Origin of the sequence: Rhodobacter sp. NTK016B, assembly GCF_017303295.1 — a bacterium.
GTDB lineage: Bacteria > Pseudomonadota > Alphaproteobacteria > Rhodobacterales > Rhodobacteraceae > Pararhodobacter.
Genome location: NZ_JAFKOK010000013.1, coordinates 1 through 115,343 on the forward strand (window position 1 = coordinate 1; position 115,343 = coordinate 115,343).

General features: G+C 66.0%; 93 protein-coding genes, 1 tRNA gene and 1 pseudogene. 50 read left to right on the forward strand and 45 right to left on the reverse strand.

Annotated features, from left to right (window positions below; all coding sequences use genetic code 11):
* Nucleotides 1-74: 74 nt before the first annotated feature.
* The 9 genes from JI664_RS16840 to JI664_RS16880 all read right to left on the reverse strand — a co-directional run bounded on the left by JI664_RS16840 (nt 75) and on the right by JI664_RS16880 (nt 13,450).
* The gene (locus JI664_RS16840; RefSeq protein ID WP_207014935.1) at nt 75-2,159 is read right to left on the reverse strand and encodes an ABC transporter ATP-binding protein; all 2,085 of its coding nucleotides are present in this window, start codon (nt 2,157-2,159) and stop codon (nt 75-77) included.
* A 96-nt stretch (nt 2,160-2,255) separates the two neighbouring features.
* A complete protein-coding gene (locus JI664_RS16845; RefSeq protein ID WP_207014936.1) occupies nt 2,256-3,416 on the reverse strand; it encodes an ABC transporter permease in 1,161 nt (386 codons plus the stop codon).
* 12 nt (nt 3,417-3,428) lie between these two features.
* Nucleotides 3,429-4,514 carry an ABC transporter permease gene (locus JI664_RS16850; RefSeq protein ID WP_207014937.1) on the reverse strand — a complete coding sequence of 362 codons (1,086 nt, stop codon included), beginning with the start codon at nt 4,512-4,514 and terminating at the stop codon, nt 3,429-3,431.
* A gap of 152 nt (nt 4,515-4,666) precedes the next feature.
* Nucleotides 4,667-6,307 carry an ABC transporter substrate-binding protein gene (locus JI664_RS16855; protein ID WP_286174148.1) on the reverse strand — a complete coding sequence of 547 codons (1,641 nt, stop codon included), beginning with the start codon at nt 6,305-6,307 and terminating at the stop codon, nt 4,667-4,669.
* A 234-nt stretch (nt 6,308-6,541) separates the two neighbouring features.
* Nucleotides 6,542-7,774: a mandelate racemase/muconate lactonizing enzyme family protein gene (locus JI664_RS16860; protein WP_207014938.1), complete on the reverse strand. Its 1,233-nt coding sequence runs from the start codon at nt 7,772-7,774 to the stop codon at nt 6,542-6,544.
* A gap of 89 nt (nt 7,775-7,863) precedes the next feature.
* The gene (locus tag JI664_RS16865; protein WP_207014939.1) at nt 7,864-8,946 is read right to left on the reverse strand and encodes a zinc-binding dehydrogenase; all 1,083 of its coding nucleotides are present in this window, start codon (nt 8,944-8,946) and stop codon (nt 7,864-7,866) included.
* 298 nt (nt 8,947-9,244) lie between these two features.
* Nucleotides 9,245-11,791 carry a GcvT family protein gene (locus JI664_RS16870; RefSeq protein ID WP_207014940.1) on the reverse strand — a complete coding sequence of 849 codons (2,547 nt, stop codon included), beginning with the start codon at nt 11,789-11,791 and terminating at the stop codon, nt 9,245-9,247.
* A gap of 16 nt (nt 11,792-11,807) precedes the next feature.
* Nucleotides 11,808-12,548: a phosphate/phosphite/phosphonate ABC transporter substrate-binding protein gene (locus JI664_RS16875; protein ID WP_207014941.1), complete on the reverse strand. Its 741-nt coding sequence runs from the start codon at nt 12,546-12,548 to the stop codon at nt 11,808-11,810.
* On the reverse strand, nt 12,545-13,450 hold the full coding sequence (locus tag JI664_RS16880) for a fatty acid desaturase (protein ID WP_207014942.1): 906 nt from the start codon (nt 13,448-13,450) through the stop codon (nt 12,545-12,547). The genes JI664_RS16875 and JI664_RS16880 overlap by 4 nt, the downstream gene beginning before the upstream one ends.
* A gap of 142 nt (nt 13,451-13,592) precedes the next feature.
* Between JI664_RS16880 and JI664_RS16885 the strand changes: the two genes are divergently transcribed.
* Both JI664_RS16885 and JI664_RS16890 read left to right on the forward strand, forming a co-directional pair.
* Nucleotides 13,593-14,429 (forward strand): helix-turn-helix domain-containing protein, encoded by an 837-nt coding sequence (locus JI664_RS16885; RefSeq protein WP_207014943.1) that lies wholly within the window; start codon nt 13,593-13,595, stop codon nt 14,427-14,429.
* A 282-nt stretch (nt 14,430-14,711) separates the two neighbouring features.
* The gene (locus JI664_RS16890) at nt 14,712-16,268 is read left to right on the forward strand and encodes a trimethylamine methyltransferase family protein (RefSeq protein ID WP_207014944.1); all 1,557 of its coding nucleotides are present in this window, start codon (nt 14,712-14,714) and stop codon (nt 16,266-16,268) included.
* 21 nt (nt 16,269-16,289) lie between these two features.
* Here JI664_RS16890 and JI664_RS16895 read toward each other — a convergent pair whose 3' ends face one another.
* Both JI664_RS16895 and JI664_RS16900 read right to left on the reverse strand, forming a co-directional pair.
* Nucleotides 16,290-17,483, reverse strand: a complete 1,194-nt coding sequence (locus JI664_RS16895; protein WP_207014945.1) for a GSCFA domain-containing protein — start codon at nt 17,481-17,483, stop codon at nt 16,290-16,292.
* A gap of 10 nt (nt 17,484-17,493) precedes the next feature.
* On the reverse strand, nt 17,494-18,234 hold the full coding sequence (locus tag JI664_RS16900) for a hypothetical protein (protein WP_207014946.1): 741 nt from the start codon (nt 18,232-18,234) through the stop codon (nt 17,494-17,496).
* A 242-nt stretch (nt 18,235-18,476) separates the two neighbouring features.
* Between JI664_RS16900 and JI664_RS16905 the strand changes: the two genes are divergently transcribed.
* From JI664_RS16905 to JI664_RS16915, 3 genes are all read left to right on the forward strand, one after another.
* Nucleotides 18,477-19,151, forward strand: coding sequence for a DUF1007 family protein (locus JI664_RS16905; protein WP_207014947.1), 675 nt, complete (start codon nt 18,477-18,479; stop codon nt 19,149-19,151).
* A 608-nt stretch (nt 19,152-19,759) separates the two neighbouring features.
* Nucleotides 19,760-20,716 (forward strand): nickel/cobalt transporter, encoded by a 957-nt coding sequence (locus JI664_RS16910; protein ID WP_207014948.1) that lies wholly within the window; start codon nt 19,760-19,762, stop codon nt 20,714-20,716.
* Nucleotides 20,717-21,443: 727 nt separating this feature from the next.
* Nucleotides 21,444-21,998, forward strand: a complete 555-nt coding sequence (locus tag JI664_RS16915; protein ID WP_207014949.1) for a hypothetical protein — start codon at nt 21,444-21,446, stop codon at nt 21,996-21,998.
* A 77-nt stretch (nt 21,999-22,075) separates the two neighbouring features.
* On the opposite strand, the gene JI664_RS16920 is transcribed toward JI664_RS16915, so the two are convergent.
* The 5 genes from JI664_RS16920 to cysD form a co-directional block, all read right to left on the reverse strand.
* The gene (locus tag JI664_RS16920; RefSeq protein ID WP_207014950.1) at nt 22,076-22,963 is read right to left on the reverse strand and encodes a transglutaminase family protein; all 888 of its coding nucleotides are present in this window, start codon (nt 22,961-22,963) and stop codon (nt 22,076-22,078) included.
* Nucleotides 22,964-22,972: 9 nt separating this feature from the next.
* On the reverse strand, nt 22,973-25,399 hold the full coding sequence (locus JI664_RS16925; protein ID WP_207014951.1) for a circularly permuted type 2 ATP-grasp protein: 2,427 nt from the start codon (nt 25,397-25,399) through the stop codon (nt 22,973-22,975).
* Nucleotides 25,400-25,415: 16 nt separating this feature from the next.
* Nucleotides 25,416-28,862: a DUF2126 domain-containing protein gene (locus JI664_RS16930; RefSeq protein ID WP_207014952.1), complete on the reverse strand. Its 3,447-nt coding sequence runs from the start codon at nt 28,860-28,862 to the stop codon at nt 25,416-25,418.
* A 269-nt stretch (nt 28,863-29,131) separates the two neighbouring features.
* Nucleotides 29,132-31,033, reverse strand: a complete 1,902-nt coding sequence (gene cysN, locus JI664_RS16935; RefSeq protein WP_207014953.1) for a sulfate adenylyltransferase subunit CysN — start codon at nt 31,031-31,033, stop codon at nt 29,132-29,134.
* Between the two features lie 49 nt (nt 31,034-31,082).
* Nucleotides 31,083-32,012 carry a sulfate adenylyltransferase subunit CysD gene (cysD, locus tag JI664_RS16940; protein ID WP_207014954.1) on the reverse strand — a complete coding sequence of 310 codons (930 nt, stop codon included), beginning with the start codon at nt 32,010-32,012 and terminating at the stop codon, nt 31,083-31,085.
* Nucleotides 32,013-32,104: 92 nt separating this feature from the next.
* Between cysD and JI664_RS16945 the strand changes: the two genes are divergently transcribed.
* The 3 genes from JI664_RS16945 to JI664_RS16955 all read left to right on the forward strand — a co-directional run bounded on the left by JI664_RS16945 (nt 32,105) and on the right by JI664_RS16955 (nt 34,945).
* Nucleotides 32,105-33,124: a helix-turn-helix transcriptional regulator gene (locus JI664_RS16945; protein ID WP_207014955.1), complete on the forward strand. Its 1,020-nt coding sequence runs from the start codon at nt 32,105-32,107 to the stop codon at nt 33,122-33,124.
* Between the two features lie 70 nt (nt 33,125-33,194).
* A complete protein-coding gene (locus JI664_RS16950; protein ID WP_207014956.1) occupies nt 33,195-34,070 on the forward strand; it encodes an N-acetylglucosamine kinase in 876 nt (291 codons plus the stop codon).
* A complete protein-coding gene (locus tag JI664_RS16955; protein WP_207014957.1) occupies nt 34,067-34,945 on the forward strand; it encodes an N-acetylmuramic acid 6-phosphate etherase in 879 nt (292 codons plus the stop codon). Before JI664_RS16950 ends, JI664_RS16955 begins: the two co-directional genes overlap by 4 nt.
* A 218-nt stretch (nt 34,946-35,163) precedes the next feature.
* Here the strand turns inward: JI664_RS16955 and JI664_RS16960 are convergent, their stop codons facing one another.
* From JI664_RS16960 to JI664_RS16990, 7 genes are read right to left on the reverse strand one after another with little or no spacing between them, the layout of a single operon-like run.
* Complete coding sequence (locus tag JI664_RS16960; protein ID WP_207014958.1) at nt 35,164-36,507, reverse strand: amidohydrolase family protein; 1,344 nt, start codon at nt 36,505-36,507, stop codon at nt 35,164-35,166.
* Nucleotides 36,504-37,358: an aromatic ring-hydroxylating oxygenase subunit alpha gene (locus JI664_RS16965; RefSeq protein WP_207014959.1), complete on the reverse strand. Its 855-nt coding sequence runs from the start codon at nt 37,356-37,358 to the stop codon at nt 36,504-36,506. Before JI664_RS16965 ends, JI664_RS16960 begins: the two co-directional genes overlap by 4 nt.
* A gap of 21 nt (nt 37,359-37,379) precedes the next feature.
* On the reverse strand, nt 37,380-38,795 hold the full coding sequence (locus JI664_RS16970) for an 8-oxoguanine deaminase (RefSeq protein ID WP_207014960.1): 1,416 nt from the start codon (nt 38,793-38,795) through the stop codon (nt 37,380-37,382).
* Nucleotides 38,792-39,727 (reverse strand): ABC transporter permease, encoded by a 936-nt coding sequence (locus tag JI664_RS16975; protein ID WP_207014961.1) that lies wholly within the window; start codon nt 39,725-39,727, stop codon nt 38,792-38,794. The genes JI664_RS16970 and JI664_RS16975 overlap by 4 nt, the downstream gene beginning before the upstream one ends.
* A 2-nt stretch (nt 39,728-39,729) precedes the next feature.
* Nucleotides 39,730-40,779 carry an ABC transporter permease gene (locus tag JI664_RS16980; RefSeq protein WP_207014962.1) on the reverse strand — a complete coding sequence of 350 codons (1,050 nt, stop codon included), beginning with the start codon at nt 40,777-40,779 and terminating at the stop codon, nt 39,730-39,732.
* Nucleotides 40,776-42,338 (reverse strand): ABC transporter ATP-binding protein, encoded by a 1,563-nt coding sequence (locus JI664_RS16985; protein WP_207014963.1) that lies wholly within the window; start codon nt 42,336-42,338, stop codon nt 40,776-40,778. The genes JI664_RS16980 and JI664_RS16985 overlap by 4 nt, the downstream gene beginning before the upstream one ends.
* 5 nt (nt 42,339-42,343) lie before the next feature.
* A complete protein-coding gene (locus tag JI664_RS16990) occupies nt 42,344-43,462 on the reverse strand; it encodes a BMP family ABC transporter substrate-binding protein (protein ID WP_207014964.1) in 1,119 nt (372 codons plus the stop codon).
* Nucleotides 43,463-43,790: 328 nt separating this feature from the next.
* Between JI664_RS16990 and JI664_RS16995 the strand changes: the two genes are divergently transcribed.
* From JI664_RS16995 to JI664_RS17085, 19 genes are all read left to right on the forward strand, one after another.
* The gene (locus tag JI664_RS16995) at nt 43,791-44,087 is read left to right on the forward strand and encodes a hypothetical protein (protein WP_207014965.1); all 297 of its coding nucleotides are present in this window, start codon (nt 43,791-43,793) and stop codon (nt 44,085-44,087) included.
* On the forward strand, nt 44,084-44,731 hold the full coding sequence (locus JI664_RS17000) for a Rieske 2Fe-2S domain-containing protein (RefSeq protein WP_207014966.1): 648 nt from the start codon (nt 44,084-44,086) through the stop codon (nt 44,729-44,731). Before JI664_RS16995 ends, JI664_RS17000 begins: the two co-directional genes overlap by 4 nt.
* Complete coding sequence (locus tag JI664_RS17005) at nt 44,728-45,360, forward strand: glutathione S-transferase family protein (RefSeq protein WP_207014967.1); 633 nt, start codon at nt 44,728-44,730, stop codon at nt 45,358-45,360. The genes JI664_RS17000 and JI664_RS17005 overlap by 4 nt, the downstream gene beginning before the upstream one ends.
* A gap of 24 nt (nt 45,361-45,384) precedes the next feature.
* A complete protein-coding gene (locus JI664_RS17010) occupies nt 45,385-46,305 on the forward strand; it encodes a LysR family transcriptional regulator (RefSeq protein ID WP_207014968.1) in 921 nt (306 codons plus the stop codon).
* Between the two features lie 106 nt (nt 46,306-46,411).
* Nucleotides 46,412-46,912 carry a thiamine pyrophosphate-binding protein gene (locus tag JI664_RS17015; RefSeq protein WP_207014969.1) on the forward strand — a complete coding sequence of 167 codons (501 nt, stop codon included), beginning with the start codon at nt 46,412-46,414 and terminating at the stop codon, nt 46,910-46,912.
* Nucleotides 46,909-47,517, forward strand: coding sequence for a thiamine pyrophosphate-dependent enzyme (locus JI664_RS17020; RefSeq protein WP_207014970.1), 609 nt, complete (start codon nt 46,909-46,911; stop codon nt 47,515-47,517). Before JI664_RS17015 ends, JI664_RS17020 begins: the two co-directional genes overlap by 4 nt.
* On the forward strand, nt 47,517-49,034 hold the full coding sequence (locus JI664_RS17025) for a GMC family oxidoreductase (protein ID WP_207014971.1): 1,518 nt from the start codon (nt 47,517-47,519) through the stop codon (nt 49,032-49,034). Before JI664_RS17020 ends, JI664_RS17025 begins: the two co-directional genes overlap by 1 nt.
* Nucleotides 49,031-50,473: an amidohydrolase family protein gene (locus JI664_RS17030; RefSeq protein ID WP_207014972.1), complete on the forward strand. Its 1,443-nt coding sequence runs from the start codon at nt 49,031-49,033 to the stop codon at nt 50,471-50,473. The genes JI664_RS17025 and JI664_RS17030 overlap by 4 nt, the downstream gene beginning before the upstream one ends.
* Entirely contained in the window at nt 50,473-51,333 is an 861-nt protein-coding gene (locus JI664_RS17035) for an aromatic ring-hydroxylating dioxygenase subunit alpha (RefSeq protein WP_286174149.1), read from the forward strand. Before JI664_RS17030 ends, JI664_RS17035 begins: the two co-directional genes overlap by 1 nt.
* Nucleotides 51,333-54,374: a molybdopterin cofactor-binding domain-containing protein gene (locus JI664_RS17040; protein ID WP_207014974.1), complete on the forward strand. Its 3,042-nt coding sequence runs from the start codon at nt 51,333-51,335 to the stop codon at nt 54,372-54,374. The genes JI664_RS17035 and JI664_RS17040 overlap by 1 nt, the downstream gene beginning before the upstream one ends.
* The gene (locus JI664_RS17045) at nt 54,371-54,850 is read left to right on the forward strand and encodes a (2Fe-2S)-binding protein (protein ID WP_207014975.1); all 480 of its coding nucleotides are present in this window, start codon (nt 54,371-54,373) and stop codon (nt 54,848-54,850) included. Before JI664_RS17040 ends, JI664_RS17045 begins: the two co-directional genes overlap by 4 nt.
* Before the next feature lies 1 nt (nt 54,851).
* The gene (locus JI664_RS17050) at nt 54,852-56,351 is read left to right on the forward strand and encodes an aldehyde dehydrogenase family protein (protein ID WP_207014976.1); all 1,500 of its coding nucleotides are present in this window, start codon (nt 54,852-54,854) and stop codon (nt 56,349-56,351) included.
* Between the two features lie 58 nt (nt 56,352-56,409).
* The gene (locus JI664_RS17055) at nt 56,410-56,751 is read left to right on the forward strand and encodes a DUF4440 domain-containing protein (protein WP_207014977.1); all 342 of its coding nucleotides are present in this window, start codon (nt 56,410-56,412) and stop codon (nt 56,749-56,751) included.
* Nucleotides 56,752-56,954: 203 nt separating this feature from the next.
* Nucleotides 56,955-57,866: a siderophore ABC transporter substrate-binding protein gene (locus tag JI664_RS17060; RefSeq protein WP_207014978.1), complete on the forward strand. Its 912-nt coding sequence runs from the start codon at nt 56,955-56,957 to the stop codon at nt 57,864-57,866.
* 4 nt (nt 57,867-57,870) lie between these two features.
* Nucleotides 57,871-58,815, forward strand: a complete 945-nt coding sequence (locus JI664_RS17065; protein ID WP_207014979.1) for an iron chelate uptake ABC transporter family permease subunit — start codon at nt 57,871-57,873, stop codon at nt 58,813-58,815.
* Nucleotides 58,808-59,752: an iron chelate uptake ABC transporter family permease subunit gene (locus tag JI664_RS17070; RefSeq protein WP_207014980.1), complete on the forward strand. Its 945-nt coding sequence runs from the start codon at nt 58,808-58,810 to the stop codon at nt 59,750-59,752. The genes JI664_RS17065 and JI664_RS17070 overlap by 8 nt, the downstream gene beginning before the upstream one ends.
* Nucleotides 59,749-60,531, forward strand: coding sequence for an ABC transporter ATP-binding protein (locus JI664_RS17075; RefSeq protein WP_207014981.1), 783 nt, complete (start codon nt 59,749-59,751; stop codon nt 60,529-60,531). The genes JI664_RS17070 and JI664_RS17075 overlap by 4 nt, the downstream gene beginning before the upstream one ends.
* Before the next feature lie 41 nt (nt 60,532-60,572).
* Complete coding sequence (locus JI664_RS17080; protein WP_207014982.1) at nt 60,573-61,007, forward strand: cupin domain-containing protein; 435 nt, start codon at nt 60,573-60,575, stop codon at nt 61,005-61,007.
* A 119-nt stretch (nt 61,008-61,126) separates the two neighbouring features.
* Nucleotides 61,127-61,216: transfer RNA gene (locus JI664_RS17085), tRNA-Ser, on the forward strand.
* A 584-nt stretch (nt 61,217-61,800) separates the two neighbouring features.
* Here the strand turns inward: JI664_RS17085 and JI664_RS17090 are convergent.
* On the reverse strand, nt 61,801-63,168 hold the full coding sequence (locus tag JI664_RS17090) for an ATP-binding protein (RefSeq protein ID WP_207014983.1): 1,368 nt from the start codon (nt 63,166-63,168) through the stop codon (nt 61,801-61,803).
* Nucleotides 63,165-63,824, reverse strand: coding sequence for a response regulator transcription factor (locus tag JI664_RS17095; RefSeq protein ID WP_207014984.1), 660 nt, complete (start codon nt 63,822-63,824; stop codon nt 63,165-63,167). The genes JI664_RS17090 and JI664_RS17095 overlap by 4 nt, the downstream gene beginning before the upstream one ends.
* 145 nt (nt 63,825-63,969) lie before the next feature.
* On the opposite strand from JI664_RS17095, the gene JI664_RS17100 reads away from it, so the two are divergent.
* The 14 genes and pseudogenes from JI664_RS17100 (at nt 63,970) to JI664_RS17165 (ending at nt 82,292) form a co-directional block, all read left to right on the forward strand.
* Nucleotides 63,970-64,290, forward strand: a complete 321-nt coding sequence (locus JI664_RS17100; protein WP_207014985.1) for a PepSY domain-containing protein — start codon at nt 63,970-63,972, stop codon at nt 64,288-64,290.
* A gap of 25 nt (nt 64,291-64,315) precedes the next feature.
* Nucleotides 64,316-64,942, forward strand: a complete 627-nt coding sequence (locus JI664_RS17105) for a cytochrome b/b6 domain-containing protein (protein WP_207014986.1) — start codon at nt 64,316-64,318, stop codon at nt 64,940-64,942.
* Between the two features lie 187 nt (nt 64,943-65,129).
* Nucleotides 65,130-65,474: a hypothetical protein gene (locus JI664_RS17110; protein ID WP_207014987.1), complete on the forward strand. Its 345-nt coding sequence runs from the start codon at nt 65,130-65,132 to the stop codon at nt 65,472-65,474.
* A 44-nt stretch (nt 65,475-65,518) separates the two neighbouring features.
* Nucleotides 65,519-65,989, forward strand: a complete 471-nt coding sequence (locus tag JI664_RS17115; RefSeq protein WP_207015074.1) for a DUF2271 domain-containing protein — start codon at nt 65,519-65,521, stop codon at nt 65,987-65,989.
* Nucleotides 65,990-66,001: 12 nt separating this feature from the next.
* Nucleotides 66,002-68,206, forward strand: coding sequence for a PepSY domain-containing protein (locus JI664_RS17120; protein WP_207014988.1), 2,205 nt, complete (start codon nt 66,002-66,004; stop codon nt 68,204-68,206).
* Entirely contained in the window at nt 68,187-69,161 is a 975-nt protein-coding gene (locus tag JI664_RS17125; protein ID WP_207014989.1) for an FAD:protein FMN transferase, read from the forward strand. Before JI664_RS17120 ends, JI664_RS17125 begins: the two co-directional genes overlap by 20 nt.
* Before the next feature lie 18 nt (nt 69,162-69,179).
* Nucleotides 69,180-71,088: pseudogene (locus JI664_RS17130) on the forward strand (heavy metal translocating P-type ATPase).
* Between the two features lie 19 nt (nt 71,089-71,107).
* Entirely contained in the window at nt 71,108-71,809 is a 702-nt protein-coding gene (locus JI664_RS17135; protein ID WP_207014990.1) for a VIT1/CCC1 transporter family protein, read from the forward strand.
* 339 nt (nt 71,810-72,148) lie between these two features.
* Nucleotides 72,149-73,696, forward strand: coding sequence for a radical SAM protein (locus tag JI664_RS17140; RefSeq protein WP_207014991.1), 1,548 nt, complete (start codon nt 72,149-72,151; stop codon nt 73,694-73,696).
* 50 nt (nt 73,697-73,746) lie between these two features.
* Nucleotides 73,747-75,396 carry an AMP-binding protein gene (locus JI664_RS17145; RefSeq protein WP_207014992.1) on the forward strand — a complete coding sequence of 550 codons (1,650 nt, stop codon included), beginning with the start codon at nt 73,747-73,749 and terminating at the stop codon, nt 75,394-75,396.
* On the forward strand, nt 75,393-77,552 hold the full coding sequence (locus tag JI664_RS17150) for a cytochrome P450 (protein WP_207014993.1): 2,160 nt from the start codon (nt 75,393-75,395) through the stop codon (nt 77,550-77,552). Before JI664_RS17145 ends, JI664_RS17150 begins: the two co-directional genes overlap by 4 nt.
* 13 nt (nt 77,553-77,565) lie before the next feature.
* Nucleotides 77,566-77,835 (forward strand): acyl carrier protein, encoded by a 270-nt coding sequence (locus tag JI664_RS17155; protein WP_207014994.1) that lies wholly within the window; start codon nt 77,566-77,568, stop codon nt 77,833-77,835.
* A gap of 362 nt (nt 77,836-78,197) precedes the next feature.
* On the forward strand, nt 78,198-79,526 hold the full coding sequence (locus JI664_RS17160) for a carbamoyltransferase family protein (RefSeq protein WP_414707744.1): 1,329 nt from the start codon (nt 78,198-78,200) through the stop codon (nt 79,524-79,526).
* A 51-nt stretch (nt 79,527-79,577) separates the two neighbouring features.
* Nucleotides 79,578-82,292, forward strand: coding sequence for a tetratricopeptide repeat protein (locus JI664_RS17165; protein WP_207014996.1), 2,715 nt, complete (start codon nt 79,578-79,580; stop codon nt 82,290-82,292).
* Nucleotides 82,293-82,310: 18 nt separating this feature from the next.
* Here the strand turns inward: JI664_RS17165 and JI664_RS17170 are convergent, their stop codons facing one another.
* The 5 genes from JI664_RS17170 to JI664_RS17190 all read right to left on the reverse strand — a co-directional run bounded on the left by JI664_RS17170 (nt 82,311) and on the right by JI664_RS17190 (nt 87,359).
* The gene (locus JI664_RS17170) at nt 82,311-83,081 is read right to left on the reverse strand and encodes a citryl-CoA lyase (protein ID WP_207014997.1); all 771 of its coding nucleotides are present in this window, start codon (nt 83,079-83,081) and stop codon (nt 82,311-82,313) included.
* Nucleotides 83,078-84,289 carry a CaiB/BaiF CoA transferase family protein gene (locus JI664_RS17175; RefSeq protein ID WP_207014998.1) on the reverse strand — a complete coding sequence of 404 codons (1,212 nt, stop codon included), beginning with the start codon at nt 84,287-84,289 and terminating at the stop codon, nt 83,078-83,080. The genes JI664_RS17170 and JI664_RS17175 overlap by 4 nt, the downstream gene beginning before the upstream one ends.
* Nucleotides 84,279-85,799 carry a tripartite tricarboxylate transporter permease gene (locus JI664_RS17180; protein WP_207014999.1) on the reverse strand — a complete coding sequence of 507 codons (1,521 nt, stop codon included), beginning with the start codon at nt 85,797-85,799 and terminating at the stop codon, nt 84,279-84,281. The genes JI664_RS17175 and JI664_RS17180 overlap by 11 nt, the downstream gene beginning before the upstream one ends.
* 3 nt (nt 85,800-85,802) lie before the next feature.
* Entirely contained in the window at nt 85,803-86,297 is a 495-nt protein-coding gene (locus JI664_RS17185) for a tripartite tricarboxylate transporter TctB family protein (RefSeq protein ID WP_207015000.1), read from the reverse strand.
* Between the two features lie 78 nt (nt 86,298-86,375).
* Entirely contained in the window at nt 86,376-87,359 is a 984-nt protein-coding gene (locus JI664_RS17190; protein WP_207015001.1) for a tripartite tricarboxylate transporter substrate binding protein, read from the reverse strand.
* A gap of 110 nt (nt 87,360-87,469) precedes the next feature.
* Between JI664_RS17190 and JI664_RS17195 the strand changes: the two genes are divergently transcribed.
* The 3 genes from JI664_RS17195 to JI664_RS17205 are packed head-to-tail and all read left to right on the forward strand — an operon-like array spanning nt 87,470 to nt 90,499.
* A complete protein-coding gene (locus JI664_RS17195) occupies nt 87,470-88,129 on the forward strand; it encodes a response regulator transcription factor (protein ID WP_207015002.1) in 660 nt (219 codons plus the stop codon).
* 1 nt (nt 88,130) lies between these two features.
* A complete protein-coding gene (locus JI664_RS17200; protein WP_207015003.1) occupies nt 88,131-89,504 on the forward strand; it encodes a sensor histidine kinase in 1,374 nt (457 codons plus the stop codon).
* Nucleotides 89,474-90,499 (forward strand): ABC transporter substrate-binding protein, encoded by a 1,026-nt coding sequence (locus JI664_RS17205; protein WP_286174151.1) that lies wholly within the window; start codon nt 89,474-89,476, stop codon nt 90,497-90,499. The genes JI664_RS17200 and JI664_RS17205 overlap by 31 nt, the downstream gene beginning before the upstream one ends.
* A 52-nt stretch (nt 90,500-90,551) precedes the next feature.
* On the opposite strand, the gene JI664_RS17210 is transcribed toward JI664_RS17205, so the two are convergent.
* Nucleotides 90,552-91,604 carry an NAD(P)H-dependent flavin oxidoreductase gene (locus JI664_RS17210; protein WP_207015004.1) on the reverse strand — a complete coding sequence of 351 codons (1,053 nt, stop codon included), beginning with the start codon at nt 91,602-91,604 and terminating at the stop codon, nt 90,552-90,554.
* A gap of 118 nt (nt 91,605-91,722) precedes the next feature.
* Between JI664_RS17210 and JI664_RS17215 the strand changes: the two genes are divergently transcribed.
* Complete coding sequence (locus JI664_RS17215) at nt 91,723-92,595, forward strand: LysR substrate-binding domain-containing protein (protein ID WP_207015005.1); 873 nt, start codon at nt 91,723-91,725, stop codon at nt 92,593-92,595.
* A 12-nt stretch (nt 92,596-92,607) separates the two neighbouring features.
* Here the strand turns inward: JI664_RS17215 and add are convergent, their stop codons facing one another.
* The 11 genes from add to JI664_RS17270 all read right to left on the reverse strand — a co-directional run bounded on the left by add (nt 92,608) and on the right by JI664_RS17270 (nt 105,438).
* Nucleotides 92,608-93,615, reverse strand: a complete 1,008-nt coding sequence (gene add, locus JI664_RS17220) for an adenosine deaminase (RefSeq protein ID WP_207015006.1) — start codon at nt 93,613-93,615, stop codon at nt 92,608-92,610.
* Nucleotides 93,616-93,771: 156 nt separating this feature from the next.
* Entirely contained in the window at nt 93,772-94,698 is a 927-nt protein-coding gene (locus tag JI664_RS17225; protein WP_207015007.1) for an MYG1 family protein, read from the reverse strand.
* Between the two features lie 174 nt (nt 94,699-94,872).
* A complete protein-coding gene (locus JI664_RS17230; RefSeq protein ID WP_207015008.1) occupies nt 94,873-95,787 on the reverse strand; it encodes an ABC transporter permease in 915 nt (304 codons plus the stop codon).
* Complete coding sequence (locus JI664_RS17235; RefSeq protein ID WP_207015009.1) at nt 95,784-96,740, reverse strand: ABC transporter permease; 957 nt, start codon at nt 96,738-96,740, stop codon at nt 95,784-95,786. The genes JI664_RS17230 and JI664_RS17235 overlap by 4 nt, the downstream gene beginning before the upstream one ends.
* Nucleotides 96,741-96,764: 24 nt before the next feature.
* Nucleotides 96,765-98,342 carry an ABC transporter substrate-binding protein gene (locus JI664_RS17240; RefSeq protein WP_207015010.1) on the reverse strand — a complete coding sequence of 526 codons (1,578 nt, stop codon included), beginning with the start codon at nt 98,340-98,342 and terminating at the stop codon, nt 96,765-96,767.
* A 47-nt stretch (nt 98,343-98,389) separates the two neighbouring features.
* Complete coding sequence (locus JI664_RS17245; protein ID WP_286174153.1) at nt 98,390-99,370, reverse strand: ABC transporter ATP-binding protein; 981 nt, start codon at nt 99,368-99,370, stop codon at nt 98,390-98,392.
* Between the two features lie 62 nt (nt 99,371-99,432).
* Nucleotides 99,433-100,467: an ABC transporter ATP-binding protein gene (locus JI664_RS17250; RefSeq protein WP_286174154.1), complete on the reverse strand. Its 1,035-nt coding sequence runs from the start codon at nt 100,465-100,467 to the stop codon at nt 99,433-99,435.
* Nucleotides 100,468-100,865: 398 nt separating this feature from the next.
* Entirely contained in the window at nt 100,866-101,972 is a 1,107-nt protein-coding gene (locus tag JI664_RS17255; RefSeq protein ID WP_207015012.1) for an amidohydrolase family protein, read from the reverse strand.
* A 1-nt stretch (nt 101,973) separates the two neighbouring features.
* On the reverse strand, nt 101,974-103,047 hold the full coding sequence (locus JI664_RS17260) for an amidohydrolase family protein (protein ID WP_207015013.1): 1,074 nt from the start codon (nt 103,045-103,047) through the stop codon (nt 101,974-101,976).
* Nucleotides 103,048-103,073: 26 nt separating this feature from the next.
* A complete protein-coding gene (locus JI664_RS17265; RefSeq protein ID WP_207015014.1) occupies nt 103,074-103,487 on the reverse strand; it encodes a Rieske (2Fe-2S) protein in 414 nt (137 codons plus the stop codon).
* A gap of 784 nt (nt 103,488-104,271) precedes the next feature.
* A complete protein-coding gene (locus JI664_RS17270; RefSeq protein ID WP_207015015.1) occupies nt 104,272-105,438 on the reverse strand; it encodes a nucleotide sugar dehydrogenase in 1,167 nt (388 codons plus the stop codon).
* 290 nt (nt 105,439-105,728) lie between these two features.
* Between JI664_RS17270 and JI664_RS17275 the strand changes: the two genes are divergently transcribed.
* The gene (locus JI664_RS17275) at nt 105,729-106,025 is read left to right on the forward strand and encodes a hypothetical protein (protein ID WP_207015016.1); all 297 of its coding nucleotides are present in this window, start codon (nt 105,729-105,731) and stop codon (nt 106,023-106,025) included.
* A 77-nt stretch (nt 106,026-106,102) separates the two neighbouring features.
* On the opposite strand, the gene JI664_RS17280 is transcribed toward JI664_RS17275, so the two are convergent.
* Nucleotides 106,103-106,750, reverse strand: a complete 648-nt coding sequence (locus tag JI664_RS17280) for a L,D-transpeptidase (protein ID WP_207015017.1) — start codon at nt 106,748-106,750, stop codon at nt 106,103-106,105.
* A gap of 202 nt (nt 106,751-106,952) precedes the next feature.
* Nucleotides 106,953-108,632 carry an ABC transporter permease gene (locus JI664_RS17285; protein ID WP_207015018.1) on the reverse strand — a complete coding sequence of 560 codons (1,680 nt, stop codon included), beginning with the start codon at nt 108,630-108,632 and terminating at the stop codon, nt 106,953-106,955.
* Between the two features lie 197 nt (nt 108,633-108,829).
* On the opposite strand from JI664_RS17285, the gene JI664_RS17290 reads away from it, so the two are divergent.
* On the forward strand, nt 108,830-109,867 hold the full coding sequence (locus tag JI664_RS17290; protein ID WP_207015019.1) for an extracellular solute-binding protein: 1,038 nt from the start codon (nt 108,830-108,832) through the stop codon (nt 109,865-109,867).
* A gap of 209 nt (nt 109,868-110,076) precedes the next feature.
* Nucleotides 110,077-110,910 carry a glutathione-dependent disulfide-bond oxidoreductase gene (yghU, locus tag JI664_RS17295; RefSeq protein ID WP_207015020.1) on the forward strand — a complete coding sequence of 278 codons (834 nt, stop codon included), beginning with the start codon at nt 110,077-110,079 and terminating at the stop codon, nt 110,908-110,910.
* A gap of 35 nt (nt 110,911-110,945) precedes the next feature.
* Here yghU and xth read toward each other — a convergent pair whose 3' ends face one another.
* A complete protein-coding gene (xth, locus tag JI664_RS17300; RefSeq protein WP_207015021.1) occupies nt 110,946-111,722 on the reverse strand; it encodes an exodeoxyribonuclease III in 777 nt (258 codons plus the stop codon).
* 164 nt (nt 111,723-111,886) lie between these two features.
* Here xth and JI664_RS17305 point away from each other — a divergent pair, with 164 nt between their 5' ends.
* The gene (locus tag JI664_RS17305) at nt 111,887-113,746 is read left to right on the forward strand and encodes a SurA N-terminal domain-containing protein (protein ID WP_207015022.1); all 1,860 of its coding nucleotides are present in this window, start codon (nt 111,887-111,889) and stop codon (nt 113,744-113,746) included.
* Nucleotides 113,747-113,787: 41 nt separating this feature from the next.
* Nucleotides 113,788-115,308: an anthranilate synthase component I gene (trpE, locus tag JI664_RS17310; protein ID WP_349768736.1), complete on the forward strand. Its 1,521-nt coding sequence runs from the start codon at nt 113,788-113,790 to the stop codon at nt 115,306-115,308.
* Nucleotides 115,309-115,343: the final 35 nt, after the last annotated feature.

The following is a 115,343-nucleotide window of genomic DNA, read 5'->3' on the forward strand; positions in this document are numbered from 1 at the left end:
GCGTGCGTCCCCTCCGGGCGGGTGCGGGCGGCAGCCCGCCGGGCCGAGGGGGCTCGATGCCCCTGAGGCCCGGCCTATTCCGCGGCGAATTTGAAGACCGGCTCCATGTCATCAAGGATCGCCTGCGACAGGTGGCATTTCAGCTGATGCCCCCCGCCGACGTCTCGAAGCGGCGGCACCTCGGTATCGCACAGGTTGCCCGGCACCTGCGACTTCCAGCGGCAACGGGTCTGGAAGGGACAGCCCGGCGGCGGGTTCACCGCCGAGGGGATATCGCCTTCGAGCACGATACGTTTCTTCTCGATCTTCGTGTCGGCGATCGGCACCGCCGAGAGGAGCGCCTCGGTATAGGGGTGGTAGGGCGGCGCGAAGACCTGATCGGTGCTGCCCAGTTCCACGACATGGCCCAGATACATGACCAGCACGCGGTCCGACAGGTAGCGCACGATGCTCAGATCGTGCGAGATGAACAGCAGCGTGGTCTTGTTCTTGCGCTGGATATCCATCAGCAGCTCCGTCACCGCCGCCTGCACCGACACGTCGAGGGCCGAGACCGGCTCGTCGGCGATCACCACCTTGGCGTTACCCGCGAAGGCACGTGCAATGCCCACGCGCTGCTTCTGCCCGCCCGAAAGCTGGCGCGGCATCCGGGTGGCGAATTCGCGCGGTAGCTTGACGAGGTCGAGCAGTTCCAGCATCCGCTGCTGGCGTTCCGCGTCGTTGGTCCCCACCCCGAAAATTTCGAGCGCGCGAACGATCTGGCGACCGACGCTCATCGACGGATTGAGCGTGTCGAACGGGTTCTGGAACACCATCTGCAGCGACGACACCGTATCGGTGTTGCGGTGCTGGATCGGGGTCGACTCGACCGTCTGGTCGAACAGCATGATCTGCCCCGAGGTCGCGGTTTCCAGCCCCATCAGCACCTTGGCGAAGGTCGATTTCCCGCACCCCGATTCACCGACGATGGCCAGCGTCTCGCCTTCACGCGCGTCGAAGCTGAGCGTTTCGTTGGCCTTCACCACTTTGGGGTCCCCACCCGAGAACAGGGTCGAGGCAGAGACTTCGTAATACTTGCGCACCTCCTGCATTTCGAGCACCACGTCGCCAATGGGCGCGCGCGCTTCGCCTGTCTGCACAGCAAAAGCCGCGTCCCAGTCGATTTCGTCGAATTTCAGGCAGCGGCTGGTATGGCGGGCATCGCCCGAAACCGGCGCCATCGGAATGTCGCGCGCATCGCAGCGCCCGGCTTCGAAATAGTCGCAGCGCGGTCCGAAATTGCAGCCATCCGGGCGCTCATGCGGCAGCGGGAAATTCCCCGGAATCGCCTGCAAAGGGCGCGCGGTCTTCGAGGCTCCGGGCAGCGGGATCGAGCGGAACAGCGCCTGCGTATAGGGGTGACGCATCTTGTCGAACACGTCCTTGATGTCGCCCGTCTCGACCGCCTCGCCGGAATACATCACGGTAATGCGGTCGCAGACCTCCATCACCAGCCCGAGATTGTGCGAGATGAACAGCATCGAGGTGCCGTATTTCTCGGCCAGTTCGCCGACCAGATCGACGATCCCCGCCTCGACCGTGACGTCGAGCGCGGTGGTCGGCTCGTCGAGGATGAGCAGCGCGGGTTTCGACATCAGCGCCATGGCGATGACGATGCGCTGCTGCTGGCCGCCCGAAAGCTGGTGCGGATAGGCGTCGAGGATGCGGTCCGGATCGGGCAGACGCACATCGGCCACCACCTGCCGGGCGAGTTTCAGCGCCTCGGCGCGGGCCATCTTCTGATGGATCATCGGCACTTCAGCGAGCTGGGCGCCGATCTTCATGGCCGGGTTCAGCGACGCCATCGGTTCCTGATAGATCATGGCGATTTCCGAGCCACGGATCTTGCGCAACTCGTCCTGGCCCATACGGGTTAGGTCGCGCCCCTTGAACTTGATCGTCCCGCCAGTGATGCGGCCGTTGACGCCCAGATCGCGCATCACCGCCAGTGCCACTGTGGATTTGCCACAGCCGGATTCGCCCACGAGGCCCATCGCCTCGCCCGCCATGACGCGGCAGGAGAAATCCATCACCGCCGGGATCTCGCGCAGGCGGGTGAAGAAGCTGATCGACAGGTTCTCGATCTCGAGGATCGGTTGGTCGGGGGTCCAGTCGCTCATGCGGGCTCTCCTGTGGCGGGTTCGGGAACCGGGGGTTTCACACCCCCGGCCCCCCGTGGAGTATTTGGAACAAAGTGACAGGGGCGCGGCGGGCCCTCAATCCTTCAGGCTTTCTTCGCGCAGTCCGTCAGCGAGCAGGTTCAGCCCCAGAACGAGGCTCATCAGGGCGATGGCGGGGACCAGCGCGGGATGCGGGTAGACGGTGAGCAAACGGCGCCCGGCATTGATGGTCGACCCCCAGTCGGGGCTTTCGGGGCTGACGCCGAGGCCGAAGAAGCCAAGCGTACCGAGCAGGATCGTCGTGTAGCCGATGCGCAGGCAGAAATCGACGATCAGCGGTCCCCGCGCATTGGGCAGGATTTCCCAAAGCATGATGTACCACGGCCCCTCGCCCCGGGTCTGGGCGGCGGCGACGTAGTCGCGCGTCTTGATGTCCAGCGTGATGCCGCGCACGATGCGGAACACGGTAGGCGCGTTGACGAAGACCACGGCCACGAAGACGTTGAGCAGGTTGGGCGACATCGACCAGAAGCCGGCCGGGTCGGCATCGAAGACCAGACCGGTATAGGCCCAGACGCCCACAAGCAGCACGCCGCCCACATAGAGATTGCGCTTGGCGGGCTGGGTGAAGAAGCGCGCGTTGAGCAGAATGGTCACGAACACGATCGGTACGAGGAACAGCACGCCCGCCATCACCGAGGGGATGATCGTTTCCTGAATCTCGGGCGCGACCAGCAGGAAGAACAACAAGATCACCGGAAAGGCCAGCACCAGATTGGCGAGGAAGGTCAGCCCGGTATCGAGCTTGCCGCCGAAATAGCCCGCGGGCAGGCCCAGCGTGATGCCGATCATGAACGAGATCATCGCCGCGAAGGGCGCGATGCGCAGCACCTCGCGCGCGCCCATCACCATGCGCGAGAACACGTCCCGCGCGAGGCTGTCGCCGCCCAGCAGGTAATAGGGATAGAGATCGCCCGGATCTCGCAGGGCCGCGCCCGGTGGCTCATTGCGCATGCCGCTGACCTGCGAGAGCGCGTCATGGGTGATGACGATATCTGCGAAGAGCGCGGTAAAGAGCCAGAACATGACGATGCCGAAGCCGATCATGCCGACCGTGGAATCAAAAAGCTTGCCGTACAGCCCCAGTCGGCGCTTGAAACGGATGGAAAGCGCATAGGTCACCACCAGCGCCACCCAGACGGGCAGGAATTGCTGGGCCATGCGGGCGAGGATTTCGAACCAGTTGAGCGGGTCCATGGCGGGCTCTCCTTACGAAATCCGGATGCGCGGGTTGAGGTAGACATAACCGATATCCGAGATCAGCTGCGTCACCAGCACGACCACCACCGCCACGACAGACGAGGCGAGGAGCAGTTCGATATCGTTGTTCACGGCGGCCTCGTAGAGGGTCCAGCCGAAGCCCGGATAGGAGAACAGCACTTCCGAGATCACCACGCCGTTCAACAGCCACGGGATCTGCAGCATGATCACGGTGAAGGGCGCGATCAGCGCGTTCCTGAGCGCGTGCCGCAGGACGATCTTGGAAAAGCTCACGCCCTTGAGACGCGCGGTGCGGATATATTGCTGGGTCATCACCTCGGTCATCGAGGCACGGGTGATGCGCGCGACATAGCCCATGCCGTAAAGCGCGATGGTCAGCACCGGCAGGGTGAAGTTGGACAGGGTGATATTGTCCATGGCCGAGCGCGCATTGCCCTGAAACAGCACGCGCCCGTCGATCCAGCCCCACTCGGCGAGGATCGGCGAGATACCCACCGTGGACGACGCCAGAAGCGCGATGAACAGCACGCCCGAGACATATTCGGGCGTCGCGGTCGAGGCGATGGCAAAGGTCGACAGCGTCCGGTCGGTGCGCGAGCCTTCGCGCATCCCCGCCAGCACCCCCACGATCAGCGCCATCGGCACCATCACGATGAGCACCCACATCATCAAGAGCCCCGTCGCGCCAAGCCGCGCGGTGATGACATCGGCGACATCGGCGCGGAAGCGGGTCGAAAAGCCCCAGTCGCCCTGTAGCAGCCCGCAGCGTTCGCCCGCGGCCTCGGGCGTGTCGCGCAGGGTCACGCACCGGCCGGTGACGGTGCCGTCCTCATCCTCGCGCACCCAGCCCGGCCATACGCCCAGCCATTCGCCGTAGCGCATCACCAGCGGCTCGCCATAGCCGTTGCGATCGAGCCAGCTTGCAACCTCGGCATCCGACATTCGGCTGCCGGCCTGCGTCTTGGCCAGCGTTTCCAGCTTGGCGGGCATGTTGGTGAGCGCGAAGACCACGAAGGTGAGGCAAAGCGCGGTGACGAGCATCAGGCCGATGCGCCGCAAGAGAAAAAGCAGCATGGCGTCTCCGATGGCGGGCCACGGACGCACGGAAGGCCGGTAATCAGGCGGTATCCGGACGGCGCGGCGGCGAAGGAGGGATCCCTTGCGGGCAGGGAAGACGGGTCGGAAAAATCAGGGCGCGCCGGTCTGCGGCGCGCCCTGAGGGAAGATCAGCTCTTCCAGTACTTGACGTAATCGACGACGAAGGTCGGGTGCATCTCGGCCCCGTGCACGTTCTCGGCCGCGTTGCGGAAGATCGAGCGCCAATAGGGCTGAATGAGAACCCCCTCTTCCTGCATGATCGTTTCGATCCGCGCCATCACTTCGCTGCGGGCATCGGCATCAGCGATGCCGTTGGCCTCGTCGAGCAGGCTGTCGAACTCTTCATTGGAAAAGGCCGTCTCGTTCCAGGGGCCGCCCGTGCGATAGGCAAGGTTCAGGACCTGAACGCCGAGCGGGCGCATGTTCCATTCAGTCGCCGAGAACGGATACTTCGTCCAGTCGTTCCAGAAGGTCGCGCCGGGCAGGATGGTGCGCGAGATATTGATGCCCGCATCCCGCATCTGCGCCGCCACCGCGTCGCAGGTTTCGGCCTGCCACGGCTCGTCGATCGAGATCAGCTCGAATTCGGTCTCGGCGTGGCCCGCTTCCTCGAGCCGGGCCATCGCGGCTGAGGCGTCGGATTCGATCGGCGGCAACTCGGCGTATTCGGGATGGATCGGGCAGACATGGTGGTTTTCCGCCACGGTCCCCAGATCGTTGTAGCCCAGTTCCAGAACGATGGCGTTGTTGACCGCTTTCTGCAGCGCCAGACGCACGTCCTTGTTGTCGTAGGGCTCGTTATCCTGATTGAAGCGCACGGCGATGGTGGCGGCGGTGACGGCTTCCGAGCGCGGATAGCCGATGGCGTCGAAGATATCGATGATATCGCCCTGCGCCTGATAGTTGAGGTCGATCTCACCGGCTTCGGCGGCGGCGATCCACGATGCCGGGTCGGTGCCGAGATCGATGAATTCGATTCGATCAAGATAGGCGCCGTTGCCTTCATTCCACCACGTATGATCGGTGTTGCGCTCGACCACCGCGCCGATGCCGGGATCGTAGCTGACCGGCAGGTAGGGGCCGGTGCCGATCGGGTTGGCGACCGGGTCGTCGCCGGTAAAGGACGGGTGCACGATCGCCGCCGGGTAATCGGCCATCGACACGATCAGCGCGATATCCGGGCTCGACAGGTTCAGCCGAACGGTCAGGTCATCGACCACCTCAACCGCGCCGTCGCGCAGCGCATCGTCCTCCATCAGCGAGCCCATGCGGCTGGCCATCGAGTTGCCTTCGACCGAGGCGTCGCACCAGCGCTCGATATTGTGGGCCACGTCCGAGGCGGTGAAGGCGTCGCCGTTGTTCCACGTCACGCCCGGACGGACATGCAGGGTGTAGGTCGTCGCGTCGTCCGAGGCTTCCCAGCTTTCCAGAAGCACCGGCTGCAGAGAGCCGTCACGTTGGTAATCCACCAGATATTCCAGCCAGCCGCGGCAGGCATTGGCCAGTTCGGACCAGTCCCAGGTGCGCGGGTCGCGTTGCGCCTTGATCGCCATCTGCATGCGCAGCGTGCCACCCATTTGCGGCTCTTGCGCCGAAGCTTCGGGCGCCGCGAGGCCCAGAAGGCCGTAGGCCGCGGGCACGGCAAGGCCCAGCGCCGTCGCGCGGGTCAGAAATTCCCGGCGATCCAGTTTACGCGCAGCGTGTTCACGGGCGTACATCTCTGCCACGGGATGCCGAACAGCCTCCCGCTTCGCGTGAAGATCTTTCATGGTTCAACTCCCTGTTGGCTCGGATTCTTTGTGCGGTTAGGCCGCTGATCCGAATTAGCTCATGCGGCCCAAAGGTCACGCCCGGCACCGCGTTAAAAACGACATCAATCCATCCAAACGCGACACGCCCGGATTTTCAACCGAATTTTCCATAAGCCCCGTCCGCGCCACGGCACCTTGCAGGCCCCTGAGGCGCGCCAAATCGCACCCATGGGATCTGCCTGCGACCAACGATCAATCGCGCGGCGCGCCGCCCTGAAACGCATTCGCCGCCGAGTAATCGCACGGCGCCTCCTGCATCTGCAGATGCAGCGCGTCGCCGTCATAGGCTTGTTCGCGCGCCAGCGCCTCGTCGAATTCGATCCCCAGCCCCGGCGCCGTGGGAACGGTGATGTAGCCGTCCTCGACCGTCAGCGTGTCGCGGGTCAGCGCACGGTGGAACGCGCCCCCGGTCTGAATGCTCTCGACCAGCAGCAGATTGGGCAGCGTCGCGCCCAGCTGCACATTCGCAGCCCATTCCACCGGCCCGGCATAAAGATGCGGAGCAACCTGCGCACCGAAAGCCTCGGCCATGGCGGCGATCTTCTTCGTCTCAAGGATCCCGCCCGAACGGCCCAGCGCCGGCTGCAGGATCGAGGCCCCGCCCGAGCGCAAGAGCGTTCCGAACTCGGCCTTGGTGGTCATCCGCTCCCCCGTGGCCAAAGGAATGCGCACCGCCTGCGCCACCTGCGCGAAATCGAGAAGATTGTCGGGCGGGATCGGTTCTTCGAACCACAGCGGGCTGTAGGGCTCCAGCGCTTGCCCCAGCCGGATCGCGCCCGAGGGCGTGAACTGCCCATGCGTCCCGAACAAAAGGTCCGCATTATTGCCCACCGCCTTGCGGATCGCCGCACACATCCGCACGCTCAGATCGATATCCCACATCGCCGGCTGATGCCCGCCATGGATCGTATAGGGCCCGGCCGGATCGAACTTGATCGCGGTGAACCCCTGCGCAACCGCCGCACGCGCGGATTCGGCCTGCATATCCGGCGAGCTCCAGAATTCACGCGGATCCATCCCGTCGAGCGGGTAGAGATAGGTATAGGCCCTGAGCCGTTCGTTCAGCCGCCCCCCCAGCAGCGCATGGACCGGCTGGCCCAGCGCCTTGCCCCACAGATCCCAGCAGGCGATCTCAAGCCCCGAGAAAGCCCCCATCACCGTCAGATCCGGGCGCTGGGTGAAGCCCGCCGAATAGGCGCGGCGGAACATCGTCTCGACATTCGCGGGCGCCTCGCCCTGCATATGGCGCGCGAAGACATCCTCGATCACCGCCACCATCGCCTTGGGACCGACCGAGGCTGCATAGACCTCGCCATAACCGCTGATGCCGTTATCGGCGGTCAGCTTGACGATCAGCCAATATCGCCCGCCCCAACCCGGCGGCGGCGTGCCGACGACAAAGATATCGAGATCCTGCAGCTTCATCGCATCCTCTCTGGCGGAACGGCCCGCCGTTACAACGCCCGAAGGCCCCGCGCCTATCGCTCACGCGCGGACCCCGGCCCTGCGGTCGGTCACCGCTCCATGATGATGACGTTGCGCCGGACATGGCCCTGCCGGGCATCGGCGATGGCCTGATTGATATCCTCGAACGCGTAGCGCGCGGTGATCAGCTCTTCCAGCTTCAGCCGCCCCTGACGCCACATCTCGACCAGATAGGGGATGTCGCGCTGCACCACGGTCGCGCCCATGAAACTGCCGCGATAGCTTTGGGCGGTGACGGCGGCGATAACCGGCTCGACCTCCATCTTCGCGCCCGAGGGTGGCATACCCACCATCACCACCTGCCCGCCCTTGCACGCCAGCGAGGCGGCCTGATTATAGGCGGCAACCGCCCCGACGGCGACCATCACATGCTCGGCCCCCTGCCCCTCGGTCAGCGCCATGACGGCCTTGCGCAGCCCCTTCATGTCGGCGCGCAACACATCCGTCGCTCCGAATTCCTTGGCGGCTTCCAGCTTTTCCTCGGCGAGATCCACGGCGATGATCTTTCCCGCCCCGGCCAACCGCGCGCCCTGAATGGCATTCAGCCCGACGCCCCCGGCGCCGATCACCACCACGTTCTCGCCCGCTTTGACACCGGCCGTGTTGATCACTGCACCGGTGCCCGTAATCACCCCGCAGGCCAGAAGCGCGCCCAGCTCCATCGGCAGATCGTCGGGCACTTTCGCCACCTGACTGGCATGAACCACACAGGCCTCGGCAAAGGCGGCGGTATCGAGCCCGTGCTCGACCACGCTGCCATCGGGCAGGCTGAGCACACCGTTGCCGCGGTTGTAGCGCGTGGCACAGAGATACGGCCTGCCCAGACGGCAGGCACGGCATTGCCCGCACGCGCGGATCATTGTCACCACGACCGCGTCGCCGACTGACAGCCCCTGCACCCCCTCGCCCAAGGCCGTGATCCGCCCGGCAGCCTCGTGCCCGTAGACGGCGGGAAGCTGGCTGTGCCAGATCCCGTCGAGATAACCGATATCGGAATGGCAGATCGCCACGGCGTCGATCCCGACCTGCACCTCGCCCGGCCCCGGCGCCCTGAGCACGACCTCCTCGATCGATAGCGGCTGACCAAAGTCCCGACAGATTGCAGCTTTCATGACTCGTTCTCCCCCTCGGTTCCGCCTCAGAGAACACACCCGGCGCGTCCGGAGCAAGCCCGCCCTCGCGTCGCCCTGCGCCCGCACGGATCCCCGCACGGAACAGGGGGGCTTTCTGCCCCTCTCTTGGGCGAAGGCCAATTCACCTCCGAGGGTACGTACGGAATAAAGATGCCACCACGAGGCCCTCTTCATCTTTGATCCATAAATATCCTCGGGAGGGCGCGGGAGGGCGAAGCGCCTCCCGCCGGGGCGGCGAGCGGCCCCCTTGCGGGGCCCGAGACGCCCCGCCCCCCCGCTACATCCGCATTCTTGCGCCCGTCGGATCGAAAGGTGGCTCCAGCGCGATGGTGGCCGCGCGGCGTTCGCCCATGATCTCGACCTCGAACAGCCCCGCTTCGCCGCGATCGGACAAAGCCGCCGGCAGATAGCCCTGCGCCATGGATCTCTCGACCCAATGCGCGTAGCCGCCCGACGTGACCCAGCCGACGACCCGCCAGTCACCATCGCGTGCGGGATCGGGCTTGGCAACCTCGCGCCCCTTGGCGTCGAAACGGGGGGCACCATAACCATGTGGTGTCCCGATCGTTTCGTAATCCGTGTCGCCCACCTTGGCCCAGATCGGCTCGTCCCCCATCACATCGGCCGTATCGGCCCCGATCATAAGCGAGACGCGGCGCAGTTTCGGGCCTTCGTCACGCTCGCGCACCGCTGCCTCGCGGCCGATGAAATCGGGTTTCTGCAGTTTGACGAAGCGGTCCATGGCGCCCTCATAGGGGCCATAGATCGGGCGCAGTTCCGCGAACCAGGTGGGGAAGTTCTTTTCCAGCCGCATCGACAGCAGCGCCCGCATGCCGAAATCGGTGATGCCGTGTTCCGCCCCTGCCTCCTTGATCGCCGCATAGACCCGCCGCTGGGCTGCCGGTTTCATCCAGATCTCGTAGCCCAGATCGCCGGTATAGGAGATCCGGTTGACCGCGCAGGGCGCCCCCGCCACGTCCATTTCGCGGAAATCCATGAAGCGGAAGGCGGCGTTCGTAACATCCTCATCGACCAGTTTCGCCAAAACGTCGCGCGCCTTCGGGCCGCAGATCGACAGACCCACGAGGTCCATGTGGAAGCGGTGCACCCTGACCGAGCCGTCCTTGGGCAGATGGCTCTCGAACCAGCGCATGTGGTAACGCGAGGCACCGAGCGAGCCCCAGACCATGAAGCGCCCCTCGCCAGCCTTCGCGATGGTGAAATCGCCGATCAGCTTGCCGCGCGCGTTCAGCATCGGCGTCAGCACCAGCCGCCCGGTGCGCGGCATCGTGTTGGTCATCAGCCGGTCGAGCCACGCCTCAGCCCCCGCGCCCGTCACCTCGTATTTGGCGAAATTGGCGATCTCGGTCACGCCGACGCTTTCGCGGGTTGTCTTCACCTCGCGGGCGACATGAGCGAAATCGTTCGAGCGGTGGAAAGAAGGGATATCCTGAGCCTCGGCTGCCGAGGGGGCGAACCACAGGGGCGCCTCCAGCCCCCAGCTATCGCCCATCACCGCGTTCTGGGACAGCATCAGGTCGTAAAGCGGCGTGGTCTCGGCCGGGCGCGCGGCGGGCAGTTCCTCATTCGGGAAGCGGATCGAGAAGCGGCGCGAGTAATTCTCGCGCACCTTGGCATTGGTGTATCTGAGCGTCGCCCATTCGCCGAAACGCGCGACATCCATGCCGAACACGTCGTGCCCGGGATCGCCGCCGGTCATCCAGTTGGCCAGCACGAGACCCACGCCGCCGCCCTGCGAAAAGCCCGCCATCACCGCGCAGGCGGACCAGAAATTCGTCAGTCCCGGCACCGGCCCGACCAGCGGGTTACCGTCGGGGGCAAAGGTGAAGGGGCCGTTTATCACCTGCTTGATGCCCGCGCGTTCGACCGCCGGGAAATGGCGGAACCCCACTTCCAGCGAGGGCGCGATGCGGTCGAGATCGGGGGCCAGCAATTCGTGCCCGAAATCCCACGGCGTCTTCACCGGCGACCACGGCTTGCAGGCTTTCTCATAGGTGCCCAGCAGGATGCCCTGGCGTTCCTGTCGCGTGTAGATTTCGCCCTTGAAATCGATGACCCCGACCAGTTCGCGGCCCGTCGACTGGTTGAATTCCACGACTTCGGGCATCGTGTCGGTGAGCAGGTACATATGCTCCATCGCCAGAACCGGCAGTTCCAGCCCGACCATCCGCCCGACCTCGCGCGCCCAGAGGCCACCCGCATTCACCACATGCTCGCAGGTGATCGGGCCGTTCTTCGTGTGCAGGGTCCAGGTGCCGTCCGGTGTCTGGGTGATATCCTCGACCGGGTTGCGCAGCTCGATCTCGGCGCCCAGCACGCGCGCCGCCTTTGCATAGGCATGGGTGGTGCCCGACGGATCGAGATGGCCTTCGACCGGGTCCCAAAGGGCGCCGACGAAATGGCTTTCATCCATCAGCGGGAACATCGCCTTGGCCTCGGACGGGGTGATGAGCTCGGTCTCCATACCCAGCGCGCGGCCCCGCGCATGGGTCATGCGCAGGAAGTTCATCCGCTCCGGGCTGTCGGCCATCATCACGCCGCCCGTCAGGTGCAGCCCGCAGCTCTGGCCGCTGATCTGTTCGAGCTCCTCGTAGAGCGACACGGTATAGGCCTGCAGCCGCGCCACATTCGGGTCGCCGTTGAGCGTGTGAAAGCCCCCCGCCGCGTGCCAGCTAGACCCCGAGGTCAGCTCGGAACGTTCGATCAGCAGGACATCCGTCCAGCCCGCCTTGGCCAGATGGTAAAGGACCGAGGCCCCCACCACACCGCCGCCGATTACCACGGCCCGATAGCTCCGCGTCATCCCGTTTCCCCCTTGTTCAGCGTGGTGGCACCGGGTGACACCCGGCGGCCAGCAAGGCCTCGCGCATCGCCGCCACCATGGCGGGATCGGTGGCGCGGCTGGTGACATAGGCGATGCCCAATTGCTCGCCGGTCCAGCCGATCACGTCGAGCTGCGACGCCGCCTCGGGCTCGAAACGCTGCGCGAGCGCCCAGGATCGGCAATCGATCACCGCGGTATCGGCCTCGCCCTGTGCGACCATGCGTACCGAATTGCGGTGCCCGCCCGACAGGTTCGTCTGCGCGGCCAGCGTGGCGGGATCAGCCGCCAGATCGGCGGCAAGGCCGCGGTAGCCCGACAGCGACTCGGTATCGTTGTAGGCAAAGCGGCGGCCCTTCAGCGGCGCGGCGGGCAATTCGGCAATAGGACCCGAGGGCAGCGGCGCAGGAATCCCCTCGCCTTTGCGCACCACCATCGCCGAGCGATAGAACGGTCCGCGCCCGCCAGGCCACGCACCGTAATCGGGCTGTGCGAGCGGGATCAGGTAATCGATCATGCCGACATCCAGCGGCCCCCAGCAGCATTGGCTGAAGACCAGCGCCGGATCGCGCCAGTGATCGTTGAGCTTATAGGGCCCGCTATCGGGGCGCGTCAGCGTTTCGGGCAGATCAACGGCGTTCATCACGGCGCGCAGGGTCTGCCATTGGGCATCGGTTTCGGCGTGAACCTCGGGCCAGTCATACATCGGCAGGCTGGCGAGGGGATTGGTCTGGGTCATGGTCTCTCGGGCTCGTGTCTCAGGACGGGATGGGCGACGGGCTCTTTCGCCCGGAACCCCCATTGCCGCCACAATGCCCAGTAGTTGGGAAAGACGTAACCTCTGTTCAGCGCGCGCCAGTCGTCGCGCCGGGCCCGGTAGAGCGCGGGCAGCGCGTACCATGGCGTCGACGGATGGCGGTGATGGACGATATGCAGGTTGTTGTTGAGATACAGCCACGCCAGCGGCGAGCGCTCGACTATGATCGTGCGGCCCTCGGGGGCTTCGTGCCATTGATGCTCGGCAAAGGTCCGCAGCGCGATCAGCGACAGGCCCGGCCAGCAGACGGCCAGCGCGTACAGCCACAGAGGAATGCCCATCGCGTAGACCAGAACCAGCACCGCCAGCATCGCGGGCAGATGCAGCGCCCAGGCCCGCCGAACGCCCCAGGCATCGTCGCGCAAATGCCGCATCTCAGCCCCCAGAAACCCCGCCACCGACAACCACGGACCGATAACCATCCGCCCCGCCAGCGTATTGTTGAGCCGCAACAGGCCGCGCAACGGCAGGGGCAGCGCCCGGTAGCGCCAGCGCTCGCGGTAATAGCTTTCGGGATCGTCCAGCGGATCGGTCAGCTTGGTGTCGTGGTGATGCGCCAGATGCAGCGACCGGTAGCGGCGGAACGGATAGACCAGCGACAAGGGCAGCGTGACCAGCGCCTCGTTGATCAGCCGGTGGCGGGTGGGGTGCCCATGCAGACATTCATGCACCAGCGAGGAATGCAGCGCCGTCATCACCGCCATCAGGGCCAGCGCGGCGACGGGCGCGCGCGGGTAAAGCCAGAACCCGGCCACGAGCCATACGCCGTAACAACCCGCGATCAGGCCCAATGTCGGCCATTCGAGGCGCAGATCCCGGCGCATCGCTTCTCCTGTGATGATCGAATGCCGCCAGTCTCCCGCTTTTGACGCGCACGGCAACGCGCGTTTGCACGTCAGTATCCGCCGCGATTGACGCGCGAAGTCACATCTGTTTACTAAAAGCCACAGATCTGACGGGGATGTCATGGACAAGCGCGAGACCGCCGCCGCCTTTCGCAAGCGACTGGCCGATGTCCAGAGCCGCTCGGGCCTGTCGCAAACCGCCTTCGCCGCCGAGATCGGCATCGATCGCTCGGCGCTCTCGCAGCTGATTTCCGGCCAGAACCCCCGCCTACCCCGCGCCGAGACGCTGCTGGCCCTGGCCGCGCGGTTCAGGGTCTCGGCCGACTGGCTGCTGGGGCTCAGCGACGAGCCGGGACGCTCGATGAAGGTGCTCGACGCGGTCGAGACAGAACAGGCACTCGACGAAGAAAACCGCACGGCGATGGAACGCTGGCACCACGAAGCCAGCGGGCAGAAGGTGCGCTATGTTCCGGCATGGCTGCCCGACCTGATGCGCACTCAGGCGGTGATCGCCTATCAGGCCGCGTCGAACGAGCAGGAACGCAGACGCCTGCAGCGCCAGACCGACCGAAGGCTGCATTTCTCGCGCATGCCCGAAAGCGATATCGAGCTTTGTATGCCGCTGCAATCCTTGGAAATCTTTGCCCAAGGCGGCGGGATTTGGACCGGGCTGGACGCCGACGCCCGCCGCGACCAGCTTTCCCATATCGCCGCCACGCTTGACGAGCTGTACCCGGCTTTCCGGATGTACCTGTTCGACGGCCGCAAACGCTTCGCCGCGCCGATGACGGTGTTCGGCTATACAAGGGCTGCGGTCTATACGGGCGATACCTACATGCTGGTGCGCTCGAAACCGCTGATCCGCGATCTGGCGCAGGGCTTTGACCGCCATATCCGCCATGCCGAGGTACATGCCCACGACACTGCGCGCTGGGTCCGGACCCTGACGCTGCGGTAAGCGGGCTTAGGGGGCTGTCTGCCCCCTCTTGGCCTGCGGCCAATTCACCCCCGAGGATATTTCAGGAACAAAGATGCGCAGGGTTAACAAGCTCTGAAGGCCCCATCTTTGTTCCACAAATATCCTGCAGGAGGGTTCGGGAGGGTGCAAAACCCTCCCGCGCGGGCCGAAGGCGCGCGTCCGTTTGCCGTGTCACTTCGCGTCACCCGCCGCTGACTTCTCTCGCATTGCCGCCAGCCCGCATGCCGCTCTACCCTTTTCCCGGCACAGACGGAGGCCTCGATGGACGAGAGCGCGGCGCGCAGGAAGCGGCATGGCGGGCGGGGTGGCAATGCGCGGCGCGGCACCGGCTTCAAGCTTGAGCAGATGCCGTGGCGCGTGCCGCGCAACACCGACCGTCCGGTCGAGCCCGTGGACGAGGCCGGTGTGCAGGCAATCCACAAGGGCGCGATGCGGATCCTGTCGGAGATCGGTATCGAGTTTCTCAATGACGAGGCGCTGACGATCCTGCGCGATGCAGGATGCCGGGTTGAGGGGCAGAACGTCCGGATGGACGAGGATTTCGTGATGGAGATGGTGCGCCGGGCGCCGCGATCCTTCACCATCACCCCGCGCAACCCCGAGCGCCGCGTCACGATCGGCGAGGGCTACATGGCCTTCGTCAATGTCTCGAGCCCGCCCAATGCCTGGGACCTCGTGCGCGGCAAGCGGCCTGGCGATTTCGGCACGTTCCGTGAATTCATGATGCTGACGCAGGCCTTCAACTGCATCCATATCGCCGGGGGCTATCCGGTCGAGCCCATCGACATCCACCCGTCGATCCGGCATCTCGACTGCCTGTTTGAAAAGCTCACGCTGACCGACAAGGTCTGCCACGCCTATTCGCTGGGTCGCGAGCGGGTCGAGGACGTGATGGAGATGGTACGCATCGCGGGCGGGCTGAGCCATGCCGCGTTCGAAGCGGCGCCACGGATGTATACCAACATCAATTCGGTCAGCCCGCTGAAACACGACTTCCCGATGATTGACGGCGCGCTCCGGCTTGCGCGGCGCGGCCAGCCGGTGATCGTGACGCCCTTCACGCTGGCGGGCGCGATGGCGCCGGTGACGATGGCGGGCGCGGTGGCGCTGTCGATTGCCGAGGGACTCGCGGCGGTGGCGCTGCTGCAATACGTGGCGCCGGGCTGCCCGGTGGGGATCGGCACCTTTACCTCGAATGTCGACATGCGCTCGGGCGCGCCCGCTTTCGGCACGCCCGAATACATGCGCGCGACGCAGATGACCGGGCAATTGGCGCGGTTCTACGGGTTGCCGCTGCGCTCATCAGGGGTCTGCACGGCGAATGTGCCCGACGGACAGGCGATGTGGGAGACGTCGAACTCGCTCTGGGCGGCGGTCCAGTCGGGGTCGAACATGGTCTATCACGCGGCCGGCTGGCTTGAAGGCGGGTTGATCGCCAGCCCCGAGAAATTCGTCATGGATTGCGAGCTTTTGCAGATGATCCAGCGCTATATGGCGCCCGATCTGGTGGCGACCGATCCCGACGCGATTGCCTTCGACGCCGTGCGCGACGTCGGCGCGGGCGGGCATTTCTTCGGCTGTGCGCATACGCAGGCGCGCTACAGTTCGGCCTTCTACGATCCGATGGTCAGCGACTGGCGCAATTACGAAGCCTGGGCGCAGGCAGGCGCGGTCGAGACGCCCGAGCGCGCGCACCGGATCTATCGTGGCATCGTCGATTCTTTCGAACCGCCCGCGATGGATCCGGCGATCCGCGAAGAGTTGCAGGCCTTCGTCGCGCGCCGCAAGGAAGAGGGCGGCGCGCCGACGGATTTCTGACGAGGAACGGGTCGTCCAGGCTCAGTCCTTGGCGCCATTACCGAAGGTGTTGAGCAGTTCCTCGTCGCATTTGACGTCGTCGTCATCAAAATCGACGCCCGACAGATCGACGGGTGCCGAGCGACCCGGTGCAGAGCGGCGGGGCGCGGGACGCGCGGCTGTGGGCGCAGGCCGGGGGGCGGCATTGGGCGCCATGCGCGGGGCCATCCGCAGCGGAATGTCAGAGGTGTCGGCGGGCTGGGCCGCTGCCACGGGCGCGGCGCTGGCGGGCGGTCGGTGCTCGGACAGAAAGTTCTTCATCACATAGGCCACGCCTTCGGGGGCGACCTCGCGCATCCCTTCCTTGAAGAACACGCCGCGCGCGGCGGGACCGACGATCATCTCGTAGGACGGGAAATAGTCGATGTAATCATGCGCGCCGTGAAGCTCGCCCGCGACCGCGCGCAAGACCGATTTGCTGTAAACGGTAGCGACCGAGATCTGTTGCGGGGTTGCCGTCGCCATCATTGAGACCGGCGAGACGGTGAGCAGCACTTCAAGCCGGGGATTGATGCGTTTGACCTTGGCAAGGAAGGTTTCCATATCCGCGCGCACCTCGGCCGAGCTGAGGTTTTGCAGGAAATGCTGGTTGGGATCATAGGTGCCGCCCGCCGTGCCGGGACAGAGCGGGAAACAGGCGCCGTCCTTTTTCGACAGCCATGCCTCGGTCAGGCCCATGGTGAACACGAGCACATCGGCGGTGCGAAAGACCTCGGCCGTGGCGGCAAGGTGGTCGTCGCGCAGCGCGCGCAATTCCTCGACCGACCCGAACGGTTCGGGTTCGATCGTCGGGCGGAACGGATCGACGACACCGCCATCCCGCTCCCAGTAATCCTCGACCGGGTCGAAAACGCCCGTGGCGCGGTCGAATAGCTGGACCAGCTGCCGGGACGTGTAGACGTTGCCGTAGCGCGCCGAATACATCTTGTAGCCCCAGTCGAGATAATCGCTCTCGGGCAGGCCGGTCGGGGGCAATTCGCAATCGACGTAATCGAAACCCGCATTGCGAAGCTGACGCCCGAGATGCTGGGCAAAACAGCTTCCGGCCGTCGCGATGCGTTTGCCGTCGAGCGAGAAGCGCTTGGTGTACCAGTCGCCGATCTCTTGCGGCTGGCGGTCGCCGATGGCGCGGCGCCAGAAGGCGCTGTCGGGCTGGTCGTTATAGGGATGGGACATTCGGGGTTCCTCAGCCGGCGGCCCGGGCGCTGGCCGCCCGGGTGGCGATCTCGCGCAGATAGGGGACGGCGCGCTGCAGCATCAGGGCGCCGAATTCCGCGTTCACATGATGGGTGTCGGTGGGATCTTCGGAGCGATGCTGCGGATCCATGAAACCGTCTTCGAGGATACAGCCCTCGGGCAAGTCGATCACCGGCATCCCGGCCTCGTCGACGCGGGCGCGCTGGATCGCGCGGACCTCGGCCTGCAGCGCAAGGCAGGTCTCGGCACCGAACGGACGCACATAGCCCCAATGGCGAAACAGCGTCGGCGGCTCGATCGCAAAGACCGGATAGCCCAGCCCGCTCAGGAACGTACCCAGCGCCATGATGTATTTCATGTCCGACAGCACCATGTGGCGCAGCAGAGCGCGCGACATCACATGCCCCTGCCCCGGCAACCCGTGCACGACGTAGCCGCTTTGCAGGATCATCCGCATGACGCGCCCGTTCCACATCGGCATCGACAGACCGATCGCATCGGGGCGCGGATCATCGGGCGGCAGCTTGGGCATCATCTTGCCGTATTGCGGATCGGTGATCACCGCATGGTCGCCAGCGTCTTTCCAGAAGGGCGTGTTCATGCGTTTGCCCGGGCCCAGAGGCTGAATGCGCCACTCGATCCCCTCGGGCGCGGTGCCCTGCTGGACCATCAGATCATGTCCGCGCTTGAGGGCACCGGTATGGGAATCCCCGACGATCAGTACTTGCATCAAAACCCTCGTCCTTCGTTGGCCGACTATCCCGCATGCACCGGGACCGGTCAAGGCAAGCCCCGCTATCGCCGCAGGGGCCGGGCTTGTCCACCGGGCGTGAGGTCCGGGCGGGCGCGCGTGGCCTCAGTGACGCATCGGGCGTGGGCGACAAGCCGCGCGCCGCCGGCGCCATTGCCCGCGACCGCCTTGTCCCCATGCAACGCAGCGGACTAGATTGCCAGCATCCGGATGGAGACCCGATGCCCCTGTTCCCTTCCCCTGTCGTGTCACGCATTGTTGCAACGCTTGCCCTGTGCTTGGCGAGCTCGGTCGCGCAGGCCCATCCACATGTCTATGTCGATGCCCGCGCCGGTTTCGTCATCGACGAAGGCCGGTTGCAGGCGCTGCGGATCGAGTGGCGCTACGATCTGCTGACGAGCCTTTACCTGGTCGAGATCCTCGATCTCGACCGCGATCGCGACGGCGAGTTGGACGATGCCGACCGCGCCGCCATCGTCGCGGGCGAGACCGAGTGGGAGCCGGGCTATGACGGCGACATCCATCTCACGCTCGACGGCGCGCCAGTGGCGATGTCCCGCCCCGAGGACGCCTCGGCCGCGCATATCGACGACCAGATCGTCGTGCGGTTCACCCTGCCGCTGGCTGATCCGCTGACGCTGCCCGCAGGCGATATCGTGCTACGGCTCTACGATCCCATCTTCTATTACGCCTACACGATCCTCGACGGCTCGGACTCGCCCGCGCTGCCCGGCCATTGCGTGACCGAGATCATCCCGTTCACGCCCGACGAGGCCAGCGACGCGCTGCGGGCGCGGCTGGCAGCCCTGTCGCGCGAGGAAATGCCCGAGGACGAGACCGTGGGCCGCCTTTTTGCCGACCGGGTAACGCTGCACTGCGACGAGGATGGCCTATGAGCGAGCGGCGGTTCAACGGATTACCACGCGGCGCGGCAGAGGCCGGGGCTGGATCTGCTGCGGTGGTGCGAAGCGCTGGACCAAGTGAGGAACGCGCCGAAGGAAGCACCAAGCGACACAGGGGTTTGGTCGACACATATGGGGCAGACAGAACGGCCGACCTGTCGACGCATAGCGCGTCTTCCGGGAGGCGAGACATCCGGTCGGGCCGAGCCTATGGTGATGCGACCGCCGAGCCGAGCCTTGCCGAGGGCGGCTCTGATGAGAGAAGAACCGCACGCGGCACATCTAATGAGGCCCGCTTTGAACAACCAAGATCCGCACTTTCCGACGAGCCCGATGATGGGCAATCGGTCCTGACCTCTGTCGCCGCCGAAACTGACGAAACTGACGAAACTGACGAAACTGACGAAACTGACGAAACTGACGAAACATGCCAATTAGACGCGCTGACGACGCGCAATACCCAAGCCGAGAGCGGCACTGAGGCTGCCCCCAATTCCCGCCACTCGCAAACCGACGATACCCCGCCGCACCGCCCTGATATGCCGCAACCTTCGGCCCCACGGCCTCTACCGCCCCTGATACGCCCCCTTTTGTGGCTGGCCTTGGTCATCTTGGCAGGGCTGGCGGTCTGGGCGTGGCTGCCATGGGAAGCGTTGCTGGTCCGGGCGGCCTCGGCGCAGCGTGCGTTTCAGGACGGCATGGCCCGCGCGCTTCAGGCGGTGCGCCAGAACGAACCACGCGCGATCTGGACGCTTTGCGCGGCGACGGCGGCCTATGGCTTCGTCCATGCCGCAGGCCCGGGACATGGTAAGGTTCTGCTCGGTGGCGCGGCTCTGGCCAGCGGTGCGACGCTGCGGCGGCTCTGGGCGTTGAGCCTTGCCTCGGGGTTGGCGCAGGCTTCGGTGGCCATCGCCCTTGTGGGGGTCGTCGCACTGGCCTTGCGCGCCAGCAGCGCGGCGCTGGTCGAGGTTACCGAGACATGGCTGGTCCGCGCCAGCGCGCTGGCCATGGTCGCCATCGGTCTGGTGCTGGCATGGCGTGGCCTGCGCGCCTTGTTCCGGCTGCGGAGGGCGCAGCAAGGCACCGGCCCCGACAACTCCGCGGAAGCGCACGGCTCCTCGCCGGATAGTATCCATGCTTATGATGATCATGGACATGATAAACATGCTCACCATCACCATGGACACCCTGAGCATGGACACGATCACCATGGCTGCGGCCATGCCCATGGTCCCAGTCTGTCCGAGATCCGCTCACTGACCGGCTGGCGCGATACGGCGGCATTGGTGGCGGGAATCGCGATCAGGCCCTGTTCGGGCGCCTTGGTCGTTTTGCTGATTGCCGCGCGGTTCGATGTTTTCATGGCTGGCGCGCTGTCGGTTATCGCGATGGGCCTTGGTACCGCCGCCTTCAACGCGCTGGTCACAACGGGCGGCGTCGCCGCGCGCAAACTGGCCCTGGCGGGCGGCGACGGTCGCAGCGTCCTGCTGCTCAGCGCACTGGCGCATCTGTTCGGCGGCGGACTGATCGTCTTGCTGGCTTCAGGGTTCTTTCTGTAGCGCTTGCTTTCGGTACTGCTCATTTCCGATAGTGCTCATGCCGCCCCGCCGGAAGTGACGTGAACCCACGGAGCGGGGCGCGTCGAAGTCGCGTAAAACTCCGTTGCGGATAGGTTGCGTTGCGCCGACGCGCGCAATCGCGTCCCGGATGCCTCGGCCTCACGAAGCCCCCAAAAAATCCGAGTTCAAAACCTCTAGCCACGTCCCCACCCCAAAAGGCGCCGCAAGGATGCCGATGCCGTCCCCCTCCCATTCGCGTCATAAGGTGTAGCGAACGGAGTTCGCCTTGGTCAAAGGGCTGCAAGCCTCATGATCCGGCGGGATCCCGGGCCTTGGCGCAAAAGGATTGGCGCGTCGTCTGACGGGCAGGATTCGCCAGTATGGGCCTCTTGTTCAATGAGAACATTCTTCCAGTCAGGCGATGTGTTGCCTTTCGATGAGCCGGGAGCATGGGGGCGACGGACAAAACGACACGGAATTCGCGAGACGAGACCGCGCCGGACGATAGCGATTCAGCAGCGATCAAGGCGAGGCACCGGGCAGCCTCGCTGCGCGGATCCGCGAAAACAAGGGTAAGAATGCGCGTCGCGTGCGCCTTTGGGCGGGTTGCCAGGGACGCGGGGCGCCTCACTCGTCATGAATGTTACACAAATGCATAAAAAACGGTTGCGCGCGCAACATGATTGGGCATTATCCGTCTAGTGAGCTAAAATAACAGGAAAATCTGGTGCATAATTGCGAAACGAACAGCCTCGCGCTGTGCGAACAATTGCGTGCGGCCGTGGCCAGCGAGCCGGGCACGCGCCGTCCGGTAACGAATAACGAAAAGATCGTGGACGGAGTATATCTGAGCTGGGACGACAGCCAGGGCGAGGTGCAATGCCACCGGGTGCTGAGCGAAGGCGCGCTGCTTGATCTGAATGTCATGGTCTCGGGCAAGCCGGGCTGGATGTCGCTGAATTTCGAGCTTGGCACGGCGACCTTCACGCCCGGCGTGACACTTATCGCGGCGCTCAGCGTGCAGGCCGAGGGCATGGGCACAATCCGTCCCTTCATCCGCTCGCAGGGTCCCGAAGGATGGGAGACAACACCCGACTGGCGCGACACCGCTTTCGACTGGGAAGCGGATATGAGCCATGACGGCGTGAAGATCCTGCCCTGCAGCGTGAAGGGCGAGGCGCCGCTCGCGATCCCCGAAGGCTTCCACACGCTGGTCGTGCCGCTGCCGACCGAGACCTTCCGGCTGACGCTGAAAGACCTGCGCCTGCTCGCCATGAACTGAGCCGAACTGGCGGTGCGCGCAGAGGCGCGTGCCGCCACCCCGTTCTCAGGCCTTGCCCTTCTCAGGCCGCCCCGATCTCAGGCCTCTTCGTCCAGTGGCACCATATCGACGGCGTGACGACTGTCCTGCCCGCCCGCGCTGCGCAGCGCGCCGCGCACCGGGGCCACGTCGAGATAATCGCGCCCGCGCGCGATGGTGACGTAATCCTGCCCGGCGGCCTGATCGTTGGTCGGATCGAACTCGATCCAGCCGGTTGCAGGCCCGGTCCAGGCGCGGATCCACGCATGCATCGCGTCCGCCCCTTCCAGCCGGGGCTGACCGGGGGGCGGCGTCGTGCGCAAGAAGCCCGAGACATAACCCGCCGGAATGCCCAGCGCCCGCAGCCCGGCAATCATCACCTGCGCGAAATCCTGACACACGCCCGAGCGCTGCTCGAACGCCTGCTCCGGCCCCGTCTCGACCGAGGTGGCGGCAGAATCAAAGCGCATCTCTTCATGCAGGGCGTGGCCGAGCGTCTCGATCGCCTGCCGCACGGTCATCGCATCGCGAACGGTATCGCGCGCGAAATCACTGATGGCGGGCACCTCGGGAACGCGCGGTGAAGGCCCGCGAAAATGATGCGGCGACAGCGGATCCAGCCCGGTTTCAAGCGCCAGCGCTGCGGGCAATTCGCGCAAGGTCGGTGACAGATCGGCGCGGTCCGGGGTGGCGAGCCGCTCGATCTGCAGGGCAAGCTGAAAGCGCAGAGACGAGATCGGCCCGTGCCAGACCGCCATGGTCGTGCGGTTGCCGAAGAAATCCCGCCCTTCGCGCCGCTCATCGGGGCGCGGCTGGATGTCGAGGCTTTGCGACACGAGGCGCTGCTCGCCCGGAATGTCGGCCGGCATCAGCCGCACCAGCGTGCGCGACCGGTCCGAGGCGGCGGTGTAATCGTAATCGACGGTCAGCCCGATATCGTAAAACACGGCCAGATCCTAACGCAGGTAAGCAGTGGTGATGAGGTTCGATATCTCGCCCAGATCCCCGCGCAGCCTGAGCAGCGCGCGGGGCGTCAGGTGGTCGGGCGTGGCGACGCTGAGGAACGCCTCGATCGGGACGATGGCACGCGACAGGGCGGCAAGGCGTCCATGTTCCATTGCGCCGGGCAGCGCGGCGGCCTGTTCACGCAGCGCCTGTACCTGAAACAGGATCGAGCGCGGGTTGTCGGCATCGAGCGCGAGCAGATCGACAACCGTATCGCGCGAGGTTTCGACCGCATAGCGCCGCCGATGGGTTATGACGCAATCGGCCACCTCGACCGCGAGATCCAGCGCGCCGTCGGGCGCATCGGCATCGCTGAGTCCGTGCAAAAGCGCGGCCAGCGCGTCGGCGCGTTCCAGCGCGCGGCCGAGCGAGAGAAACCGCCAGCCCTGAAAGCGGTACATGTTGTCCTGCACGAGGCCGGAAAAGCCGGTGATCTTGCGCACCAGCACGAACATGGCCTTGGCGGCATCGTCGCCCGGCTCGACATTGCGGAGCGTATGGGCGGCGGTCTTGTGCAGATCCGACAGCGCGGCCCAGCCATCGACCGAGAACCGGTCGCGCACCTTGGCCGCGCAGGCCTGTGCCATGGTGATCCGCTCGATCAGCGCGTCGGGCACGGGCTTGCCCAGATCGATTCCATAGCCCCCCAGAAAGGCGCGCAGGCGCCGCAACAGCGGGTCGGCGGGGTTGTCGGTGGTGGCAAGACGCAGATGATAGGCGCGGATGAGGCGGATCGCATCCTCGGTCCGCTCGACATAGCGACCCAGCCAGAACAGGTTGTCGGCCGCCCGCGCGGGCACCACGCCGGGCGTGGCGCGGCGGAAGGGCGCGTTGCCTTCGGGCACCATCGTGTATTTCGGCACCTGCTTGTCCGAAACGATCCAGACATCGGCGACCGATCCGCCCTTCTGCATCGCAAGCGCGGTCGCATCGCCCGAATGCCCGATCCGCGCATAGCCGCCCTTCATGAAGCGCCAGCCCTTGGGCGTGCGGGCGGCGATGACGCGGATGGTCATCGGACGCGGCTCCATCCGGCCCTCGGCCAGCGTCTCGCCCGGTTCGGTGACCCAGGCGGGCGTGGTCGACAGCGCGACGGCCTCCTGCCCGACCAGATCGGTGGCATTGGCCTCGATCCAGTCGCGCAACTCACCCTCGGCACCGCCGGCAAAGCGTCCGCCCAGCGCGGTGCGCGCGGTGACGTCGAAAGGCAGCGCGGGCGTCAGGGCCGGGCCGATGAGCATCTTTTCGGCTTTCGAGAGGACATGCTTGCGCTCGGCCTCACCGCCACACCACCACGTCGCAATATTCGGCAGGGCCAGCTTCTTGCCCGTCAGCACTTCGCTGATGCGCGGCAGGAAGGCCATCATCGCGCGCAGTTCCAGCACCCCTGCCCCCAGCGCATTGACCATCGACAGGTTGCCCTGACGCACAGCCTCGATCAGGCCGGGCGTGCCGATGTGGCTGTCGGCGTTAAGCTCGAGCGGATCGGCAAAGGCCGCGTCGATCCGCCGCCAGAGCGCGCCGATGGGCTGCGGGCCTTCGATGGTGCGCACTTTCAGCTCACCGTTCTCGACCAGCAGATCCTCGCCTTCCAGCAGCAGCATCCCCAGATAGCGGGCGATGTAAGTATGTTCGTAATAGGTGTCGTTCGACGGCCCCGGCGTCAGGATCGCCGATTGGCCATCCGCCCGCCCCTCGGCCTGCGCCAGCCGGTGCATCTGGCTGCGGAAATCGTGGAAGAACCCCGCCAGCCGGTGAATATAGGCACGCGGGAAGCGCTCGGGGAAAATGCGCCCCGTCGCCATGCGGTTTTCCAGCGCGAAGCCCGCGCCCGAGGGCGCTTCAAGCCGGTCGCCAAGCACCAGCCACGAGCCATCCGGCGAGCGCCCGATCTCGAAGGCCAGCAGGTGCAGGTAATGGCCGTCGGCGGGCGTCACCCCCACCATCGGCCTGAGCCATTGCGGCGAGCGCGCGATCAGCGAGGCGGGCAGATGCCCGTCGCGCACCAGCTTGCCGGGGCCGTAGAGATCGGCCACCACCCGCTCAAGCAGATCGGCGCGCTGCGACAGGCCCGCGCATATCTCTTCCCATTCGCTATCATGCAAGATGACGGGCACATGCGATAACGGCCAGTCGCGCTCGGCCCCCGGCTCGTTGGAATATTGCCGGAAATACACCCCCGCATCGCGCAGGTAATTGTTGCCGCGCTCGAACCGGGTGGCGATCTCGGTCGGGCTCAGTTTTGCAAAACGGTCGACGAAACGACGCCAGACGGGCCGCATCTGCCCGTCAGCATCGAACAATTCGTCCGCCACCCCGGGCAAGCGGTGATAATCCGCGAACAGATCGGGGCCTTGTTGAGAGACGGCCGGCGGCATCAGGTGGTCGCGCCCCTCACATCAATCCCGCCGGGCGCCGCAGATCCAGCGTCATCGGGAATTCCGGATGCGGCTGTTCGGGCACGGGCCGATAGCTGCCGGGCGTGTGGCCGTGACCTTCGAAGCGCGCAAGGCGACGCGCCTCGGCTTCATAGGCATTGACCGGGAAGGTGTCGTAATTTCGCCCGCCGGGATGGGCGACGTGATAGGTGCAGCCCGCCATCGCCCGGCCCGTCCAGTCGTCGTAGATGTCGAAGACCAGCGGCGTGTTCACCGGCAGGACCGGATGCAGCGACTCGGGCGGTTGCCACGCCTTGTAGCGCACGCCACCCACCGCCACGCCCGAGGTCGACGTCCGCGCCATCGGCACCGGACGCTGATTGCACATCACCCGGTAGCGGTCCTGATGCAGCGTCGTCAGCTTGACCTGCAGCCGCTCGACCGAGCTGTCAGTATAGCGCACCGTGCCGCCGATCGCGCCGGTCTCGCCCAGCACATGCCACGGCTCCAGCGCTTGGCGGACTTCCAGATGCACGCCCTCGGCCTCGATCTGACCGCAGAAGGGGAAGCGGAACTCGGATTGTGCTTCGAACCAGACCGGGTCCATGTCGAAGCCGTGCTCGCGCAGATCGGCCAGCAGGCTGAGCAGATCCTCCCACAGGAAATGCGGCAGCATGAAGCGGTCGTGCAGCACCGTGCCCCAGCGCACCGGACGCCCGGTGACCGGGCTGTTCCAGCACCGCGCGATGATGGCGCGCAGCAGCAATTGCTGAGCAAGGCTCATGCGCGGATGGGGCGGCATCTCGAAGCCCCGGAACTCGACAAGGCCCAGACGTCCGGTCGGACCGTCGGGGGAATAGAGCTTGTCGATGCAGATCTCGGCCCGGTGGGTGTTGCCGGTCACGTCGGTCAGCATGTTGCGCAGCAGACGGTCGACCAGCCATGCGGGCGGCAGGCCGCCGCCATTGACCGGGTCGCCGATCTGGTTAAGCGCGATTTCCAGCTCGTAAAGCGTGTCGTGGCGTGCCTCGTCGATGCGCGGAGCCTGAGACGTGGGACCGATGAACAACCCCGAGAACAGATAGCTGAGCGCCGGGTGCCTCTGCCAGATCAAGATCAGCGATTTCAGCAGGTCGGGGCGGCGCAGGAAGGGGCTGTCGAGCGTGGTCGCGCCCCCAACCACGACATGGTTGCCGCCGCCGGTGCCGGTATGGCGCCCGTCGATCATGAACTTGTCGGCACCCAGACGGCTTTCGCGCGCCTCGTCATAGATCGCCTCGGTCGTGGCGACGCATTCCTCCCAGCTATGGGCGGGATGGATATTCACCTCGATCACGCCGGGATCGGGCGCCACGCGCATCACGTCGAGACGCGGATCGGTAGGGGGCGAATAGCCCTCGATATGGATGGGCAGGCCCAGCTCGGCCGCCGTGATCTCGGCATTGGCGATCAGTTCGAGATAATCCTCGAGCGTCTCGCAGGGCGGCATGAACAAGCACAGCTTGCCGTCGCGCGGCTCGATCGCCAGCGCGGTGCGAACCGCGCCGAATTCCGGATCGACGCCCTCGACCGTCTCGAGCGGGCCTTGCGGGCGCATGTCCTGACGCTCGGCCTCGACCGCGCCGGGGCGCGAGGGTTGCGAGCGGCCCTGCGTGGTAGGGGGCACCATCGCGTCGCGCTCGGCCCCTTCGCGCGCTTCGCGCTCGACCGCGCCTTGATCCTGCGCGCGCTCGGCCCTCAGACGGTCGTGGAAATCGGGCAGCGCATCCTTCTCGACGGTCGGATCGGCGGGATAGGAATAGGGATATTGCGCGGGCGGGATATAGGGCAGCGAGCCCAGCGGCAGGCGGAAGCCCACCGGGCTGTCGCCGGGAATGAGGAAGATATGCCCGCGCCGGGGCTTCCACAGCTCGGAGCGCCAGCGCGCAGGCTTGTCCGCCGATTGCCACCAGCGCTGCAACGGCAGCGCGTAGCCCGACGGCTCGGTCAGGCCGCGGTCGAACACACGGGCATAGCGCGCGCGGTCCTCGGGGTTCTTCAGCTTGGAATTTTCCGGGCTGACATTGGGCGGCAGGTTCGCTTCCTTCAGGATCCACTCGGCCGGATCCTCAAAGGCGGGCTGCGCGAAAGCCTCGTCCAGACCCAGATTGCGGGCGAAAGCGGCCAGGAAGCGCCCGGCTTCGTCCGCCGTGGCCGGCGTTTCGGGCGCCTCGGTGGCGATCAAATCGGGGTTCTTCCAGACCGGCTGACCATCACGGCGCCAGTAGAGCGAGAAGGTCCAGCGCGGCAGGCTTTCGCCGGGATACCACTTGCCCTGCCCGTAATGAAGGAAACCGCCGGGCGCGAAGCGGTTGCGCAGGCGGCGGATCAGATCATCTGCCAGCCCGCGCTTTTGCGGCCCGACGGCGGCGGTGTTCCACTCGTCGCTTTCAAAATCGTCGATCGACACGAAGGTCGGCTCGCCGCCCATGGTCAGGCGCACGTCGCCGTCCTGCAGCTGGCGGTCGACTTCTTGGCCGAGCGCGTTGAGACGCTCCCAGCTTTCATCCGAGAAAGGCTTGGTGATGCGCGGATGCTCGGCCACGCGCTTGACCGTCATGTCGAAGGCGAAATCGACCTCCGGCTGGCCATCCGACGAGAAGCCGCCCGAAATCGGCGCCGCGTTCTGGTAATGGGGCGTCGCGGCCAGCGGAATATGGCTTTCGCCGGTCAGCAGACCCGAGGTCGGATCGAGCCCGATCCAGCCCGCGCCGGGCAGAAAGACCTCGACCCAGGCGTGCAGATCGGTGAAATCGACATCAGTGCCCGACGGGCCGTCGAGCGATTTCACATCGGGCTTGAGCTGAATCAGATAGCCCGACACGAAACGCGCGGCGAAGCCCAGATGGCGCAACACCTGCACCAGCAACCACGAACTGTCGCGGCACGAGCCCGAGCGCAGCGTCAGCGTCTCTTCGGGCGTCTGTACGCCGGGCTCCATGCGGATGGTGTAATTCACCTCCTGCGCGATGCGGGCATTGAGCGCGACCAGCACGTCGATGGTGCGCATGCGCGACAAGTCGATCGCCCCGATCAGCTTGGCCAGCTTCGGGCCTTCGGGTTCGGGGCGACGATAGATCGACAGATCCTCGCGCAGCTCGGCGGGATAGTCAAAAGGCCAGGTCTCGGCGCTTTCCTCGACGAAGAAATCGAACGGGTTGTAGACCGACATATCGGCGGTCAGATCGACCTCGATCTTGAATTCGCGCACCGGCTCGGGAAACACGAAGCGCGCCAGCCAGTTGCCATAGGGATCCTGCTGGTGGTTCACGAAATGCCCGCCGGGGCTGACCTTGAGCGAATGCGAGATCACCCGCGTGCGCGAATGCGGTGCCGGGCGCAGGCGGATGATCTGCGGACCGAGCGTCACCGGGCGGTCGTATTTGTAATGCGTCAGGTGATGGATCGAGGCGTAGATTGCCATGCGTGGCCCTTATCGCTGTGTGCCCTCCCACCATAGGGGGCGAGACGCATCTTGCCAGCGTGAATGCGGAATTTCCGCGGCAGAACCAAGATTTCCGTCCGCGCTGCCCGTCTGTTCAGCAGCCGCCGGAGCGCCGCAATCCCCGCCGCCCGAGCAGGGCCGGAAAGGACGAGATGGGGGCTGTCTGCCCCCCTCTTTGCCTGCGGCAAATTCACCCCCCGAGGATATTTGGGGAACAAAGATGCGCGCAGGGCGGTTCGGTCGCCCGATCAGGGGATCAGGCGGGCGATGATGATCTCGGCAGCCTCGTCGGGCGTCATCGACGTGGTGTCGATACGCAGCTCAGGGCTTTCGGGCGCCTCGTAGGGACTGTCGATGCCCGTGAAGTTCTTGAGCTGACCCGCGCGCGCCTTGGCATAGAGCCCCTTCACATCGCGCTCTTCGGCCACGCTGAGCGGGGTATCGACGAAGACCTCGACGAATTCACCGGGCTGCATCATGCCGCGCACCATGTCGCGCTCGGAGCGGAAGGGCGAGATGAAGGCGGTGACCACGATCAGGCCCGCATCCGTCATCAGCTTTGCCACTTCGCCCACCCGGCGCACGTTCTCGACGCGGTCGGCCTCGGTGAAGCCCAGATCCTTGTTCAGCCCGTGACGCACATTGTCGCCGTCGAGCAGGAAGGTATGCCGGTTCATCCGCGCCAGCTTTTTCTCGAGCGCGTTGGCGATGGTCGACTTGCCCGAACCCGACAGCCCCGTCAGCCAGACAACCGCCGGCTTCTGATGCTTCATCTTCGCGTGGTGGTCGCGGGTGATGTCGGTGGCCTGCCAGTGGATGTTCTGGGCGCGGCGCAGCGAGAAATGGATGATGCCTGCGGCCACGGTGGCGTTGGTCATCTTGTCGATCAGGATGAACCCGCCCAGATCGCGGCTTTCGGTATAGGGCGCGAAGGGGATCTCGCGGTCGGTGGTGATATTCGCCACGCCGATCGAGTTGAGGTCGAGCGTCTTCGCCGCCAGATGTTCCTGGGTGTTGACGTTGACCTCGTATTTCGGTGCCCCGATCGAGGCCGAGACGGTCTGCGCGCCGATCTTCATCCAATAGGCGCGGCCCGGCACCATTTCGTGCTCGTCCATCCAGATGACCGCGGCTTCGAACTGATCCGAGACTTCGAGCGGCGATTTCGCCGCGACGATGACCTGCCCGCGCGAGCAGTCGATTTCGTCAGCCAGCGTGATGGTCACCGATTCACCGGCCACGCCCGCTTCGAGATCGCCGCCCAGCGCCACGACCCGCGACACGGTCGAGGTCTTGCCCGAGGGCAGCACGCGCACCTCGTCGCCCGGGCGCACGACGCCGTCAGCGATCAGGCCCGAGAAGCCGCGGAAATCGAGATTGGGGCGGTTGACCCATTGCACCGGCATGCGGAAGGGCTTGCGCTGATCGACGGTGCTGTCGAGTTCGACCGTCTCGAGGAAGGGCAGCAGCGAAGGACCGGTATACCACGGCGTGTTCTCGCTGGGCGCGGTGATGTTGTCGCCTTTGAAGCCCGAAATCGGCATCGGCGTGAAGCTTTCGATCCCGATCGAGGCGGCAAAGGCGCTGTAATCGGCTACGATCGCGTCGAACAACGCCTGATCGTAGCCCACGAGATCCATCTTGTTCACCGCGAGCACGATGTTCTTGATGCCCAGCAGGTTGACCAGATAGCTGTGGCGCCGCGTCTGCGTCAGCACGCCCTTGCGCGCGTCGATCAGGATCACGGCCAGATCGGCGGTCGAGGCACCGGTGACCATGTTGCGGGTGTATTGCTCGTGCCCCGGGGTGTCGGCGACGATGAACTTGCGCTTTTCGGTCGCGAAGAAGCGGTAGGCCACGTCGATGGTGATGCCCTGCTCGCGCTCGGCGGCGAGGCCGTCGACCAGCAGCGCGAAGTCGATTTCCTGCCCCTGCGTGCCGACGCGCTTGCTGTCGGCTTCCAGCGCGGCCAGCTGGTCTTCGAAGATCATCTTCGAATCGTAGAGAAGGCGACCAATCAGCGTGGATTTGCCGTCATCCACCGACCCGCAGGTGATGAAGCGCAGCATGGTCTTGTGCTGATGGGTTTCGAGATAGGCGTCGATATCCTGCGCGATCAGCGCGTCGGTCTTGTAGATCGGATCGGTCATGTCTGTTCACCTCAGAGGGTGTTGAAAGTCTGGGCGAGAAAGCGGCGGCTCAGAAATAGCCTTCCTGCTTCTTCTTCTCCATCGAGGCGGCCTGATCGTGGTCAATGGCGCGACCCTGACGCTCGGACGTGGTGGTCAGCAGCATTTCCTGGATCACCTCGGGCAGCGTCGTGGCGTTGCTTTCGACCGCGCCCGTCAGCGGGTAGCAGCCCAGCGTGCGGAAACGGACCGAACGCATCACCGGCTCTTCGCCCGGATTGAGCGGGAAGCGGTTGTCGTCGACCATCAGCAGCAGACCGTCGCGGGTGACGGTCGGACGCGGCGCGCTGAAATAGAGCGGCACGATCTCGATCCCTTCGAGGTGGATGTATTGCCAGATATCCAGCTCGGTCCAGTTCGAGATCGGGAAGACCCGCATCGACTCGCCCTTGTTCTTGCGCGCGTTGTAGAGCCGCCAGAGTTCGGGGCGCTGGTTCTTCGGATCCCAACGGTGATTGGCCGAGCGGAACGAGAAAACACGCTCTTTCGCGCGCGATTTCTCTTCGTCGCGACGCGCGCCGCCGAAGGCCGCGTCGAAACCGTATTTGTCGAGCGCCTGTTTCAGGCCCTCGGTCTTCCACATATCGGTGTGAAGCGAACCGTGATCGAAGGGGTTGATCCCTTTCTCTTTCGCCTCGGGGTTCTGGTAGACCAGCAACTCCATCCCCGCATCCCGCGCGGCCTTGTCGCGCAGCTTGTACATGTCCTGGAATTTCCAGGTCGTATCGACATGCAGCAGCGGGAAAGGCGGCGGCGAGGGATAGAAGGCCTTTTTGGCCAGATGCAGCATCACCGCGCTGTCCTTGCCGACGGAATACAGCATCACCGGCTTCTGCGCTTCCGAGACGACCTCGCGCATGATGTGGATGCTCTCGGCTTCCAGGCGTTGCAGGTGGGTCAGGGTTTTCACGGACATTCCCGCTTCCTTGTCAGTTCGCATGTGTTTCGCATTGTCACGGCAGATAGCAACCGCTAAGCCGGGTTTCACCCCCCATATGGGGGGCTGTATGTGCGTTTGGTCAGGTTCCGCCGATGCTGCAGCAATCCAATGACGTCGAAATCCTGCGCTTTCTTTATGCCGATGCGCGCGCGCCCGGCGGGGACTGGGCACAGAGCCTGCCGCTTTTGGCGACGATGACCCGGGCGCGCGCGGTCACATTGCTGATCGAGACGCGCGGGACGCTCCAGCGTGTCGCGCTGGGTCCGAAAGCCCCTTTACCGCCGCAGCCCCGGCTGGAGGCGCTGCGCCATTCGCGGGTCTATGCGCAGGACGAATTCGAGGCGCAGACCGGCATGCTTCGCGTGATCCGCGTCGATCCGATCGCGGGCCTGCGCGGTTGGCTCTGCCTGTGGCACCCTTTCACCGATTTCCGTGCGGTCGACACCGTGCTTTTGGGCCGAATCGCGCCCTATCTGGAACAGGCGCTTGAAATCTGGCTTGACGCCGGAGCCGAGCGCGCGCGGCAGGCCCGGGCCGAGGCATTGGCGCATAATCTGGGCGCGGGCTGGCTGTGGCTCGATCCGACCGGGCGGGTGGTCGAGGCCAGCGAGACGGCGCGCAACGCCTTGCTGCGCGGTACCGCCCTGCGGCTGACGGTGAACGGGCGGATCGAGGGGCGCAACCCGGTCGCGGGACGAGACTTTCGCCGCGCTCTGGATCTGGCGCTGGCGGGGGCCGAGGGGCCGCATCTGGTCACGCTGGACGAGACCGCGCACGCCGAATTGGCGATCGAGCCCGGTCTGGCGGCCCCCGCCCCGGGCATTGAGCCGAGCCTGCGCGCGGTCGTACGCTGGGCGCCGGATGTGGCCGGACGTGACCTTGCCGCTCTGGCACGGGCCTTGGGTCTCAATCGCAGTGAAGCGCGGCTGACGGCGCTGATCTGCGACGGGAATTCGCTGGCGGAAGCGGCGGCGGTGCTGGGCTGGACGCTGGAAACTGCGCGCAGTTGCTCGAAGAAAATCTACGCGCAGACCGGGACGCGCGGGCAGCCGGACCTCCTGCGCTCGGTGCTGAACGGCGCCTGTGTCGCGTCGCTGGCGGCACCGTCCTAGCGCTCGCGCTTCCCCCTTTGACCGCCCCCGCCCCGCCCGCTAGGGTCGCGGCGGACAAACGGGGAATGCGATGCGCTGGCTGGGCGTGGATATGGGCGGCACGGCCACGCGGTGGGTCCTTGTGGACGCCGATCACCGGGTCGTGGCACGAGGCGAAACGCCGGGCGCAACCGGTCTTGCCTTCGACGCGGCCGGGCGCGCGGCGCTCGCCGCCGCGCTGACCCCGATCCGCGCGCAGGGGCCGGTGACAGGGGCGTATCTGGGCGTCACCGGCGCGGGCTTCACGGAGGATCCCGACCTGCGCGACCAGATCGCGGTCGCGCTGTCCCTGCCCCCGGAAAAGACGCGCGTCGTCAATGACATGGTGCTGGCGTGGCGGGCCTGCTGGCCCGATGGCGGCGGGCATCTGGTCGCGGCAGGCACCGGCTCGGTCGGGTTCACGATGCGGGGCGAGACGCTGTTGATCGGTGGGCGCGGCACCCTGATCGACGATGCCGGATCGGGCGCGTGGATCGCGCTGCGGGCGCTCGACGCGCTGTGGCGGCGTATCGACGAGACCGGCAAACCCGACGGGGCCGAGATCTTGGCCGAGGCGCTGTTCACGGCATTGGGCGGCGCCGATTGGGAGGCCACGCGCCGCTCGGTCTATAGCGCGGATCGGGGCGCTATCGGGCGGCTGGCGCGCCCGGTGGCCGAGGCCGCAATGGCGGGGGATCCGCTGTCGCTGGATCTGATGCGGCAGGCGGGCGCCGAACTGGCCCGGCTGGCGCGCGTTCTGGTTTCGCGGGCGGGCGCGGCGCCGGTCGCGGTGATCGGCGGCGTGCTGACGCTGCATCCGGGTATCCGCGCTGCGCTGGAAGCCGCAACGCCCGGCATCGCGCTGTGTTATCCGCAACCCGACGCCGCGCTGACGGCGGCACAACTGGCGCAGGAGAGCTTCGCATGAGCAGCACCGAACAGGCCGCCCCCCGGTTTTCGGGGATCGAGGACTGGCCCTCGGAAGATCTGGCCGCAGCGCTTCTGGAAACGCAGCTGGCCGCCGTGGCCGCGGCTGGTGCCGCGCGCCCTGCCCTTGCGACCGCCATCGACGCCTGTGCCGCGCGGCTCGCGCGGGGCGGACGGCTGATCTATCTGGGCGCGGGCACCTCGGGGCGGCTGGCCGTGCTCGACGCCGCCGAATTGCCGCCGACATTCGACTGGCCGCCTGAGCGCGCGGTGGCCCTGATGGCGGGAGGCCCCGCGGCTGTCACCAACGCGGTCGAGGGGGCCGAGGACAGCGAGAGCGAAGCCCCCGCCGCGCTGGATGCGCTCGGGCTGAGTGACGCGGATGTGGTGATCGGCGTCGCGGCCTCGGGCCGAACGCCCTTCGTGCTGGCTGGCATCGCCCATGCCCGGCGGATCGGCGCGCTGACGCTTGGTGTCACCAGTGCACCCGAAGCTGCCCTGGCCGGAGCCGCCGAGATCGCGCTGGTGGCCGAAACCGGCGCCGAGATCATCGCGGGCTCCACCCGGATGAAGGCGGGCACCGCGCAGAAGGTCTTGCTGAACTGCCTGTCAACCGGGGTGATGATCCGTCTGGGCTATGTCCATCGCGGTCGGATGGTCGAGATGCGGCCCACTAACGTCAAGCTGCGAGCCCGCGCGGTGGCGATGGTGGCCGATCTGACCGGTGAGAACCTTGTGGCCGCCGAAACCGCGCTGGACGCGGGCGGCACGATCAAGCGCGCGGTGGTGATGCTGACGCTGAGGCTGGATGCCAAGGCGGCCGAGGCGCGCTTGCAGGCGGCTGGCGGGATGCTTGGGAAGGCGTTGACGGGCTGAGCGCGGAGGGGCGCCAGTTTCTAACGTAGGATCAGTTCCTTAGCCCGGAGCAAGCCGAAGGCGCCGGGCAAGCGCCGGCCCGTCCCGACGGGCTGGCGCTCTGGCTGCCGCCCGCGCAGAACGGAGGTCATGCGGATCTGGCACCATAAAGCGCGCTGTTCCACCGTTGCCGCGCCACCCCACGGGCCAGCGCTTGCCCGGCGGCCCAAAGGTTCTGCCTATCCCGCCATCCCCGCGACTTGCGTCCCCTGCACCCAGACCCGCGCGATGTTGGGCTTCGACGTGCCGTAAAGCACGCGCTCAAGCAGCCGCACGCCGGTCTCGTCGTCGAAAGCGCGCAGGGTCCCCGCCTCGACCGACGGGTCGATCAGCATTGCATCGAACGCCATCCCCGGCACGAAGGCGCCAACCGGCAGGCCCAAGGTCTCGGCCCCGCCCCGCGTCGCGAGGTGGAAGGCCGTCACTGCGTCGATCCGGGCGCCGGGCTGGCCCGCGCGCGCTTCGGGCGCCAACGCAGGCTCGACACCCGTTTCCAGCATCCGCGCGGCGGTGACGGCCATGCGCGCGGTCTCCCAGATCGTGCCCGCAGGCCCGCCTGAGATGTCCGAGCCCAAACCCACCGACACGCCCGCGCTCAGCGCCTTGCGCAGCGGAAAGACCGAGCCTGCGAAATAGGCATTCGACAGCGGGCAATGCGCGACGCCCGTCTTGTGCCGCTTCATCAGCGCGAAATCGCTGCCCGACAGGAAATTCCCATGCGCCAGAACCGAATGCGGCGTCATCAGACCGAAGCGCGCGAGGCTCTCGGCGTCGCTCATGGCGTGGCGATCCAGCACGTAGCCGTGCTCCCAGTCGCTTTCCGAGACATGAGTATGCACCCGGCAACCCGTCTCGGCGGCCAGCGCGCCCAAACCTGCCAGCGCCTCATCCGTGCAGGCGGGAATGAACCGCGGCATGACCACGGGTTCGACCAATCCGTCATTGCCGGGCAGCGTGCGGATATGCTCGATCAGCGCGCGGGTGCCGGCGATGGCGTCCTCGGCGCTCACATCGCGGTAATAATCCGGACAATTCTCGGGGTGGTCCATCGCCACCTTGCCCACCAGCGCGCGCTGGCCAAGCTCGAGACACAGCTCGGCCAGCCGCTGGGTTGCGGGCAGATGGACGGTGCCGAAATAGAGCGCCGTGGTCGTGCCCGAGGCCAGCAGATCGCGCACCAGCCGGGAATAGACCCGTTCGGCGAAGGCAAGGTCGCTGTAGCGCGCTTCCAGCGGGAAGGTGTAGCGTTGCAGCCAGACCTCGAGCGGCTCATCCAGCGCGGTGCCAAGCTGGGGATATTGCGGCGCATGGATATGCAGATCGACGAAGCCGGGAAGCAAAAGCGTGCCTTCCGGCAGGCGGATCGCATCGGCGGGGGGCGCATAGCCATCCGCGCCGGGGCGATGAACCGCCACGATCACACCCTCGTCGCCGATCTCGATGGCGAGCTCGGCGAAATCCTCAAGCGTGCCGTCAGGGCAGTGAAAACCCCGCGCAACAAGGGTCCGTCCGGCAAGCTTCATGCCGCGCTGGCGCCTTCGCCCAGCGTGGTGCCATAGGTCAGGCCCTTTTCCTTCAGCCAGCGCCGATAGGCGACCGAGGACGCATCGGCGCGCGTCGGGATCTCGGCACGCGGTTCGAGCGGCAACAAGGCCGGGCGCTGATTTTCCAGAATGATGCGGTCTTGCAGGAAAATCACCTGCTGGAACCCGATCAGATCGGCGATGCGCGCGCCTTCGTCGATCAGAAACATCACCGGATGGGCGCGGCACCGGTCGGGGTCGAGCGGCTGCACGAACAACGCGATCACGTCCCAGCGCTCGGTCGCCATCGGGCAGGTCTTGTAGAGCACGGTCACGAAGGGCGTCGCGATGCGGTACATGTAATCGGTCTTGAGCGCACCGCCCGCCGACAGCGCGGCCTTGGGCTGCACGAAGGTGCAATTGGTGGCCCAGACCTCGTCCACGTCGCGGCGGATCTCGCAATCGTATTGCGCGACTTCCGTATGCGGCTCGGACCCAAGAATATCGGTATGCACGAAGGGAAAATGCGCCATGTCGAGGAAGTTCTCGACGATCCGCAGGCCCGACGCTTTCACGGTGATCGCGCCGCAAGGCACGTAGCGGCGGTCGGCCTCTCTCGCTTCGGGGATGTCGGGCACATCGTCCGAGGCAGGCTCGCCCAGCGTGGTCCACAGATAGCCATAGCGCTGGCGGACCGGCAATCGGCGTCCCCGCGCCGAGACCGAAATCGAATCGCCCGCGCGACCGACGGCCAGATCAACGCCGAGCAGCCTGTTCCCACTTCCGCCCTGCGGCACATCCGCGAGGTTTTCGATGCAGTACCATTGATCCAGTGCGGCTTTCTCGGCCATGGCGATCCCTTTGCGTTCTGCTCACGCGTCGTAGATCCGACGCATCGTCGCGCGATGTTCGGCCAGCGCGGCGCCGATGTCGATGCGCGTGAAGGCCCCGTCAGCGACAACCTGTACGCCGTTGATGAAGGATTGATCAACCTTGAACGGGCCGCACATCACCATGGCGGCCAGCGGATCGCGCTCGGCCCCGGCCAGCCCGATCTGATTGAGGTTCATGGCGATGATATCGGCGGATTTGCCCGGCGCGATCTGGCCGATATCGTCGCGCCCCAGAAGCGCCGCGCCGCCGCGCGTGGCCATCCACAACGCTTCGCGCGTGGACATGGCGGTGGGCGTGCCGCCGAAACCACCCCGTCCGCCGGGCTGGGCGCTGAGATAGCGGTCGGGGGCCACACGCTGCAGGTATTGCGCGAAGCGAGCCTCGAGGAACATGTTGGACGTGTCGTTCGAGGCCGAGCCATCGACGCCCAGCCCGACCACAACGCCCGCATCCAGCATTTCGCGCGCGCGCATGATGCCCAGCCCGCAGCGCATATGCGCCGAGGGGCAGAAGGTCGCGCCGGTGCCGGTTTCGGCAAAATGCCGGATCTCGTCATCATTGAGGAAGATCGCATGGGCGAACCATACATCCGGCCCCAGCCAGCCCACGCTTTCGGCGAACCCGACCGAGCGCATGCCGTACATCTCCTGGCAATAGACCTCTTCGTCCAGCACCTCGGCGATATGGGAATGCAGCCGCACGCCGGTATGGCGGCGTGCCAGCGCGGCGGCGTCCTTCATCAGTTGCGGCGTCACCGAGAAGGGCGAGCAAGGCGCCAGCACGATCCGCGTCATCGCGTGATCGGCCGTGTCGTGATGGCGGCCGATCAGGCGCTCCATATCGGTCAGGATCGCGTCCTCGTCCTCGACGCAGCTATCGGGCGGCAGCCCGCCCTTGCTTTCACCGCGCGACATGGCGCCCCGGGCGGCGTGAAAACGCATCCCCATCTCGCCCGCGACCTCGATACAGGTATCGAGCCGGAAATCGCCGGGCATGATATACAGGTGATCCGAGGTCGTCGTGCAGCCCGAATGGATCAGTTCGGCCATCGCCATGCGCGACGACACGCGGTTCGCGTCGTCGTCGAGCCGTGCCCAGATCGGGTACAGCGTCTTGAGCCAGACAAAAAGCGGATCGTCCTGCACCATCACCCGCGTGAGGTTCTGGTAGAAGTGGTGATGCGTGTTCACCATGCCAGGCATGACGACATGATCGGTCAGGTCGATCACGCGGTCGGCGCCTGCCCCGACCTCGGCCAGCTCGGCATCGGTGCCGACGGCAGCAATGACATTGCCGTCGATCAGGACCGAAGCCCCGGTGATCTCTCGCCCCGCCTGCCCGCCCGCATCGTCGAACGTGGCGAGATGGGCGATGTTTTTCAGAAGCGTTTTCATCGTGTGTCCCGGAAATAGGGGGTCGACAGCGCGGCGGGTGCGGCCATCATCCGGCGCATCCGCTGCCATGCGATCACCGGCAGAATGATCAGCGCGATGGTGCCGAGATAGGGCAGCATCGACAAGATCGGCGCGGCGATGGGCCAGTTGCGAGCCTGCCCGACGAAACCGAGCGCGGTGACGAAGCCGAAGAGCAGCGCGGCGCCCGCAGCATTGATGGGCCGGAAGCCCGCGAAGATGACCAGCGCGACGGCGATCCAGCCGCGTCCGGCGACCACGCCTTCGGACCATGACGGCACGAAAGCCAGCGTCAGATAGGCGCCCGACCCCGCCGCCATTGCGGCACCGATCGCGGTGTACCAGAAGCGATAGGCCATGACGTTCAGCCCCGCCGCATCGGCCGCCGCCGGGTTTTCACCCACCGCGCGCATATTGAGACCGTGCCGGGTGCGGAACATCAGCCAGTGCAGGAACAACGGCACGATCAGGAAGATCACGTAGACAAGGATATTGTGCTGAAAGAACGCGCGCCCGAAGAACGGCAGATCCGACAGGATCGGGATGTCGAGCGGACGAAAGATCGCGGGCGCGGGCGTGCCGGAATAGGCCTTGCCGACCGTGGCGGCCATGCCGGTGCCGATGAGCGTCAGCGCCAGCCCCGACAGCACCTGATTGGCGCGGATGATCACGGTGGCAAAGGCAAAGACCATGCCGACCGCCAGTCCGACCGCCAGCGCGGCCAGAAAACCCAGCCAAGGCGTGGTGGTGGCGACGACCACGGCGATCCCGGTGACGGCGCCCAGCGCCATCAGCCCCTCGACCCCCAGATTGACGACGCCCACGCGTTCGGCCAGCACCTCGCCCAGCGCGGCCAGCGCCAGAACACCGCCCGCAAGAAAGGCCGTCTGGATAAGACCTGCGATGATGTCCATGCTTAGTTTCTCCCTTCCAGGCGCCGCAGCCGGTAATGCGCCAACTCGTCGCCGATCGCGGCGAAAAGCAGGATCAGACCGGTCATCGCCAGCACGGTGTTGGTGGTCAGGCCCTGCGTCTGCATGACGATGCCGCCATTCAGGATCACCGCCATCAGAAAGGCCGAGGCGATCACGCCCAGCGGCGCGGCCCGCGCCAGAACGGCCACCATGATGCCCAGATACCCGTAATTGTTGGAAATTCCGCCCTGAAGACGGCCTACCGTGCCCGCGACTTCCATCACACCGCCCAGCCCGGCAAGGGCGCCCGACAGCAACATGACCGCGATCAGGTGACGGCGCACGGGCATTCCCGCGTAACGCGCCGATCCCGCATTCGAGCCCGCCATGCGCACCTCGTAGCCCCAGCGGGTGACGCTGAAGATCACGGCCAGCACGACCGCCAGACCCAGCGCGATGGGCAGGCCCCAGTGAACGATACCCCAGACCTCGGGCAGACGGACGGGCAGTCGCGCGGTGGTGGCCAATGCCCGCCCCGACGGGTCAAGCCACGGCCCGGTGGCGACATAATAGACCAGCAAAAGCGCCACGAAGTTCAAAAGCAACGTGGTGATCAGCTCGCTTACATCAGCATAGGCGCGCGCGAGGGTGGGCACGAGGATCCACAGCGCCCCGCCCAGCGCGCCCGCCGCGATCATCGCGGGCAACAGCGCCCAGTCCGGGCCCGGCACGAAAAGCGCGATCCCGGCGGCACAAAGCGCACCGATATTGAACTGACCTTCGGCGCCGATATTCCACGCACCGATCCGCAGGCCCACCGCGACGGCAAGCCCGGTGAACAGCAGCGGCGAAAAGAGCAGGCCCAGATCCTCGAGCCCGAAGGACGAGCCGAACGTGGCGCTCAGCACCTGTGCGGCAAGGTCGATCGGGTCGATCCCGGCCATGGCCATCATCAGCGCCGTCACCGCCAGAGCCAGAAGCACCGACAGAACCCGCGCGGCGAAGGCTTTCCACGGCGGGGCGGAATGCAGGCGTTGCAGTTTCAGCCTCATGCCGCGACCTCCGCTTGCGGACCGCGCTGGCCGCCCATCATCAGGCCGATCTCGTCGATATCGGCCTGTTCACCCTCGACCACGCCCATGATCTGGCCGTGGAACATGACCGCGATACGGTCCGACAGGTTCAGCAATTCTTCCAGTTCCTCAGAGACCAGAACCACCGCGACGCCCTGATCGCGCAGTTCGGTGAAATAGCGCATCATCGTGTTGATCGCGCCGACATCGAGCCCGCGCGACGGATAGGCCGCGACCAGAACGCGCGAAGCAATCCGCATCTCGCGCCGCGCGACCAGCCGTTGCTGGTTCCCGCCCGACAGGTTGCGCACCGGCATGGCGAAATCGGGGACCATGACCTCGGCGATGGCGGCGATCTTTTCAGCCAGCGCCCGCGCCGCGCGCGGCATGTACCACGGCCCGCGCGACACGGGCGGCTGGCGATATTCGCGCAGCACGGTGTTGTCGGTCACCGACAAAGCGGGGGCCAGACCCGAGCCGAGCCGGTCTTCGGGTATATGCCCGACCCCGAGCGCGGCCACCTTGCGCGGACCCAGCGGCGCGATGTCGTCGCCGTCCAGCAAGACCCGGCCCTTGTCGGGCGTGGCAAGCCCGGTGAGCACCTGACACAGCTCGCGCTGGCCATTGCCCGCGACCCCGGCCACGCCCAGAATCTCGCCCGCGCGAAGCTGCAGCGACACATCTGTGAGCCGCCCTTTCAGCGTCACGCCGTCAAGCGTGAGCACCGGCGCCCCGGGCCCGGCGACGCCCTCAGTGCGTGTGCGCATGTCGCTGAGCACGATCTCGCGCCCGACCATTTTCTGCGCGAGCGAGCGTTCGGTGCAGGCCTCGGCCCATTCGGTCGCGACCTTGCGCCCCTGCCGCAGAATGGTGATGCGGTCGGCGATTTCGAGCACTTCGTCGAGCTTGTGAGAAATGAAGATCACCGCGTTGCCGCGCGCGACGAAGGCCCGCAGCGCGACGAACAGCTCCTGCGCCTCGGCAGGGGTCAGGACGGCGGTGGGCTCGTCAAGGATCAACACCTTGGCATCGCGCGACAGCACGCGCAGGATCTCGACGCGCTGTTGCTCGCCCGTCGACAGGTCGTCGACCGTGGCGCCCGGATCGACCGCCAGACCCAGCTTATGCGACAGATCGGCGGTGCGCTGTTCGAGCACCGAGCGATGGATGCGGGCGGGCGTATCCGCCCAGCCCAGATGCACGTTCTCGGCCACGGTAAAGGCCTTCACCAGTTTGAAATGCTGGTGCACCATGCCGATCCCGGCGGCGATGGCGTCTTGCGGGGCGGTAAAGACGCGGGCATAGCCGCCCACATGGATTTCGCCCGCCTCGGGCTGATAAATGCCCGTCAGCACGTTCATCAGCGTGGATTTTCCCGCGCCGTTCTCGCCCAGAAGCGCGTGAATTTCGCCGGGGAAGACCTCGAGCGACACGTTCTTGTTGGCGATCACGCCGGGAAACACCTTGTCGATGCCGTGGAGCGCCACCAAAGGCGGCGCTCCGGCATCCAGCCCCAACCGTTGCCGGATATCCGTCATCGTCTTCAGCCGTCGACGCCGGTGACGCCTTCGATGGACCAGTTCCATTCGTAGAGTTCGCGCTCGGTCATCGTATGACCGGCGGGGACGCGAATGGTGCCCGTGTTGTCCTTCATCTCGCCGACGAAGGGCGTCCAGCCGCCGAGCATCTGCTCACGCACCGCGTCGGCCTGCGCCGCGACCTCGGTCGGCACCGACTGGCCCCAGGCATCGCGATCGACGCCCTGACCCAGCGGCAGGATGTCTTCGGTCGGCGTCCATTCCCCGGCAAGGCGACGGCGCACCTGCTCGACATACCACGCCCCGAAATCGACGACGATCGACGAGATGTAGGCTTCCGGGCCATAGCGGCGGATATCGGTGTTCCACATCACCGCCTTGACGCCGCGCGCCTCGGCGACCTGCAGATAGGCGGCCTCGTCCATGATACCGAACAGCACATCGGCGCCATTGTCGATCAGCGCGGTGCCCGCCTGCGCGGCGGCCTGCGGATCGAACCACGAGTTGATGACGATGGCCTGCAAAGTGGCGTCCGGCTTGACCGTGCGCGCGCCCATCAGGAAGGCGTTGGTGCCCGAGTAGACCGAAGGGACCGGGAACGAGGCGACATAGCCCAGCTTGCCGGTTTCCGACATCAGGCCCGCAGCGACACCGGCGATATAGGACGGATACCAGTGCTGGACGTAATAGGTGCCCATATTCGGCAACGTGGTACGGCCGTCGCATTCATAGAACGCCACGTCGGGGGCGCGGTCGGCAACGTCATAGAGGAAGTCGCCATAGTTCGAGTTCACGAAGACCATGTTCGCGCCCTCGCCCACCATGCGGCGCAGGATGCGGCTGGCATCGGCCGAATAGGGCAGGTTCTCGACATAGGTGGTGGTGAGTTCGGGGAAAGCCGCCTCGACCGCCTGACGGCCCTGATCATGCGCCCAGGTCCAGCCCTCATCGGCGGTGGGACCGACATAGGCGAAAGAGATCTTGGCGTCGGCCTCGGCCACCGGGGGCAGCGCGGTCTGCGCACGAGCGGGACGGATCAGGCCGGTTTTCGGCAAGATCAGACCCGCACCCGCGGCGGCGCCCATGTTAAGAAAGCCACGCCGGGAAAGGTGTCGGATGTTCATCTTCAATATCTCCGCTGTATAGGGCCTCTTGGCGGGCCTGGGATGGACCTGCGGCACTGCAGCATGAAGAGCCGACAGGCCCTTTGCAGGCGCAGAATCGAGCCTTGCAGAATGCAATCGTTGCGAATAGGCGCTAAATTTCGTGGCACTTGTTGCGCTGAAAGCAACACTTGACGCGGCGCCGTTTCCCGTCCCTTACTGATTCCGCACTGCAGCACGATAGCCGGCCCCGGTGGGTTCACCCCCCGACTCCGGCACCCCGCCTGCGACGCGCCCCAGTTCCGGCCCGGATCCTGTCTGGACCCGCGCCCCATTGATCGGAGCCCGCATGACCGCCCGCATGACCGACCGTGTCATTCTGGAATTCACCGGCACGCTGACGCCGGCCAGCATGGACGCGTTCGCACATCATCGGGCGCAGCGGCTGACGCTTGATCTGGAGATCCTCGAATCGACGCCCGCGCGGATGCGGCTGGCGGTGGGCGGCCCGGTTGACCTGACCGATGCGTTCGAGATGGCGCTCAGCCTCGGGCCCGCAGACAGCCTGATCCTTGAGGTCAGGCGCAACAGCAATGACGGCCCGCGGCTGGACGACGCGGCACCGAACAGAGGAATGACGCAATGAGTATCAATGGCTGGTTCCCGCTGGCATTGTCGGACGCGATCACCGCAGGCAGCTCGGCAGGCGCGATCGTGAAGGGCTTGGAAGTCGTCGTGTGGCGCGACGATGCGGGCAATGCACATGCATGGGAAGACCGCTGCCCGCATCGCGGCATGAAGATGAGCTTCGGCTTCGTACGCGGCGATCATATCGCGTGCCTCTATCACGGCTGGCAATACGGCGTGGACGGTCAATGTCAGAAGATCCCCGCGCATCCCGAACTCGACGTGCCCAAAAGCATCTGCGTCAACACCTATGGCGCCGCCGAGGCGGGCGGCATGATCTGGGCCGCACTGGGCGAGGCCGGCGACGCCCCCACCCTGCCCGACGCGACCGCCGTGCGCAGCCTCTATATCGAGGTGCCGCTCAACACCGCGCTGGCCGCCCTGCCCTCGGCCGTTGGCGCCAAGGGGTTCACGCCCGAAGGGCCTGTCGCGCGGCTGGACAGCCGCTGGGGCATGCTGCTTGTCGGCCTGCAGGAAATCGGCGAGACCAGCTGCGCGCTGCATATCGCCGTTGCAGGACGCGCAACGCCCGAAACCTGCGCGCAGATCGCCATGGCCGCCGCGCGCCTGCGCGATGACGTCGAAGCCGGAGTTGCCGCATGACCGACCCCGTTCTCTACAATTACGATCTCGATATCGACTGCTACACGGTGCGGATGATTGCGGGCTGTCTGGGCATCGCGCTAGAGCTGCGCAATGTCGACATGTTCCCCGGCAACGAACATCTCAGCCCCGAGATGCTGGCGCTCAACCCGCAGGGCCGCCTGCCGGTTCTGGTCGAAGACTCGCTGGTCCTGACGCAGCCGCTGTCGATCATTCTGCATCTGGCCGAAACCCGGTGTCCCGAACATCCGCTGCTCCCGACCGATCCCGGGATCGGCGCGCGGATGCTGGACTGGATGACCTTCGCCGCGCGTGAAATGGGTGTTGCCGGCGCGGCGCGCGCCACGGCGATGCTGGGCGCGCCCGGCGATCTGGACGCCCTGCGCGCGCAGGCCCGCCGCGCGCTTCGGCTGGTCGACGATCACCTGACGCTGCAGGGCTTCAAGGGGCTGGGCTTTGTGGCCGGGCCCGAGGTAACGCTGGCCGATCTGATGCTGTTCCCGCCCTTTGCCCTGTCGCGCGATTTCGGCATCGACCACGATGCCTTCCCGGCGCTGCGCAACTGGGCGCGGCGCGTGCGCAAGACCAAGGGCTTTTCGACCATGCCGGGCATTCCGGACTATCACTGACCGGATCACGCCCGGAGAGTTTTCATGGACCTGCACCGCGTCGGCCTGCTTTCGAGCCGCGTGCACAATTTCACCACCGTGGTGCGGCTCGGATCCATCCGGGCCGCTGCCAAGGCGCTCAATGTCGCGCCCTCGTCGATCAGCCGCACGATCAAGCAGCTTGAGGACGATCTGGCCGCGCCGCTGTTCCAACGCTCGCAACAGCGGCTGAAGCTGACCTCGGCGGGCGAGCTTTTATATTACCACATCCGCCAATCGACGGGCGAGTTGAACCGCGCCCTGACCGAGATCGCCGACCTTCAGGGCCTGCATCGCGGCACCGTCACGCTGGCCACCGTGGAAAGCGCCGCGCGGGGCTTCGTGCCCGAGGTGATGGCGGGCTACTGGGTGCGCCACCCCGAGATCACCGTCGATATGAACGTGATGACCTCGTCGGATGCGGCCAATGCCGTGGCGCAGGGCGACGCCGATCTGGCCATGGTTTTCGACACCCGCCCGCCCCGCAATACGCGGCGCATCGCCTCGCTGTCGCTGCCGCTGGGCGTGATGGTCGCGCCGGGCAGCCGTCTTGCACGCAAGGAAACGCTTCGGGTGTTCGACCTGACCGGCGAGCGGGTGATCTTGTCGGATTCAAGCCTGACATTGGGCTGGTCGGTCGAAGATGCGCTGGCGGGCTCTTTCGTCGAGTTTTCGCGCCGCGCACGGTCGAACTCGATCACCCTGATGATCGATCTGGCGCGACGGGGGCTGGGCACGATCCTGCAAACCCGTATCGGCGCCGAGCAGGAACTCGAACGCGGCGACCTTGTGTTCATCCCCCTCAGCGACCCGCAGCTAAAGCCCCGCCGCCTGCATCTGATCGCCCGCCCGAAGGCGGAAATGTCCGAGGCCGCCTCGGCCCTCGAAGCGATGATCGCGGGCACGATGGAGCGTCTGAGCGGCTGACCATCTGTTGCACTGGGCGCAACAACTGCGTCGGAAATCAACGTCTATTCGGAACACTGTGGTCGCGTCATCCTGCGCTTGGAGTACAGGAAACGGATCCACCATCATGAAGCAAAGCGCCGTCGAAGCGGTCATTCGCGGGCTCAAGAAGGCGGGCGTCAGCATCGTCTGCTACCTGCCCGATTCGCTGTTCAAGGAACTCTACCCGGCGCTCGATGCCGATCCCGATATCCGCACGATTCAGGTCACAAACGAAGGCGAAGGCGCGGCCATCTGCGGCGGGGTGTTCCTGTCGGGCAAACGCGCGGCGCTGGTGATGGAGAATTCGGGGCTGCGCGCCTCGGTCGAGCCGCTGGCGCGCATGGGGCTGGGCGCGGGCATCCCGGTGGTCATGCTGATGAGCTATCGCGGCGACACGGGCGAGAACAATTGGTGGGCGGTGCCGCATGGCATCACCATGGAGCCGGTGCTCAAAGCGCTGCGCATCCCCTATGTCGTCGAGCGCGAGGAAGACCGCATCGAGCGCGCGATCACCGACGCGTTCGAACTGGCCTATGCCAGCTATTATCACACCGCCGTGGCGCTGTCCGGGAGCATCGTGCGATGAAACGTTTTGACTGCATGACCCGCCTCGCCGCGCGGCTGGACAACGAACTGGTGATCCTGTCGCTGGGGGCTTCGGTCGACGAATGGTACAATGCCGCGCCGCATATGCGCACGGCCTCGTTGTTTCAGCAACAACTCGGCTGCGTGACCCCGCAGGCCTTCGGACTGGCGGCGGGCCTGCCCGACCGGCGCATTGTCTCGCTCGATACCGATGGCGGGATGATGTTCAATCTCGGCATCCTCGCCACGCTGGGGAACGAGCAGCCGAAGAACCTGTTCGTCGTCGTCTGGGACAACGAATGCTACCAGTCGATCGGCGGGCCGCCCACGCATACTGCCTCGGGGCGCGTCGATATCGCCGCCATCGCCCGGGGCGCCGGGGTCGAACATGCCTATACCGCGCGCACGCTCGACGAATTCGACGCGCATTGCGAGGCCGGGCTGAAAGCCGATACGCCCTATGTCGTCGTCGCCAAGGTTGCCGGCACCGTGCAGCCCGACATCCGGCGCAAGCATTCAGACGGGCGCGAAGACAAATACATCTTCGTGCGCCATGTCGAAGCGACCGAGGGCATCACCATCATGGGCCCGTCGGAGCATAATTGATGGCCGGTGCCTTCGACATCCTCGTGGTCGGATCGGGATCGGGCGGCGCGCCGGTCGCGCGGCGCCTCGCCGATGCGGGCGCGCGCGTGGCGGTGATCGAGGCAGGCAGCGACCCGCTGGGCGATCCGGTGGTCGCAGACCCCGCGCAATGGTTCGCGCTGCAATCGGGGCGCTGGGACTGGGGGCATGCCTATCGCCCCGCCGCAGCCCTGAACGGTCGTGTCGTGCCGATCCCGCGCGGAAAGGCGCTCGGCGGCTCATCCGTCACCAACGCGATGATGTGGTACCGCGGCGTGCCTGACGATTACGCGCGCTGGAATGCCGTGGCACCTGGGTGGAGCTGGGCCGACTGCCTGCCCGCCTTTCTTGCCAGCGAAAGCTGGGACGGGGGCGGCCAGCGCGGCACGAATGGTCCACTGCAGATCACTCGTGCAAGCGCCGACCATCCGTTGACGCAGGCGATGCTCGCCGGAGGCGCGGCGATGGGATTGCCCGTCATCGACGATCCCAACGGCCCCGAACCCGAAGGCGTCGCGCTCGCCAATTTCAACATCGACAAGACCGGCCTGCGCCACAGCTCAGCCGATGCCTATCTGCGTCCGGTCATCGGCAAGGGTGTCACGCTGCTCACCCGCACACGCGCGCTCTCGGTGCTGTTCGACGGCGACCGAGCGGTGGGGCTGCGCGTCGCCGATGCCGAAGGAACGCGCGACCTTTTCGCGGACAGGATCGTGCTTGCCGCCGGCGCGCTCGAAACACCGCGGCTGCTAATGCTGTCGGGGATCGGCGCCAAGGACGACCTGCAACGTCTCGGAATAAAAACACGAATCGATGCACCCGAGGTTGGCCGCAACCTGCAGGACCATCCGCTGCTTCGCGCGCTCAACATCCGCCCCAAGCGCCCGCTCGGCCCCCCGGTCGGCAATGGCGGCGGCACGCTGACGATCTGGCGCTCGGACCCGTCGCTGCCTCAGGCAGACCTGCTGGCCTTTCCGATCCAGAATGCCTCGGGCGGGCCGGATCTGCGCGCGCGCTACGATCTGAGCGGCGAGGCCTTTGCCATCGGGGTCGGCGTTATGCGGTCGTATTCGCGCGGCTGGATGCGGCTGACCGGCACCGATCCCGACGATCCGCTGGAGATCGAGCCGAACCTTCTGTCCGACCCGCGCGACCTGACCGCGCTGACCACCGGTGTGCTACACCTGCAGGAGATGCTGGAAGGCCCCGCCTTCGCCGATCTCTTCGCCGGCCACCTTGCCCCCGACAGCCGCGTCGACCGTGCCGGTGCCGAAGCTTTCGTCCGCCTCGCCTGCTCGACCTTCTTTCACTGCACCGGAACCGCCCGGATGGGTGCCGACGCGCAGGCCGTGGTCACACCCCGGCTGCAGGTCAACGGCCTGCATAATCTATGGATCGCCGATGCCTCGGTCATCCCTGAAATCCCGGCCTGCCACACGCACGCCCCCGTCACCATGATCGGCGAACGCGCCGCCCGCTTCATCCAGGAGGATGCATGACCCAGGACTCCGCACGACCGAAAGCCAAGAAGGCCACGCCCGCTCCGAAACGCCCCGCGCCCGGGCAGCCCGATCTGATCCTGACGGCCGAGGCGGTCGTGACCATGGATGTCGATCTGAGCGTTCACGCGCCGGGCGCCATCGCGATCCGCGGGGACACCATCCTTGCCGTCGGCCCCGAGGCCGAAATCCTCGCCGCGCATCCCGGCGCGCCGGTGAAAGCGATGGGCCGCAAGGTCCTGATGCCCGGCCTGATCAACGCGCATGCACATTCCGGTTTCCTGCGCGGGACGGCCGAACATCTGCCGGTCTGGGACTGGCTGACCCAGCACATCAACCCGATGCACCGTATGCTGCGCCCCGAAGAGGCCGAAGCCGCAAGCTATCTGTGTTATGCCGAAAGCCTCCTTTCCGGAACGACAACGCTGGTCGATATGTGGCGCTACATGCAAGGATCGGCCCGCGCGGCCGAGGTCCTTGGCAACCGGCTGGTCGCCGTGCCGTATGTCGGCGAACATCCCGATTACGACTACTTTGACACGCTGGACATGAACGAAGCGTTAATCGAGGCGTGGAACGGCAAGGCCGATGGCCGCGTCTCGGTCTGGGTCGGGCTCGAGCACTTGTTCTATGCCGACGAAGCCGGTCAGCAGCGCGCAATCGAACTGTCGAAGAAGCACAAGGTTCCGTTTCACACCCATTGCTCCGAAGCCGAGATCGAGCTGCAGGAATATCTCGACCGATATGGCAAGAAGCCGATGGAAGTCTTTGAGGATCTTGGCTTCTTCGAGACCCCGCTGACCATGTTCGCGCATGCTGTCTGGCTCGATCCGTCCGAAGTCGAGCTGATCGCGAAATACAATGTCTCGGTCGCCCACAACCCGGTGTCGAACATGAAACTCGCCTCAGGGATCGCGCCCGTGGCCGAGTTCCTTGCCGCCGGTATTCCCGTCGGGCTGGGCACCGATGGCGAGAAAGAGAACAACAATTTCGACATGGTCGAAGAGATGAAGACCGCCAGTCTTCTGGGCAAGCTGCGCCACCGGGACGCGGCGGCGATGGATAGCTGGGACTGCCTGCGCATGGCCACCAGCCTGGGCGCGAAAGCCATCGGTCAGGACGACCGGATCGGCAGCCTCGAACCCGGAAAACGCGCCGATATCATCGCGATACGCGCCGACACGCCGCGCATGACCCCGTTCTTCGCGGACGGTCCGTGGTTCAATCTTCAGCATAACCTCGTGCATGCGATCCGGGGCTCCGACGTGTCGATGACCATGGTTAACGGCGCGATCCTCGTCGAAGACGGCCAGTTGAAAACCGGCGACATGGCCGAGATCATCGCCCGCATCCACCGCCTCGCCCCCGGCCATTTCACCCGGCGTGCCGACTGGCTGTCGGCGAATGGCGGTGGCACCAAGCAATGGACGGATTCCTGATGACCCGCGATCCCGTAGCGCTCAACGACTGGTACGCCGTCGCCTCGCTGGCGGACCTTACGCAAACCCCTGAAACCACTCGGCTTCTGGGTCAGGACATCGCGGTCAGCCACGGCCCCGACGGCCCCGTCGCGACCCATCTGGGGACCGGTGCCGCGCTGCCCGTGCGCGAGAAATTCGAGTGCCTCTGGACCAGCCTTGGCACACCCGAAGGCGAGATCTTCGACATTGCCGAGGCGCAGGACCCGACCCGCCGTGTCCTTCCCTGCGGCTGGGTGACGATGCGCGCATCCGGCCTGCGGGTGGTCGAGAATTTCCTCGACATGGCGCATTTCCCCTTCGTGCACACCGATATCCTCGGCTCGGAGCCTCATACAGAGGTGCCGCATTACACGTCCGAAATCCGCCGCGATGTCGACGAGGTCTGGGCCACGAATTGCCAGTTCTTCCAGCCGCAGATGACCGCCGCGCGCCCTGAGGGCGAATTCGCGCAGCTGACCTATCGCGTGCCGTCGCCCTTCGTGGTGATGCTCTACCGCAAGGTTCCCGATAGCGGCGGCCTTGAGGACGCCATCGCGCTGTTCATCCAGCCGCACGAGGCCGATCTGTGCCGCGCCCAGCCGGTGATGTACCTGACCGATCAGAGCTCGACGGAAACGGCCCTGCTGCGCTTTGAGCAAGTGATCTTCCTTCAGGATCGGATCATCGTTGAAAATCAACGCCCTCTGCTGCTTCCTTTAGAGCCGAGAGCCGAAGTTCCCACCCGCGCGGACAGCTCATCCGTGGCCTATCGGCGGTGGCTGAAAGAGAAAGGCCTGACATTCGGAACGACGGCGGAGCCGCTCGTTGGCGCCGCGTGATGCGGGTCCTCCGGCCCGATACGCTGGATGAAGCGTTGTCGCTTGTTGCGCAGGGCGCGGCGCGCCCGGTGGCCGGCGCGACGGCGTTTCAGGTCCTGTGGGCGCAAGGCATCGCCCGCCCGGACGCGCTGGTCGATATCGCGCCCTTCCTGCCCGCGGGGATCAACCGGGCCGGCGGCAGTATAACCATCGGTGCGGGCACGACGCTGGAAACCCTGCGGCGCGCGGGCATCCCGCTTCTGTCGCGCGCGCTCGAGGATGTGGCCGCGCCGGGTATCCGGCGCCTCGGGACGCTGGGCGGACAGATCGGCTGGGGCGCGGGATGCCTGCTGTCGGTGTTGCTGGTACTGGAAGCCGAGCTTGAAACCACGCATGGCTTGCGCCCGCTCACCGATTTTCTGACGCGTCCTGAGGGTGTTATTCTTAATGTCAGGCTTTCAGAGCCCACCGAAGATGCAAGACTGGTCTGGCGCAAATTCGGGCTGAGACAGGCTTTTTCTCCGGCGATGCTCACCGTTGCGGGGTTCAGGCAACCGGGCGCGCTGCGGCTTGCGATTGGCGGCGGACTTGTCGCGCCGCGCCGCCTGCCCTTGAGCGAGGCTGCGGGCCAGTCCCATGACACGCTGCGACGCGCGGTTGAGGCCGAAGTCGAGATGCCCGACTGCCCCTTTCGCTCCGCCCTGTGGCGTCAGCGCAGCGCGGCGCGCGCGCTCGCGCAGGGGCTATTCCCGCAAACGGCACGAACAACGCGCCGAACCTTGCGTCCCTTGCCCCGGCGTGACGTGCCCAAACCCGGTTTGTTGAGCCCGGATGGCCCTGACTGGTACACCCGCCCTGACATGGCGCGCAAAGCGCGGGGCGAGATGCCCTATCTCACCGATATCCGCCGTCCCGACATGCTGATCGGTCGGATCCTGCGCGCGGCGCATCCGCATGCGCGGATCCTGTCGATCGATACCAGCGTCGCCGAGGCGCTGCCCGGCGTCGCTGCCGTGGTCACGCATCGCGATATTCCCGGTCTAAACGGCTTTGGCATCGTGTTTCAGGACCAGCCCGGCCTGTGCGCGGATAAGGTCCGCTATCTGGGCGACGCGGTCGCGGCGGTCGCCGCCCGTGACGAGGCGACCGCCGAGGCGGCGCTGGCGCTGATCCGCGTCACCTATGATCCGCTGCCCGTGGTCGAGGAGATGGCGCAGGCGCTCACGGACGGTGCGACGCGGGTTCACGAAAGCGGCAATCTGGTCACCGACATCCGGCTTGAGCGGGGCGATATCGACGCAGGCTTCGGCGAGGCCGCGCATGTGGTCGAGGATATTTACCTTACCCCCCGGCAGATGCACGGCTTCATGGAAACCGAAGGCGGCCATGCCGAGGTGCTGCCGGATGGCACGCTGCTTGTCTCGGTCGGCGGACAACATGGCGCGCGCGACCGGGCACAGCTGGCGCGGCTGCTGGACCGCGACCCGTCCACAATCCGTGTGATCACAAGCCCCACGGGCGGTGCCTTCGGCGGCAAGGACGAATTGACCGTGCAGCCGGCTCTGGCGCTTCTGGCGCTCAAATCCGGCCGGCCCGTACGCCTGCAACTCAGCCGGACCGAGAGCGTCATCGCGGGCACAAAGCGCAACCCGATGCGGATACGGATGCGAACCGGCTGCGACGCCGATGGCAAGATCGTCGCGCAAGAGGTTGATGTTCTGTCAGATTCCGGCGCTTATGCGTCGCTTTCCCCCGGCGTTCTGGAAACCGGGATGGAACATGCGGCGGGGCCGTACCTTATCAAGGCCCTGCGCACGCGCGGACGTCTGACCTATAGCAATAACGGCACGAATGGTGCGTTCCGGGGCTTCGGGGCCAACCAGATGGCCTTTGCCATGGAATGCCAGATCGACCGCCTTGCTGCGAAAGCGGGGCTCGACCCTGCCGAAATCCGCCGCCGCAACCTGCGCGACCCGGGAATGCCCGGGGCCTTGGGGCAGAAGGTTGCGGGCTCGGAGCGGCTGGAGGAAATGCTGGAAGCGGCGGCGGCCTCGCCGCTGTGGAGCGGCACGTCGGATGATGGCGAATGGGTCACCGGAACCGGCATGGCGTTGATCTGGCAGGGAAACGGTCTGGGCACCATCCCCGAGGATCGGGGCGAAGGCGCGCTGAGGCTGGCGCCCGATGGCAAGATCGAAGTGCTGTGCGGGCTTGATGAGATGGGACAGGGCCTGCATGCCTCGCTTCGCGCGGTGGTGGCCGGCGCGCTGGGGATCGGACGCGAGGATGTGCGGCCCGTGACAGGCGATACCGGCCGCGCCCCCGATAGCGGCTCGACCACCGCGTCGCGCGGCGGCTATGTCGTCTGGACCATTGCGCAGCAGGCAGGTCCGGTTCTGTCCGCCGACATGCTGCAGGGCGCGGCGCGGCTGCTCGACCGTCCGGTGACCGAGCTGACCCTCGTTCCCGGCGGTATCGGCGAGGCGGGGCGCAACCTGCCCGAGCCGATCCTGACCTTCGCCGATCTGGCACGGCGGGCGCTGCCCTCGGGCCTGCCGGTCGCGCATGTGGCCTTCGACTTTCCCAAAAGCGATTACACCAAGGGCAATGCGCGGTTCATCTTCTGCGCCGGGGCGACCGTCGCGCGCATCGCGGCAAGCCGGGTGAGCGGCGAGATCCGCGTCGATGCGCTTGAGATGCACACCGCTGCGGGACCGATCATCGATCTTGCCAGCTATCTGGGCCAGATGGAGGGCGGGCTGGTGCAGGGGCTGGGCTTCACGCTGACCGAGGACGTGTTGATGAAGGGCGGCGCGCCGCTCACGCGCAACCTTGACACCTATGCCATGCCGACCCAGCGCGACGTCCCCCGGCATCTGAGCGTCACCGCCCTGCCCGATCTCGATCCCGGCGATCCCTATGGGCCGCGCGGCGCGGGTGAATTGGGGATCGGCGGCGTCACGCCCGCCATCGCCAATGCCGTGGCCGACGCGATCGGCCACTGGCCCGCCAAAGCCCCGATCCCGCCCGACTGGGTGCAAAGCCGGATGGAGACGCGATGATCCGCTTCACATTGAACGGCGAGCCGGTCGAAATCGACGCCGCCCCCGACCGCAGTCTTGCGCGCATCCTGCGCGACGATCTGGGGCGGACCGGCACCAAGATCGGCTGCGATATCGGTCGCTGCGGAGCCTGTACGGTGCTGCTGGGCGGTCAGGCGGTCAATGCCTGTCTGGTCATAGCGTGGCGGCTCGCCGGGCAACACGTCACGACCATCGAGGGGCTCGATTCCCTTCCTGTTTCCAAGGCGCTGGTCCAAGGCATGACCGAGGCCAACGCGTTTCAATGCGGCTATTGCGCGCCCGGCACGATGATGCAGCTGGCCGCGCTTTTGACCGACGAGCCCGAGGCCAGCGACGACACGATCCGCGCCGCGCTCGAGGGCAATCTGTGCCGCTGCACCGGCTATCATTCGATCCTGCGCGGGGCCCGGCGGGCTGCCGACCTGCTCAGGGCCGAGACCCAAGATAAGGACTGACATGCGCCTGATCCTGACCCCGCACGCGCCGCGCACCGAAGGCGCGCAGCGCTTCCTCAAGACCGGCCCGAAGCGGCTGTTCATCGATGGCGAATGGCTGGACACCGCCGAGACGTTCCCCAGCCATGACCCCGCCACCGGCGCGGAACTGGCACAAATCGCGCGCGCCACGCAGGCCGACGCAGACGAGGCCGTCGCCGCAGCGCAGGCGGCGCTGACCCGGCCCGACTGGGCGGGGATGCTGCCCGCCGCGCGCGGGGCTTTGTTGTGGAAGGTCGCCGATCTGATCGAGGCCCATGCCGACGAACTGGCCGAGCTGGAAAGCCTCGATCAAGGCAAGACCTTCGCCACCGCGCGCTTCGGCGAGATGAACGGCGCAATCGCGCAGTTCCGCTATTACGCCGGGTTCGCCACCAAGCTGCACGGTCAGACGATCGCGCCGTCGATCGGATACGCGCCGCCCGGCAAGCAGGTCATGGCCTATACGCGTCGTGAACCCATTGGCGTGGTGGCGGCGATCACGCCGTGGAACTCGCCCCTGTTGATGGCAGCGATGAAACTGGCGCCGGCGCTTTGCGCGGGCTGTACCATCGTGCTGAAACCGGCCGAAGAAACCTCGCTCACCGCGATCCGGCTGGTCGAGCTGATGGCCGAAGCCGGGCTGCCCGCGGGCGTGGTCAACCTGCTGACCGGCTACGGGCACGAGGTCGGCGCGGCGCTGAGCGCGCATCCGGGCGTGGCGAAAGTGGCCTTCACCGGCTCGACCGAGGTCGGGCGCCTTTTGCTGGACGCCGCGCGCGGAAACCTGAAGAAGCTGACGCTGGAGTTGGGCGGGAAATCCCCCGCGCTGGTGCTGGATGATGCCGATCTGTCGCTGGCCGTGCCGGGCGTCGCGCGCGGGATCTTCGCCAATTCCGGTCAGGTCTGCGTCGCGGGCAGCCGGGTTTATGCCCAGCGAAAGATCCATGACCAGCTGGCCGAGGGGCTGGCGAAACAGGCCGAGGGGATGCGTCTGGGGCATGGGCTGGACCCCGAAAGCGAACTGGGGCCCCTGGTACACGAAGCGCATGCCCAGCGCGTCGCGGGCTTCGTCGCGCAAGCGCGCAAGGCAGGAGCCGAAGTGCTGGCGGGCGGCATGACCAACGGCGCCTTTCATGCCCCGACGGTGATCGCGGGCGCGGCGCAGGACAGCCCGCTTCTGCGCGACGAGATCTTCGGCCCGGTGGTGTCGATCACCCCCTTCGACGAGATCGACGAGGCGATTCAGATGGCCAACGACACCGATTTCGGACTGGCCGCGAGCGTCTGGACCGAAGGCCTGAGCGCCGCGCACCGGGTATCGGCGGCAATCCGCGCAGGCACGGTTTGGGTCAATTGTCACAGCTTTTTCTCGCCCGAATTGCCCAAGGGCGGGCTCAAGGAAAGCGGCTGGGGCGTCGAGAACGGAGCGCAGGGGCTTGAGAATTACCTCGAGACCAAGACAGTGTGCATGGTGATTTGAGGGGCGTCCGCGCGGTTCGCTGTGGGGCGCCCCAACGCTAACCGGGTTGGAGACCGACATGACGCCATCGTTCTGGGATGCGGAGACGCGCTTCTGGCTGGACGGGACGACAAGCTATGTGACCACCATGGCCAATGATGCGGTGATGGTGTTCCCCGCCCCGACCGGCATTCTGACGGGCGAGGCGATCCTTGAAAGCCTGAAGGAAGCGCCCCGCTGGGACGATGTCGCTTTCGATGAACGCAAGGAGACCCGCGTGGGCGACACGATGGTGCTGGCCTACCGCGCGACCGGCCATCGCGGCAAGGACCGCCCTTATGTCGCGATGTGCTCGTCGACCTATGCGCGGCAGGCCGGGTCGTGGAAGCTGGTGGCCCACCAGCAATGCCCGCAAAGCTGAGCACGGCAGGCGGCGGCGCCTTGCGCACCGGACCTGTAACCACGGCGCGCGGCCCTGCGGCGCGCCGTTTTGCAGGGCCTCTGCGTCCCCGTCCGATTGCGCCGCGTGTCGAAGCGCGTTAGACCCCGAGTCGTTATCTGACCGAAACACTCAGCAATACAGAGCCAGGCGAAAGGTCGGTCCTCGCAAGTACGGACTTCCTGATGAAACCTTCGCTCTCGTTGTTGGCTCTGGCTATCGCGCCGCTCTTCCCCGCATCGCAGGCCCTCGCGCAAGAGGTCACGGTCGCGACATTTGCCGGACCGGCTCAGGCCCCGGCGCAGCCCGACCGCGTGGTCGCGCTCGACCTTGCAGCCATCGACTCGCTGGCGGCCTTGGGCGTGGCTCTGGATGGCGTGCCGGCGATCCGAGCGCCCGCGTATCTGGCACCTGCCCTTGATGGCGTGCCGACCATGGGCACCCTGTTCGAGCCCGATTTCGAAAGCCTCGCGGTGATGGAGCCCGACCTGATCATCGCCGGCGGACGCTCGCAGCCGCAGGTCGCCGCGCTGAACCGGATCGCGCCGACGCTCGACATGACGATCGGCGGCGATGTCGTGGGGCAAAGCCGCGAACGACTGCGCGCTTATGGCCAGATCTTCGGGCTGCAGGACCGGGCCGAGACGCTGATCGCGCAGTCCGACGCCCAATTGGCCGAGGCGCGCGCGTCGATCGAGGGCCGTGGCGCTGCACTGATCGTGCTGACCAATGGCGGCACCGTGTCGGCCTATGGCGGCGACAGCCGGTTCGGCTGGCTGCACAGCGCGCTGGGTCTTCCCGAAGCCGCGCCCGGTATCACCGCCGAAAACCATGGCGAATCCGTCTCGTTCGAGTTCATCGCCGAGACCGATCCCGACTGGCTTCTCGTCATCGACCGCGCCGCCGCGATCGGGCAAGAGGGCGAAGCGGCCTCGGTCACGCTGGACAATCCGCTGGTGCAGGGCACCAGGGCGGGGCTGAGCGGGCAGATCATCTATCTCGACAGCGCGGCGCTTTATCTGGCGGGCGGCGGCGTTCAGGCGACGGCGCGGGTGGTCGGCCAGATCGCAGAGGCTTTCACCGCAGCGGGACGCTGACCCTATGCGCCGCCTGTTGCCTGCGCTGATCGCGCTCGCCCTTCTGACCGGGCTCAGTCTGCTGGTCGGAGCCACCAATCTTTTCGACAGCCCGCTCGACCGCTCGATGGTGCTGGCCGTCAGCCGCCTGCCCCGCACCATGGCCGCCATCCTTGCGGGCGCCGGGCTGGCGCTGGCGGGCGTGGTGATCCAGCAGACGATGCGCAACCGGCTGGTCGAGCCGGGCCTGACCGGCACGCCGGAAGCGGCGATGATCGGGCTTCTGGGCGTGACGCTGCTCGCGCCGGGGGCCGCGCTGCTGACGAAGATGTCGGTGGCCGCCTTGTCTGCGCTTCTGGGCACGGCGGGGTTCTTCGCGCTCAGCACGCGCGTGCCCCGCCGCGACCCGATGCTTCTGCCGCTGGTGGGGCTGATCTATGGCGGCATCCTTGGCGCGGCGGCGCTGTTCATCGCGTGGTCGACCGATCTCGTGCAATTCGTGGGGATCTGGCAGACCGGCGATTTCTCGGGCGTGCTGCGGGGCCGGTACGAGCTGTTATGGCTGATCGCCGCGCTCGCGGGCCTGCTCTGGCTGTTCACCGACCGCCTGACCATCCTCGGGCTGGGCGAGGATCGCGCGCGGGCGCTGGGGCTGAACGTTCGCCAGACGGTGCTGGCCGGGCTGACCATCGTCGCCATCGCCGTCGCGGTCGTGGTGGTTACCGTGGGCGCGATGCCCTTCGTAGGGCTTGTCGTGCCCAATATCGTCTCGCGGCTCTGGGGGGACAATCTGCGCGACAATCTGGGGCTCGTGGCGGTGATGGGGGGCGGTTTCGTTCTGGCCTCGGACGTGATCGGGCGGCTGGTGCGCTGGCCCTACGAGATCCCCGCCGCCACCATCTTCGCCATCGGCGGCGCGGCGATCTTTTTGTGGCTTCTCAATCACCCCAAGGCGCACGCGCATGGCTGAGCGGCGGCTGATCTGGCTGGCGGGCGGGCTGGCACTGGCCATCGCGCTGTTCCTGCTTTGGAACCTGCGCGCGCCCATGGGGTTCATCCTGTCGCTCAGGGCCGAGAAGCTGGCCGCGCTGGTGCTGGTCGGGGCGGCGACCGGGGTCGCCACGGTGATCTTCCAGACCATCGCCGCCAACCGGCTGCTCACCCCCGGCATCGTCGGGTTCGACGCGCTCTTCGTGTTCCTGCAGACGGCGCTGCTCGTGGCGCTCGGCAGCGCGGGCTTCGCCGCCCTGCCCACCTTGCCGACATTCGTGCTTGAGACCCTGTGCCTGATCGGGGCTGCGATGGCCTTGTTCGGGCTGCTCTTGCGCAAGGGGGCCGAGGATATCATCCGCATGATCCTGACCGGCGTGATCCTGGGCGTGTTGCTGCGCGGGCTTGCGAGCTTCGCGCAGCGGCTGCTGGACCCGTCGGAATTCGCGGTCCTGCAACAGGCCAGCATCGCCAGTTTCAACGCGGTTCCGCGCGACCAGCTTGCAATAGCCGCGCTGACACTGAGTGCAGCCCTTGGGGTCGCGTGGCGGCTCGCGCCCGGCTTTGACGTCGCGCAGCTGGGGCGGATCAAGGCGCGCTCGCTGGGGCTCGACCATGACCGGCTGGTGCTGGGCGGGCTGGCGCTGGTGGCGGCGCTGGTCGCGGTGTCGACCGCGCTGGTCGGGCCGGTCACCTTTCTTGGCCTGCTGGCCGCCAGCCTTGCGCGCGCAGCCCTGCCCGACAGCCGCCACGCCCTGCTGATCCCCGCCGCCGCGCTGATCGGCGCGACGATCCTTGTTGTCGGGCAAACATTGTTCGAACGCGTGCTCGGCCTGCAATCGGCGCTGGGGATGGTGGTCGAGTTTCTGGGCGGGCTGTTGTTCCTCGTCCTTGTCCTGAGAAAGCCGGTGCCATGATCGATATCGACCACCTGACCCTTGAGCGCGATGGCCGTGTTATCCTCGACGATATCTCTCTGCGCCTTCCGCGCGGTGGCATCACCGCGATCATCGGTCCCAACGGCGCAGGCAAATCCACGCTGTTGCATTGCCTTGCCGGATTGCTGGCGCCCCGGTCCGGTCGGGTTCGCGTGCTGGGCCGTGACATTCATCACATCCCCGCGCGCGAGCGGGCGCGGCTTCTGGCCCTGCTCACGCAAAGCCCCGGCACGGTTCCCCGGCTCAGCGTGCGCGATCTGGTGGCTTTCGGGCGCTGGCCGCATCACCGGGGCCGCCCCGGCCCGACGGACCATGCGCTGGTCGCGCAGGCGCTTGAGCGCTTTGCGCTCACGCCCCTGGCCGCGCGCGATGTCGAAACGCTGTCGGGCGGCCAGAAACAGCGGGCCTTCGTCGCCATGGCCTATGCGCAATCGACACCGTGGATGCTGCTGGACGAGCCCCTGTCGGCGCTCGACCCGAAATATATCCGCGATATCATGGACCGCTTGCGCGACCTCGCCCCGCCCCGGCACGGATTGACCGAAGCCCCCGCCGCGAGCCGAAGCGTGCTTTTGGTACTGCACGACCTGCAGATCGCGTGGCGCTATGCCGACTGGTTCGTGTGCCTGAAGGACGGCAAGCTGCTGGCTCATGGCCCGCGCGACACGACCGTGACCGCCGATTTGCTGTCGGCCCTCTACGACACCCCGCTGCGGCTTGAGCGTGTCAGCGACAGCTCGGTCATTTTGCCCGCCTGACACGGCTTGTGCCGGCTCTTGCGCCGCGCCATGCTGTGCGGATGACAGATGCCGACGCCCTGATCGCCGCCCTTGAGCTGCAGCCCCATCCCGAAGGCGGCCATTACCGCGAGACATGGCGCGCCGAGGCACCGGAGGGTGAGCGCCCGGCGGGAACGATGATCCTGTTCCTGCTCAAGGCGGGTGAGGTCTCGCACTGGCACCGGGTCGATTCGACCGAAACATGGCTCTATCACGCAGGCGCGCCGCTGATCCTGTCGACCAGCCCGGACATGACCGGCCCCGCGACCGACCGGCGGCTGGGGGCGGATGTTCTGGGCGGTCAGGCGCCGCAACTGATCGTACCCGCCGATCACTGGCAGGCCGCGCGCAGCGAGGGCGCGTTCACGCTGGTTTCCTGCGCCGTCAGCCCGGGTTTCGACTTTGCCGGTTTCACCCTCGCCCCGCCCGGTTTCGACATCCCGCGCGGTCGCTGAAGCGCTGAAACAAGCGACCGTCGCGCGGCCCGGAAGGCGGGCGCGATTTTTCCCGTCCAACCCTCTTGCACCCGCTCGCGGCATTCGCTACATCGCCCCCACGTTGACCATCCAAGCGCGGAGAGGTGCCGGAGCGGTCGAACGGGGCGGTCTCGAAAACCGTTGTGGGTGAGAGCCCACCCAGGGTTCGAATCCCTGTCTCTCCGCCACTTGCCTCCGCGAAAGCGTTCTCCCGATCCTGCTGAGGCCAGATTTTCTCTTTATATTCACGGGTCATGCGGGGGGGCTGTTCACCGGCCCATGTGCCAGAAGGGCCGGAAGCAGTCTCTCAGGGCCGTTATTCTCCAGCCCTCATGACTGCGCCGATTTAGTGAATAGCTTGTAAGTGAATGATTTATTGTTTTTATTTCGAAGGTCGAAAATTGACTTCGACGCTAGTCTCCTTCGGTCATTTGGAACTGGGATCGAAATTTCAATCAGCTTGAAGCACATCATCCTGTACTTTCGTCAGCGATGACATCTGCATTCCCAATTTGGATTTCGGCAGCACTGCTGCGGCGCCAAGCGGCCAAGAGATTGACTGCCAATGCAGTCTCCTCCTGTCTCCTGAGCACGCACTCCCAGACTGTTGCAACACGCCAGCCAACATCAAGCAGCTGATCGTGCACCGACCTGTCCCGCGCAACGTTCGCGTCGAACTTCGAGTGCCAGAATTCTGGACGTGTCGATGGAGTGGTTGCGCTACGGCGCCATCGCTTTAGCAGGCGCTAAGCTGCTGATGTTCCGTCATTTGTCACGTCCTGCGCATCGCGTCTCGAGCGATGGTTTCCGCAGGATCTGTCGGCAACCTGAGGGATGCCTGAAAACCGGAAGACGACCCAGGACGCGGCGACTTCAGAATGAGTTGGCTTCCGATCCGATCCGCGATGGCAACGACGATGGCAAGGCCCAGTCCGCTGCCATCGGTGCTTGGGTTTGCCCGCTCGAAACGGACCGTCAGGCGGCTGAGGGTGTCGCGCGGCAGGACGGGACCGTCGTTCGACACGATCAATTGCGCATCACCCGTCAGGGTGACATCGACTGGCGCAGTCTCCGCCCCATGACGAAGCGCATTCTCCACGAGGTTTCGGCAGAGGATGCCGAAGGCGTCAGGGTCGATATCCGACATGACGGCGGTGTCCGCTAGGGTCAGCGCGATGCGGCCCGGCGCGCTTGCGCGCGCCAAGTCGTCCACCACAACACGCGCAACGGCTCTCAGGTCCGCGCTTCGGTCCATTCGCAGGCGCCCGCCTTCCGCCCGTGCAAGCTGCATCAGGCGTTCGGAAAGCCGCGTCAGGCGCTTCAGCGTCGCCTCGATTTCTGCAGCCCGCGCGTCAGTGGCCGGGTCACTCGTCTCCGACCGAAGCCTCTGCGCCTGAGCGATGGCCCCTGCCAACGGGGTTCGCAATTCGTGCGCTGCATTGGCGGCAAAGCTGCGCTCCGCCTCGAACGCTTCGCGCAACCTGGCCAAAAGGCTGTTCAGGGTAGCGGCCAGCGGGCCGATCTCTGTCGGCAGATCGTCGGCAGCAACCTCCGACAGGTCGCGGGCGCCGCGCGCCTCGAGCTGCGCGCGGAACCGGCGCAAGGGGTCAAGGCTGAAGCGAACGGCCATGACGATCGCCGCCAGCGCGAGGGGCAGCACGATCAGAAGCGGCAGGCCGAGGCCCATCTGGATTTCCCGCGCGACGGACATGCGATGCGCCAGCGGTTCGGCCACCGTGATGCGGATCGTCCCCTGGAGCGCCGCGTCGCTGTAGAGCCGGTGAGTTGCGGTCTGGCGGAACCCCGGCGCATCGTAGGGCGGGAACACTGCGGGGTCTGCCGCATGGGACTGCAGCAGGATCAGACCCTCGGCGTCCCGCACGAGATAGGTGAACAACTCGTCGTGCTCGCGAATGGGCGCGAGCCGTTGGGTCACCCCTTGGTCCTCGCGACCGACGATGTCGGTCACCGCCAGCGGCAGGATGCGTTCCGCAGTCTCGCGCAGGGCGCTGTCGAAGACCTCGTCCATCTCGCCCCGCACGATCACGGCCGTGACTGTAGCGGCCAGCAGCCACAGGATCGTCAGCACGAGGCCCAGCGACAGGCCGAGCCGCGCCTGGAGGCTCGCGGGCCAATTCATGCTTTACCCAGTCTGTAGCCCATTCCGCGCTCGGTCTCGATGACGGCGCTCCCCAGCTTCTTGCGCAGACGGCTGACATGAACCTCTATGGTGTTGCTCTCCACCTCCACGTCGAAGGCATAGAGCTTATCCTCCAACTGCGCCTTCGACAGAAGCTGCCCCGGGCGGGACAGAAACGCCTCGAAGAGCGCCCATTCCCGCGCCGTCAGCTGGACGGACCTACCGTCGCGATAGATGCTGTGCGCGGCCAGGTCGATCTGAAGCGACCCGTGCGTGATGATCGGGTTCGGGTTGCCGCTATAGCGCCGGGCGACCGAGCCAATTCGCGCTGACAGTTCGGCGAGATCAAAGGGTTTCACGAGATAATCGTCGGCCCCCGCGTTCAGCCCCTCGATCCGGTCTGACACCTGGTCCAGCGCCGTCAGGATGATGACTGGCGTCGCTTCGCCCCGTGCGCGCAAGCCCTTGAGGAAACCGATGCCACGGCCGTCGGGCAACATGAGATCGAGCAGGATCAGATCATAGGACGTGGCGTGCACGGCGTCGCCGGCAACGTCAAGCCGCGTGACCCAGTCCACCGACTGGCCATCCGCGGCTATCTGGTCTCGCACCGCGGCGCCCAGCACAGTATCGTCCTCGATCAGCAGGATGCGCATGATGGTTCCCGTCCTTTCCCGATGACCCTCCATGATCCGTCTGGCTGACACGAAGCTGAAGCGTGTGGGCCAAGCCCCTTCAGGCTGCCGTCAGCTTCGCCGCGCATGAAGTGCATCAAGATGGCCGCAGCGAGGAGTGTGCCCCATGAAGAAGACATTGACAATTCTTGGCTTTCTCGCGGTCTTTCCGGCTGGTGTCGCCTTGGCGGACGACGATTGCTTCGTGCCGATGGCCGATTGGCAGCCGCGCGACGCCGTCGCCCGGCTGGCGGAAGAGAACGGCTGGGCGGTGCGCCGCATCAAGATCGACGACGGTTGCTATGAAATCGACGGCCGCGACGCGGAGGGGCGTCGGATCGAGGTGACGTTCCATCCCGCCACGCTGGAAGTGATCGAGTTCGAGTATGAGGACGAGGACGTCGACGATCGCCCCCGCCGCGACCGCGACGGAGGCGACGATAACTGACGCGACCACTCAGGACACTGCGAAGATGAACACCACGAGGTCGGGCAAGGTCCGGGTCTGGGACCCTCTCGTCCGGGTGTTCCACTGGGGTCTGGTGGCCGCATTCGCGACGGCGTGGCTGACCGCGGACGAGCTGCAGCCCGTGCACGAGATCGCGGGCTACACCGTCGCCGGCCTCGTGGCGTTCAGGCTGATCTGGGGCCTCGTCGGGAGCCGCTATGCGCGCTTCGCCCAATTCCTGAAAGGCCCGCGCGAGACGCTCGCCTATCTCGGAGACATGGCTCGCGGCAAGGAGCGGCGATACCTGGGTCACAACCCGGCCGGCGCCGCAATGATGGTGGCGCTACTCGTGACCCTGTCGGGTACCGCATTCACCGGTTGGCTCATGGGGGAACCGGCCCGAGTGGCGATGCTGCCAGACCTGCCGCAGATAGTGGCGCCCGCCTGGGCAGACGACGATGGTGGTGAGTACGGCGAGCGCGGCGAAGAGGCGGCTGAAGAGCTGCACGAGGTCCTTGCCAATCTCATGCTGCTGCTGGCCGCGCTTCATGTCGGAGGCGTGGTGATAACGTCTTTCCGGCATCGCGAGAACCTCGCGCGCGCCATGGTCACAGGCGACAAGCGCGCACCACGACCCGGCGACATCAGCTGACCAACCGACAACCCAGTGCCGACCGTCCCTTCGGCGCGAGCTCGCCCCGCCCTCACCGGCGGGGCTCTTGTCTGTCCAGCGACGCTTTTCTTCCTGACGGCAAGCTGAAGCAGGAACCGCCAGCGCGTCAGGAAGCCCTCAGGTCGGCACTCCAGATTGTCCTCAGCAGACAAAAGGAGACCCTGCCATGAAAAAGACCTTGGTACTTCTCGTCGGCTCCACAGTGCTGACCGCCGCCATCGGCGTGCCAGCCTGGAGCGCGATGTACGCCCCCGCGGACGGAAGCATTCGGCCGTTCCCTGCGCTGTTAGAAGAGGGTGAGCAGACAATGCCGCTCGTTCTCGCCAGTGACGACGATGACGAAGACCGCCGCCTGCGGGACGGCTCCCGGCGCGGCCACGACGATGATGATGATGACGGTGACGACGATTGCCGAGGTAGCGCCAGCGATCCCGCGCCCGCTGGAACGGTTGCACCCCCGCAGAACGGTCTCTTCGGAAACGGCGCCCCACCGCGGGTCCAGGTGAACTGAGCCACTCCGCCACAACTCTCCGAACAAGGACCGATCCGATGAAACTGAAAACTCTTCTTGCAACGCTCGCGCTCACCACTGCGCTGACGCTTCCCGGCCTCGCCATGGCAAGGCCGGTGACGCTGACCACGACCCTCAACACCTACGGCGGCGACGGCGCCTATCTTGCGTTGTACGTTACCGACGCCTCGGGCGCCTACATGGGCAGCCTGTGGATGGCCGGCGACAAGTCCCGATACTACGAGCATCTGAGCGACTGGTACCGCGCCACCGGCGGCGACACTGCCCAGGTCAACGGCATCACAGGCGCCAGCGTCGGCGCGGGTCGCACGCTCGAAATCACGCTCGATCTGGCCGACTCGCTGTTCGATGCGGGCTACACGCTCCACATCGACGCGGCGGTCGAGGACATGCGCGATAGCCCGAACGAGGTGGCCGTCCCGCTGACGACCGCTGGCGCCGGCACTCCGGTGACCGGCCGGCGCTACATCGCCAGCTTCGCCTACGACATGTGAGGCGTGATGGCCATGATCCGTGCACTCCATCGCTGGCCGGGTCTTCTGGCTCTGGCTCTTGTCACCGTCCTATCCCTGAGCGGCGCGGCGCTGTCGGTCTTCCCTGCGGCCGAGCGCATTGCCGCGCCGCAGGCCGAGGCAGGCATGACGGTGGCCACCCTCGCGGATCGCATTCAGGGCGCCTATCCGGGCGTCGAGCAGATCCGCCGCGCACCCTCGGGCCGGATCACAGCCTACTGGTTCGATCAGGGCACGCCCGGCGCCGCTGTGATCGACCCCGCCACCGGTCAGGGTGCGGCCTCGGCTGACCCCAACCAGACGCAACGCTGGCTTACCAATCTGCATCGCTCGCTGTTTCTCGGCGATGGCGGGCGCATCGCTACTGCCGTGGGTGCCGCCGCGATGTTGGTCCTCGCGCTTTCGGGCACCATGCTCGTTGCGCGGCGCGCGGGCGGCTGGCGTCACTGGTTCGCGCGGCTGCGCGGCCCCCTCGCTGGCCGACTGCATGTCGAGATCGCGCGCATCGCGGTGGTCGGCCTCGTCCTGTCGTCGACCACCGCCCTGTGGATGACGGCATCCACCTTCGATCTGCTTCCCGGTGGCGGCGTGCCAGCCATGCCGGTTGGGGTGAGCGGCGAGACCGGGTTCGCACCTGGTCAGATGCTCCTTCTGGCAGAGACGCCCGTCGCCCAACTGCGGGAACTGACCTTTCCCTATCCCGGGGATGCAACGGACGTCTTCGCGCTGAAGACGGACAAGGGAACCGGGTATCTCGATCAGGGCACCGGTGCGCTGCTCGCCTGGACCGACCTTAGCGTCTGGGAACGCGTATCAGAGACCATTTACATGCTGCACACCGGACAGGGAGCGGCGACGCTTGGCCTCGTTCTGGGGCTGATGGCGCTCGGCGTCCCGGCCATGGGCGTGACTGGCGTTGTCGTCTGGCTTGCGGGACGCAGGGGGCGGCCGCGTATCCGGGGCAATCAGTCCGCGGGACGTGCCGAGACGATCCTGCTCGTCGGGAGCGAGGGCGGCAGCACCTGGGGCTTTGCCGCCACCCTTCACGCCGCACTGACACAAGCCGGGCAGAGCGTGCACACAGCACCGATGTCGGCCTTCGCGCCAGAACGCTATGCTGCGGCCAACCGGATCATCGTGCTGGCCGCGACCTATGGTGACGGCGATGCACCGGCCTCGGCCAAGGGCTTTCTCGACCGGCTGGCAGCGGCCGACCGCGCACCCGACGCGCCCCTGGCCGTTCTCGGCTTCGGCGACCGCAGCTTTCCGGCCTACTGCGCCTTCGCCAAGGCTGTTGCGGCAGCTGCCGAGGCGAAGCGCTGGCCGCAGCTCATGGCCATCGACACCATCGACCGTCAGTCGCCGCAGGACTTCGCCCGCTGGGGCGGCGCCCTCGGAGACGCTATGGGCGTCGATCTCGAGCTGTCCCACCAGCCCGTTCGCCCAGTGACCGAGACGTTGACCCTCGTCTCGCGGCGGGACTACGGCGCAGAGGTGCAGGCCCCAACCGCGATCCTTCGCTTCGCCCTGCCGCGTGTCAGCCTGTGGCAGCGATTCGTCCGGGCCGGCTTCGCCCGGTTCGACGCGGGCGATCTGATCGGCATCCTGCCCGAGGGGAGCCCCGTACCGCGTTTTTACTCGCTCGCCTCTGCGCGCCGCGACGGCTTCATCGAGATTGTAGTCAAGAAGCATCCCAGAGGCCTCGCCTCTGGCCAGTTGATCGCCCTCGAACCCGGCGACACAGTTATCGCCTTCCTCCGCCGCAATCCCGGCTTCCGCCCGGGGCGGGGTCGCGCCCCCCTGATCCTGATCGGCGCAGGTACCGGCATCGGACCTCTGGCGGGCTTTGTGCGCGGCAATGCGCGGCAGCGGCCCGTCCACCTGTTCTTCGGCATGCGTCATCCGGACAGCGACTTCTTCTACGGCGAGGAGTTGCGCGCCTGGCAGAAAGAGGGCCGTCTGACCCGTCTGGTCACGGCTGTCTCGCGCGGGACAAGACCCCACTACGTTCAGGACGCGCTTCGCGGGGACGCGGCGCAGGTCGCTCAGCTCGTCCGCGACGGGGCCCGTGTGATGGTCTGCGGTGGACGCGATATGGCGGCGGGCGTGGCGGATGCGCTGGCAGAGATCCTTGCACCAACCGGGCTCACCCCGGCGGTTCTGAAGACGGAGGGGCGGTATGTCGAAGATGTCTACTGAAAGTGTACGCTTTGCCCTGAACGGTCCGACGATGGGCACGCGCTGGTCGGCGCTCTTCTTCGCGCCGGATGGCTTCGATCCGGCGCCGGTCCAAGCGGCGCTGCAGGCGGCCACGGCCGAGGTCGACGCGCAGATGTCCACATGGAACGCAAGCAGCGATCTTATGCGGTTGAACGCAGCGCCTGTTGGCGCTCGGGTCATGGTACCGGATCGGCTGAGCGAGGTTCTCCGTCTTGGTCTGGAGATCGGTCTTGCCTCGGGCGGGGCCTTCGACATCGGCATGGGCGACGCGGTGACGGCCTGGGGGTTCGGTCCCGAGGCAGCGGCGCCCGAGCGCATCCGCAGCGCCATGACGGCCAGACGTGTGCCCACCCATCAAGCGCTCGAGATCGACAGGACGTCAGGTCTCGTCCGCAAGACCTCGCCGCTGGCGCTGGACCTCAACGGCATCGCCAAGGGGTATGGCGTCGACCGGCTGGCCGAGACGCTGACGGTGCACGGGATCGGTGACGCGCTTGTCGGCATCGACGGGGAGATGCGTGCGCTCGGGCTCCGGCCTGACGGGGAAGCATGGACCATCGCTGTGGAAGCGCCTGACCCCGCCCGCCGCGCGCCCCATACCATCCTTGCGTTGCAGGACGCTGCCGTGGCGACCTCGGGGGACTACCGGCACTGGGTCGAGGTGCAGGGCCGCCGCCTGTCGCACACCATGGACCCCGCGCGCGGTGCGCCCCTGATCGCGTCGCCCGCCTCGGTGACGGTCGTCGCCCGGACCTGCGCCGAGGCGGATGCGTGGGCGACGGCGCTGATGGTAAAAGGAAGCTTGGAGGGCGCTATGTTGGCGCGTAGTTGTAACCTGAACGCTCTCTTTATTGATCGGGAGGGCGATCATCTTCGCGAAACGAGAGTGGGACGGCTATTCGAAACCCGTCCGGATCCCGAGCGGGTGAACTGACGCCGGGACATGCACCAGATGACACCCTTGTTTCATGATCGCCTGAACGTCGCCCTACTTGGCCTGGCGTTGCTTGGTCTGGTGTCTGGCCTTGCATTCTGGCTGTTGGGGCAGCTGGATTATGCCGCGATCGCGTGGACGGCCGGTGTCGTCCCGGTCCTTTTGGCGCTCGGCGTCGAGATCATTCGAAGTCTTGGACAAGGCGAGGTCGGGCTGGATATCGTGGCGGCGCTGTCGATGTCCGCAGCACTGCTGTTCGGGGAAACCCTGGCGGCGGCAGTCGTGGCGCTGATGTATTCGGGCGGCACCTTCCTCGAGACTTTCGCTCAAGGTCGTGCCCGGCGAGAGATGAGCGATCTTCTGTCCCGCGTGCCCCGCAGTGCGACGCGGCATCGCAATGGCGCTCTGGATGAAGTCCCGCTCGACGACATTGCGCCGGGCGATCTGCTGCTGATCCGGCAGGGCGACGTGGCCCCCGTGGACGGTCGAGAGCGCCGGCGCGATGCTCGACCAGTCCGCGCTGACCGGCGAGTCGATGCCTGCCCGGCTGACACGGGGGCAGGACGTGATGAGCGGATCGACCAACGCGGGCGAGGCCTTTGATCTGCGGGTCACACGGCGCGCGGCGGACAGCACCTATGCCGGGATCGTCCGGCTGGTCGAGGCGGCGCAGAAGTCCAAAGCGCCAATGGCGCGGCTGGCCGATCGCTACTCTTTGCTGTTCCTCGCTGTCACGGTTGCATTGGCAACCGCGGCCTGGTGGTTCACGGGCGATCCGATCCGGGCGGTTGTGGTGTTGGTGGTGGCGACGCCGTGCCCGCTGATCCTTTCCGTTCCGGTGGCGTTGGTCGCCGGTCTGTCGCGCGCAGCGCGTTTCGGGGTGCTGATCAAGGGCGCGAAACCGCTCGAGGCGCTGGCCCGGATTACGACGCTGATCCTCGACAAGACCGGCACGCTGACCGACGGACGCCCGCAGATCGTGTCGATCGACAGGCATGGCGATTTGTCCGAGGACGCCATTCTGTACTTCGCCGCAGCGCTCGATCAGGCATCGAAACACCCGATCGCACAAGCCATCGTCGGGGCGGCCCAGGCGCGCGGGATCGCCTTGCCGATCCCCGCGAGCGTGGTCGAGACGCCCGGCGAAGGCGTTGCCGGGACAATCGACGGACGCATGGTTGTGGTCGGCGGCGCGGCTTTCGTCGCCGCACAGCTTGGCGTCGCCGACCCGGAAAGCACGGTGGTCGAGGCGGGATCGGTGGTGGTTTCGCTCGGCGTTGACGGAAAACTCGCCGGCCACATCGTGATGGCTGACGTATTGCGCGCTGGCACGGCTGAACTGCTCTCTGGGCTTCGACATCTGGGCGTCGGTCGCATCCTGCTGGCGACAGGTGATCGCCGCGCCGTCGCCGAGGCCGTGACGGCGGGCCTTGGCCTCGATGCCGTACGCGCCGATCTGACCCCGGATCAGAAGGTCCTGCTGGTCCTGACCGAGCGGAAGAACGGCCCGGTCATGATGGTGGGCGACGGTGTCAACGACGCGCCCGCGCTGGCTGCCGCCGACATCGGTGTCGCGATGGGCGCGCGTGGGACGGTGGCTTCGGCCGAAGCGGCCGATGTCGTGCTGCTGGTCGATCACCTTGATCGCCTTCTGCCGGGGATCGAGATCGCGCAACGATCCCGCCGCATCGCCCTCGAAAGCGTCGCGGCAGGGATTGGTCTCTCGGTCGGGGGCATGGTCGCTGCGGCCTTCGGCTACCTGTCCCCGGTGCAGGGAGCGCTCCTGCAGGAGTTGATCGACGTGGCGGTCATCCTTAACGCATTGCGGGCTCTCAGGATCGTGCCGGGTCACGCAGGTCAGATAGAGGGCAGCCTTGGCGATACAGCGGCTCATCGTCCGCCTAAGCCGACATTCAACGCAACATAGCCCGGAAGACCCTTTTGAGATGAACAGACTTTCCCATTCCGAAATTCACATGATCCATCGCATCGGCTGGCTGCGTGCCGCTGTTCTGGGCGCGAACGATGGTCTCGTCTCCACCGCAAGCTTGGTCGTCGGGGTCGCTGCGGCAGGTTCCGGGCGTCCCGAGATCCTGATCGCGGGTCTTGCCGGGCTCGTCGCCGGGGCGATGTCGATGGCGGCGGGCGAATACGTCTCCGTCAGTTCACAGACCGATGCAGAGCAGGCCGACATCGCGCGCGAAACCCGCGAACTGAGGGAAACACCCGAGGCCGAGCTCGACGAGCTCACACGCATCTACGTTGCGCGCGGGCTTGACGATGGCCTCGCGCGCCAGGTCGCGATCCAGCTGTCCGACAAAGACGCACTTGGCGCCCATTCGCGTGACGAGCTTGGTATCTCTGAGACCGTGACCGCGCATCCGATCCAGGCGGCTCTGGTGTCAGCGGCGACCTTTGCTGTCGGCGCCGTCATACCGCTCATCATTGCTGTGCTGGTTCCTGCGACCAAGATCACTCTCGTCGTCGCGGTCACCACTTTGGTCGCGCTTTCAGTGCTGGGCGGACTCGGAGCATCGGTCGGTGGTGCGGGCATCGTCAAGGGAGCCGTTCGCGTCACGTTCTGGGGCGCACTTGCCATGGCCGCGACCGCTGGCGTCGGCATGCTCTTTGGTGTGACGGTCGGCTAAGCGAGGTCGCGCGGAGTCAGCGGTGCCGTTGCTCGCCTGTATAAAAAAAATTAATAGCTTAAGGCGGATAAGGTTGGATATCAGACCCATCCCCTCCGCCACCCTTCCTTTTTTCCATTTTGTGATCGGTCCTTTACCGGGCCGCGCATTTCGCTCTGGGTCGCGACAACCCAAGGCGCCTCGGATATGACCCCTTGTAGACGTGCTGATTTTCTGCGCGTATCTTAGTGGTGTTCTCTCGTAAGAGTAGAGGCCATCATTGGCCTTGCGCGCTAAGGTTAAGCCGCTGCGCAGTTTTCCGCACAATTGTGAAGAGTCTTGAGCGAAGCACGGAATTGCATGAAACTATACATTATCGCCCCGCTTCCCGATTTCGGCCACAAGGCCGGCGCGTCCTCGCGGTTGCTCAATATCGACGAGGCCTACGCGCTGAATGCTTCGGCCGGGATCACCACGGTTGCGGCGCTGCTGGATGACGACTTAGAAATCCGCCTGTGCGACGAGATGATCGAACCCGTCGATTTCGACGACCCGTCCGACATCGTGGCGATCAGCATAAACGTGGCTCAGGCCGCGCGCGGGATCAGCATCGCCCGGCGCTTTCGGGAGATGGGGCGGACGGTCATCGTCGGCGGCCCGCATGTTTCCCTGTCGCCCGAAACCTTCACCGACGAGGCGGATTGCCTTGTGATCGGCGAATTCGAGACCGTCGCGGAGCAATTCTGCGCGGATCTGAAGGCGGGCGCGCTGAAACCACGCTATCGGTGCGGTCAGGCGGATATGGCGATGACGCCGATGCCGCGCTGGGATCTCTATCCCAACGACCGGGCGCTGACCGGCGTCATCCAGACCAGCCGGGGCTGCCCCTTCGAATGCAATTTCTGCGATGTGATCCAGTATCTGGGCCGTATCCAGCGCCACAAGCCCGTTGAACGGGTTTTGGCCGAAGCGCAGTTTCTCTATGATCTGGGTTATCGTTCGGTCAATCTGTCGGATGACAATTTCACCGTCAATCGCCGCAAATCGCGCGCCATGCTGGAAGCTCTGGCCGCCTGGAACGGGCGCGAGGGACGCGCGCCGGTCGAATTCGCCACGCAATGCTCGATCGACCTCGCACGTGACGCGGACCTGATCGAACTATGCCGTCAGGCGGGGCTGCGCGAGGTCTTCATCGGCATCGAGACCAGCAACGAAGAGGCGCTGAAGGAAGCCCAGAAGCGCCAGAACCTGCGTCAGAATCTGGTCGAGACGATCAGCCGGGTCGTCTCGGGCGGACTGGTGGTGTCGGGGGGCATGATGGTCGGGTTCGACAGCGACGATCTGAGCTGTTTCGAGCGCCAGTTCGAATTCGGCATGTCCCTGCCGATCGTCAATATGCGACCCAGCGTGCTGGTCGCGCCGGTCGCAACCCCGCTGTACACCCGGATGCAGGCCGAAGGGCGGCTTGTCGTCGATCCGGAGACCATCTTCCCGGGCAGCGGTATCTCGACGAATTTCATTCCCGCCCAGATGACACGCGAGGAGCTGACCGAAGGGGCGCTGTGGCTGACCGAGGCGCTTTACGCGCCCGACAACGCCATCGTCCGTTTCGAGCATATGGCCCGTCTTCTGGCGCCGGCGCCCGCCCATCTGACGCGCGAATCCGAGACGCTGACACCCAGCAAGGGCGCCTCGGGCGTGTTGAAGCTGATCCGCAAAAGCGCGCGCAACCCCGGCGCACGGCGGGTGATCGACGCCGTCAACGACCTCGCCCATCAGCGTCCGGAAATCGCCCGCGACCTGTCCACGGCGCTCGTCAACTATCTCAACACCTACAGCGGGCATTCTGGCTTTGCGGATCCCGGCGTGACCAGCGCCCTGCCCCAGCACTACGCGGCAACCGCCTGAATTGCAGAGCAAGCTTGTAATCGGCACGGAAGCCCAGAGAGTCGAAGACCATGAATGATGCAACGCTGCATCCCGATCTGATCGCCGCTATTGCCGACCGACGGGCGGAGCCGATGTTGACGATCCTCGGCAAGCGTGGACAGTATACCAGCCTGACGGGAGAAGAGCTTCTTGCGCGCACGCAGGCGATGCAAGCGGTTTGGGATCGCTGTCTGGGCCCCGGACCGCAGGTCTTGCTGACCGCGCTTCCGGCGGGCGAGGATTTTCTGATCGCGCTGGTGACGGCCTTGCTGGGCGGGGGCACCATGGTGCCCGTGGCCCCGCCTCGCGTCGGCGACACGCCCGGGCGGCTGGCGCGCATGGCCCGCACCTGCGACGCCAGTGCCGTATTGTGTACGACTCGCAACCGCGACGCTGTGGTGCAGCAGCTTATCGATGACGCGGGGGGGCTGCCCTGCCCGGTTCTGGCGCTCGACGCGCCCGAACCCGATGCCACCGCGCTGGCCCGCGCGCCGCGCCCGGTCAGCAGCCACCCCATCATCCAGCACACATCGGGCTCGACCCGGTTTCCCAAGGCGGTGCCTGTGACCGCCGATCAGATCCGCGCCAATTGCGCGATGATCCAGTCGCTCTGGGGGATGAACCGCGACACCGTCATGGTCAATTGGCTCCCGCATTATCACGACATGGGGCTGATGGGCTGCATCCTGTACCCGCTTCTGTCGCATGCGCATTCGGTGCAGATGAGCCCGTTCGACATGATCCGCCGTCCGTTGTCTTGGCTTGAGGCCGTGTCGCAATGGCGCGGCACGATTAGCGGCGGCCCGACATTTGCCTTCCTTGAATGCCTCAACCGGATCGATGCCGAAGCCGCGCAAGGGCTGGACCTGAGCTCGTGGCAGCGCGCCTTTTGCGGGGCCGAGCCGATCCCGGCGGGCCTTTTGCAGCGGTTCAGCGACCGCTTCGCACCGCAGGGTCTGGCGCCCGAGGCGGTGTTCGGCTGCTACGGCATGGCGGAATGCACGCTCTTTGCCGCGGGCGAAGCGCAAGCGGCAGGCAACGCCGCCCCGGCGCCCACAGACGCACTGGTCGAAGGCTGCCTGTTGAGCGACACGACCCGCGCGGGCCTGCGCATCGCCGATCCCGCAGGCGGCTGGCCGCGCCCCGAAGGCTTCACGGGCGAGATCTGGCTGACGGGGCCGTCGGTCATCCACGCCTATCTGGGCGAGGACGACCCCGAGGCCTTCGCCACCGATCCAGAGGGCCGGCACTGGCTGCGGACCGGGGATCTGGGCCATATCGCAGAGGGGCGGCTGTTCATCACCGGGCGCCTCAAGGACATCGTCATCGTCAATGGCCGCAACATCGCTGCGGCCGAGATCGAATGGATCGCCGCGCAAGAGCATGACGACCTGAACCCACTGGCCGCCGCCGCTTTTGCCGATACGCAGACGGCGGGCGGCAAGGCGCATCTGTGTATCGAGATCCGCGCAGGCGCCCCCGCCCCCGCCGATCCCGAGGCACTGGCCAAGCGCATCCGCGCCTCGGTCATCGGTCGCTGTGGGGCCGAACTGGGCGAGATCCGCATCCTGCCGCGCGGCACGCTGCCGCGCACCACCAGCGGCAAGATCCGCCGCCGTCAGGTTGCGCAGGAATTCCTGTCCCCGGCGCACCCCGCAACCTTGGAAATGGTGAAATGAGCCATCACGTCTGGTCCGATCGCACAGCGTTCATTCGTGAACCGCAAGCGGCGGCCGAGGTGCTGCGCGTTCTGGATATTCCGCGCCTCGACACCTATCACAACGCCGTGGCGCAGGCCACGGGCGTCGATCTGAGCGCTCTTCAGCGCCTGACGCGCAACACGCTGATGGAAATGCCGCCCGAGGATCATCTGAAAGTCCGCCGCGTGATCGCGCCGTTCTTCAGCCGGGCGGGAATGGCGGGCTGGCGTGATCTGGTCCGCCACGCCTCCGAAGAGGTGGCGGAAAGCCTCGAGGCCATCGACGAGCCGGACCTCGTGCGCGACTATTGCGTCCCGCTTTTCCTGCGCACGATCCCCGAGATCATCGGCCTCGACCTGCCGCAAGAGACCGCGTATTTCGACGCCGTCGTGACCGCACAGCGACTGACCGAGCCATATCTTTCCGTCTCGGCGCTGAAATCGCTCAACGCGGCTGTCGCGCTTCTGGCCGATTGCTTCACCCAGCCGCGCGACGACGATCCCGAGGGGCGCCCGAAAACCCTGCGCGCCTACCTGCATGAGCGGCAGGCCGATCTGCCCGACAGGCTTGACCCCGATTTCTTCGTGCTGGGGATGCTGGTGGGCTCGAATACCATCACGCAATCGCTGGCCTTTGCCTGTCACGGCCTGCTGAGCGGCCCGCCCGAAGACTGGGCCGCCGCCGCCATTCCCGGCTCGGCGCAGATCGCGCCACAGCGGTTGCTCGGGCTCTACCAATCGACGCGCACGCTGGTGCGCGTCGCCCCCTCGCCCGTCGAGGCGGGGGGATGCCCCTATTCTGCGGGCGAGACGGCGGTGGTGGATATCGTTGACGCGAATACCTGCCTGCGCGCGCAGACCGGCAATCCGACGGCGCATATGAGCTTCGGCAGCGGCGCGCATAAATGTCCCGGCGCGTTTCTGAGCGAGACCATCCTCGACATCGCGATCCCGGTCCTTGCCCGCCGCTATCCCGACATGATCCTCGAGCCCGAACGCTGCCGCTTCGTCCAGACGCCGATGATGCAGGCGCCCATCGCAATGCCCTGCACGCTGCGGCAGGACTCGCGCCGCAAATCAGCGCGGCTTTGCGACATCCGCGACCTGCCTTCGGCCGGGCAGGTCCTGCGCGACGACGCGACCTTCGCCCCGCCGCCCATGGAAAGCCACCTCAGGGTTCTGGCGCAAGAAAGCGGACAGGATTTCGACACCGCCGTGCTGGTCGCGCGCAACGCCATGTTCTTTATGGAAGGGCCGCGCCACACGGCCCTGCGCGCGGCGTTGGCGCGGGATTTCGACGCGGCAATGCTGGCGGAATGGGCACCCCGGATCGACACCGCGATTGACCAAGCGCTCGACGGTCTTGTGCAGGCCAAGAAGCCCGACCTTGTCGCCGGGTTCTCCGAGCCGCTGCGCCTGAACGGCGTGGCGCCGGTTCTGGGCGTTCACAGCCCCGACCGCGCGCGTTTCGACGCGGTGGCGCCGGGCCTGCAGGAAGTGCTGGAGCCCTGGCTGTCGATGCGCCACCTGACGCGGGTGCAGGCCTGTTTCGCCGAAGCGCTGAGCCTGATGCAGGACCCCGCACCGAATGAAACGCCGCGCTCGTTGCTGGCCGCGCTTCTGGCCAATCCGCCCGAAGACTTCAGCCCGGACGACCTGCGCGCCGTGGTGCTGGTGCTCTATGGCGCCAGCTTCAACCTGTCGCATACGCTGGCCAATATCGTCCTGTGGATCCTCTCGCGCCCGGCTGAAGAGCGCCAGAATGCCCGCGACCCGGCATGGATTGACGACAATCTCGAAGCGCTGATCGCCCGTTATAGCGGCCCGAAATACATCTACCGTCAAGCGCGCGCGGATCGGCGCGTCGGCGATCTGCACCTGCGCATGGGCGATACCGCGCGGCTGGCGGTGCATGCGCTCAACCGGGGCTGTCCGGCAGGCGCCGGGCATCTGTCCTTCGGCAAAGGGCTGCATCGCTGCGTCGGTGCCCGCCTGTCGCGCGAAATCATTCGCAAGGCCATTCCCGCCCTGTTCACCCGGTTCCCCGGACTGGCACCGCTTGCACAGGCGCACCGTTATCACGCCATGTCGCAAACCGTGGCGCTAAGCACGCTCCCCTGTGCATTAACCTCCTGAAGGAGTTCACAAAATGTCTGCCGTCGTTGACAAGAATGCCCTGATCGACAGCGAATTGTTCCAGTTTCTGCGCGCGCAGGTCGTCAAGCGCAGCCGCATTCCGGCAGAGAGCGTCACACCCGACGCCGCTCTCTCGGATCTGGGTCTGCAGTCGATCGACGCGGTGCTGCTCTGCGGCGAGGTCGAAAGCAAGTTCGACGTCGAAATCGACCCGATCGAGATTTTCGAACACGAGACCGTCGGCGACTTCGTGCAAACTTTGCTTGATCGCATTGGTACCTGATGGCGCTCTTCCACCTTGGCCTGTCGACATCGGGGCATGATCCTGCCCTCGCGCTGGTTTCGGAGACCGGCGAAATCCTGTTCGCCGAAGCGACCGAGCGCTTCGTGCAGGACAAGCGCGCATGGGGTGTGGTGCCCGATCATTTCAACCACCTTGCCAGTGCGCTGAAGATGGTGGGCTTCGATGTCGCCCGCGACCGCCTGCGCGTCGCGACGACATGGAGCCGCGCCAAGGCCGATCTGCCGGTGCAGATGTCGGGTGAATTGCTCGACATCGCCGATGCGAACTGGGTGCGCGAATTGCAGGCAGACATGCACCGCATGGCGGGGGCCTCGCTGATGCGGCTTGGTCTGACGACCGAGATGCCCGAGGCGCGGCGCTTCGATCACCATCTGTGCCATGCCGTCGCCGCCTGCGCCTTTGCCCCGGTCGAGGATGCCGCCTGCCTTGTCATCGATGGCGAAGGCGAGGTCGGCGCCGTCTCGCTGTTCGACCTGCGCGCGCGCAGCCTCAAGCGGCGCTGGCGCTCTTGGGGGCCGGGCAGCCTTGGCGCGCTTTATAGCGCGCTGACGCAGCTTTGCGGGTTCGACTGGCGTCAGGGCGAGGAATGGAAGGTCATGGGCCTTGCCGCGTTCGGCACCGTGCGGCCCGAACTGCGCGATGCGCTCGCGGCGATTCTGGAGGTCGATAACGGGCGCCTGCTTCTTGCCGATCACGCCACGATCACCGCAATGATCGCGCGGCTTCGGCAGGCATCGCGCGCGCCGTCGGCGCCGATCATGGACGCCGCTGATCTGGCCGCCAGCGGACAGGCCGCTTACGCGCAGCTGGTCGACCGGATGCTCGCCGATTGCACCGACAAGGATGTGGACACACTGATCCTGTCGGGCGGCTGCGCGCTTAACTCGTCCTATAACGGCACCATTGCCGGGCGCTCGGGCTTCGACCGGCTGTGTGTCCCCCCCGCCCCTGCCGATGACGGCAACGCCATCGGCGCGGCGCTGTTGAGCTACATGGAAACCGCGGGCACGACCCGCATCCCGCAGGGCGACGGATCGCCGTATCTGGGGACGCCCGTCGATGCGAACCGCGTGGGCAAGCTGCACCACGCGCAACGCAGCGCGCATGTCACCGATCTGGGCGCGGACAGTGCAGAGCGTCTTGCGGCCTGTCTGGCCGAGGGCAAGATCGTCGGTGTGATGCGCGGACGGGCCGAATTCGGCCCTCGTGCGCTTGGGAACCGCTCGATCCTTGCCGATCCGCGTCCGGCGGGGATGAAGGACCGCGTCAACGCGGCGGTGAAAGGGCGCGAGCCGTACCGCCCCTTCGCCCCGGTCATCTGCGCCGAGGACCTGCCCGACTGGTTCGAGACGCCGCAAAGCTCGCCCTACATGTCGCTCACCCTGCGCTGGCGCGCGGAACGGGCGGCGCAGGTGCCGGCGGTGGTGCATGCGGACGGCACCGGGCGGCTGCAAAGCGTCACGCCCGACAGCACGCCATGGCTGCACCGGGTGGTGCGCAGCTTCGGTGCGCAGACTGGCGTGCCGGTGATCCTGAACACCAGTTTCAACGTGATGGGCAAGCCGATCATCCACTCGGTCGAAGACGCATTGTCGGTCTTCATGACCACGGGTCTGGACGCGGTGCTCATCGAAGACACGCTGATCGAAAAAACCACGCCCGCCGCCTGAACTCTCTTTCGGCCAGCCGGCACGACCGCGCACACATACCGAGACCCCGCCATGATGACGGATCGCCCGTTTCCAATGCAACTGCCCGATGCCACACTGCCCCCGGCTCTACGGCGGCAGGAGATCTTCGCCACCCTGAGCGCGCTTGAATCACGCAAGGACTTCACCACCGCCCTGGCTTTTGCCGAGGACGCGTTGGACGCGTTCCCAAACGATCCGAAACTGATCATGCGCCGCGCGGGCATTCTTCGCCAGCTCGGACAGCTTGATGAAAGCGTGGCGCAGCTTCAGCAATTGGTGAAAGCGCGCCCCGACGATCTGTCTGCCAAGCATGAGCTTTCGGTCGCGCTGCGCTTTGCGGGGGCGCATGAACAAAGCCTCGCACAGAGCGATGAGATCCTGCAAGCTAACCCGACGCACCGCGCTGCGCTGTTTGCTCGCATCTACACCCATCTTCATGCTCAGGACTTTCCCGCCGCGATCAAGGCCGCCCGCGATCTGCGCGTCCGCCTGCCCGATGACGGCGAAGGGCTGCTCCGTCACGCGCGCGCGCTGAGGCTGGCGGGCCAGCCCGAGGCGGCCCGCGACGAGATTGACGGCGCGCTGATCGGCGGGCGGCGGCTTGAGATGACCGCCGATACCGACAGGCGGCTGCGGCTGGAACTCGCGCGGGCGCTGCTCGACGCGCAGGACATCCGCCGGTCCGACAAGGTGCTGGCCGATCTGCTGCGTGATTTCCCGGATGAGCGCGACGTGGTGATGCAGGGGCTGGCACAGGCGCGGGCTGCGCTGAACCACAATGCGGCGTTCGATCTGTGCGAGCGTGGCTTGCGTCAATGGCCAAGCGAGACACGGTTCGCGCGCGAGAAGGTCGCGGCGCTGCTTGCGATGGGCAATCTGGTCACGGCGCAAGAGGCGCTCGACACCCTGGCGTTGCCCGATGCCGACCTGCGTATCCGGCTGCTCATCGAACTGCGACGCTTCGATGAGGCGCGCGAACGGGTCCGGGCGCTGCCAGACAAACAGGCGCTCGAGCGCGACCGGTTCGAGGCAAAGATCCTGCAGGCCGAAGAACGGACCGAAGCCGCCTTCGCCCTGCTCGACAGGCGCTACAAGAAGCGACAGACGCCCGAGCTTGCGCCGCTGCTGATGGGGCTGTTGTCCAATCTGCAGCGACCCGATGAGGCACAGAGCTTTGCCGAATGCCTGCCCGCCAGCGTCAGCCAAACCCCCGCCATGATCTTCGCACGGGCCGATATCCTGCGCCTGAAGGGCGACGTCGATGCTTGGAGTGCGATGATCGTACGGGCAGCCAAGGACGGCATGCGCGTCCTTCCGGTGGTCCGGCGGCTGGTATCAACCGCCGTGCAATGGGGGATCGGAACGCCCCATTTCCATCGCATCATAGCCCGGCTTGACGGGCTTCTCGCCGACCTAGCCCCCCGCCTTCCCGACACGACCCTTACCCTGCTCAGACTGAACCGCGCCTTCGGGCTTGGCGACTGGGACACGGTGCTGGCGCTGTCCGGTCAGGCCTGCATCACGGCCCCGCGCGATCTGACACTGGCAGCGATGCGGGCCCGGGCGCTTGCCGAGACCGGCGATCTAGACGGCGCGGTCGCGGTTTGCGATCAGATACTCGCACAAGCCCCGACGATGAGCGCGGTCATCGAGTTGCGGCTGGCGCTTCATCTTGCCCAAAGGGATGCGCCGGCGGGCGCGGCGTTTCTGTCGGCCAAGCTGATGCGCGATGAACTGGCGCTGACCTTGCGGCTTGCCCAACACCTGCAATTCACCGGGCAAACCGATATCCTGCGCTCGGTCGTTGCCCGGCAGATCGCCCGCGCCGGCGATGACACGCCCCGCTGGCTTCGCTCGCTGAGCGACGTTTTCGAAGGCACCGACACCGCCGGACCGCCCGGGTTCCAGACCTATCCGGTCTACGAGCCGCTGTCGCCCGAGGACGCGGCGGCGCTGATGGATCCCGCGTCGGGCAATCTGGCAGGCTCCGATCTGTTTCTGGCCGAGGCAGCGACCCTCTGGCGGCTTCAGAACAAGCCCGAGGCGCTGCGACACAGCTGGATGCGACAGGCCCTGCGCGCGACACATGCCTCCCGCACGGTCGCGACCCGCTCGACAGCACCCGAATCGCTCGTGCCTTATCGCACGTCGGACGCTTTCAGCACGTTGAAAGAGCGCCTCGACAACCGCGAGCCCTGCCTGCTGGCCAGTACGCATTTCGGCCCGCACAACCGGCTCACGGTGGCACCTGAACTGAGCAATCTCACCTACCTGATGCAGGACGGACCGCGTCATCCCGAGCTGGAAAAGCAGTATTCCTTGATCCGGGCCGTCGAGTCCAATCCCGCAGCCCAGATCATCAAGGCCCTGCGGGCAAGACAAAGCCTGATTGCGACCCCGGACTTCCCCGCCGAGATGCGCTGGAAAGCCGAGTTCCGCTCGGATGCGACGGCCCTGCTGTTCGGGCTTCCCTGCCAGTTGATCGACACAATTCCCAAACTGGCCCATGCCATGCACTATCCGGTTTTCTGGATCCAGCAGGCCTTTCGCAACAACGAAATCGTCGTGGAGGTCCGCCGCATGTCGGACCCCGAACCCGATGAGCCGCTCGCGGCCTATCAGGAAAGGTGGGCGCAGGAATACCTCGATCTTCTGGCCGAGATCATGACGTCAGATCCGCGAAACCAGAACCTCTACGCACCGCTCACACGTTTCCTGGCCGCCCGTGGCGGCGCAGCAAACTGACCACGCCGACCTCAGGGGTCACGCGCCGTCATAGGTCCAGCGATAGCCCGGCGGCGTCGGCCCCTTGTTGCGCCCGCCCTGCTGGCGCTGTTCCCACGCATGAGCAAGGATCCCGACCGAGCGCGACAGGCCGAAGAACCCGCGTGCCAGCGGTGCCGGGCAGCCCAGTTCGGCATAGATCACCGCCGTCGCGCCATCGATATTCATTGGCACGGGCTTGCCGCGTTCCGCCGCCAGATACGCCTCGATGGCGCTGGCGATGCCTGCGAAGCGGCCCGACACGGCGCCCTGTTGCGCGGCATCCGTCACAAGCGCGAGAAGCCGGGGCGCGCGTGGATCGACGGGTTTGTGAAAGCGGTGCCCGAAGCCCGGCAGGTAGCGCCCCTTCGCCGTGCGCCATGCATCGAGCGTATCGCCCAGCGCATCGGGTCCGGCCGCGTCCACGGCTGAATAAAGCTCGACCGCCTGTTCGCCCGCGCCCCCATGCACGTCGCCCAGCATGTTGAGCCCGGTCGCCATCGCCGATTGCAGCCCGACACCGCAGGTCGCCGCCATGCGCGCGGCGGCGATCGACGGCGCCTGCGGGCCGTGATCCACTGCGGCAACAAGCGCGGCTTCGAACAGGTGCGCGCGGGGGCCGGAAATCTCTTCGCCGGTGACCATCAGCCAGATCATCGGTGCGAAACCGGTATTGCCGATCAACTCCTGCACCGGACGGCCACGCAAGGCGATGCGCCCCGGCTCCATGTCGATGATCGCGGTCCGCCACCAGTCGGAAACGTCGCTCATGTCACCCCCTCGCGCCGAAGCGTGTCGATGTCGTCGTCGGAATAGCCAAGGTCCCGCAGGATCGCGTCGCTGTCTTGCCCCAGAGCCGGCGGCGGTGCTTCGACCGAGGGCCGCAGCCCGTCGAACATCGCCCCCATGCGCACAAGGTCGATGGGCCGCCCCACCCCCGGCACATCGTCGAAATGCGCAAGGAAATCACGCCCTGCGACCTGCGGATGCGTCAGGATCTCGGGCACCGACAGGACCGCGCCGGCGGGCACGCCGATGGCATTGAGCTCGCGCGCCCAATCGCGCGCGGGACGCGTGGTCAGTACCGTCTCAAGCTCGGCGCGCAGGCGAAAGCGGTTGGCCTTGCGATCTTCGCGTGTGGCGAAATCCGCGTGCCCGATCAGATCGTCGCGGCCCAGATGCTGCGCCAGCAGAACCCATTGTTCGTCCTTGTTGGCGGCGATGTTGATCGGCGCGTCGGCGCATTGGAACGTGCCCGAGGGGGCCGAGGTGGGGTTCTCGTTCCCCTGCGGCGCGGGATCGACGCCGCCGATCAGGTGGTTCGACACCACCCAGCCCATCGTCGCCAGCACCGCCTCGAGCATGGACACGTCGATGGACGTACCGCGTTCGGGATCGTTGAGCGCCGCACAAATCGCCATCGCGGCGGTCAGGCCGCCGACCGTATCGGCCAGTGGATAGCCAACCCGCAGCGGCGCGCTGTCCGCGTCGCCCGTGACCGACATGACGCCCGAGGCCCCCTGCACGATCTGGTCATAGGCCGGGCGCCCGGCCCATGGCCCGTCCTGCCCGTAGCCCGAGATCGCGCAATAGATCAGGCGGGGATTGTGGGTCTTCAGCGTCTCGTATCCCAGACCCAGCCGGGTCATCACGCCGGGACGGAAATTCTCGACCAGCACGTCGGCCTCGGCCACGAGACGGATCAGCGCCTCTTTGCCGCGCGGGTCTTTCAGGTTCAGCGTGAGCGACCGCTTGCCCGCGTTCTGGGCAAGGAAGCTGATCCCCATGCCGCGCGCCGACAAAGCCGGGTCGGCGCCCAGATTACGCGCAAGGTCACCGCGTGCGACCGCCTCGACCTTGATCACCTCGGCGCCCATATGGGCGAGTTGGTGACAGGCGAAGGGACCGGCCAGCACATTTGTCAGATCCAGCACCCGCACCCCCGACAGGGGCGCGGGTGCGCGCGATTCAGTCGCCATCGGCGACCCCTTGGGCGCGTTTGCGCGCGCGCCGGGCCCGGTAGCTGGGCAACAGGACCAGAAGCGCCGCCAGCACCAGAAGACCCAGCGTCATCGGCCGCTCGATGATGAAATCGAGCCCCCGATAAAGCTGCATCGAGCGGGCGAAATTGTCTTCCAGCATCGTGCCCAGGATGAACCCGATCAGCAGCGGCGCCAGCGGGTAGTCGGCAAAGCGGAAGATCGTCGCCATCACCCCCAGCCCGACCAGGATCAACAGTTCTGTCGCGTTGTTCTGGCCGATATAGGCCCCCATCAGCGTGAAGAACAAAATGAAGGGGATGAGATAGTTGCGCGGAATGGCAAGGATCTTGGCGATATAGGGGATGAGCGGCAGGTTCAGCACCAGAAGCACAAGGTTGCCGATGAACATCGAGATGATGACGGCCCAGAAGATCTCGGGCGTGTCGGTCATCAGGCGCGGCCCCGGAGTCACGTTCAGCGCGATCAGCGCCCCCAGCAGGATCGCCGTCGTGCCCGAGCCGGGAATGCCCAGCGTCAGGAGCGGCACGAAAGACCCCGTACAGGCCGCGTTATTGGCGGTTTCGGGGGCCGCAAGCCCCTTGACCGAACCATGTCCGAACTCGGCCTGTTCCTCGCCTTTGGCGATGTTTCGCTCGACCGCGTAGCCGAGGAATGAGGCAATGGTCGCCCCCGCCCCCGGCAGCACGCCGATGAAGAAGCCCTGCACCGACTGTCGGGCGATCACCGGGGCGATGGCGCGCCCTTCTTCGCGCGAGAAGCGCAGATTGGTGATCTTGTTGGTTTCACCCTCGGCGCTGGCGCCGCGCAGCGGGTTCAGCACGAGAAACAGCGCCTCGGGCAGCGCGAACATCGCCATGGCCAGCGTGATGAACGAGATGCCCGATTGCAGATCCATCATTCCCAGTGTGAAGCGCGGCATGTTGAACAATGCGCCTTCGCCCACGGTAGCAAGGATCAGGCCCAGCAGCGTCATCATCAGCGCCTTGGCCACCTGCCCGGTGCCCGCGAAGGCAGCGATGGCGCTGAGCCCCACCACCATCAGCGCGAAGTACTCGGCCGAATGGAACAGCAGCGCCACGGTGCTGAGCGCAGGCGCGAAGATCATCAGCAGGACCGCCCCCACGGTGCCGCCCGCGAAGCTGGCGACAGCGGCGATGGTCAGCGCCTTGCCCGCCTGCCCCTTGCGGGCCATCGGGTAGCCGTCGAAGCTGGTGGCGACGGTGCCCGCGACCCCCGGCGCGTTCAGCAGGATGGACGAGGTCGAGCCGCCGAAGATCGCGCCGTAATAAACGCCGGCGAGAAGGATCAGCGCCGCCGCCGGATCCCCCAGCGAGATCGCCACCGGGATCATGATGGCAATGATCGACATCGGGCCGAGACCCGGCAGCATGCCGATGAAGGTGCCGATCAGGCAGCCTCCGATCACCATCAGCAGATTTTGCAACGAGAACGCGGCCGAAAGGCCGATCATGATGCCTTCAAGCATGGCTCAGGTCCCCATGAAATACGGAAGCGGCCGCAGGAAGATGCCCAGCACCTCCTGCACCAGATACCAGACAAGCCCGGTCGCCAGCATCGCTACGGGAAGCATGATGTGCCATTTGCGCTCGCCCAGAATGGCGCTGCCCGCGACCAGAAAAACGGTTGTGGCCAGCAGGAAACCGGCGGTGCGCAGCGACAGCGCATAAAGCACCATCAGCGCCAGAAGCATCAGCGCCTGACCGATCTTGTATTCGCGCAACCGCGACAGGTTGATGTCGGTGGCCGCCGGACCCTTGCCCGCTTCGGGCTTTTCCAGCCCCAGCAGCACGACCAGCCCGGTCAGTGCGCCCAGAACCGACAGCACCTTGGGAAAGGTGGATGGCCAGACCGGATTGCGCTGCATGAAGGGCGGCAGAAGCTGGTCCATCGTGAAGAAGGCCAGATACCCGTAAGCACAGCAGAATGTAACGAAGATAAGCGCGATCCAGCGATCCAGCGCCATGACAGCCCCTCCTGTCCGGTAATGGGTCATGCGGCGCGGCGGGACAGGCCCCCCGCGCCATGGTTCAGTGCGACGCGTTTACAGGAAGCCCATCGTGCGCATCAGGTCGCCGATTTCCTGCTCCTGCGCTTCGAGGAAGGTGCTGAACTCGTCCCCCGGATGGAAGATGTTCACCCAGCCATTGCGCGAACGGACCACTTCCCAGGCGTCGGTGTCGTACATGGCCTCGAAGGCCGCGATGTACTGCGCGACGCGCTCGTCCGAGGTGCCCGGAGCGGCGAAGAAACCGCGCCAGTTGACGAAGGTCGTGTCGATGCCCTGCTCGATGAAGGTGCGGGCGCTGTCATAGGCCGGGACGCGCTCTTCAGCGGTCACGCCAAGGATGCGGACCTCGTCCTGCTCGGCCAACGCGATGGCTTCCGAGAAGCCCGTCGACAGCGCGTCGATCTCGCCCGAAAGCAAACCCGCCATCGCCTCGCCACCCGCGTCATAGGGGATGTAATTGACCGCGATCGGGTCCTCGCCCGCCGCCTGCATCACCATCGCCGCAACCAGATGGTCCATGCCGCCCGGCACCGAGCCGCCACCGATGGCGAAATCGTCGCCCTGATCGTGATACACCGACAGCAGGCCCGCCATGTCCTGAATGGGCGAATCCGCCGGCACGACGATGGCGGCGTAATCGCCGATGGTGCCAGCAACCAGCGTCAGGTCGCGAAAGCTCTGCGGGAAGACCCCGGTCAGCGAGCGGATGATGATCGGCGTCGAATTGACCATCAGCGTGTTGTCGAGGCTCTCGGCATTCTCGATCATGTAGCCGATCGCCACGCCCCCGCCGCCGCCCGACATGTTCTCGTAGCTGGCCGACCCGACCAGACCGGATTCGGTCAGCGCCTCGCCCGTGCCGCGCGCGGTTCCGTCCCAGCCGCCGCCGGCGCCGCCGGGAACCACGAAATGCAGGCTTTCGAGAATCTGGTGATCGTCGGCCTTGGCCATACCGGACACGGCCAGCGTTGCCGCAGCAGCGGCCATCACGACCCGGCGGGTCATGTACATGTTCATCTGGAATCCTCCCATTTGACAGGCTGCTCCTCGCCGCCCATGCTCAGACACCATGCACATGAAGCTGACACGGGCCTGACACAGGCGTGATTCTCGGCAAAGGAGGTCGGGTGCGTTATCTTCTGGTCGAGGACAATCACGAGCTGGCCGAGGCCGTGATCAACCGGTTGGGCCTTGACGGACACGCGGTCGACCATGCCGGAACCCTTACCGAGGCCGAGGACTGGCTCGCCGCGACGGGCTACGATCTGATCTTGCTCGACGTGATGCTGCCCGATGGCGACGGGCGCGATTTTCTGGCCCGCAGCCGCGCACGGATCGAAACCCCGGTCATCATGCTGACCGCGCGCAGTCAAGTTTCCGACCGCGTGGGCGCGCTGGATCAGGGGGCCGATGACTACATCACCAAGCCCTTCGATTTCGAGGAACTCGAAGCCCGTTGTCGCGCCGTCCTGCGCCGCCGGGGCGGATCCGCGCGCAACGAGATCACGCTGGGCGAGGCCGTGTTCGACCCGATGGCGGGCACGCTGCGCCACGGCGATGTCAGCGTCGAGCTGCGCAACCGCGAGATCCGCCTGCTCGAGATCTTCGCCCGCCATACCGGGCAGATCCTGTCGAAGGGTCAGCTCATGGACCGCCTGTTCTCGTTCGACGCTGATGTCACCGAGAACGCGATCGAGGTCTATGTCGGCCGCCTGCGCCGCCGCATCGAGGGCATGGGCGTGCGGATCGAGACGGTCCGCGGGCTCGGCTACCGGATGGAAACCTGACATGTGGCGCACGGCCTCGATCTGGCAGCGGCTGACGCTGCTGCTGGCCGGTGTCGCGGCGCTGCTGTCGCTTCTGTCATGGGGCATGGTCAGCGCGCTGGCGCGCGAGGCAGCCGAACGCACGCAGGACAACGTGCTGGCCGCCTCGGCCACAATCATCGCCGAAACCCTGCGCAGCGAACAGGGCGAGGTGCGGCTGGAACTGCCCTACTCTGCCTTCTCGATGCTGGGCGCGATCAGCGAGGACCGGGTGTTTTACCGCGTCACCGCCGATGACCGGCTGCTGACCGGCTATACCGACCTTCCCGTGCCGCGTCCGCCCGCCAGCGGCAACAGCCGCGTCGGCTTCGAGACCGCAGAGTTCCGCGGCGAGGCGGTGCGCATGGCCAGCGTGACCCGGCAGATCCTTGCGGGCAGCGCGCCGGTCGCCGTGACCGTCACCGTGGCGCAGACCCGCGCGGGTGTCTCGGCCATCGCCAGCGCCCTGTCGCGCACGGCGGCGATGCTGTCGGTGGCGTTCTTCGTGGTGGCCGTGGGTTTGTCCGCCTTTGCCGCGCGCGCCTCGCTGCGGCCGCTCAACGAGATCGCCGCCGCCGTCGCCCGGCGCGGCCCGTCCGACCTGCGCCCGCTGCGCCGCAATGCCCCCGCCGAACTGGCGCCGCTTCTGACATCACTCAACCGGCTGATGGAGCGGCTGGGCCTGTCGATCCGCCGCTCGGAGGATTTCATCGCCGAAGCCGCCCACCGCGTGCGCACGCCTCTGGCCACCGTGCGCGCGCAGGCCGAGGTCGCGCTGCGATCGGTCGAGGATGAAGACACCAAGCAGCGCCTGCGCCGGATGATCCGCGCGGTCGACGAAAGTTCGCGTTCGGCCGGGCAGCTGCTGGACCACGCGACCGTCGCCTACCGCGCCGACGATCTGGCCCGCAGCCGTATCGACCTGGCCGCGCTGGCCGCCCGCACCGCCGAGGCGCTGTCGCCCACCGCCGCGCTGCGCGACATCACGCTCCGGCTCGATACAAGGCCAGCCGAGGTGACCGCGGATGCGGTACTTCTGGACAATGCCCTGCGCAACGTGCTCGACAATGCGATCAAGTATTCGCCCGAAGATACCTGCGTGACGCTTGCCATCCGCCACGATTCCACCTTCGCACGCATCACCGTCACCGATGAAGGCCCCGGTCTGGGCAATGCTGCCGACGGCGATCTGACCGAGCGGTTCCGCCGGGGCGCCAATGCCGAGGGAATCGTCGGTTCGGGGCTGGGGCTGACGATTGCACGCGATGTGCTGGTCGCGCATGGCGGGCGGCTGGAACTGGGCGCCGGGCCCGATGGGAGGGGTGCATGCGTATCGCTTGTCTTGCCGTTGTCCTGAGCCTGTGGGCGGTCGTCGCGCCCGCCTACGAGCTTGAGGATCACAGCCGCATCGATGGGACCGGCCCCCGCGTTCTGCGCATCCTGTCCACCGCCGATCTTGATGTCTTCGCGCCCTATCTCGACGCGTTCCATCAGGCCTATCCGCAGATCACGCTGGATTACGCGGTCGCTTCGTCCTCGGAACTGCATCGCGCGATCCGCGAAGACGCGTCCTTCGATCTGGTGATCTCATCGGCGATGGACCTGCAATTCCAGCTGGTCAATGACGGCTATGCGCGCAGTCACGAGTCGGTCCTGGCCGATGCTTTGCCGGTCTGGGCCCGCTGGCGCGACCAGATCTTCGCCTTCACCACCGAACCCGCCGTCGTGGTGATCTCGACCGAGCGTTTCGCGGGCCTCAGCATTCCCGCGACGCGGCAGGAACTGACGGCGATCCTGCGCGATCATCCCGAGCGGTTTCAGGGCGCGGTCGGCACCTATGACGTGCGCGAAAGCGGACTGGGCTATCTGTTCGCGACGCAGGAATCGCGCGCAACCGATGCCTATTGGCGGCTGTCCGAGGTGATGGGACGGCTGGCGCCCCGACTTTATTGCTGCTCGAGCGCGATGATCGACGATGTGCTCTCGGGGCGTCTGGCGCTGGCTTACAACGTGCTGGGAAGCTACGCGGCGGACCGGTTGGCGCGGGGGTCAGGGGGGCGGCTGCAGATCTTGCGGATGACCGATTTCTCAAATGTCATCCTGCGCACCGCTTTCATCACGCGCAGCGCCGAAGAGCCGGAAGCGGCGGGATGGTTTCTGGACCTGCTTCTGAGTATCGGCCTGCGCGACACGCCGGGGCCGTGGCCGCTGCCCCCGGTCGGCGACGGGTCCGAGGATCTGGGCAGCGTCTTCGGCCCGATCCGGCTGGGCCCTGCGCTGATGGTTTATCTGGACCCGCTGAACCGTCAGGCCTTCCTGAGCGAATGGCTCGACGCCATCGAACAGCACTGAGTCATTCTGATATTCGCGCACTATCGAAATTTGGTCCGGAGAATGTTTGGCGCTAGGCTTTTGCCGCGCGAAGCTCCTGCGCCAGCACGGCAACCAAGTCCGCCGCCGGAAGCGACCGCGCCAGCGGCGCGCCCTGCCCGGCCCAATACGCCCCGAACCCGGTCTCGCCCCGCGCCTTGGCCGCCGCGTGCAGCGCTTTCCCGGCGTCATAGGCAATCGGATAGGCGGGCGGCTGTCCCGCAAATCCCCTGCCCGTGGCCTGCGTGAACCGATTGGCCAGCGCGCGCGCCGGGCGACCGGAAATCACCGAGGTCAGACAGGTATGATGGCCCGCTGCGCTGCGCAGGGCTTGCCGGTGGGCGGGTTCTGCGCTCGTCTCCGGGCAGTCGATGAAAGCGGTCCCAAGCTGGGCCGCCACCGCGCCCAGATCCAGCGCCGCTGCAATGCCCGCCCCGTCCATGATCCCCCCGGCGGCGATGACCGGCAGCCCCGCGCGCGCCACCAGAAGCCGGGTCAGTGCGAAGGTCCCAAGCTGCGGATCCGTTTGCGTGTCATCGAAGAGGCCGCGATGCCCGCCCGCCTCGATCCCCTGCGCGACGATACCGTCGATCCCGGCAGCCTTGATGCGCCGGGTTTCGTCGAGATTGGTCGCGGTCGCCAACAGCGTGATCCCGGCATCCTGCAAAGCGGCAATCGCGTCCGCCCCGGGCAGACCGAAGTGAAAGCTCACCACCGCAGGCCGCATCTCGATCAGCAAAGCCAGCAGGGCGGGATTGTCGTTGAAGCTTTGGTAGATAACGCGCAGCTCTGCCGGAGGCTCGGCACCGAATTCAGCGAAAAGCGGGCGCATCGCGGAAAGCCATGCGCGCTCGCCCTCGGGGTCGGGTGTCGGGGACGCATGGGTGAAGACGTTGACGTTGAAGGGCCGGTCCGTCGCCTGTTTGGTCTCGGCGATCATGCGGCGCGCGCCGGCAAGGTCGCTCGCCCCGATACCGATCGCCCCCAGCCCGCCTGCGTTCGACACAGCAGCAGCCAGTTGCGGGGTCGAGACGCCCGCCATCGGGGCTTGCAGGATCGGATGAATGAGGCCGAGCTTGTCCAGCATGAGACGTCCTTTCCGGGCGCAGCGCGCACATAATCATTCCCTTTATGGGAACCATATTTGACACTTGTTATCAATTACAGAATATAAGGCGCAAGATATTCGCTTCAGGAAAACACCCATGGATCTTGCGACCCTGACCGTCTTTCGCGCCGTCGCGCGCGAAGAAGGTGTCACCCGCGCCGCCGATCTTCTGGGGCGCGCGCCGTCCAACGTGACCACGCGCATCCAGCAGCTTGAGGCCGAACTGGGCACGCCGCTTTTCGACCGGCACCGCAAACGCATGGTCTTGTCCGAGGACGGGCGCCTGTTCCTTGATTATGCCGAGCGCATCCTCGCCCTTGCCGATGAGGCGCGCCAGCGGCTGGATCCCTCTCGCCCGAGCGGCACGCTGCGCATCGGCGCCATGGAAAGCACGCTTGCCAGCCGCCTGACCGCGCCGCTGTCCCGGTTCAGCCGCGACTGGCCCGATGTGACGCTCGAAGTGACCTCGGGTCCCAGCGGAGCGCTTACCGATGCGCTGCTGGCGGGACGGATCGACGGTGCGCTGGTTGCCTTCGCGCCCGGTGATGACCATCCAAGGCGCGAGGCTCTGGACGCGACGCCGCTTTTTCGTGAAGAGCTGGTACTGTTGCTGCCACCGGACCACCCTGAGATACGCGGCCCCGCCGATCTTCGGCTGAGAACCCTCGCCGCCTTCGCCCCCGGCTGCACCTATCGCGCCGTGGCCGAGGACTGGCTGGCATCCGCAGGCGGCCCTTTCCGGGTGCAAGAGGTGCCGTCCTATCACGCGATGTACGGATGTACCGCGGCGGGCGCCTGCGTCAGCATCATGCCCCGAAGCGTCGTCGCGCTCATGGCGCAGCCCGCATCTCTGCATGCCGTGCCGGTGGCGGACATCGTGACCCATCTGATTTGCCGCAGCGGCTACGACACAGCTGCGTATCGCGCATTCCGCGCCTGCCTTGTCGAAGAGGCAGGCGCGGAAACTTAGACGGGCCTACGCTTACGCCCCGGCGATCAGGGCGTCGATTTCCCCCGACCATTCAGCGGCGAGCCGCGTTTTCTCGGCCTCGGGCAGCCAGCTCTTGGCAAGCCCGGTCAGGACGGAGCCCTTCAGCGCCTCCAGCGAGAACCCAAGGTCGCGATGCGCGATCTCGTATTCTTTGGCGAGCGTGGTCGAGAAGAACGGTGGATCGTCGGAATTGATCGTCACCGCAAGGCCCGCTTCGTGCATCCGGCGGATCGGATGGCGGGGATCGGTCAGGTCGCGCCACGGCGTGGTGTAGATCGTTGTCGTCGGACAGCAGGTGAACAGGATACCCGCGTCGCGGCACCGGGCGACCAGATCGGGATCGTCCATCACCGCGTAACCGTGGTCGATCCGCTGGCATTCCAGCGCTTCGATCGAGCCGCGCACATAGGCCGCTGGCCCGCCCTCGCCCGCATGGGCGCTGACCTGCAACCCCTCGGCCCGCGCCCGGGCGAAGACCGGCGCGAAGGGTTCGGGCGGAAACGGGGCCTCGTTGTAATCAAGGCCGATCCCCGCCATCGCGTCGCAGCGCTGCGCGAGACAGGCGTCGAGATACGCCATCGCCGCCTCGGGCCCCTGTTCGCGGTTGATGCCGGGGGCGAACAGCGCGCTCAGGCCGATTGTCTCGCGCGCCTGCGCGATGCCTGCGCGGATGCCGGCGAACTGTGTGGCGAAGGGGATGCCTTCATGGGCGTGGGGGCTGATGAAGAATTCGACATGGCGCGCGCCCGAAGCGTGGCATTCGCGCAGCATCTCGAAAGTGACGCGCTGAAAATCCTCTTCGGTCACAACGGCCTGACAGATGCGGCCATACATCGCCAGAAACTCGGACAGGTCGGCATAGGAATACAGATCCTCTGGCTTCGCGCCCAGATCGACGCCGTTCTTTTCGGCCAGTTCGGCGGCGGTGCCGGGCAGGATCGCCCCTTCGAGATGAAGGTGAAGCTCGGCCTTGGGCCAGAGGGCGAAATTGGGGGTCATGGGTGATGTCCTTGCGGCTTTGCGCGGCAAGGAAAGGCCGACCGGCAAACGCCCGCAAGCCCGAGGCCGCGAACAAACCGGCGCGCGCATGGGGGTGCCGAAAAAGCGGGCACAGGGCGGGCCGGGGCCTGCCCCGTGGTCGCCGCCCGAACCGGCTCAGGCGTTCTTCGTGGCCTCTTCGACCGCCAGCTCCGCCATCCTCAGGATACCCTCGCGGGTCTGCGCCACGGCGATGAACCGCGCGGAATGGCAGAACTTCGCGCCCGGGACACCGCTGGCGGCCTCGAGCGCCTCATCGGCGAGGCCCGCCCAGCCCTTGGGCAGATCCGCGCGGCTCTCGAACGTGTCGGCGCCTTTGCGGATCGTCGTCATCGCCCAATCGCCGTCGCGCGGATGCACCACGAAGAGCAGATGATCGGCGCCCGCCTTTTCGACCGCCGAACGGAACGGCATACCCATCGGCAGCTCAAGCACCGCCGAGGTACCCGCTTCCTCGATCGCGGCCATGACCATGGTTTCGGCGCGCAGCTTCGCCGATCGCGCGCGGATCGCGGCTTCGACAAAGGCACGGGCGACCGGCAGAGCGTCAAGAAAGGCGCGGTCATCGGCTTCGGGGCTGCGGTCGTCGAAGGCGGGCTTCAGAGACTCCAGCAGCACCGGCAGCGTCAGCCCGGCCAGAGGCCCGGCAACCGACGGCTCCATCGCGCCATTGTCCATCAGGTCGACGGGCAGGACGAAACCCTGATCGAAGCTCTGATGCAGCGCGTCGATATGGCCGTCGGGCGTCCCGCCTGCGCGCAGGTAATCGTGACCGAACCGCGCCCAGATCAGCCCGAACGAGCTGTAGGGCTGGCCATCGTCACGCAGCGGGCCGGGGCGCTGATGATGGTCGAAGATCCCGGCGGCGGGGTCATAGGCGCGGCCCACATCGTAGATGATCCGCCCCTCGCCCGGTGTGATCCATTCGGGCGCGCGCGAACGGATGATCTCGGCCTGCGGAAACAAGCGGCTGAGGATCACGGTCGACAGAAGTTCGTCGGCATGAAAGCCGCCGGAATGGGTAACGAGATGGGTGATGGTCATGGCGGCCCGCACAAAAATGGGGGCAACCGTACCGCCCCGGAACATCTGTCCGAACCGGGCCAGACGGGCACGGTCGGATTGATGCGGGCTTGCCGTGGATGGGGGGCGGGTGTCAAGGTGCAAGAAGGGGGCGGGATTGCCCCGCCCCCTGTGCAAAGCCGCCTCTGAGCGGTCTCAGATCTTCTTGACGGTCGGGTCCAGCAACACGCGGATCGACTCCCCCAGCGCGTTGAAAGCCAGCGCCGTGAACAGGATCGCAAAGCCCGGCGCGTACATCTGCGCAGGCGCGATCTCGATATAGGAATAGGCCCGCGCCAGCATCCCGCCCCAGCTGGCCTCGGGCGCCTGCACGCCCAGCGACAGGAAGCTCAGCCCCGCCTCGGCCAGCAGCGCCACGGCCAAGAGCAGCGTGACCTCGACGATCACCGGCTGGATGGCGTTGGGCAGGATATGCTTGCGGATCAGGTGAAAGCGCGAGGCGCCGAAACCGACGGCGGCATCGACATAAAGCGCGCCCTTCACCACCAGCGTCTGCGCGCGCATGGTCCGCGCCAGATAGGGCGCGAAGGCAAAGCCCACCGCCAGCATGGCGTTGGTCAGGCCGATCCCCAGCGCGCCGGTGATGGCCACGGCCAGCACGATCGGCGGAAAGGCGAGCACGGCGTCGATGACGCGGCTCATCGCCTCGTCGATCCAGCCGCCGACAAAGCCGATGAACACACCAACCGGCACGCCGATCAATACCGCGACGCCGACCGCGAGGCTGGCGGCATAGAGCGCGTTTCCAGCGCCGTACATCAGCCGCGACAGCGTATCGCGGCCCAGATCGTCGGTGCCCAGCCAATGCTCGGCCGAAGGTTCGGCCAGCATGTTCATCACGTTCTGCTCGGTCGGCGAATACGGCGCCAGAAGCGGAGCAAGGATCGCTGCCACAACAAGGATCGCCAGATAGGTCAGCGCCAGCGCCGCGCGGGTATCGCGCCGCATCCAGCGCCAGAACGAAAAGCCCTCGGGCTTGGGCGCGGACGGGGCCGAAGCCCCTGCCCCGCTGCCCGCCATGGATTTCGGGTTTGCGTCGAGATCGGTCATGTCGAAGCCGCCACCCTCGGGTCAAGGATCGAGTTGAAGACATCCACCAGCAGGTTGACGGCGATCACCAGCACCACCAGCACCAGCGCCACGCCCTGCACGACGGGGAAGTCCTTGTTGAGCGCGGAATAGCTGATGAGCGAGCCGACGCCCGGCACCGCATAGACGGATTCCACGATCACCGCCGATGAGAACAGCAGGTTGAACTGCAGCCCGGCGACGGTGAGGATCGTCGCCGCGATATTGCGCAGCCCGTGGCGCCACAGCACCGCCTGAGGGCGCAGGCCCTTGGCGCGCAGCGTGCGGATGTATTGCGCGCTCAGCACTTCCAGCAGCGCAGAACGCACCTGCCGGGTCAGCACCGCGGTGACGTTGGTGGACAAAGCCACCGCGGGCAGGGTTGCGTAATAGATCGCCTGTATCGGGTCTTCGAAGATCGACACCGCGCCTGTCGCCGGGAAGATCCGCCAGTCGAGCGCGAAAGCCGATACAAGGATGATGCCGAGCCAGAAGTTCGGCACGGCAACACCCAGCGAGGCAAGGCTTGTGATCGCCTTGTCCAGCCGCGTGCCCTGACGGGTGGCGGCCAGGATCCCCAGGGGGATCCCGGTGATCGCGCCAAGGATCAGGGCGTAGAACACCAGAAGCAGGGTATGGGGAAGGCGCATGAGGATCAGCGTGCTGACCTCTTCGTTCGAGAACAGCGATTGTCCCAGATCGAAATGCAGCGCGTTCCACAGCCAGCGGCCGTATTGCACGATGAACGGCTGATCGAACCCGTAGAGCGCCCGGATCTCCATGATCCGCTCTTCGGTCGCGAAGTCACCCGCCAGCGTTGCCGCAGGATCCCCCGGCATCAGGAAAACCAGCGCGAACACCACGAAGGTGGCGATGATCATCACCGGGATCAGCTGCGCACCGCGCCGCATCACCATTCTGCCTACGCCATGCATGGCGTCCCTCCCCTATCGCCTGCTTCAGGCGTTCTCGTCGAGCCAGACGGTATGGAACCGCGGCGCGGCAAGGATACCGAAGGTGAAATCCTTGACCTTGCCTGTCTGGATCGCCATCCCGGCCGACATGTATTGCGGCAGGTGCAGCGCGTTTTCGGCGACGAACAGTTCGAGTTCGAAGAGCTTCTGCTGGCGCTCGTCGAAATCATAGGTGGTCATCGTCGCTTCAAGCAGCTCGCGGTAGCCCGGAAGCTCGATCTTGCCCGCATTGCGCAGCGCGGTGGCCGAGAACTGGCGGTCGAAGGCCAGCGACGGGTCCGGGTTGCCCCCGGTGGGCGAGATCAGCATGTCGCCCTGTCCGTCGATCATGAAGACCTGGATCGCCTGCGCGGGCTGCACCGGGGTCACGTTCAGTCGGATCCCCACCTGAGCCAGCTGGTTGCCGATGATCTCGGTGCGCTGCATGGCGGCCTGATCGGGCCAGGACAGAGTCGCGATCTCGACCCCGTCGGGATAGCCCGCCTCGGTCAGCAATTCGCGCGCGCGCTCGGGATCGTGCGGGTAATAGTCCTTGGCGTCGGGACCCGAGGCCCAGAATTCGCTCGGGAAGATCGAACAGGTCGCCTCGCCCAGACCCATCATCAGCACCTGCTGCAGATCGGCGCGGTTCAGCGCGTAGTTCATCGCCTGACGCACTTTCAGATCCGCCAGCGGCCCCCGGGCATAGTTGAAGAACGCGGTGTAATAGGTCATCGACGTCGTCGCCGTGGCGATGATGTTGTCGCTGCGCCGGGCCACCATGATCTGCTGCGCCGCCAGTTGCAGGGCCAGATCGGCCTGCCCCGAGGTGACGGTGCGCGCGGCGGTGTTGAGCTCGTTGATGATCCGGTACTCGATCCCGTCGAGATACGGCAGTTCCGGCCCTTGCCAGTAGCTGTCGTTGCGCTCGACCCGGATCAGGTCGTTATCGCGCCATTCGATGAAGCGGAACGGCCCGGTGCCGACCGGCGCGCGGTCGATATTGCCGCCTTCCGCCGCCTGAACAGCCGTGGGCGACACCATGCAGCCCGCACGGTTCGACAAGATCGCCGGCAGCGCCGCGTTCGGCGCGTCGAGGCTGATCGTGACCTGCATCGGGCCGGTCGCCTCGACCGCGTTGACGCCGCTCAGGTCCGAGCGGACATTCGAGCGCTCATAATCAAGGCCACGGCGCAGGTTGAACACCACCGCATCGGCGTCGAAGGGCGTGTCGTCATGGAAGGTCACGCCTTCCTGAAGTTCCAGAACCAGCGTGCTGGGATCGGACCATTCCCAGCTTTTCGCCAGCATCGGCTGCAGTTCCAGCGTTTCGTCGTCAAACCCGATCAGCGCGTCGTAAAGCGCGTAGAGCGAGTTGAAATCGGGCAGGTTGCGGCCCGTGATCGGGTCGAGCGAGGCCGGGTTATACGGCATCGACACACGCAGCGTCCCGCCGCGCTGCGGGGTGGCGTCCTGCGCGCGGGCACCGGCGGGCATCATCATTCCAGCGCCGACCGCAGCGGCGCCCATCAGCACCGAACGGCGGCTGGGGCGAAGGGTGTTGTCGTAAAGCACTCTATGCATTTTTCTCTCTCCCTGTTTGCGGCACGCGTTGCCGCGACGTCTTCGTATCAGCCGACACTTTCGTGCTTCTGCCCGCCTCCTTCGGGCGCGAAGCGTGCCAGCATCTCTTCGGCGAAATGGCAGGCGACGAAGCGACCGGGGGCCAGTTCGCGCTGCTCGGGTTCGTTGCTTGCGCACATCTCGACCGCGCGCGGGCAGCGGGTATGAAACCGGCAGCCCGAGGGCGGGTTGAGCGCGCTGGGGATCTCGCCTTGCAGGATGATCCGCTCGCGCGCGCGCGCCTGATAGGCGGCGATCTCGGGCTCAGCCGAGCGCAGGGCCTCGGAATAGGGATGCAGCGGGCGGTTCATCACCTCGTCGGCGGGACCGATTTCCATGATCTTGCCGAAATACATCACCGCGACGCGGTCCGAGATATGGCTGACCACGTTCAGATCGTGGCTGATGAACAGATAGGTCAGGTTGAAGTCGCGCTTGAGCCGCCAGAACAGGTTCAGCATGTCGGCCTGAATCGACACGTCGAGCGCCGCGACCACCTCGTCGCAGACCAGCACTTCGGGGTCGAGCACCAGCGCCCGGGCGATATTCGCGCGCTGCTTCTGGCCGCCCGACAGATCGTGCGGATAGCGTGCGCTCATTTCCGGCGACAGCGCGACGGTATCGAGCATCGCCAGCGCACGCTCGCGCCGCTCGGCCCGGTTGCCCATACCGGCGATATACATCGGCTCCATCACGCTTTCGAGGATCGTCATGCGCGGGTTGAAGGCCGCGTTGGGGTCTTGCGCGATGATCTGGTACTTGCGCCGGTGCGCGTTGAGCTGTTGACGGCTCAGCGCGAACGGATCGACCGCGCCATGGCGCACCTCCCCGCCCGAGGGCGTGACCATCCCCACCGCCGCGCGCCCGAGCGTCGATTTGCCCGACCCGGATTCGCCGATGATGCCGAAGATCTCGCCCGGTGCGACCGTGAAGGACACACCGTCCACCGCCCGCACCAGCGTGCGGCTACGCCCGAACGACACGGTCATGTCCTGAACGCTGACTGCCGGAACACCGGTTGAAGCAGAGCTTTCCGTCTGTCGCGACGACATTATTGAGCCCCCCCGGTTATGGATGTCAGGTCCTGCCAGCGATGGCAGCGGATCTGCCGGTTGCCGATGTCCTCGATCCCCACTTCGCGCGCGCAAATCGTGGTCGCATGGGGGCAGCGGGGCTCGAACCGGCAACCTGGCGGCATCGCACGCAAGGACGGCACGCGGCCCGGAATGGCGTTGAGCGTGCCCCGCTCGCGGCCCGCATCGGGGACCGAATGCACGAGCCCCTTCGTGTAAGGATGCAAGGGCTTCGACAACACGTCGTCGACCGGCCCGCCCTCGATGATCTGGCCGCCATACATGGTGATCATCCGGTCGCAATTCTGCGACACCAGCGCGAGGTTGTGAGTGATGAACATGATCGCCGTGCCGCGCTTTTGCGACAGGTTCAGCAGCAGATCCATGATCTGCGACTGGATCGTCACGTCGAGCGCGGTGGTCGGTTCGTCGGCGATCAGCAGATCGGGCTCGCAGACCAGCGCCATGGCGATCATCACCCGCTGGCGCATCCCGCCCGACAGGCTCATCGGATAGAGCTTGGCAATTTCGCGCGGCGCAGCAATGCCGACACTGTCGAGCGCCTCGATCGCGCGCTCATCGGCTTCGCGTTTTGATACGTCGAAATGGCATTGCACCGTCTCGCGGATCTGCGCGCCGACGGTAAAGACCGGGTCCAGCGCGCTCATCGGCTCCTGAAAGATCATCGAGATATTGCGGCCCCGGATCCGGCTCATCTGCCGACGCGACAGCTTCAGCAGATCGCGCCCCTGAAAATTGATCCGGCCGTCCAGCCGCGAATAGCGGGGCGATTGCAGCTGCATCACCGACAGCGCGGTCATCGACTTGCCGCAACCGCTTTCGCCGACGACGCCCAGCGTCTCGCGCGGCTTGATGTCGAAGGACACGCCATCGAGCACGCGCACCCAGCCCTGCTCATCGCGCAAATCAAGCTTCAGATCCTCGACGCTGAGCAGCGCGGCCTGATCGGCGGGCGCCTCGGCGCGAGCCGGCATCGCCTCAGTGGCGGACATGCATTTCCTCCCGTGCAGACCTGAGCCTGCTCTTCCAACTCGCGGACGCCGAAGCGCGGGCTGGTTGAAAGCCCGGTATCGACGCTGGAGCTGCCTCTCCTATTTGTATGCAAACACAGGGCAGTTTAACAAGCAACATGCAATTTGCATCTTTCACATAGATATTTTCCGGCGCGCTCCCCAAAGCCCGACAAGACATGCGCAAACACTCCGGACGAGAAAAAATCCTCGCCTAAGCAAATAATTAAGGCACGACGCGGGAAACATCAGGATCGCCGCGACGGCTGCGCCGGGGCCAAAAAAGCGGTTTCAAGCACCGGACCCGATACGTTTCCAAAGCCATGCCCTGAGCAAAGTGTATACATTGCGTCGACGCCGGGTCGCCCCGGCGCCAGCAATCACTGATCCAGCCGGAACAGGTTCATCGCGTTCTCGCGGAAGATCTTCGCCCGGTCGGCGGGGTCCAGCGGCGAGCGGAAGGCAAAGCGCGGATCGTCGAAATCCCAATGAGGATAATCGGTCGAGAACATCAGCCGGTCGGCACCGATCCAGCGGACAATATCGTCGATATGGCGGTTTTCCTCGGGCTCTTCGATCGGCTGCGTGGTGAACCAGAAATGATCGCGCAGGTATTCGCTCGGCTTGCGCTTGACCTGCGGCACTTCCGAGCCCATTCGCTTCCATTCCCGGTCCATGCGCCACGCAAGCGACGGCACCCACGAGAACCCGCCTTCGACCACGACGATCTTCAGCTTCGGGAAACGCTCGAACACGCCCTCCATGATGAGCGAGACGATGATCGTCTGCAGGCTGTTCGAAGCGGCGTAATGCTCTTCCAGATAGAAGGACGACCAGCCCGACGGCGTGTTCGCACGATGCCCGAACGCGCCGGTATGCAGGCCGATGGGCAGGCCGTAATGCTCGGCGGCCTCGAAGATCGGCCAGTAGCGGCGGCGACCGATCGGCTCGATCGTGCGCGGCGGGATCGAGATCTGCACGAAACGGCGGTCATGCGCGCGGCGGTCGATCTCGGCTACGGCCTCGTTCGCGTCTTCCTGCGCCACACAGATCGACGCGCGCAGACGCGGCTCGGGCCCGGCGAACTTGTCGATCTGCCAGTCGTTGATGCCCACGCATAACGCGGCGCCGAGGTCCTGATTGTTGGTCACCGCCCCCGCTGCCAGCGGCTGCAGGACGCCATGGTCGATATTGCACTGATCGAGAAGCTGTTCGCGCAGGAACGGCAGGTCCGAGGCCGGCGGCTTGCCACTGGGCGGCCAGCTGTCGCGGCGCATCCCGTTGCCGGGCGTCATGCGCGGATAGGTCATCGCCCCAAGGAAAGGGTTGGGCGTGCGCAGCGCATAGTCGCGGATATGCTCGCGCCAGCGCTGCGGCAGATAGGTGCCCAGTTCCTGAGGGCTTTCGAACGAGGGGTGGATATCGCAATCGACGACGCCCAGACGTTTCGGGGCGGTCTTTTCGCGGTCGAGTTCGGTCGCTTCCATATCAGCCTCCAAGACGGGGATAGGTGGCCAGCGCATTGGCGCGCATGGCCTTTTGCAGCATCTCCTCGGGCACGCCATGCGGCAGCACGTCGAGCCCCTCATAATGCCAGTGGGGATAGTCGCTGGAGAACAGCAGCATGTCGTCGGACAACAGGTGCGACAACATCTTTTCGACCTCGGCCGGATCCTCGGGCGCGTCGAACGGCTGCGAGGTCAGGCGCACATGCTTGCGGATCAGCGCCGCCGGGCTGTCCTTGACCCAAGGCACCTCGACCCGCGTGCCGCGCCAGTCCTTCGACATCCGCCACATCAGCGGCGGAACCCAGGACACGCCGGATTCGATGGCCACGACCTTCAGCGCGGGATACTTGGCGAACACCCCTTCCGAGATCATGCTGGCGATCTGCGTGGCAAAGCCATGCGTCATCGCGATGTGATCCTCGATCAGGAAGGAATGATAGCCGCTATGGCTGGGCGCGTGGCGCAGCATGCTGCCCGCATGGATGCCGATCGGCAGGCCGTGCTTTTCGGCGGCCTCGAAGATCGGCCAATAGACCTGACGGCCCAGCGGCAACTCGCCCGCCGCCAGCGTCAGGATCTGCACGAAGCGCTTGTCGGCGGCGAGACGCTCGATCTCGGCCACCGCCCCCGCGACATTCGAGAACGGCACGATCATCGACGCGCGCAGACGATCATCGCGCGACAGCCATTTCTCGGCCAGCCAGTCATTCGTGGCCCGGCACACCGCCTGCGCGAGATACGGGTCGAACAACGCATGCGCGCCGGAAACGACATTGAGGATCGCATGCCCCAGTTCCAGCGGGTCGAGCAGGTTCTTCTGCATCGCCGCAAGCGCATCGCCCTCGCCCACCCAGTCGGGGCGGCGATAGGGTTTGGTGCGCTCGGGGAAGCTCATGAGCTCCAGAATATCGACGTCGCGCGACTGAAACGTCTCACGCCAGTAATCGTCGACATAGGGCAGCAGATCGGCCTGACGCGGCAGCGGCGGATGGACATCGGTGTCGATGGCGCCTGCCGTCGTGACCGCGCGGGGCCTGTCGAGAGTGTCGCTCATTCTTGCATCTCCTGTTGTGTGGCCGCTCAGAGCGTCACGATGACGTAATCGTCTTTGACCGATACGTCGTAGATTTCGATCTGGAACGGTCCCTCGGCCAAGGTCTCGCCGGGGGCGATCTTGACGTCATAGCTGCGCACTTTCATGCGCGCGGGGTCGCAATAGGACTTGCCGGTCAGGATATCGAATTCCCAGCCGTGCCACGGGCAGCGCACCATCTCGCCCCGGCGCTCCAGCCGGTACTCGCCCGGCTCATCGCCCGAGACCAGCGACGTGATCACGCCCTTGCACAGGCTCGCGCCCTCATGCGGGCAGCGATCCGCGATGGCGTGCAGATTGCCCTGCACGTTGAAGATGGCGATATCGCGTTTTCCGGCGGTGAATCTGCGTGACTCACCGGCGGGAATGTCGGTCAGCTTGCAGACGACGTAATCGGGCATACTCGGGTCCTCAATTGGTCAGCGATCATCGGGGAATGCGAAGGTCGCAGCACCCGGCGAAGAACGAGAGGAGCATCCGGCAGGGCCGCGCGGCGATCCGCGACCGGATTTCGAGTTGCAATATCAACCGGATGCTCGCAAAAATGCGCGGGCGTGCTGCGGATGCCGCACATATCGTTGCGCCCAAACGCGGCCTGCCCCCTGCCCGACGCAAGGCGCTCGGCACGGCGCATCGTACGTTTTGTATACACCTCGGAGAGGCCTGCAGGATGCGAGGCTTCGGAACGCCCCCTTTCCGAACACTGCCCAAATCCCGCAAGCCTATTGCTGAAGCGGCCTTGAATAGCCGGGCCCGAACACCACGCACCATGCCCATTTTGGGCATGGGACCGTGACATTAGCTCTGTCCTGAAAGAAAAACCGGGCATTCCGGCATAGGCCTGCAAACGCAAGCCTGTGTTGTCCCGGCTTGCTGCATACGCAGTTCGACATGTCCGTGCGAAACGCACTTCCGGTCTGATCGCCATATCTCCTCCCTCGAGCCGGCATGGCGAGCCGACTCTCTACTTGTATACACAACTATCGGAGCTTGGTGTAGCCCTTAACGCAATCGTGCGGCAGAAGATCGGCAGCAAGACGCCCGCCGCAGGCTCGGCAGCGCGCGGTTTGGGCATTTGGCTAAAATGACGTCACAGCCGGCCAGGACCAAGCGAGGCACACGGGATACCGCGCGCGCCAAGGCGCGGCGCGGTACCGGAAGCGCGGGTGGCAGGACGAAAGACTGTCAGTCCACGCCGAACAGATCGCGGCTGAACACCTTGTCGCCCAGCCCCTTCAGATCGGGCGTGCGGCGGTTGGCGATGATCACATCGGCCTCGTCACTGAAAGCCGCGAAATCCTCGATCACCCGCGCACCGGCGAATTCGCTTTCCGCCAGTGCGGGCTCATAGACGATGATCTCGATCCCGCGCGCACGCAGGCGCGACATGATCGACAGGACCGAGCTTTCGCGGAAATTGTCGCTGCCGTTCTTCATCACCAGCCGGTAGATACCCACCGTCTTGGGATTGCGCGCGGCCACCTGATCGGCCACGAATTCCTTGCGCGTGCGGTTGGCATCGACCACCGCCGCGATCAGGTTCTGCGGCACGTTATGGTAGTTGGCCAGCAACTGCTTGGTATCCTTGGGCAGGCAATAGCCGCCATAGCCAAAGGACGGGTTGTTGTAGTGGTTGCCGATCCGCGGATCGAGACCGACGCCGTCGATGATCTGGCGCGTATCGAGGCCCCGTGACATCGCGTAGCTGTCAAGTTCATTGAAATAGGCCACCCGCAGCGCGAGATAGGTATTGGCGAAGAGTTTGATCGCCTCGGCCTCGGTCGAGCCGGTGAACAGGACGGGGCAATCGGGTTCGACCGCGCCCTCTTTCAGCAGATCGGCCACCTTGTGCGCGCGCGCGTCCGTGCCGCCGACGACGATCCGCGTCGGATGCAGCGTGTCGTGCAGCGCCTGCCCTTCGCGCAGGAATTCGGGCGAGAACAGGATCTGCGCATAGCCGCTCTCGCGCCGCGCCTCTTCTGTAAAGCCTACCGGCACGGTCGACTTGATGACGATCTGCGCCTCGGGCGCGTGCTGACGGCAGAGCGCAATCACCGCTTCGACGCTCGACGTGTCGAAGACCTTGGTGTCGTCGTCGAAATTGGTGGGTGTTGCGATGAATACGATCTCGGCCCCGCCCAGTGCCTCGGCCGGGTCGGTCGTCGCGGTCAGGCTGAGCGCATGGCTTTCCAGATAGGTGCTGCAGGCCTCGTCGCGGATCGGAGAGCGGCGCGCATTGACCAGTGCCACGCGCTCGGCCGAAATGTCGAGCGCCCGCACATCATGGTTCTGCGCCAGCATGATCGCATTGGCCAGACCGACATATCCCAGACCCACAACGGCAATTCTCATTCACTCGACCTTTGACATTCTGCACTGTTGCGCCCGCGACCGGACCCACAGGGCCCGCGCGTGGAAACACGGCGGCATAGTATCGGTTGCGCAAGGCAGGGAAAGGCGAAAGTGCCCCGCGGCCACGGGACCGGGCGCGCCCGTCCCCTGCCCGGCTGTTGCAGATCGGCATCCCCTGCGCGCGGCGATCCGGAGAGTATTTTCCACCCTGAAAGAACGGTGTAATCCTTGACCCGACCGGGACTTGCGTAACCTTAGTCCCAGCTTGCCTTTTCGGAACCGGGGGTTTCATGACTTTTCATCGCAGTCTTTCAGCGTGTTCGCTGCTTGTGCTTTCCATCGCTCTTGCCGGTTGCGTCAGCACCACCGCGCCGGATCCGACCAACGAATCCCAGTTCCTGCCGGAACTGCCCGAAGGCATCATGAACGTGGTGGGCCCCAATCAGGACCTGACCGCCGTGCGCATCATGCCGTCGGATGGCTGCTACTGGTATCGTCACACCAACGTGGTCGAAACGACCTTCGTGCCGCTGCGCACCCGCGACGGGCGGATGATCTGCACCAGTTCCGGCGCCGCCCCGGCGTAACGGTAAGGGCCAGACCCGAATGAAAAAGGGCGCCGCAATCGCGGCGCCCTTTTTCATGGTCAGCGGGCCAGAAGCGATCAGGCCGCGTAAAGATGCGCGGTCGCGCCCACCTCGACCTGATCGTAAAGGGCGATGATATGCGGCATCACCATACGCACGCAGCCCGAGCTGGCGCGTGAGCCGATCGACCACGGCTGCGGCGTGCCGTGGATACGCAGATAGGTGTCGCGGCTGCCGACATAGAGATACAGCGCGCGCGCGCCCAGCGGGTTGTTCGGACCGCCCGGCATGCCACCGGCGAATTCCTCGTATTCCGGGTTGCGGCGGATCATGTTGGCCGTCGGCGTCCAGGAGGGCCAACGCGCCTTGCGGCCGATGCGGAAGGTGCCCGGCTCGTACAGGTCGTCCTGACCGATCGCCACGCCGTAGCGCATCGCCGTGCCGTCGCCCTGAATGTGGTAGAGATACCGCGCCACCGCGTCGACATGGATATCGCCCGCGCGCAGCCCGTCATTGGCCTCGACCCGGCGGGGAAGGAAGCGCGGATGCAGATCCCACGGGTTCGAAAAGGACGGATCGTAGCCTGCGGGCGTGACCTGAGCGTCCCAGCTGTCCCACTGGTTTTCCTGAGCGGTCTGGGCGAAGAGCTGGCGCGGGCCAGCGACAAAGGGCGCAGCCAGGGCAGCAGCGGCGCTTTTAGTCATGAAAGAGCGTCTGGACGTCACGAAACTGTTCCTCTTGTCAACCGGGCGAGCAGCGCCAGCAGATTATGGGGTGTCATAAGCGCAATATGCGTCAACGGGCAAGTGAGGCAAACCCGCCGAGGGCTTTGTGGGGCAAAATCATGCTCACAGATGCGTAACCCGGAATGCTTTGCCGCCGGTTGGGCCGGAAAACGGCCTCCCCGCCCGCAAAAAACCGCCGCCCCTAATGCGCCGAGGGGTTGTCCATCGCCCGGCTGAGCAGGATCACCGGAATGATCCCGATGGCAACGATCAGCATGGCCGAGGTCGAGGCCTCGTCCAGACGCCCGTCCGAGGCCAGCCGATAGGTTCGAATCGCCAGCGTATCGAGGTTGAAGGGCCGCACGATCAGCGTCGCGGGCAGCTCTTTGAGGACATCGGCGAAAATGAAGATCGCCGCCGACAGAAGCCCCCCGCGCAGAAGCGGGAAATGCACCGTCGCCAGCGTCCGCGCGGGCCCCGAGCCAAGGCCGCGCGCGGCCTCGTCCAGCGAGGGCGGGATGCGCTGCAAAGACGCCTCGATCGTGTTGAGCGAAATGGCGAGGAACCGCACCGCATAGGCGAAGATCAGGCCGAAGTAAGAGCCGGTCAGCAGCAGCCCCGTCGAGATGTCGAAGGTCTCGCGCATCCACGCATCGAGGCTGCGGTCGACCCAGCTCAGCGGCAGCAGGATCCCCACGGCGATCACCGCGCCCGGCATCGCGTAACCGATCCCCGCCACCCCCAGCGCGCCGCGCACCGCAAGCCCGCCATCGAGCCTGCGCGCATAGGCCAGAAACACCCCCAGCGTCAGCAGGACAAGCGCCGCCAGCGCGGCCAGCATCAGCGAATTGCCGGCAAAGGCATAGAAGCGCGCGCCCCACATCGGGTCGCCCACAAGGATCGCCCGCCGCGCCAGATCGCCGAAAGGAAAGGCAAAGCCCGCGATGATCGGAAAGGCGCAGAGCCCCATCACGATGACCGCGCGCCAGCCCGTCAGCGGACGCCGCGCCGCCGCGCTTGCCGATTGCCCGCCGGGATCGCCGACATAACGGCGCGAGCCGCGCAAGAGCCGCTCAAGCACCAGCGCCACGCCGACCAGACCGATCAGAAGCGCCGCGATCTGCGCCGCCGCCACCGGCTCGCCCCGCGCGAACCATGTGCGGAAAATGCCCGATGTCAGGGTCTGAACGCCCAGATGCTGCACGGTGCCGAAATCGGCCAGCGTCTCCATCCCCACGAAGGCGCAGCCCGCGACGATGGCCGGACGCGCCATCGGCAAGGCCACGCGGAAAAACGCGCCGCGCGCGGATTGTCCCAGCGCACGGGCCGCTTCGATCAGGTGCAGCGACTGCGTGGCGAAGGCCGCGCGGGCCAGCAGGTAGACGTAGGGATACAGCACCAGCGCCAGCATGATCGCGGCGCCCGGCAGGCTGGCGATATCGGGGAACCAATAGTCGCGCCGCCCCCAGCCGAACAGCGAACGCAGACCCGACTGCACCGGCCCGGCAAAGGTGAGCGTTTCGTAATAGACATAGGCGATGACATATCCCGGCATCGTCATGGGCAGCATCAGCGCCCATTGCAGAACGCCGCGCCCGCGGAACTCGAACCCCGCGATCAGCCAGCCCGCGCCCACCCCCATCGCCGCCGCCAGCGCGATGGTCAGCATCACCAGAAACAGCGAATTTCGCAGGTAAAGCGGCAGCACGGTCGAGACCAGATGCGCCCAGGCCCCGCCCGAGGGCAGAAAGACCTGCGCCACCACCGCCAGAATCGGCAGCGCGATGAATGCCGCGATGACGAGCGCACCAAGGCTCCAGCCGCTCAGCCTCAGGCGCCGTGGGCGCGCTCGCGGAGAAAAGGTGTCATCGGTCGTGGCCATGCGGCATCCTGCACATTCGGCTCCTCCCCTAGCGGATGCATGCCGGGCTGTCCAGTTTTCCGATTCTTATTGTCGGGAAATAATCCGATTGATATTGTCAGGAATGTCGCGAGCCGCTAAGGCTCGTGCCGACGGGTCGCAAGCGGCCCTGACCCCGCGCGCCAATCGGCGCGACACATCTACGTCCGGAGGACCCCATGTTTCGCAATCTGACGGCCCTTGGCACCGCTTTCGCCGCCGTGCTGACCGCCGCTGCGCCGGCCGCGCTGGCACAGGAAGTCAACCTGTATTCCTCGCGCCACTACGATACGGATCTGCGCCTTTACGAGAACTTCACCGCGGCCACCGGCATTCGCGTGAACCTGATCGAAGGCACCGGCGAGCAGCTGCTCGAGCGCATCCAGACCGAAGGCGAGGCGTCGCCGGCCGATCTGTACATCACCGTCGATGGCGGGCGCCTGCACCGTGCGGTCGAAGCCGGTGTGTTCCAGCCCATCGAAAGCGCGGTGCTTGAAGAGCGCGTGCCGTCGAATTTCCGCCATCCCGACAATCTGTGGTTCGGGCTGTCGTCGCGCGCCCGGGTCATCTTTACCCGCGTGGGCGAGCGTCCGGACTGGCTGAACGATTACGAAGACCTCGCCGATCCCCGGCTTGAGGGCGAGATCTGCATCCGCTCGTCGTCGAATATCTACAATATCTCGTTGATGGCCGAGATGATCGAGGTGATGGGCGCCGAGGGCGCGCAGGACTGGGCCGAGGGCGTGAACAACAACCTCGCCCGCCAGCCGCAGGGCGGCGACCGCGATCAGCTGCGCGCGCTGGCGGCCGACGAATGCTCGGTCGCGGTGTCGAACACCTATTACTGGGGCGCGCTGGCCGCGTCGGACAACCCCGATGACGTCGCCGTCGCCGAGGCGGTCGAGTTCTTCTATCCCAATCAGGGCACCGAGGACGAACCGGGGCGCGGCGCGCATGTGAACATCTCGGGCGCGGGCGTCACCGTGAACGCCCCCAACCGCGACAACGCGATCCGCTTTCTGGAATACCTCGTCTCAGATGAAGCGCAGGCGATCTTCGCGGATTCCAACAACGAATTCCCGATCGTGCCGGGCGTCGAAATCCACGGGCCCGTCGCCCCCTTCACCGACTTCCGCAATTCGGGCGTCAACGTTTCGGTCTACGGGCTGAATGCGGGTGAGGCGACGGATATCTTCGACCGCGTGGGCTTCCCGTAAGCCGCCGCGCCCCGGGCAAACCGGGTCGTCAGGGGGCTGTCTGCCCCCCTCGCGCTACGCGCTCACCCCCCGAGGATATTTAGGGATCAAAGATGAAGGGGCCTCGCCTGCGGGGCCCCTTTTGTCATGCCCCGAGGCGGGGCGCCCTTGACCTCGGGCGATCCGTTCGCATGTTCACAAAGACGATTTCATTTAGCCAAGGACATCCGATGCCGAGTGACAGCTACACCCCGCCCAAGGTCTGGACCTGGGAGCAAGAGAGCGGCGGGCGGTTTGCCTCGATCAACCGCCCGATCGCCGGGCCCACGCATGACAAGGAGCTGCCGGTCGGCGAGCATCCGTTCCAGCTGTATTCGCTGGGCACGCCCAATGGCGTGAAGGTCACCATCATGTTGGAGGAATTGCTGGCTGCGGGCCATGCAGGCGCGGAATACGATGCGTGGCTGATCAATATCGGCGAGGGCGATCAGTTCGGCTCGGACTTCGTGGATATCAACCCGAATTCGAAGATCCCGGCGCTGATGGACCGCTCAGGCCCCGAGCCGGTGCGGGTGTTCGAATCGGCCTCGATCCTGTTCCATCTGGCCGAGAAATTCGGCGCGTTCCTGCCCGCCTCGGGGCCCGCACGGACCGAGGTGATGAACTGGGTCTTCTGGCAGATGGGGGCGGCGCCCTATCTGGGCGGCGGGTTTGGCCATTTCTATGCCTATGCCCCCGAGAAGTTCGAATACCCCATCAACCGTTTCGCGATGGAGGTGAAGCGCCAGCTTGACGTGCTGGACCGCAACCTTGCCGATCGCAAATGGATCGCGGGCGACGACTACACCATCGCTGATATGGCGATCTATCCGTGGTACGGGCGGCTGGTCGAAGGCGGCGCCTACGATTCCGCCGAGTTCCTCTCGGTGCACGAATACAAGAACGTCGTCCGCTGGGCCGCCGACATGGCGGCGCGTCCGGGTGTCGAGCGCGGCAAGCGTGTCAACAAGCCCAGCCCCGACGACGGCATCCGCGAGCGCCACAGCGCGGCGGATCTGGACTGAACACAGAAGGGCGGCCCTGGTGGCCGCCCTTTTCCTCAGGCCGCGAGATCCACCCAGACCGGGGTGTGATCCGACGGCTTCTCCCAGTCGCGTGGCGCGGTTTCGATCCAGCAATCGGTGAGCCAGTCGGCGGCCTTGGGCGACAGGAGCCAATGGTCGATACGGATGCCATTATTCTTCTGACGCGCCCCGGCCTGATAATCCCAGAACGAATAGAGCCCCGGCTCGGGGTGACGCAGGCGCAGCGCATCGTAGAGCCCCATTGCTTCGAGCCGCCGGAACGCGGCGCGGCTTTGCGGCAGGAACAGGGCGTCGTCGCCCCAGACCTCGGGCCGTGCGGCGTCCTCGGGCTGGGGGATCACGTTATAGTCACCCGCGAAGGCCACCGGGATTTCGCGCGCCAGCAATTCCGCCGCGCGGGTCTGCAAACGCTCCATCCACGCCAGTTTGTAGTCGTATTTCGGCCCCGGCGCCGGGTTGCCATTGGGCAGGTAGAGCCCGCAAACGCGCAGGCCCGTGTCGCCGATATCGGCCTCGATATAGCGGGCCTGTTCGTCGCTGTCGTCGCCCGGCAGCCCGCGCGTGACATCGTTCAGCGGCAATTTCGACAGGATCGCCACGCCGTTGAAGCCCTTCTGGCCATGCGTTTCCAGATGATAGCCGCGATCTTCGATCAGCGCGCGGGGAAAGGCCTCGTCCACGGACTTGATCTCTTGCAGCACGGCCACGTCGGGCGCAGCGGTGTCGAGCCAGCGGCCGAGCACTTCAGCGCGGGCCTTGACGCCATTGATATTGAAGGTGGCGAGTTTCATGCGGTCTCCTGCTGCGCGGGGCGCCAGAATGGCATCGCGGCGGGTTGACGGCAACCGCCAGAGCGCGCCGTGGCGATTGCAAACCCGCGCGTTCCGCAACCGGCTTGCCCCGCGCCGCCTGAGCCAATACACAACAGCCAGCATTGACAATCGGAGCCCATTCGATGGCCAAGAAATCGAGCGCGCAGAATATCGTTATGTGGATCCTGATGATCCTCCTGATCGCCGGTCTGGGGGGCTTCGGGATCGACAGCTTCCTGGGAAGCCGCGCGACCTCGATCGGGCAGGTCGGCGATCGCAGCATCCCGGCGCAGACCTATGCCAACGCCCTGCAGCAGGAAATGAACGCCTATAGCCAGCAGACCGGCGAGCCGATCACGCTGGCGCGCGCGCAACAGCTGCGCATCGACGAAAGCGTGCGCTCGCAGCTGATCGTGCAGGCCGCGCTGGATAACGAGGCCGAGCGGATCGGCATCTCGGTCGGCGATGAGGCGGTGCAGGAAGCGCTGGTGGGCATCGACGCGTTTCAGGGCCCGACCGGTGGCTTCGACCGGGAAACCTATCGCTTCCGGCTGGAAAACAGCGGCCAGACGCCCGCGCAATTCGAGGAAGAGCTGCGCCGCGACACCGCGCGCAGCCTGCTGCAGACCGCGACCGCAGCGGGCATCGAGACGCCCGAGAACCTGCGCGCCGCGCTGATGCAGTTCTATGCCACCCCGCACAGCTTCGATGTCTTCACCCTGACCGAAGAGATGCTGCCCGAGCCGGTGGCAGACCCGTCGGATGACGCGGTGCAGGCCTATTACGACGCCAATATCGAGCGCTTCACCGCGCCCGAGTTGCGCGAGATCACCTATGCCTGGCTCACGCCGGAAATGGTGCGCGACGATGTCGAGGTCTCGGATGACGCGATCCGCACGCTCTACGAGCAGCGCATCGACGAATATGTCCAACCCGAACGCCGTCTGGTCGAGCGTCTGGTCTTCGGCACCGAAGACGAGGCGCAACAGGCGCTGGCGCAGATCGAAGCGGGCGATACCAGCTTCGATGCGCTGGTCGAGGCACGCGGCCTGACACTTGACGATGTCGATCTGGGCGATGTGAGCGAAGCGCAGCTCGGCGCGGCGGGTGAAACCGTCTTCGCGCTGGACGAGGCCGGTTCGGTGGTGGGCCCCCTGCCCTCGACGCTGGGCCCGGCGCTGTTTCGCATGAACGCGATTCTCAACGCGCAGGAAGTCAGCTTCGAGGAAGCGCGCGACGAACTGCGCGACGAGCTGGCCGCTGATGGCGCGCGCCGCCTGATCGCCGACCGGCGCGAGGCGCTCGACGACCTTCTGGCCGGCGGCGCAACGCTCGAGGACATGGCGGACGAGACCGAGATGCAGCTCGGCACGATCAGCTGGAGCGCGGAATCGAACGAAGGTGTCGCCGCCTATACCGAATTCGCCGATGCCGCCGCTACGGTGACCAGCGACGATTTCCCCGAACTGGGCGGTCTGTCGGATGGCGGGCTTTTCGCGCTGCGTCTTGACGCGGTCATTCCCCCCGCGCCGCGTCCGCTGGACGAGGTCCGCGACGAAGTCGCCGCGGGCGCGCGCGAACAGGCGGTCGAGGCTGCCCTGATGGCGCTGGGTCAGGACTGGAGCGCTGAGCTGGCCGCGAACGGGACCGAAGCCTTTGGCGAGGCCCATCAGATCGCCGCCGAAAGCTTCGAGGGCGTGACCCGTCTGGACCGCATCGGCCAGATCCCCGACGAGATGATGGAATCGCTGATGACCGCCGAGCCGGGCACGCCGATCCTGAATGTGGGCGACGGACAGGCGCTTCTGGCGCTGACCGGTCCGGTGGGCGAGGCTGATCCCGAGAACCCGCAGACGGCGCAGCTGATGCAAAGCATCGACGGCCAGATCGGTCAGGCGCTGGCGCAGGATGTCTACACCTACTTCGCCCGCGCGCTGCAGGCCGAGGCGGGGATCTCGCTCGACCAGAACGCGATCAACGCCGTGCATGCCAATTTCCGCTGACGCCCGTCGCGGCCGCTACCCGTACTGAAAGGCCCCGTCCCGTGCCCCATTCCGCCCTTCTGACCCCCTCGTTCGCCGAGTTCGAAGCCGGTTGGGACCGGGGCGAGAATCAGGTCGTCTATGCCCGGCTGGCCGCCGATCTGGACACGCCGGTCTCGCTGATGCTGAAAATCGTCGGTAACCGCAAAGACAGCTTCATGCTGGAATCGGTGACCGGCGGCGAGGTGCGCGGGCGCTATTCGATCATTGGCACCAAGCCCGATCTGATCTGGCAATGCCGGGGCAACAAGAGCCGCCTGAACCGCGAGGCGCGCTTCGACGATGCGGCCTTTACCGACCTGCCGGGGCACCCGCTGCAGGAACTGCGCGCACTTCTGGCCGAAAGCCGGATCACCCTTCCCAAGGATCTGCCCGCCGCGTCGGCCGGGCTGTTCGGCTATCTCGGCTATGACATGATCCGTCTGGTCGAGGATCTGCCCCAGAACAATCCCGACCCGCTGGACCTGCCCGACGCGGTGCTGATGCGGCCCTCGGTCGTGGCGGTTCTGGATGGGGTGAAGGGCGAAGTGACGATCGTCTCGCCCGCCTGGATCCGCTCGGGCCTGAGCGCGCGCGCCGCTTATGCGCAGGCAGCCGAGCGCGTGATGGACGCGCTGCGCGATCTCGAACGCGAGGCGGTCAGCGGTGGCCGCGCGCTGGGGGACATGGCAACGGTGGGCGAGCCGCGCTCGAACTTCACCAAGGACGGCTACAAGGCTGCGGTCGACAAGGCCAAGGACTATATCCGCGCGGGCGACATCTTTCAGGTCGTGCCCTCGCAACGCTGGGCGCAGGACTTTCCGCTGCCGCCCTTCGCGCTCTACCGTTCGCTGCGCCGCACGAACCCCTCGCCCTTCATGCTGTATTTCGACTTCGGTGGCTTCCATGTCGTCGGCGCCTCGCCCGAGATCCTCGTGCGGGTGCGCGACCGTGAAGTGACGATCCGCCCGATTGCCGGCACCCGACCGCGCGGCGCCACACCCGAAGCGGACAAGGCGCTCGAAGCCGACCTGATGGCCGACAAGAAGGAACTGGCCGAGCATCTGATGCTTCTGGATCTGGGCCGCAACGATGTGGGCCGTGTCTCGAAGATCGGCAGCGTGCATCCGACCGAGAAATTCATCATCGAGCGGTATTCCCACGTCATGCATATCGTCTCGAACGTGGTGGGCGAGATCCGCGACGACGAAGACGCGCTCTCGGCCCTGCTGGCAGGCCTGCCCGCGGGCACCGTCTCGGGCGCGCCGAAGATCCGGGCGATGGAGATCATCGACGAGCTGGAACCCGAGAAACGCGGCGTCTATGGCGGCGGGGTCGGCTATTTCTCGGCCGATGGCGAGATGGATTTCTGCATCGCGCTGCGCACCGCCGTGCTGAAGGACGGAGTGATGTATATCCAGTCCGGCGGCGGCGTGGTCTATGACAGCGATCCCGAGGCCGAATGGCAGGAAACGGTCAACAAGGCCAAGGCCCTGCGCGCCGCCGCCGAAGGCGCCGGGCTGTTCGTGCGCGGAAACGGCTGAGGGCAGGTCCGACCGCCTGTCCGCGTAGGCGCAGA

Bases quoted from the DNA above. Each gene is read 5' to 3' on its own strand.
- JI664_RS17075 (WP_207014981.1), top strand. From the start codon at position 59,749: ATGATCGATATCGACCACCTGACCCTTGAGCGCGATGGCCGTGTTATC.
- JI664_RS17070 (WP_207014980.1), top strand. From the start codon at position 58,808: ATGGCTGAGCGGCGGCTGATCTGGCTGGCGGGCGGGCTGGCACTGGCC.
- JI664_RS17010 (WP_207014968.1), top strand. From the start codon at position 45,385: ATGGACCTGCACCGCGTCGGCCTGCTTTCGAGCCGCGTGCACAATTTC.
- JI664_RS16960 (WP_207014958.1), bottom strand. From the start codon at position 36,507: ATGAAGCTTGCCGGACGGACCCTTGTTGCGCGGGGTTTTCACTGCCCT.
- JI664_RS16930 (WP_207014952.1), bottom strand. From the start codon at position 28,862: ATGGCAATCTACGCCTCGATCCATCACCTGACGCATTACAAATACGAC.
- JI664_RS16890 (WP_207014944.1), top strand. From the start codon at position 14,712: ATGGACGAGAGCGCGGCGCGCAGGAAGCGGCATGGCGGGCGGGGTGGC.
- JI664_RS16880 (WP_207014942.1), bottom strand. From the start codon at position 13,450: ATGCGCCGGGATCTGCGCCTCGAATGGCCGACATTGGGCCTGATCGCG.
- JI664_RS16895 (WP_207014945.1), bottom strand. From the start codon at position 17,483: ATGTCCCATCCCTATAACGACCAGCCCGACAGCGCCTTCTGGCGCCGC.
- JI664_RS16950 (WP_207014956.1), top strand. From the start codon at position 33,195: ATGCGCTGGCTGGGCGTGGATATGGGCGGCACGGCCACGCGGTGGGTC.
- JI664_RS17050 (WP_207014976.1), top strand. From the start codon at position 54,852: ATGCGCCTGATCCTGACCCCGCACGCGCCGCGCACCGAAGGCGCGCAG.
- JI664_RS17045 (WP_207014975.1), top strand. From the start codon at position 54,371: ATGATCCGCTTCACATTGAACGGCGAGCCGGTCGAAATCGACGCCGCC.
- JI664_RS17015 (WP_207014969.1), top strand. From the start codon at position 46,412: ATGAAGCAAAGCGCCGTCGAAGCGGTCATTCGCGGGCTCAAGAAGGCG.
- JI664_RS16875 (WP_207014941.1), bottom strand. From the start codon at position 12,548: ATGACCCAGACCAATCCCCTCGCCAGCCTGCCGATGTATGACTGGCCC.
- yghU (WP_207015020.1), top strand. From the start codon at position 110,077: ATGCCGAGTGACAGCTACACCCCGCCCAAGGTCTGGACCTGGGAGCAA.
- JI664_RS17040 (WP_207014974.1), top strand. From the start codon at position 51,333: ATGCGGGTCCTCCGGCCCGATACGCTGGATGAAGCGTTGTCGCTTGTT.
- JI664_RS16900 (WP_207014946.1), bottom strand. From the start codon at position 18,234: ATGCAAGTACTGATCGTCGGGGATTCCCATACCGGTGCCCTCAAGCGC.
- JI664_RS16990 (WP_207014964.1), bottom strand. From the start codon at position 43,462: ATGAACATCCGACACCTTTCCCGGCGTGGCTTTCTTAACATGGGCGCC.
- JI664_RS17210 (WP_207015004.1), bottom strand. From the start codon at position 91,604: ATGCTGGACAAGCTCGGCCTCATTCATCCGATCCTGCAAGCCCCGATG.
- JI664_RS17185 (WP_207015000.1), bottom strand. From the start codon at position 86,297: ATGGCGCTGGATCGCTGGATCGCGCTTATCTTCGTTACATTCTGCTGT.
- JI664_RS17165 (WP_207014996.1), top strand. From the start codon at position 79,578: ATGATGACGGATCGCCCGTTTCCAATGCAACTGCCCGATGCCACACTG.
- JI664_RS17065 (WP_207014979.1), top strand. From the start codon at position 57,871: ATGCGCCGCCTGTTGCCTGCGCTGATCGCGCTCGCCCTTCTGACCGGG.
- JI664_RS16955 (WP_207014957.1), top strand. From the start codon at position 34,067: ATGAGCAGCACCGAACAGGCCGCCCCCCGGTTTTCGGGGATCGAGGAC.
- JI664_RS17145 (WP_207014992.1), top strand. From the start codon at position 73,747: ATGAATGATGCAACGCTGCATCCCGATCTGATCGCCGCTATTGCCGAC.
- JI664_RS17255 (WP_207015012.1), bottom strand. From the start codon at position 101,972: ATGGAAGCGACCGAACTCGACCGCGAAAAGACCGCCCCGAAACGTCTG.
- JI664_RS16845 (WP_207014936.1), bottom strand. From the start codon at position 3,416: ATGGACCCGCTCAACTGGTTCGAAATCCTCGCCCGCATGGCCCAGCAA.
- cysN (WP_207014953.1), bottom strand. From the start codon at position 31,033: ATGACCGATCCGATCTACAAGACCGACGCGCTGATCGCGCAGGATATC.
- JI664_RS17060 (WP_207014978.1), top strand. From the start codon at position 56,955: ATGAAACCTTCGCTCTCGTTGTTGGCTCTGGCTATCGCGCCGCTCTTC.
- JI664_RS16840 (WP_207014935.1), bottom strand. From the start codon at position 2,159: ATGAGCGACTGGACCCCCGACCAACCGATCCTCGAGATCGAGAACCTG.
- JI664_RS16860 (WP_207014938.1), bottom strand. From the start codon at position 7,774: ATGAAGCTGCAGGATCTCGATATCTTTGTCGTCGGCACGCCGCCGCCG.
- JI664_RS17090 (WP_207014983.1), bottom strand. From the start codon at position 63,168: ATGAATTGGCCCGCGAGCCTCCAGGCGCGGCTCGGCCTGTCGCTGGGC.
- JI664_RS16885 (WP_207014943.1), top strand. From the start codon at position 13,593: ATGGACAAGCGCGAGACCGCCGCCGCCTTTCGCAAGCGACTGGCCGAT.
- JI664_RS17030 (WP_207014972.1), top strand. From the start codon at position 49,031: ATGACCCAGGACTCCGCACGACCGAAAGCCAAGAAGGCCACGCCCGCT.
- JI664_RS17270 (WP_207015015.1), bottom strand. From the start codon at position 105,438: ATGAGAATTGCCGTTGTGGGTCTGGGATATGTCGGTCTGGCCAATGCG.
- JI664_RS16985 (WP_207014963.1), bottom strand. From the start codon at position 42,338: ATGACGGATATCCGGCAACGGTTGGGGCTGGATGCCGGAGCGCCGCCT.
- JI664_RS17285 (WP_207015018.1), bottom strand. From the start codon at position 108,632: ATGGCCACGACCGATGACACCTTTTCTCCGCGAGCGCGCCCACGGCGC.
- add (WP_207015006.1), bottom strand. From the start codon at position 93,615: ATGACCCCCAATTTCGCCCTCTGGCCCAAGGCCGAGCTTCACCTTCAT.
- JI664_RS17190 (WP_207015001.1), bottom strand. From the start codon at position 87,359: ATGAACATGTACATGACCCGCCGGGTCGTGATGGCCGCTGCTGCGGCA.
- JI664_RS17110 (WP_207014987.1), top strand. From the start codon at position 65,130: ATGAAAAAGACCTTGGTACTTCTCGTCGGCTCCACAGTGCTGACCGCC.
- JI664_RS17105 (WP_207014986.1), top strand. From the start codon at position 64,316: ATGAACACCACGAGGTCGGGCAAGGTCCGGGTCTGGGACCCTCTCGTC.
- JI664_RS17155 (WP_207014994.1), top strand. From the start codon at position 77,566: ATGTCTGCCGTCGTTGACAAGAATGCCCTGATCGACAGCGAATTGTTC.
- JI664_RS17200 (WP_207015003.1), top strand. From the start codon at position 88,131: ATGTGGCGCACGGCCTCGATCTGGCAGCGGCTGACGCTGCTGCTGGCC.
- JI664_RS16855 (WP_286174148.1), bottom strand. From the start codon at position 6,307: ATGAAAGATCTTCACGCGAAGCGGGAGGCTGTTCGGCATCCCGTGGCA.
- JI664_RS17230 (WP_207015008.1), bottom strand. From the start codon at position 95,787: ATGACCGATCTCGACGCAAACCCGAAATCCATGGCGGGCAGCGGGGCA.
- cysD (WP_207014954.1), bottom strand. From the start codon at position 32,012: ATGCGAACTGACAAGGAAGCGGGAATGTCCGTGAAAACCCTGACCCAC.
- JI664_RS16865 (WP_207014939.1), bottom strand. From the start codon at position 8,946: ATGAAAGCTGCAATCTGTCGGGACTTTGGTCAGCCGCTATCGATCGAG.
- JI664_RS17215 (WP_207015005.1), top strand. From the start codon at position 91,723: ATGGATCTTGCGACCCTGACCGTCTTTCGCGCCGTCGCGCGCGAAGAA.
- JI664_RS17080 (WP_207014982.1), top strand. From the start codon at position 60,573: ATGACAGATGCCGACGCCCTGATCGCCGCCCTTGAGCTGCAGCCCCAT.
- JI664_RS17125 (WP_207014989.1), top strand. From the start codon at position 68,187: ATGTCGAAGATGTCTACTGAAAGTGTACGCTTTGCCCTGAACGGTCCG.
- JI664_RS17095 (WP_207014984.1), bottom strand. From the start codon at position 63,824: ATGCGCATCCTGCTGATCGAGGACGATACTGTGCTGGGCGCCGCGGTG.
- JI664_RS17225 (WP_207015007.1), bottom strand. From the start codon at position 94,698: ATGACCATCACCCATCTCGTTACCCATTCCGGCGGCTTTCATGCCGAC.
- JI664_RS16980 (WP_207014962.1), bottom strand. From the start codon at position 40,779: ATGAGGCTGAAACTGCAACGCCTGCATTCCGCCCCGCCGTGGAAAGCC.
- JI664_RS17245 (WP_286174153.1), bottom strand. From the start codon at position 99,370: ATGACCGTGTCGTTCGGGCGTAGCCGCACGCTGGTGCGGGCGGTGGAC.
- JI664_RS17290 (WP_207015019.1), top strand. From the start codon at position 108,830: ATGTTTCGCAATCTGACGGCCCTTGGCACCGCTTTCGCCGCCGTGCTG.
- JI664_RS17000 (WP_207014966.1), top strand. From the start codon at position 44,084: ATGAGTATCAATGGCTGGTTCCCGCTGGCATTGTCGGACGCGATCACC.
- JI664_RS17275 (WP_207015016.1), top strand. From the start codon at position 105,729: ATGACTTTTCATCGCAGTCTTTCAGCGTGTTCGCTGCTTGTGCTTTCC.
- JI664_RS16905 (WP_207014947.1), top strand. From the start codon at position 18,477: ATGCCCCTGTTCCCTTCCCCTGTCGTGTCACGCATTGTTGCAACGCTT.
- JI664_RS17175 (WP_207014998.1), bottom strand. From the start codon at position 84,289: ATGGCGACTGAATCGCGCGCACCCGCGCCCCTGTCGGGGGTGCGGGTG.
- JI664_RS16970 (WP_207014960.1), bottom strand. From the start codon at position 38,795: ATGAAAACGCTTCTGAAAAACATCGCCCATCTCGCCACGTTCGACGAT.
- xth (WP_207015021.1), bottom strand. From the start codon at position 111,722: ATGAAACTCGCCACCTTCAATATCAATGGCGTCAAGGCCCGCGCTGAA.
- JI664_RS17180 (WP_207014999.1), bottom strand. From the start codon at position 85,799: ATGCTTGAAGGCATCATGATCGGCCTTTCGGCCGCGTTCTCGTTGCAA.
- JI664_RS17140 (WP_207014991.1), top strand. From the start codon at position 72,149: ATGAAACTATACATTATCGCCCCGCTTCCCGATTTCGGCCACAAGGCC.
- JI664_RS16870 (WP_207014940.1), bottom strand. From the start codon at position 11,791: ATGACGCGGAGCTATCGGGCCGTGGTAATCGGCGGCGGTGTGGTGGGG.
- JI664_RS17250 (WP_286174154.1), bottom strand. From the start codon at position 100,467: ATGTCCGCCACTGAGGCGATGCCGGCTCGCGCCGAGGCGCCCGCCGAT.
- JI664_RS16850 (WP_207014937.1), bottom strand. From the start codon at position 4,514: ATGCTGCTTTTTCTCTTGCGGCGCATCGGCCTGATGCTCGTCACCGCG.
- JI664_RS17305 (WP_207015022.1), top strand. From the start codon at position 111,887: ATGGCCAAGAAATCGAGCGCGCAGAATATCGTTATGTGGATCCTGATG.
- JI664_RS17240 (WP_207015010.1), bottom strand. From the start codon at position 98,342: ATGCATAGAGTGCTTTACGACAACACCCTTCGCCCCAGCCGCCGTTCG.
- JI664_RS17005 (WP_207014967.1), top strand. From the start codon at position 44,728: ATGACCGACCCCGTTCTCTACAATTACGATCTCGATATCGACTGCTAC.
- JI664_RS16995 (WP_207014965.1), top strand. From the start codon at position 43,791: ATGACCGCCCGCATGACCGACCGTGTCATTCTGGAATTCACCGGCACG.
- JI664_RS17020 (WP_207014970.1), top strand. From the start codon at position 46,909: ATGAAACGTTTTGACTGCATGACCCGCCTCGCCGCGCGGCTGGACAAC.
- JI664_RS17265 (WP_207015014.1), bottom strand. From the start codon at position 103,487: ATGCCCGATTACGTCGTCTGCAAGCTGACCGACATTCCCGCCGGTGAG.
- JI664_RS17025 (WP_207014971.1), top strand. From the start codon at position 47,517: ATGGCCGGTGCCTTCGACATCCTCGTGGTCGGATCGGGATCGGGCGGC.
- JI664_RS17100 (WP_207014985.1), top strand. From the start codon at position 63,970: ATGAAGAAGACATTGACAATTCTTGGCTTTCTCGCGGTCTTTCCGGCT.
- JI664_RS17205 (WP_286174151.1), top strand. From the start codon at position 89,474: ATGCGTATCGCTTGTCTTGCCGTTGTCCTGAGCCTGTGGGCGGTCGTC.
- JI664_RS16925 (WP_207014951.1), bottom strand. From the start codon at position 25,399: ATGCCGCCGGCCGTCTCTCAACAAGGCCCCGATCTGTTCGCGGATTAT.
- JI664_RS17260 (WP_207015013.1), bottom strand. From the start codon at position 103,047: ATGAGCGACACTCTCGACAGGCCCCGCGCGGTCACGACGGCAGGCGCC.
- JI664_RS17235 (WP_207015009.1), bottom strand. From the start codon at position 96,740: ATGCATGGCGTAGGCAGAATGGTGATGCGGCGCGGTGCGCAGCTGATC.
- JI664_RS17120 (WP_207014988.1), top strand. From the start codon at position 66,002: ATGATCCGTGCACTCCATCGCTGGCCGGGTCTTCTGGCTCTGGCTCTT.
- JI664_RS17055 (WP_207014977.1), top strand. From the start codon at position 56,410: ATGACGCCATCGTTCTGGGATGCGGAGACGCGCTTCTGGCTGGACGGG.
- JI664_RS16945 (WP_207014955.1), top strand. From the start codon at position 32,105: ATGCTGCAGCAATCCAATGACGTCGAAATCCTGCGCTTTCTTTATGCC.
- JI664_RS17150 (WP_207014993.1), top strand. From the start codon at position 75,393: ATGAGCCATCACGTCTGGTCCGATCGCACAGCGTTCATTCGTGAACCG.
- JI664_RS17170 (WP_207014997.1), bottom strand. From the start codon at position 83,081: ATGAGCGACGTTTCCGACTGGTGGCGGACCGCGATCATCGACATGGAG.
- JI664_RS17135 (WP_207014990.1), top strand. From the start codon at position 71,108: ATGAACAGACTTTCCCATTCCGAAATTCACATGATCCATCGCATCGGC.
- JI664_RS16965 (WP_207014959.1), bottom strand. From the start codon at position 37,358: ATGGCCGAGAAAGCCGCACTGGATCAATGGTACTGCATCGAAAACCTC.
- JI664_RS17035 (WP_286174149.1), top strand. From the start codon at position 50,473: ATGACCCGCGATCCCGTAGCGCTCAACGACTGGTACGCCGTCGCCTCG.
- JI664_RS16975 (WP_207014961.1), bottom strand. From the start codon at position 39,727: ATGGACATCATCGCAGGTCTTATCCAGACGGCCTTTCTTGCGGGCGGT.
- JI664_RS17160 (WP_414707744.1), top strand. From the start codon at position 78,198: ATGCCCGAGGCGCGGCGCTTCGATCACCATCTGTGCCATGCCGTCGCC.